The organism is Streptomyces sp. NPDC044003 (assembly GCF_056435185.1).
The window spans coordinates 392,898-508,240 of the sequence record NZ_JBWKFA010000007.1; the positions used below are offsets into that span (position 1 = coordinate 392,898).

Below are 115,343 nucleotides of genomic sequence, written 5' to 3' on the forward strand. Positions count from 1 at the left end.
GCCCGGTGGCGGTGACGAGCCGGTTGCGCAGCTCGACGACCATCGCCGAGTCGATGCCCAGCTCCTTGAAGGTCCGCCGGGGCTCGACCTCGGCGGCGGACTCGTACCCGAGGACGGCGGCGGTGTGCGCGCGGACGAGCTCCAGGGAGGCCGGGCCGGTCAGGGAGATGTTCGCCTCGGCCCCGGGGGCCTCGGCGGTGTCCTCGTGGAGCGGCGCGGTCTGCTGAGCCGGCGTGGTGGCGGGCGTCAGGGGCCGGGCGGCGTGGGGCCGTCCGGAGATCCAGTGGCGGCGGCGCTGGAAGGCGTACGTCGGCAGCTCGGCGCGGCCGGTACCGGCGGGCAGGACGGCGGACCAGTCCACCTCCGCGCCGTGGCAGAACGCCTCGCCGAACGCGAGCAGCAGGCGCTGCCGTCCGCCCTCACCGCGGCGCAGGGTGCCGAGCGCGGCGACCGGCAGGTCGGCGGCCTCCGCGGTCTGCTGGACCGCGAGCGCCAGGACCGGGTGCGGGCTCATCTCGATGAACAGCTCGTGCCCCGCGTCGAGCAGGGCCCGTACGACGGGCTCGAGGGCGACCGGTTCGCGCAGGTTGCGGTACCAGTAGTCGACGTCCAGCTCGGAACCGTCCAGGGCGGTGCCGGTCACGGTGGAGTGCAGCGGCACGGTCCCGGCGCGCGGTGCGATGCCGGCGAGTTCGGCGGGCAGCGTGTCGCGTACGGCGTCGACGTGCGGGCTGTGCGAGGCGTAGGCGACCGGGACGCGCCGGGTGCGCACGTCCTCGCCGTAGTGCGCGGCCAGGGCGTCCAGGGCGTCCCCGTCGCCGGCCACCACGGTCATGCCGGGCGAGTTGACGGCGGCCACGCTCAGGCGGGGGAATCCGGCCAGGTCCTCGCGGACCCGGTCGGCGGGCAGCGACACGGTGAGCATGCCGCCGCCGCGTCCGGCGAGCGCGCCGAGAGCGGTGCTGCGTACGGCGATGAGCCGGGCGGCGTCGTCGAGGGTCAAGGCGCCGCTGACGGTGGCGGCGGCGATCTCGCCCTGCGAGTGGCCGACGACCGCGGCCGGTTCGACACCGGCCGCCCGCCACAGGGCGGCGAGTCCGACCATCACGGCCCACAGGGCGGGCTGCACGACGTCGTCGCGGTCCAGGGCGGGCGCGTCGGGCCGTCCGCGCAGCACATCGGTCAGCGACCAGTCGCGGTACGGGCGGAGCGCGCGCTCGCAGTCCTCGACGACCCGGGCGAACACGGGGGAGCTGTCGAGGAGTTCGGCGGCCATGCCGGCCCACTGGGAGCCCTGGCCGGGGAAGACGAACACGGCCTCGCGGACGGCCCGGTGGCTGCTGCCCTCGACCGCCGTCGGGGTGACCCGGGCGTCGGCTACCGCGTCCAGGGCGCCGAGGAGCTCGTCGCGGCCGGTGCCCGTCAGGACGGCGCGGTGGGTGAAGGCGGTGCGGTCGTGGGCGAGGGCGCGGGCGACCTCGGCGACGTCGGACTCGGGGCGGGCGGCGAGGTGTTCGCGCAGGCGGGCGGCCTGGGCGCGCAGTGCCGTGTCGCCGCGTCCGGACAGCACCCATGCGAGGGAATCGGATGCGGCGGAGGGGTTTGTCGGGTCCGGTTCGTTCCCGGCGGTCGGGGCGGTTTCGTCCCGCCATTCGCCGAGGACCAGATGGCAGTTCGTACCGCCCATTCCGACCGATGTCACACCCGCGAGGAGCGGACCCTCGGGATTCGGCCACGGCCCGGTTTCGGTGGCGGGTGCGAGCCGTAGATCCTCGAACGGGATCTGTGGATTGGGGGTCTGATAGTTGAGCGTTGGAACGATTTCCCGCTCTTTGATGCAGAGAATCGTCTTGACGAGCCCCGCTATGCCCGCGGCCCCTTCGAGGTGGCCGATGTTCGTCTTGACCGAGCCGAGCCGGAGCGGATTATCCGGGGTGCGGGAGGAGGAGAATACGGCACCCAGAGCAGAGGCTTCGATGGGATCGCCGACCCGGGTGCCAGACCCGTGTATTTCGATGTACTGCGCGTGTCCAAGAGGTAAACCGGAGTTTTCCCAGGAATCGCGTATGACGCGTTCCTGGGCTTTTCCGTCAGGTGTGGGAAGCGTCTCACTCGCGCCGTCGTTGCCGACGGCTCCACCGTGCAGCAGACAGTGGATGCGGTCCCCGTCGGCGATGGCCCGACTGAGGAGTTTCAGCGCGACCACGCCGCCGCCCTCACCTCGCACATACCCGTTCGCCCGGGCGTCCAACGAGTAACATCGCCCGTTGGGCGAGAGGCTGCCGAACGCCGCGAGGGCCTCGGTGCTCTCCGGCGCGAGGTTGAGGTTGACGCCGCCGGCCAGCGCCGTCACGGACTCGCCGCGACGCAGGCTCTCGCAGGCCAGATGCACTGCGACCAGCGAAGACGACTGTGCGCTGTCGACCACCATGCTGGGACCCTGGAGCCCGAGGGCGTAGGAGATCCGGTTCGCGATGATGCCCCGGTGCAGGCCCGTCACCGTGTGCGCGGAGGTGGCCTCGGGGCCGGCCGCGTGGGTGAGGGCCGTGTAGTCGTCGGCGATCGCGCCGACGAAGACGCCGGTGGCGGTGCCGGCGAGCGTGGCCGGGACGATGCCGGCGTCCTCGAGCGCCTCCCAGGCGAGCTCGAGTGCGAGGCGCTGCTGCGGGTCCATCGCGGCGGCTTCACGCGGGGAAATCCCGAAGAACTCGGCATCGAAGGTGTCGACGCGGGGCAGAAAACCACCGGGGCGCGGCGAACCGTCCTCCCGGACGCCGAGGTGCGCGCGATCCGCGGGCGGCTCCGCAATGGCGTCGCGGCCGTTCCTCAGAAGATTCCAGAATTCGGCAGGGCTCGCACCACCGGGTAAACGGCAGGAAAGGCCGACGACAGCGACGGTACGGTCATCTGCCGCCCCAATCTGGGCATGGCGGATCATAGTGTTCTGCTCCCCCCGTGAAGCACGATCAATGGCGTTGCCGACTCGGCGGCCCTGCCAGTCTCAAACTCGTTTTGGACCCTAGCACCGAGGCGCCGCTCCGTAAACCAATGGCCAGGGCGGCGAGTTGGTATGCAAAACGAATGTGACGGATAGTCCGGGGGGGTGCTTGCGCAGGCTCGATGAGACAGCCGTCTCACGCCTGTAAAAGGGCACAGCCGAAACCTCCCGACCCGGTGACACCACCTTCCGGGACGCTCTGCGGGAGGGTGGAAGTCAGGCCGGGGCGGGAGGCAGGAAGTCCGGGGGCGTCAGCCGTGCTTCGCCGCCGGGTGCGCCTTGGTGAGGGTGCAGACGCCGTCCACGCACTGGCGCTCCAGTCGGCCCCGGGAGATGGTCTGCGCCAGGCCGACCATCCAGCAGGTGGGGCAGCCCTTGAAGGCGACCAGCGACAGGGGGGCCGCGAGGAGGGCGGCCGGGCCGACCACCGGCACCATGGCGAGGGAGCCGATGATCAGGCCGAAGCCGATCAGGCCGCGCGCCAGGTGCCGCGGGACGGACTTGCTCGCGAAGTTCGGCGCCGCGGGCGGCGTCGCGACCTGGGTCGCGGTCGGTGCGATCACCGGGGCCTGCACGCCCTCGGGGGGCTTCACGACGTTCAGAGTGGTCATGGTCATGGTTGTGAGTCTCCTTCGACTGGTGGGTCGATGGCCTGATCTGGTGCCTGGTCGGTCGCTTCCAGCGCGTGACGCAGCGCCGCGCGTGCCCTGTGCAGCCGCGACTTCATCGCCGCGGTGCTCAGGCCGAGCGCATGAGCGACGGTCTTGCCGGGCAGGCCCTGGACGTCTCGCATGATCAGGACCTGCCGCTGGTCACGGGGAAGGGCGCTGACCGCGGCCGCGATCCGCTCCACCTCCAACCGGTACAGCACCGCCTCCTCGGCGGACGGTTCCGCGCTTCCCTCCGCCTCGGCCGGCACTTCGTCACGTCGAGCGACGAGGAGCCGTACCTGCCGGAGACACTCGTTGCGCACGATCCGGAACATCCATGAGGCAAGCGCGCCGGTGGCTCGCAAGGTGCCGATCTTCCGGTACAGGATGATCAGCGCCTCTTGGGCCGCGTCCTCCGCGTCCTGCGGCGAGGCGCACAGCGATATGGCGAACTTGCGCACATGCGGCTGCGATTCCATGACGACGGTGGTGAGCGACGTGACGTCGCCGTCCTGAGCGGCCTTGATCAGCCGCTCGTCAGGCCAGGGGAAGCGTTGGTTCATGTGCTACTCATACCGGAAGGCGCCCCGCGCGCAGGCGCTGGTCAGCTTCGGCTCTTGTTGAAGCGCCGCATCAGGTGCCAGCTGCACGCACCCACGAGCACCACGCCGACCACGATGAGGGCAGTGACCATAATTGCTGTTTCCTCCCGATTCAGTCCGGCCCGTTCGACCGGTACACACATAAGAGACGGGGAGGTCCCGAGAGGATTCAGCTCTCGCCGAAGTTTTTTTCGAACCGCTCCGAGGCGGCCCGGGCGACCGGCCGGACCGAGGTCCAGAGGCCGGGAACCGGATCTTACCGACGGGCTGCCTCCGCCCTTAGCGTCGTCGTATGACCAAGATCCTCAACTCCCGAGCAGAGGGCGCCGGTTCGCGGCCGCCCCTGGTGACGCGGCCCCTGCTGCTGCGCTTCGTCTCGATCATCGGCGCCTCGACGAGCTTCTACCTGCTCCTGTCGGTCGTCCCCCTCTACGCCGAGGAGGCCGGCGGGAGCCACGGCGATGCCGCCGGGCTCACCACGGGCGCCCTGATGCTCGCCACGGTCGGCGGCGAGCTGGCCACCCCCCGGCTCGTCGCCCGCTTCGGCTACCGCCTCGTGCTGGGGGCGGGACTCGTCCTCCTCGGCGCGCCGGCCTTCGCGTTCTCCGCCTCCGGAAGCCCGGCCTGGATCGCGGCGGTGTGTGTCCTGCGCGGTCTCGGATTCGCCTTCACCGTCGTCGCGGGCGGCGCCCTGACGGCCGCGCTCATCCCGGCCGCACGCCGAGGGGAGGGGCTGGCGGTCGTCGGCATCGTGTCCGGTGTCCCGTCCCTGGTGGCGCTGCCGCTGGGCGTGTGGCTGGCGGCGCACGTGGGGTACGGCCCGGTCTTCGCCGCCGGAGCCGTGGCCGCGCTGGCCGCCGTCGCCTCGGTGCCGGGACTGCCGGACCGCGAACCCACCTCGGAGCGGGTGATCGGGGTGGCGGCCGGGATACGGACGGCCGCGCTGTCGCGGCCCGCCCTGGTCTTCGCGGCGACCGCCCTCGCCGCCGGAATCCTGGTCACCTTCCTCCCGCTGGCCGTCCCCTCGGCCTCCGCGGGTGTCGTCGCCACGGCCCTGTTCGCCCAGTCCGCCGCGGCGACCGCGGCCCGCTGGGTGGCCGGTCGGCACGGCGACCGGCACGGTCCCGCCGTACTGCTTCTGCCCGGCCTCGCCCTCGCGGCCGGGGGAACGCTGCTCACCGCACTGACCCACAGTCCGGTCGCCGTCGTCATCGGTGTGACCCTGTTCGGGATCGGTTTCGGCTTCACCCAGAACGCCACCCTGACGCTGATGTACGCGCGGGTCCCCGCCTCCGGCTACGGAACCGTCAGCGCCCTGTGGAACTTCGCCTTCGACGCGGGTATGGGCCTCGGTGCCGTCGGCTTCGGTTTCCTCGCGGCCCGGACCGGCTACCCGTCGGCCTTCGTCCTCACCGCCGCCCTGATGCTCACGGCCCTCGTCCCGGCCTGGCGCGACCGCCGGACGGAGGGTTCGGGCCGGTCCACGGGGGAGGGCGCGTCGAGCGGTCGGTAGCGCACGCCCATCCGGTCCAGCCTGGCCAGGTGCGGCCGCAGCCGGCCCAGGAACTCCGCGTGGTCCCGGCCGGACGGTCCTGGAGGTCACCAACGGGACCGGCTCCACCACCTGGCGGGTCGGCGTCGAGGTCAGGGCCAAGGACATCGGCGCCGTCCCCGGCATCACGCTGCGCAATCTGCACGTCCACGGGATCGACGGCGTCGCTCAGCTCGGCAAGGGCAACATCGGTTCGGCCGGCATCCTCGTGAACGTCCGGGGCAACAGCGCCCCCACGTACTACACCGGCATGCTGATCGAGAACAGCGAGATCGCCGACACCAAGGCGTACGGCATCACCACCTGGTCCACCTGGATGCAGCGCGAGGGCTGGACCTCGCTGTGGGGCGAGCTGAACATCCCCGCCGGCGAGCACGGCCCGTTCACGCCCAGCACCGGTCTCGTGATCCGCGGCAACCACGTCCACGACGTCGGCTCCGGCGGCATCGACCCCAACCAGGTCGCCGACACCCTCGTCGAGTACAACACCGTGGCCCGGCCCGCACGACACCGCCGGCATCACCTACCGGAACAACCTCTACCGCGGCGGACCCGTCCCGCCGGACACTGCCGCCCTCACCGGCGACCCGAAGCTCACCGCCCCCGGCACCGCCACCTCCCGCACCGACCTGAGCGGCTACCGGCCGCTCTCCGGCTCCGCCGCCATCGACGCGGGCCTGGCCGTCACGGGCAACGGCGGCCACGACATCCTCGGCGCCCCGCTCCCCGCCACCGTCGCCGTCGGTGCCGTCCAGGGCGCGCCGGGCAGCTACGGGGCGCCCCTCGCCTCCACCACGATGGGCACCGGACAGGGGACCATCGCCGCCGTGGCCGACGCGAACGAGGCCACCAGCTGGGCGAGCCCGGTCGGCGTGACGCTCCCGGGCAGCATCACGCTCGACCTCAGGGCCGTCCGCCGGATCGGCGCACCGACCCTCGCCACCCACTTCGGCCAGGGGCAGGGCTTCACCCGGGTCGACATCCAGACCTGGGACGGCTCGGCCTGGACCACCCGCCTCACCGACGCCGCGATCACCTGGAACAGCAACAGCTCCACCGTGGAGCGGCGCACCCTCACCCTGCCCACGCCCGTCGACGCCTCGCAGTTGCGGATCGTCGTCAAGGCGGCCAACCGCCAGTGGGGCAACATCGCCGTCAACGAACTGACCGTCGCCTGACGGTCGTCAGCCTGTCTCGCGTGTTCCGGTGGCGGCCGGGCAGGGGCCCGGCCGCCTCTCACATGTGCGGCTGGCCGTAGTACTGGGCGAACTGCTCCAGATAGCTGGACTCGCCGCCGTACTTCGCCTCGTCGAAGTCGGGGGCGTCCTTGATCTGGTCCTTCGTGCGGTCGACGTACACCTTCTCCTCGGCGGTGTCGATCAGCTCGATGGTCCCGGCCGGGAGGAGCACCCGCCTGCCGAAGATCCACGTCCCGACGTCGACCACCAGATACGACGAGCCGACGTCCTCGGTGTGCTTGTCGATCTTCCCGATCGTCCCGTCCGTGGCCTCGACCTTGTAGCCGACGAGATCGACGCCCTGCCGGTACCCGGTGCTCGGGCGGTAGTTCCAGATGTCGAACTCACTCATGGCGATCCCTCTCCGTCTCCATCGTCTCGTGGGCCGCCGACGCACGCACGTCGTCACTCACGGTGACCCGAACGGGCGAGGCGTGGACATGGCGGGCCCTGGCCGTGATGGGCGCGGCAACTCCCGTGCGCGCATGGATGGTTGACGAAAGGTCTGGACCAACTTACCGTCTGCTGGAGCGCGCGCCATGCCCAGGACCATCCCCCCACGTCCCCAGGAGCACGCATGCCAGGCCCCCGGATCACCCGTGTCCTCGGAGCGGGGCTCGCCACCCTGCTCGCCGCCGCCGTCCTCGCGGGCCCCGCCGCCGCCGAGGACACGAAGCCCGCGCAGTCCCCGTCCTCCGCCGCCGCGGACACCTGCGCCCTCAAGCCGAAGCCCGCCGGGAAGGTGCTCCAGGGGTACTGGGAGAACTGGGACGGCTCGGCCAACGGCGTCCATCCGCCCTTCGGCTGGGCGCCCATCGACGACCCGCGCTTCGCGGCCCACGGCTACAACGTGATCAACGCCGCCTTCCCCGTGATCCGTTCGGACGGGACGGTGCTGTGGGAGGACGGCATGGACAGCACCGTCCGCGTCGCCACCCCGGCGGAGATGTGCCGCGCCAAGGCCGCAGGCGCGACGATCCTGATGTCGATCGGGGGCGCCGCCGCCGGGATCGACCTGAGCTCCCGCGCCGTCGCCGACCGGTTCGTCGAGACCGTCGTGCCGATCCTGAAGGCGTACAACTTCGACGGGATCGACATCGACATCGAGACCGGCCTCGTCGGCAGCGGCAGCATCGGCACCCTGTCCACCTCGCAGGCCAACCTCGTCCACATCATCGACGGGGTCCTCGCCCGCATGCCCGCCGGCTTCGGCCTGACGATGGCGCCGGAGACCGCCTACGTCACGGGCGGCAGCGTGGCGTACGGGTCGATCTGGGGCGCGTACCTGCCGATCGTCAAGAAGTACGCGGACAACGGACGCCTGTGGTGGCTCAACATGCAGTACTACAACGGCAGCATGTACGGATGCTCCGGCGACTCCTACTCCGCCGGCACCGTCGCCGGGTTCGTCGCCCAGACCGACTGCCTGAACCGGGGGCTCGTGATCCAGGGCACCACCGTGAAGGTCCCGTACGACAAGCAGGTCCCCGGCCTCCCGGCGCAGCCGGGCGCCGGTGGCGGGTACATGGCGCCGTCGTCGGTGGCCCAGGCCTGGAACCACTACGGCGGCTCGCTCAAGGGCCTGATGACCTGGTCGGCCAACTGGGACGGCTCGAAGGGGTGGACCTTCGGCGACAACGTCAAGGCGCTCCAAGGGCGATGACCCGGCGCCGACCCCTCGCCTGTTACCCGCCGGTAGGCAATGATGGTGGGTGACCATCCACACGGCCGGGGGCTGAGGCAGCGGTGACGACGTACGACGAGAAGACCAGGGTGCACGCCTTCCGGGACGACGCCCTGGGAGAACACGACGCCGTCGGGCTCGCCGCGGCCATCCGCCGCGGCGAGGTCGGCGCCGCCGAGGCCGCCCGGGACGCGGCCGAGCGGGTGCGGGCCGTCGAGGAACGGCTCCACGCCGTCCAGGTGCACGCCGACTCTCCGTCGCCCGGCACCGGCGGCCCCTTCGCCGGGGTCCCGACCTTCGTCAAGGACAACACCGACCACCAGGGGCTGCCCACGGGCCACGGCAGCGCGGCCTTCACGCCGCGGGCCGCGCGCCGGCACGCGCCCTTCACCCGGCAGTTCCTGAGCACCGGCGTCACGGTGCTCGGCAAGACCCGGCTGCCCGAGTTCGGCTTCAGCCCGACCACGGAGTACGAGAACGCCGAACCCGTCCGCAACCCGTGGAACACCGGCCACTCCGCCGGCGGCTCCTCGGGCGGCAGCGCGGCGCTCGTCGCCGCCGGCGCCGTCCCGATCGCCCACGCCAACGACGGCGGCGGATCCATCCGGATCCCCGCCGCCTGCTGCGGGCTCGTCGGCCTCAAGCCGACCCGCGGCCGGGTCGTGCCGAACGACCAGAGCCGCCGGCTGCCCCTGGACCTCGTCGTCGACGGGGTCGTGAGCCGTTCCGTACGGGACACCGCCGCGTTCCTCGCCGCCGCCGAGAGCCACTGGCGCAATCCGAAGCTACCGCCCGTGGGCCTGGTCGAAGGGCCCTCCGGGCGACGCCTCCGCATCGGATTCCTCCTCGACTCGCCGAACGGCGTCGCCTCCGACGCCGCCACCCGGGAGGCCGTCACGGAGACGGCGACGAGGCTCGAACGGCTCGGCCACACCGTGCAGCCGGTCGAGATGGCCGTCGACCCGCGCTTCACCGAGGACTTCCTCACCTACTGGGGGATGCTGTCCTTCCTCCTCGGCGCCACCGGCCGGAGCTTCGGACCGGACTTCGACCGGCACCGCATGGACGGCCTCAGCCGCGGACTGCGCGCGACGTACGTGGAGAACTGGCGGCGCACCCCGGGCGTGCTGCGGAGGCTGAAGCGGACGAAGGTGGCGTACGCGGCGGCCTTCCGCGGACTCGACCTCCTCCTCACCCCGGTCCTCGCCCATCCGGCGCCGCCGATCGGCCACCTCGCCCCCACGGTCCCCTATACGACGCTGATCGAGCGGATCCTCGCATACGTCGCGTTCACCCCCGTCGACAACGTCGTCGGCACCCCGTCGATCTCGCTGCCCAGCACCCGGGCGACCGACGACGGACTGCCCGTCGGCGTCATGTTCTCCGGCCGCCCCGGCAGCGAACGGACCCTCCTGGACGTGGCGTTCACCCTGGAGGCGGACCGGCCGTTCCGGCGGATCCAGGACGCGTGACGGCGCGGTGAGGTACCGGCGGGTTGAGGCAACAGGTCGAATTCCGGGCCGCCGGCCGAGGCGTCGCACCGGCAGGCGGCGGGGCGTCCTCTAGCCTCGGCCGGAACCACCGACCCGTCACGAAAGGGGAGGCTCGTGCCCCCTCGCCTCAACCCGTACATCACCTTCGACGGCGACGCCCGCCAGGCCATGGAGTTCTACAAGGAGGTCTTCGGCGGCACCCTCGCGCTCAACACCTACGGCGCGTTCGGCGACAAGGCCGCGGCCAACGCCGACAAGATCATGCACGCCATGCTGGAGACCGACAGCGGCTTCACCCTCATGGCCGGGGATGTCCCCCCGGGCATGCCGCACCAGCCCGGCACCAACATCGCCGTGAGCGTGAGCGGCGAGGAGGACGGCGAGCTCCGCGGCTACTGGGAGCAGCTCTCCGGCAGCGGCACGGTCTCCGTCCCGCTGGAGAAGCAGATGTGGGGCGACGTCTTCGGCATGTGCACGGACCGCTTCGGGATCACCTGGATGGTCAACATCACCAGCCCGGAGAACGCCTCCTGACCGGCTGACCGGCGACCCGTTCGGCGAGGCGCGCCATGGCCCGCTCCAGTTCACGGCGCGCCCCGAACGGCACCAGCGCGGCCCGCCCCGGGACACGGACACCGCCGGTGAGCGCGACCCGGGTCCGGCCGCCCTCGTCGACCGCCGCCATCCCGATGACCAGGAACCTGCTCTGCAGCCAGCACCAGCCCGGCCGCAGCACCCCGTGGAACCGGGCCCGCAGTCCGTAGCGGCTGCGGGCGAGGGCCTCGACCCGGTCGCCGTCCCGGCGCAGCACCCGCACCGACCGCATGTCGGGCTGGAACTCACCGAAGCCGCCCTCCAGATCGCCCATGACCGCCCACACCACGTCGAGCGGCGCGGGCAGCACGTCCTCCACGATCCGCGCGCCCCGCACAGCGGCGCCCATCACCCGCAGCCGCCGCACGTCGTCGATCATCGCCTCTTCGCCGTTCACGCGGACCACGCCCTTCGGAAGCTCTGCCGTGCCCGGTGCAACCGGGACTTCGCCGTGCCCGCCGGCACCCCGAGGAGCGCCGCCGCGGCCTCCTCGTCCATCCCCTCGACGTCCCGCAGCACCAGCACCGCCCGGTGCGCCGGCGACAGCCGGGCCAGGACGTCGCCGATGTCGGCGGCCAGCTGCGGATCACCCCGCTCCGGGACGTCGGGGAGCTCCGCCGGCCGCGCCCGCGCCGCCCGCCTGGCGACCCGTACCGCCTCCCGTACGGAGATCGCCCGCACCCACCCGTACAGCGCCTCGGGCTCCCGCAGCGAACGCAGCGAGGTGAAGACGGCGACCAGGGCCTCCTGGGTGGCGTCCGGCCCGTCGTCGAGGGCGATGGGCCCGCAGATCCGGGAGATGTACGGGGTGAGGTGGTCGAGCAGGTCGTGCAGGGCCAGGGTGTCGCCCCGCCGGGCGGCCCGGACGAGCGCGACACCCCGGTCGACGGGACCGGCGGCCTCAGCGGGCGGCACGCAGGGCCGTCCAGCCGAAGACCAGGCTCAGCGGGGTGTAGAGCAGCGCGTTCAGCCAGGGGAAGGCCGCCCCGGAACCGTCCCGGCCCACCACGATCCACACCACACCGGCTACCCCGCGCAGCAGCATCCCGCCGGCGACGGCATACGTGACGAGGCGTGGGATCCGGCGACCGCGGACCCCGCGCGCATGGGCGGCCACGGCGACCGCCGCGCACCCCTCGACCACCGCGAGCGGCAGCACCACCGCGGGACCGAAGGACACGACACTGCCGAGAACGGCGAGCGAGAGCCCCCGCTCGTCGGCGGCCGGCCACGTCAGCCCGGTCGCCCAGTAGACGTGAACGAGCGCGAGAACGGCGAGCAGCACGGCGACGGCAAGCCCGCCGCGGGCCGCACGAGGCCGCTCGATGTCGATGACCGCCATGGGGTCCCCTCCGTATCGGGGTCGAGGTCGAGATCGGATCGGGCGCCCGGGGCGCCGACACCTGAAGGAGGCCCCGTACGCCTCGAACGTTCCATGTGACACGCCTCACGTCGCCTCGGGGACGGCCAGGGGGTGGTGCGAGAGTCCCGCACAGCACCCCCTAGCCGATGTCGACCACCCGGGCCCACTCCGGCGGCCCGGCCGGTACATGGTCGGGGTCGTCCTCGTCCCACGAACGGAACCGTCGTGCGCGCGGGAACAGGCCCACCACCGTCCTGCAGGGCGGCGGAGTGGCCGGCCACGGCGTCTGACCGTCGGTCAGGACCACGAGCACGTCAGGCCGCGGGCGCGCCCGCAGGGCCGCGGCGAAACCGGTCCGCAGATCCGTGCCGCCACCGCCCAGGAGCGGGATGCCCTCGGCGCGGCACAGCGGATGGACGATCCGTGCCGCCGCGTCGCACGGCAGCACGGTGACCAGATCGCGCCGACCGCCCACCGCCCTGGAGATCGCCGTGACCTCCAGGAGCGCGCTGCCCAGTTCGGCGTCGCTGACCGAACCCGAGGTGTCGATGACGACGGAGACCCGGGGCGGGCTGCGCCGCAGGCTCGGCAGCACCGCGCCGGGCACGGAGGCGGAGCGCCGCGACGGACGCCCGTACGAGTAGTCGTCCCCGGCGCCGGAACCGTACGCCGCCGACCTGACCGCCGCCCCCAGCAACTCCCGCCACGCCTGCGGCGGATGGAACGCCTCCTCGGCCCACCGCCGCCAGCCCTTCGGCGTGCTCCCCGGCCGGCCGCTGATCGCCTGGGCCACCCGGAACCGCACGGCGTCCTGCTCCTGGGCGCTCAGCCCTCGGGCTCCGTCCGCCCCGAGATCCCAGGCTCGTGCCAGGCCGTCGGCGCCGCTGCCGCAGTCCAGCCAGCCCGCGTCCCTGGTCCGCAGGCCGAGCTGGAACTGCCGCAGGTAGTCCTCCATGAGCTCCCCCTCGGGAAGCCCCAGCATCTTCGGATGAACCGCCCCTTCGGGCATCGGCAACCCGTCGCCGAACACGTCGTCGTTGATCTCGCAGTCCGCCGCGATGTTCATCCGCAGCCGCTCGCCCGAACCCGTGAGACCGCGCTCCCGCGCCACCCGGTCGCTGCGCCCGTGGTGGTCGCGGAGCAGATGTGTCACCTCGTGCACCCACACCCCGGCCAGCTCCTCCACCGGAGTCCGGTCGACGAAGGCCGGTGAGACATAACAGCGCCAGTGGCGGTCCACCGCCATGGTCGGCACCTCCCGCGACTCCACGGTGTGCAGCGCGAACAACGCGGTCGCCAGATACGGCCGGACACGTACGGCGTGCAGGCGGGCGGCGTACAGCTTCTCCAGATCCAGCGCCCCGGCCCATCCCTTCGGCGCGGCCTCGCCCGGCCTCATCGCCCCGCCCCCGCGCCCGCCGACGCAGCCGCCGTCACGCGGTCGCCCGCCCGGTTCGCGCGCCGGGACAGGGACACGACGCCGGCGAGCCGCTCGATCGACTCCGGGACATCCCAGTCTTCGCGGCGCAACCCCGCCAGTGTCGTCGCCGGCACGACCACCAGATCCGGGGCCCCGGACTCCAGCGCCCGGGCGAGCAGTGCCCACGCCGCATCCCAGCGGGACTTCTCCGGGCGTCGGCCGACCGCCTCCACGACCCCCTCCAACGCCGCTTGGCGACGGTCTCCGCGCTCGGGCAGCTCGACCCCCTCGGGATCGGCGAGGAGCAGTTCGGGATCCGGGAGGTCCATCCGGTCGATCCAGGCCAGGAGTTCGAGCCCCGGACCGTCCCCGACGACTCCCCTGACCAGCTGGGAGAGCACGTCCCGCGCCACACCGGCCGCGGTCGCGAAGGCGATCAGCCGCAGCGCCATCTCCCAGCTCCGGGGCGAGGGCCAGGGACCGCCCCGCAGCGCCTCGCCGCTGGGCAGCCGGTGCACGAGCGCCGGACGGGTGGTCAGCAGCCCGCAGACCGCCCGCCGGGCCATGTCCACGGCCTCCGTGAGCTTCTCCGGGTCGAGACGGGGGAGCGTGGCGCGCGGCCAGACGCCCCCGAGGCCGCGGACCACGACCTCGGCGTCGTGGGTCCAGCGCAGATGGACGAAACGGTTGGCGAGCGGCGGGCTCAGCTCCCAGCCGTCGGCGGCCGAGGACCGCGGATTGGCGGCGGCGACGATCCGTACGTCGGGCGGCAGGACCAGAGTCCCGATCCGTCGCTCCAGGACGAGACGGAGCAGAGCCGCCTGGACGGCCGGGGGAGCGGTGGACAGCTCGTCCAGGAACAACAGGCCCCGGCCGGCCCGCACCAGACGCACGGCCCACTCCGGTGGGGCCATCGGCACGCCCTGTTCCGCGGGGTCGTCCCCGACGACGGGCAGGCCGGAGAAGTCGGTGGGCTCGTGCACGCTCGCGATGACCGTGGTCAGCGGCAGGTCGAGCGAGGCGGCGAGCTGGATCAGCGCCGCGGTCTTGCCGATGCCCGGCTCACCCCACAGGAGCACCGGCAGGTCGGCGGCGACCGCCAGGGTCAGCGCCTCCAGCTGGGGGTCGGGCCGGGGCTCGGTGGTGGTGTCGCGCAGCAGGGACAACAGGGTGCCGGCGACGTCGAGTTCGGTGGCAGAGGCCGCGGTGGAGGACACACGTGTGGGCATGGGAGATCACCTGAGGAAGGAGAAGGGGGAGACGGAAACTCCGTCAGCGGGAGGTGGAAGAGGAGGGGGAGGCGGACAGGGCGTGGCGCGGGTGCGCGCCACGCGTGCGCGTGCGGCGGCTGTCGGGACGCGTTCTGCGGATGGGCAGGGGAGGGGGAGCGGGCTCCCGGCCGGGCGCGGGGCCGAAGAGCCCGGCCCGGTACAGCCCGTAGGTGACGCGCCGCCGCGCCGCAGCCTCCAGCACGTCCCGGAGAGCGCCGTCGCGCAGCAGTGCGGCGGGACCGAGCAGGCCCTCGACGACGGCCAGCGCGCCGGCGATGTCACCGTGGTCGAGCCGCTCGCGGACACCGGTGAGGCATTCCGGACGCCGGTGCGCCTCGTCGACGGCCCGTACGCAGGGGAGCGCGGTGCCGGTCAGCGCGACAAGGAGCTCCTCGCGCCGGAGTTCGACCGGGTCGTGGTCGAGCGGTGTCAGCACGCCGTCGACCAGGCCGATCCGATGGGCGGCACCCCGGCACTCCACCAGGCGCGGCGCGCCCGCCCGGTCGGGCGGCCGCGGCGGACCGCTCGGTATGTGGCCGGGTACGAGCGCGGCGGCGACCAGCGGGTGCAGCTGCCCGGCCTCGACGAGCCCGGCACGCAACAGCTGTACATCGGGCAGCAGCCAGGTGGCCGCGTCCGGCAGGACGGGTGGCGAGGCGGAGGCGCGCCGGACGGGTGCGGTCCGCGGGGCGGCCCGGGACGGCGCGGACGACGGGGTCCCGGACGGGTCGGCGTCCAGGAGCAGTCGGCGCCCCCTGCCCAGGCGTACGGTCACGGGGCCTGCCGGCCGGCCCTCGGCGCGCAGCAGGATCGCGGCCTCGTCCGTCCACCGGTCCACGGCGCAGTGGAGTCCGCCCTGCGGCAGGTCCGGATCCGGCGCAGGAAGGCCAGGGGGCGGTGCGTCGGCCCCGGAGCGCGTGCGTAGTTCACCGGCCCGGCTCGCGTCCCAGAGATGGCGGTGCAGGTCGAGCCGGAACCGGGGGTGCGGATGGGGGTGCGGATGGGAGCGCGCGGGGCCGGTGCCGGAGGGCGGGCCCCAGAGCGCGAGGCTGATCCGCTGCCCGGAGTCCGCCCAGGCGGGCGCGGTCCGGGCCACCAGGCACAGCGGGGCCGCCGTACCGTCGCGCTCCTCGGCGCCGTACCGGGCGAGCGCGACGGTGAGGGCCGGGCGCAACAGCCCGTCGGGGGCGATCCTCGGCATGTGCCAGCGCAGCAGGTCCGGGGCGAGCAGGCGCAGATCGGCCCGCACGCGGGCCGCGAGTTCCGTGCCGTGACTGCGCGCCAGGGCGCGGAGGTCGAGATCGACGTCGATGTGTGCGGCGGCGCAGGCGCCTGCCCAGTCCCCGGCCTGACGGCGGGTGGTCGCGGTCTCGATCATGGAGGGCGGCACGGCGAACCTGCGCACGCGCAGCCAGCGGGAGAGGTGGGAATCCTCGTACGCGGGGGGAGTGGTCATCAGCACTCACCTTGCGCGGACGGGACCCCCGATCTGTGAAGGAGGTGAGTCGTCATCGCGATCATCGTACGACCTCCCGCCGGTGGCGGCACGGGCTTTTTCGCGCGGGCGGATCAGCGCGCCTACCGGTCGGCGGCGTCCTGTGCCCGGTCGCCCGTGGCGGCCAGGCCGTCGCGGGCGTGGTCGTACTGCATTGGGTGGTCGCCGGCGTCGGGAAGGGAGAGGGCCGTCCGGAACTCCTGTCGGGCCTCCGCGCGGCGGCCCGCCGCCGCGTAGGTGCTGCCGAGGCGGATGCGGATCTCCATCTCCAGCCAGGTGCTGGTGTGTTCGGTGAGCGTGGACAGGGCCTCGTGGTGGGTGTCGACGGCGGTGTGCAGCTCGCCCCGGGCGTGTTCGGCGGTGGCGAGGCGGGACAGGGCCGACGCGTACAGCGTCGCGTCGTCGGCCTCGCGGGCGAGACCGGCCGCCCGCCGCAGCACGCCGACGGCCTCCGCGGCCCGGCCCAGGGCCAGTTGAGCATCGGCCACGAAGCACAGGCTGCTGCTGATCGTGCGGGGCCTGCCGCTCTTCTCGGCGAGCGCGAGGGCCGAGAGGTACAGCTCGAGCGCCTGCTCGTGCCGCCCCTGCTGGTGGTGGATCGCGCCGAGGTTGCAGGTCACCACGTTGGTCAGCCAGTCGTCGCCGAGCCCCGCCGCCAGCTCCACCGCCTCCTCCAGGCGTGCGGTCCCCTCCTCGACGCGGCCCTGCGTCCACGCGCAGACGCCGATTCCGGCGACGGCCCGGGTCCGGTCCCGGGCGCCGGTGCTGCTGTGCAGCGCTTCCGTGAACCAGGAGTGCGCCTGCCGGAACCGACCCCGGTGGACGTCGACGACCCCCATGCAGGTGCGGAGCGAGGACGGCATCCGCCGGTCGGTGGCCCGGTCGGCGCAGGGCAGGGCGAGTTCGAGGGCGGCCCGGGCCTCGTGAGGGTGGCCGTGCCGCAGCAGATGGTCCACCAGGGCCTCCGCGATCCAGCAGGCGTGGTCGAACTCCCCGGCGGCAGCCGCGTACGCCACCACGTCGACCAGCTCCCCGCCCGCCGCGTCCAGCCACGCCGCCGCCTCCCGCGGGCCGGCGAACGGGGCGCCGGCGGTGTCGGGGCCCGTCGGGAACGCCTCCGGACCCCAGTCGCCCGCCAGCCGGCCCGCCGCCGTGTAGAGACGCAGGACGGCCGCGCGGTCCGCGGCCGCCTCCCCGGGCGCCGCGTCGGCGAGCCGCCGGGCGTGGGCCCGGACGAGATCGTGCAGCCGGTAGCGCCCCGGATGCGGCTCCTGGAGCAGGCTCGCGTCGACCAGGTCCTCCAGGATCCGTTCGGCGTGCGCGCGGGGAAGGCCCAGCGCGGCGGCCGGGCCGAGCCCGTCGAACAGGACCGTCGGGACGACCCCCAACACCCGGAACCCGCGCTGCAGTTCGGGTTCGAGTCGCTCGTACGAGAGCCGGAACGCCGCCTCCACACTGCGGTCCTCCGCCCGCAGCTCGTCGAGACCGCGCGCGTCGTCGGACATCCGGCCCGCGAGGAACGACAGCGTCCAGGACGGGCGGTTCTGCAGCCGGGCGCCCGCGATCCGCAGCGCCAGCGGCAGACCGCCGCAGCGTCGGGCGAGCTCCACGGCCGCCTCGGGCTCGCGGTCCGCCCGGGCCTCCCCGAGGAACGCGCGCAGCAGTCCGACCGCGTCACCGGTGTCCAGCGGCTCCACCGTGAGCCTCGCGTCGGCGTCGAGACCGGGCAGCCGCTGACGGCCCGCCACGAGAGCCCGGCTCCCCGGCCCTGCGGGCAGCAGCGGACGGACCTGCTCGGCGCTCCGCGCCCCGTCCACGACGAGCAGCAGCCGCAGCCCGCTGGTGGCCGCCCGCCAGGCCGCGACCAGGTCCGCCAGGCCGTCCGCGTCGTCCCTCTCGGCGGGGAGTTCCGCGGCGGAGCCCCGTACCGTGCGGAGCAGCCGGCGCAGGGCCCGGTGCGGGCCGTCCGCGCCGTGCGCCTCCAGGTCCACGAACAGGCATCCGTCGGGGTGCTCGTCGGCGAGCGCCCAGGCGGCACGCACGACGAGCGCGGTCTTGCCGACCCCCGCCGTCCCGTCCACGGTCATCACGGAGACGGCGCCCGGGTGGACGGGAGCGGTGAGGACGGCGATCTCCGCCTCACGTCCCATCAGACAGGCGGTGTCACCGGGGAGTTCGTTGTGACGCGGGCGGGCGGGGCTGTCGGGGACGCCCGAGTGGCGGGCGTCGACCGGTCGGTCGGGGTTCTCCGCACGGCCGGCGTGCACCGGCTCGTCCGGGTCCGCGGCGGTGGCCCACAGGGCCTGCGCGCCCGCGGCCCGCGCCCCCCGGCCGAGGAGCAGCGCGTCGTCCCGGCGCAGCACCGCCTGATGCACGCGGCGCAGGTCCTCGCCGGGTTCCACGCCCAGTTCCTCGAGGAGCCGGGCGCGGGTCTCGCGGTAGACGGCGAGCGCCTCGGCCTGTCGGCCGCTGCCGTACAGCGCGCGCATCCGCAGGGCGGCGAGGGGTTCGTCGTACGGCAGGGCCCCGGACGCCGCAAGCAGGCCGTCCAGGGCCTCCGGGTGGCGACCGAGCAGGATGAGGCACTCCGCGCGCTCCTGCTGCAGGGCCCGGCGCAGCCGGACGAGCCGCTGCCGCTCCGTGTCGGCGAGCGGGCCCGGCAGGCCGGGCAGCGGCTCCCCATGGAGCAGCGCGAGCGCCCGGCCGCCCGCGTCGAGGGCGCCGGCCAGGTCCCCGGAGGCCTTCGCGTGCCGGCCGAGCGCCGCCTGCTCGGCGAGCTCGGCGAGGTCGGTGCGGGCCCCGCCGGGCTCGAAGCGGTAGCCGCCGCGCCCGCCGCCGATCACGGACCGGTCAGGACCGGCGTCCGCCGTGTCCAGTGCCCTGCGGAGCGCGTACACATAGCTCGGCAGGACGCGGTGGCCCGTGCCCGGCGGTTCGGCTCCCCAGACGTCGTCGAGGAGCTGCCGGTACGTCACGAAGCCCGGGGCGCGCAGCACCAGGGCGGCGAGCACCGCCTGCCGCCGTACCGGACCGAGGACGACCGGGACGTCGCCGCGCAGCGCCCGGACGGGCCCGAGCAGATCGATCCGCAGGGGCCCGCCCGCCCCGGCCCGGCCGCGGCCCATCGGTTCCACACTCACGTCCTCGCCCCCACGTCCCCCGTGCGCGCGGTGCCCGCACCGCTTCCCAAGACCTTCGCTTCAGCAGCATTTCATCGGCCTTGCAGCGCGCCGCGTCAGGGTGGGCGCCGTCGGGCCGGCTGCCGCCGTGGGGGCGGCAGCCGGCCCGCGTCGTCGAGCGAGGGAGACGTCGCCACCGTCGACCGGACCGCCCGGGCGCCCGAAGGCCCGGTCGACGAGGAGGAAAGGCAGGACCCATGCAGCACCCGCCGCAGCCCTGGTACGCGCCCCGCCCGCAGCGGCAGCCGGTACCGGGAGACCCGTATGCCCTGCCCGGGCAGCCGTGACCGGCCGGGACGCGGGACCCGGGGCCCGGCCGGGAGGGTCCGGCCCCGGAAGGCCGGACGGCGCTCGTCCTCGTGATGCGGCCCATGGTTCGGTTGATCCCGCACCGGGCCGGGCGAACCTCAACTATGTTGCTGCCGTGGACCAGTTGATCACCGAAGATCCGACGCGCATCGGCCCGTACCGTCTCATCGCCCGGCTCGGCGCGGGCGGGATGGGACTGGTGTACCTCGGCCGGTCCGAGGCCGGGCGGACGGTCGCCGTGAAGGTGGTGCAGGCCGAGCACGCCCAGCACCCCGAGTTCCGCCGGCGCTTCGCGCGCGAGGTGGAGGCCGCGCGGCGGGTGGGAGGGGAGTGGACGGCGGCCGTGCTCGACGCCGACACCGAGGCGCCGGTGCCGTGGGTGGCGACCCAGTACATCCCCGGGCCCGACCTCACCACCGTGGTGGCCAAGGACTTCGGTCCGCTGCCCGAGCACTCGGTGCGCGTCCTCGCCCACCGGCTCGCCGTGGCGCTCCAGTCCGTGCACGCGGCGGGACTGATCCACCGCGACCTGAAGCCGTCCAACGTCCTGGTGACCGTGGACGGGCCGCGCGTGATCGACTTCGGTATCGCGCGGGCCATGGACGGCCTCGGCGGGGACAGCCTGCACACCCGCACGGGCATGCTGATCGGCTCGCCGGGGTTCATGTCGCCCGAGCAGGTGCGCGGGCTCGAACTCACCCCGGCCAGCGACGTGTTCTGCCTGGGCGCCGTCCTCGTGTACGCCGCCACCGGCAGGCTCCTCTTCGGCGCCACCGACACCGGACTCGGCGCGCACCTCTTCCGGATCGCGGAGGACGAGCCGGACCTGACGGGCGTGCCGGACTCGCTGATCGATCTCGTACGGGAGTGCCTGCACAAGGATCCTGCCCGGCGGCCGACACCCGCGGACGTGGCGGCGCGCATGGCGGCGGACCCCTCCGAGGAATGGCTGCCCGGAGCGGTACTCGCCCAACTCGGCCGTCATGCCGCCAAGTTGCTGGACTTCGCCCCGGAGACGCGGGCGCCGGTGCCGGACCCGCGGATCCCGGCCCAGCCCCAGCCGTACCCTCCGCACCCCGCCTACACCCCGACGGCGCCGGCCGGCGGGAACCGGGCGGCCCCGGGGTTCGGGCCTGCCGTGGACGCCGTGCCCGGAGCGTGGGGCCCGCCCACCGCCCCGGCCGGCCCGGTGGGTCCGTCACCCCGGCGGTGGTGGGGCCTGGTCGCCGCCGTCCTGGCGCAGTTCCTGGTCCTCGTCGGGGCGATGAGCACGAACGTCGCGCTGCCGGTCATCCAGCAGGACCTGGGTCTCTCCCTCGACGACCTCCGGCTGATGTCCTTCGTCTATGCGATCGCCTTCGGTGCCCTGCTGCTGTTCGGCGGACACCTCGCCGATCTCCTGGGCCGCAAGCGGGTGGCGATCATCGGACTGGCGGGCTTCGCCGTGGCCTCCGCGGTCGGCGGAGCGGCCCCCGCCGCCGGGGTGCTCATCGCGGCGCACGCCCTCCAGGGCGTGTTCGCCGCGCTGCTCTCCTCGGCCGCGCTCGCCCTGGTGGCCGGCGGCTTCACCGACCCGAAGGAGCGCGGCACGGCCTTCGGGATCTACGCCGTGTTCGCCGCCGGCGGCCTGGCCGTCGGCGGGTTCACGGGCGGCTGGCTCGCCGAGAACATGAGCTGGCGCTGGAGCCTGTACGCCGTGGTCCCGCTCGCCCTGATCGCCGTGGTCCCCGCCGCCCTCCTCGGGGACGACCGGTCGGCCCGTACCCCCGCCCGCCCCGACGCACCGGGCCTGCTGCTCGGCACCGGCGCGCTGGCCGCCCTCGTCTTCGGCCTCCACCGGGTCGAGGAGACCGGCTGGATCACACCCCTGACCGTGCTCCTCCTGCTCGCCGGCGCGGCGCTCCTGGCGACCTTCGTGTGGTGGCAGACCCGGACAAGCAGCCCGCTCGTCCCGCCCGGGCTCTTCCGGGACCGCGACCGCGCGGGCTCCCTCCTCGCGCTCGCGCTCGCCGGTGTGGGCACGCCCACCCTGTTCCTGATCCTGTCCCTCTACCTCCAGAACGCCCTCGGCCACACCCCGTCCCAGCTGGGCCTCTCCCTGCTCCCCATGGCCGGCGCCGTCCTCGTCGCCACCCAGGTCGCCGGCTTCCTCCAGGGTCGGCTCGCGCCCCGGCTCCTCGCCGTCCCGGGGCTGGTCCTCGCGGCCGTCGGCACGGGACTCCTGGCCGGACTGGAGGCCGACAGCTCGTACGCCTCCGTCGTCCTGCCCGGCATCGTCCTCGTCGGCCTGGGCCTCGGCACGGCCCTGGGGCCGTTGCTCGCCACCGTGACCGGAACGGGCGGCTTCCAGGGCTCCGGCGGCACGGCGGCGACCGTGCTCGCGGCCCAGGGCTTCGGCGGATGGCTGGCCGTCCCGCTCTTCGACACCGTCGTCACGTCGGCGGTCTCGGGCCGCCTCGACGCACTCCAGGGTCTGCCGCAGCCCCTCGTGGAGGCGGTCCGGAACGGTGTCCTGGTCAACCCGCGGATGCTCCCGGGAGCGGCGGCCGAGTCCGTCGTGCAGACGAACGCGGCCGTCCTGGACGCCTACTCCGCCGTCCTCTGGTCCACTGCCGGGCTGCTGCTCCTCGCGAGCCTCCTGGCGGGCGTGCTGGTCACGACGAGGGCTCCGCAGCGGGACCGCTGACCCGGAGGCCGGGCCCCGGCAGGAACGCCGTCGGCTTCTCCGCGAGGACGCCGACCGGTCAGCCGCCCTGGCGGACCCTCGCGGTCTCAGCCGCCCCGGCGGACCCCACGGGCCCAGCCGCCCCGGCGGACCCCAGCGGCCTCAGCCGCCCCGGCGGACCCTCGCGGCCTGGCGGGCCTCGGCCGTCTTGCGGGCCTCGGCGGCGCGGCGGGACTCGTTCTTCGCGCGGCCCGGGCGGCCCGGGACGGTGCCGATGCCCCGGAAGGCCGCGCCGCCGCGCTTGGCGCCCTCCTGGCTCGGCGCGCTCCCGTCGACCGGTACGCCCGAGGGCTTCCGGGCGCCGGTGATACGGGTCAGCTCGGCCTCGCCGGAGCGGACCCGGGTGGTACGGGGCCGGATGCCCGCCTCCGTCAGGAGCCGGGCCACGTCCCGGCGTTCCTCGTCGGTGACCAGCGTGACGACGCGTCCGGACTCCCCGGCGCGTGCGGTGCGCCCGCCGCGGTGGAGGTAGTCCTTGGCGTCGGCGGGCGGGTCGACGTTGACGACGAGGTCGAGCTCGTCGACGTGGATGCCGCGGGCCGCCACGTCGGTGGCCACCAGGACGGTGACCTCGCCGGTCCTGAAGCGGTCCAGGGTCCGCGTCCGCAGCGGCTGCGACTTGCCGCTGTGCAGCGCCGCGGCCCGCACACCGCTGCCGAGGAGGTGCTTGGTGAAGCGGTCGACGGAGGCCTTCGTGTGCAGGAACATGATCACGCGCCCGTCGCGCGCGGCGATCTCCGTGGCGGTGGCGAACTTGTCGGGGCCGTGCACATGCAGCACGTGGTGCTCCATGGTGGAGACCGCGGCGGCCGAGGGGTCGACGGAGTGGCCGGCCGGGTCCTGGAGGTAGCGCTCGACCAGCGCGTCGACGTCCCGGTCGAGGGTGGCCGAGAACAGCATCCGCTGGCCGCCGTGCGGCACCTGGTCGAGCAGCTCGGTGACCTGGGGCAGGAAGCCCATGTCGGCCATCCGGTCGGCCTCGTCGAGGACGGTGACGGCCACCCGGTCGAGCCGGCAGTCCTTGCGCTCGACGAGGTCCATGAGCCGGCCCGGGGTGGCGATCAGGACCTCGGCGCCGTCCCGCAGCGCGGTGGCCTGCCGCCCGATCGACATACCGCCGACCACGGTGGCCAGGCGCAGCCTCAGGATCTCGGCGTACGGGGCGAGGGCGTCGGTGACCTGCTGGGCCAGCTCGCGGGTGGGGACCAGGACCAGGGCGAGCGGCTTGCGGGCCTCGGCGCGGCGCCCGGCGGTGCGGGCGAGGAGCGGCAGGCCGAAGGCGAGCGTCTTGCCGGAACCGGTCTGCCCGCGCCCGAGGACGTCACGGCCCGCGAGGGCGTCCGGCAGCGTGGCGGCCTGGATCGGGAAGGGTGTCTCGACACCGCGGCGGGTGAGCTCCGCCAGCAGGTCGGCCGGCAGGCCGAACGCGGCGAAGGTCACGGCCTCGGCCGAGGCGTCCTTGGGGGGCGTGGTGTTCATGCGGCACCTGGTCCGTGGAGAAGTCTGGAAAATGCGACGGGCCGGGGCCCCCACCACACGGGTGGGGGCCCCGGCCGCGTCGGACGTGTCAACGTCAGGCGGGGAGGATGTTCTCCGCCTGCGGGCCCTTCTGGCCCTGCGTGACGTCGAAGGTCACCTTCTGGCCTTCCTGGAGCTCACGGAAGCCGGAGGTGGCGATGTTGGAGTAGTGGGCGAACACGTCCGGGCCGCCACCCTCCTGCTCGATGAAGCCGAAGCCCTTTTCCGAGTTGAACCACTTCACGGTGCCATTAGCCATGACTATCTCCTTCGGGGCGTAGCCCTGGGAACCGCACTGTGCGGATCCCGGCGTCGCCGTGATGATTGCCCCGTCCGGAAAACTGCACCGAAAACACATAAAGTGCCCGACGATGTCGAATCGTCGAAGGCACTTGTCAGTTCATTGGGAACCACGACTGCAACTGGGCTCGACTGTAGCACGATCTCGGCGGGCATGCACGAAGAATGTCCGATTTGCCGTGAGGGTGAAGGTGACGGTGACGAGCAGCGCCCAGGCGCCGAACTTCGTGAGGGAGACCGGCTGCCAGCCGTCCAGCTGGTCCGGGTAGCTCCAGGCGCCGACGTAGGTGGCCACGTTCTCGGCGACCCAGAGGAAGAAGCCGATCAGGACGAAGGACAGGGCCAGGGGCATCCGGAGGTCGCTCTCGCCGACCCGGAACCGGACCCAGGTCCCCGCCGTGGCGGCGAGCAGCAGCGCGGCCAGGGCCCAGCGGGCGTCGGGCAGCCAGTGGTGGCTGAAGAAGTTCACGTACACCGCCCCGGCGAGGACCGCCGTGACCCGGGGCCGGTAGCCCGTGAGCCGCAGGTCGAACAGGTGCCAGGCGCGGCAGACGTAGCTGCCGAGCGCCGCGTACAGGAAGCCGCCGTACAGCGGCACGCCGCCGAACTTCGTCAGGGCGTCCTCCGGATAGCTCCACGAGCCCATCCGCACCTTGACCAGCTCGAAGACGAGGCCGATGGCGTGGCATCCGGCGATCACGGCGACGTCCCGGCCGGTGTCCCAGCCGACCTTCCACGCGAGGACCGTGAGCGCGACGCCGTACAGGAGCAGCAGGTCGTAGCGGGCGACCGGCAGCTCGGGCAGCAGGGTCGAGGCGGCGATGCCGCCGACGAGCGCGACGGCGAAGGCGCAGCAGCGCGCCTCCAGGGCCGCGAAGCGCAGCAGTTGACGTATCCCGTGGGTGAGCGTCCTCATGGCGGGAGGGACGCGGGGGCACCGGTGTTCGGTTCGCCGCGTTCCCGCGGCGGAACGGCGGCGCGCCGCACCCCCTGTGGGAGGTGCGGCGCGCCGTGGTGCCGTCGTGCTGTCGGAGATCAGACCGCCGGGGACGGGAAGGTCGGGTACTCCACGCCGGAGACGTGCTGGACGACCCGGATGACCTGGCACGAGTAGCCGAACTCGTTGTCGTACCACAGGTACAGGATCGCGTTGTCGCCGTCGACCTTGGTCGCGCCGGCGTCGACGATGGACGCGTGGCGCGAGCCGACGAAGTCCATCGAGACGGCGTCGGGGGCCGTGGTGAAGTCGATCTGGCGCTTCAGCGGCGAGTGCAGCGAGACGTCGCGGAGGTACTCGAGGACCTCCTCGCGGGTGGTCTCGCGGCCCAGGCGCAGGCTCAGGATCGCGATCGAGACGTCCGGGACGGGGACGCGGATCGAGCTGCCGGTGATCGGGGCCTTCAGGTCCGGCAGCGCCTTGGCGACGGCCGAGGCGGCACCGGTCTCGGTGATCACCATGTTGAGCGGCGCGGAACGGCCGCGGCGGTCGGCCTTGTGGTAGTTGTCGAGCAGGTTCTGGTCGTTCGTGAACGAGTGGACCGTCTCCACGTGGCCGCGCAGCACGCCGTACTCGTCGTCCATGGCCTTCAGCGGCGGGACGATCGCGTTGGTCGTGCAGGAGGCGCAGGACAGGATCTGCTCGTCCGGCTTGACCGTGTCGTGGTTGACGCCGTGCACGATGTTCGGCACGTCACCCTTGCCGGGCGCGGTCAGGACGACCTTGTCGATGCCGGGGCGCAGGTGCTTGGAGAGGCCCTCGCGGTCCCGCCACTTGCCGGTGTTGTCGATCAGGATGGCGTTGTCGATGCCGTACGCCGTGTAGTCGACCTCGGAGGGGTCGTTGGCGTAGATCACCTTGATCGTGTTGCCGTTGGCGACGATGGTGCTGTTCGCCTCGTCGACCGTGATCGTGCCCTGGAACTGGCCGTGGATGGAGTCGCGGCGCAGCAGCGAGGCGCGCTTCACGAGGTCCTGGTCGCCGCCGCCGCGGACGACGATCGCGCGCAGGCGCAGACCGTTGCCGGAGCCGGCCTTCTCGATGAGGAGACGGGCGACGAGGCGGCCGATGCGGCCGAAGCCGTAGAGGACGACGTCACGGCCGTCACGGCGCTCGATCTTGTTCTCGCCGGTGGCGCCGGCGACGGCCTCGGCGGTGAACTCGGCGACCGAGAGACCGCGGTCGTCGGTCTTGTAGTCCGCGGCCAGCACACCGATGTCGATCTGGCAGGGGCCCAGGTCGAGGGTCGTGAGCGTCTCGAGGAACGGCAGCGTCTCGGTGACCGAGAGCTCCTCGCCGTCGATCTGCCGGGCGAAGCGGTGGGTCTTGAGGATGCTGACCACCGACTTGTTCACCAGGGAGCGGCTGTGGACCAGGACGGTGACGTCCTGCTCCCGGTGCAGCTTCCCGATGATCGGGATCATCGACTCCGCGATCTCCTCGCGGTTCTTCCAGCTGGTGAACGAGTCGTCATTGACAGTCACAAGATTATCTTTCGAGCTAGGCGGCGCTCATATGGTAACCCGCGGCCGGTTTGATCAATCAAGGGGTGCCGAACCGTACGATGGGTCACGTCGGGATCCGCCGCAGGCGGGCGGGCCCTCCTACCTTGATGCGGGGGCATGGTGGTGAAGTTCGGGCTGCTCGGATCACTCGTCGTCCACGACGGTACGGACCTGCGGCCGGTGACCGGCCCCAAGGTCCGCGTCCTCCTCGCCGCACTGCTGCTCCAGGCCAACCGCACGGTCTCCCGGGACGCCCTCAAGGAGGCCCTCTGGGGCGCCTCGGTCCCCGCCAGCGCCGACGCCGCCCTCGCCAACCACCTCACCAGGCTCCGCCGCGTCCTCGCCGCCGCCGACGGCGGCACCGACGAGCGGCTGCGCACCGTCGCCCCCGGCTACCAGCTGACCGTCCACGAGGGCGAGTTCGACGCCGACGTCTTCGAGGCCCGGGTCCGGGCCGTCCGGCAGGCGCACCGGCGGGAGGACTGGGAGACGGTCCGCCGGGAGACCGAGCTCGCCATGCCGCTGTGGCGCGGCACCCCCCTCGCGGACCTCGCCCCCTACTCCGACACCGAGACGCCCGCGCTCCGGATCCACCAGCTCGCGGAGGCGCGCCTCCAGGCCCTCGAATGGAGCTTCGACGCCGAACTGCGCCTCGGCCGCCACCACGAGGCCGTCGCCCCGCTCACCACCCTGGCGGGGGAGCACCCGCTGCGCGAAGGCTTCCACCGGAGCCTCATGCTCGCCCTGCACCGCTCCGGCCGCCAGGCCGAGGCCTTCTCCGTCTTCCAGCGGCTGCGCCGGAACCTGGTCGACGAGCTCGGCACGGAACCCGGCGCGGCGGTCCGGGAGGCATACGCGGAGGTGCTCGCGGGAGAACCCGCGCCCCACGACCGCCCCCGCCCCGCCTCGGTACGCCCGCCCTTCCAGCTGCCCTGCGAGGCGGACGCCTTCACGGGCCGGGAGGCCGAGGTCGCGGCCTTACGGGCCCTCCTCGGCGGCACGGACGCCCCGGCGGACGCCGGGTCCGGGACCGCGCGGGTCCGGGCCGTCGTCGTCTCCGGCATGGGCGGCGTCGGCAAGACCGCCCTCGCGGTCCACGTCGCGCACCGGGTGCGCGAGGCCTTCCCCGACGGCGCCCTCTACGCCGACCTGCGCGGCTACTGCGTCGGCGGGGCGCGCACGGCCCACGAGCTGCTCGCCCGGTTCCTGTCCGACCTGGGCGTCCACCAGGACGCCCTGCCCGAGGACACCGACGACCGCGCCCTCCTCTTCCGCTCGGCGCTCGCCGAGCGCCGTGTGCTCCTGGTCCTCGACAACGCGCGCAACGCCGCCCACGTGGCGCCCCTGCTGCCCGCCGGCGGGCCCAGCGCCGCCCTGATCACCAGCCGCCAGCTGCTCGCCGACCTGCCGGGCTCCGCCAAGGTCCCGCTCTCCCCGCTGCCGGAGTCGGACCAGCACGCGCTGATCGCCAAGCTCGCCGGCGCCGAGCGGGTACGGAGCGAGCCCGAGGCGCTGGCCGACATCATGGCCGCCTGCGGGGGCCTGCCGCTGGCCCTGCACATCGTCGGCGGCCGGCTGGCCTCCCGGCCCTCCTGGCCCCTGGCGCTCCTGGCGAAGCGGCTCACCCCCCACCAGGGCCGGCTCGACACCCTCGCCATGGGGGGCTTCGACGTCCGCCGCACCTTCGCCATGAGCTACGTGGCCATGCGGGACAGCGACCAGCCCCTGGAGCGCGAGGCCGCACGGGCCTTCAGGCTCCTGGGGCGGGTGTGGTCGGCGCACGCGGTCACCCCGCAGTCCGCCGCCGCGCTCCTCGACGTCACGGAGGCCCGGGCCGCGGCCGTCCTCGACGTCCTCGCCGACGCCCACCTCGTCCTCAACCCCGAGCCCGACCGGTACCAGCTGCACGACCTGCTCGGCGAGTACGCGGCGCAGCGGGACGAGGAGGACACCGAGGAGGAGCGCACCACGGCGCTCCTCCGGCTGCTCTCCTGGTACGCCGCGGCCCTCGCGGCCGCGACGCTCACGGCCACCCGCGAGACCCAGTCCCCGCCGCCGCTCGACGGCGAGGCGCTGAAGAACCTGTCGCTGCCCGAGTTCGCGGACGACGACGAGGCGATCCGGTGGACCGCGCAGGAACTGCCGGCCGTCCGGGACGCCCTCACCAGGGCCGGGGAGCTCGGCCGCTCCGACATCGCCTGGCGGCTCGCCGTGGGCCTCTTCGGCCATGCGAGCACGCACTGGTGGACGGGGGAGTGGGACGCCTGCCTCGAGCAGGCCATGGACATCGCCCGGGCGCACGACGACCGGCTCGGGCAGGCCTGGCTGCACCGGCGCACGGCCGTCGCCCACGGCATGGCCTTCCGCAACGAGGCCTGCCTGGAGCACCTCCGGATCGCCCTGGACCTCTTCACCGAACGCGGGGACCTCGCGGCCCGGGCGTCGATCCTCGGCAACATGTCGGCGGTGTACCTGCAGCTGGAGGACTCCCAGCAGGCGCTCGTCCACGCCGTACGCTCCCGCGACCTCTACCGCGAGGCCGGGAACACCCGCGGCGAGGTGCTCCTCCTCAGCCGGATCGCGGACGTCCACAAGATGCTCGGCGAACCGGACCTGGCGGCCGCGGACTACCGCAGGGTCATCGAGCTGATCCGCGGGACCGGCCACGGGGTGTTCCTCGCCACCGCCCTCACCAACTACGGCGACGTGCTGCGCGTCCTCGGCGAGCGCGACGAGGCGTTCGAGGTCCTGGCGGAGGCGCTGTCCATCCGCCTGCGGATGAACGACCAGGGCGGTACGGCCGACTGCCTGGTCTTCACGGCCCGCGCCCACCACCACTTCGGGGAGTGGGACGCAGCCGGCGAGACCTGGGAGTCGTGCCTGGAGCTCGCCCGTCGGCACAACCTCGCCAAGCGGATCGACGAGTGCCTGGAGGGCCTGAAGGCCCTCGCGTCCCGGGCCCTGGAGGAAGGGACCCGGTCTTAGCGGAAGGCCAGGGTCCGGAAGGCGTTCCTGACGCGGGTCAGCGGGTCCGGGTCCCGGGTGAGGCGGAGCCGGTTGGTGAGCAGCACGGCCCAGCGGCCGCTCGTGGGGGAGACCCACAGGGCCGTGCCGGTGAAGCCGAAGTGCGCCCAGACGTCCTCCGCCGGTTCCATGCCGGGCGCCGGATGCCAGAAGAGGCCGCGCGGCGGGACGAGGGGCCCCGTGTGGACGCGCAGCGAGGCCGCGGTCCACGCCGCGGAGAAGGTGCCCGGCTCCGGGACGAGCAGATGGCGCAGGAACCGGCCGATGTCGGCGGTGGTGGTGAACACCCCGGCGATTCCGCAGGCGCCGCCGAGGAGCCGGGCCGAGAAGTCGTGGACGACGCCCCGGAGCGGGGCGCCGCTCTCCGCGTCGTACTCCGTGGGCGCGCACCGCTCCCTCGCCCCGGCGGGCAGCGGCCCGTACCGGGTCTCCGCCATGCCGAGGGGCGTCCAGACCCGGTCCTGCGCGAGCCGGGGGAGCGGCTGCCGGGTGAGGTGCTCGGCGAGGTAGCCGAGGATCAGCGCCGCCCGGTCGGTGTACGCGACGGCCTCCCCGGGCCGGTGCCGGAGCGGCTCGGCGAGGACGCCGTCGCGGACGTCCTGCGGATCGGAGCCGTACAGGTGCCGGAGGTTGGCGCGGAGCGGCAGGCCCGCGGTGTGGGTGAGGAGGTGGTGCGCGGTGGCCCCCGCGAGCGGCCGGCCGGCGGCCTCCGGCCAGTACGAGCCGAGCGGGGCGGTCAGGTCGAGCTTCCCGGCGTCGACGAGGGTGCCGACGACCGCCCAGACCGTGAGGATCTTGGTGAGGCTGGCGACGTCGAAGAGCGTGTCGGGGCGCGCCGGTCCGCCCGGGTCCGCCGGGTCGAGCAGTCCGACCGCCCCGGACGAGAGGGTCGAGCGGGCGTCGCCCACGGCCCACGCGGCGCCGGGGTACGTGCCCGCGCGTGCGGCCTCGCCGAGGAGCCGCTCGAAGGGGTCGCTGCGTTGTGCCAAGGCGTGCCTCCGACGGTCCGGGGAGGTTCGGGGCGGCCCGTCGGAGGTACCGACGGGCCGCGCTCCGAAGTCATGCCCCGGCCGAACGGGAAGACACCCTTCCGTCAGCGGCGGTCGCCGCCTTGCAGGCCGTTCTGCGCGGTGTCCTGGGCGCCGTCCTTGGCGACCGGCTTGCAGGTCACCTCGTCGCGCGGGGTGTAGTGGGTCTTGTAGGTCTCCCGCTTGACCTCGGTGCCGCCGTTCTTGAAGACGCGGTCCACCGAGATGTCGAAGCCCTCGAGCGGCGGCTGCGGCACACAGGCCTCGCCGGTGCCCTCCCGCTTGGTGGGCTGCGTGAGGTTGGTGCGCGGTCCGGAGACCGCCTCCACGGAGTCGTACTTCTTCGTGCCGAGGAAGCTCACCGTGACCGAGTGGTCGGTGGCGCTCGCCTTGATGTAGATCGGCTTGCCCGTGTCGTTGCGGAACCGCAGGTCGAGCGAGCCCCAGGCGACGGTCGCCTCGCGGCCGGCCGGGTAGCGCTCGATGTAGAAGGAGTGCGCGCCGTGCTCGACGGGCTGCACGCCCGCGAAGAACATCGCGTTGTAGACGGTGGTGGCCATGGCCGACACGCCGCCGCCGGGCGCGGAGCGGTACGAGCCGTCGAGGATCATCGTGCCGTCGACGAAGCCGTTGTCCGGGGTCCGCTCGCCGACCGTCCTGTTGAAGCTCCACACCTCGCCCGGCTGCACCAGGGAGCCGTTGATGAGCTCGGCCGCCCGGCCGATGTTCGTCGTCCGGTACGGGGCGGTGGGGAAGTTCACCGTGAACGTCGACATCTGCTCGGTGATGCCCAGGCGGGCCAGGGAGCCGGAGGACAGCTCGGGCTCGGTGACCCGGGTCGCCACCGGGGCCGTACGGGCGGCGTCGCCGGACTTGGTGAGCAGCGGGCGCACGGCGTCGCCGAGGGCCTTCGCGGTCACCTCGTGACCCGCCCGGCCGTCCGACTCCACGACGACCTTGCCGTCCCGTACCCCGAGGGAGGGCTCCACCGGCGCGCCGCTCAGGGCGGCGAGGGGGCGCGCCACGTCGGGGTCGCGGAGGAGGGCGTCCTCGTCGAGGGAGGCGGTCAGGCGGCCGTTGTCGTTCTTCACGGTGAGGTGGTCGCCGAGGGTGGCTGCGGAGATCCGCAGCCGCTGGTCGCCGGCGGTGAGCGTCACGGGCCCGGAGACGGCGCGCTCGGCGTACGTGTCGAGGAATCGGTTCACTTCGGCCGCGGGCAGCTTGGGCTGGGTCAGGCCGACGGGCAGCGTCACCGGGCCGGCGCCGGTGGCGGCGGGGTAGGAGGCACGCAGTGTCTCGGCGGCCTGCCCGGTGTCCAGCTTCCGGCCGGTCACCGGCTGGGTCGCGACGGCCTTGCCGTCCCGGAAGGCGACGGACCCCTCACGGACGCTCAGGTCGTTCTGCTCGGCGAGGTCGGCGACGGCGGCCCGGGTCTTGGCCTCGTCGTACGCGAGGACCGGCCGGACCTCGCGCTCGCCGGAGGAGAAGAGCCGCCCGATCACGGTGAAGGGGTCACGGGAGGGGTCGGCCGCGCGGTCGGCGGTCTTCGCCACGTCCACGGTCAGTCCGGCGGAGGCCGGGTCCACGGTGGCGGCGCGGTCGCCGACCCGCACGGGTATCGGCGTCTTCCAGGAGGCGGGGGCCGCGGCGGTCAGCTTGGCCTCGGCCTCGGCGCGGCTCATGCCGCCGATGTCCACGCCGTCGACGCGGGTGCCGGCGGATATGTCGTCCCCGGTCGCGAGCAGACCCGCCACATACAGGCCGCCCGCGGCGACCGCGACCACACCCGTCGCGATCGCCGCCGTCCGAAGACGCGGACGGCGCCCCTCACGGGGCGTCGGGGCATGGTCGGTGGTGGAGCGGGGCACACGCTCTCCCGGTGCGTCGAGGAATGGGGGAACCACACGACGGTACGCCGAAAGAGTGTCTTATGCACATAAGGGCGGTTTGACCTGCAGTGATACGGAGCGGGGTATCGCCGACGCGGAGCGTGACCCGAGCGGGTCCCGCCCCAGCCGGCGAGGCGCCCCAGCCGTTCCGCCAGGGCCCCCGGCCCCCGCCGCCCCGCCTGATAGGTTCGCGTGCACACGCAGGCGGGACGGGCGGCCCGAGGGGAGAAGCGGCACATGGCGGTGAGCGGGCGGCAGACCGGCAGGCCCACCCTGGAGGAGGTCGCGGCCCGGGCCGGAGTCGGCCGCGGCACGGTCTCCCGCGTCATCAACGGCTCCCCGAAGGTGAGCGAGCAGGCCAAGGCCGCCGTCGAACGAGCCGTCGCCGAACTCGGCTACGTCCCCAACCGCGCCGCCCGCGCCCTCGCCGGCAGCCGCACCGACGCCGTCGCCCTGGTGATCCCCGAGACCGAGGCGCGCCTCTTCGCCGAGCCGTACTTCCTCGACATCATCCGCGGCGTCAGTGCCGAACTCGCCGACGCCGACAAGCAGTTGCTGCTCACCCTCATCCGCAGCGAACAGGAGCGGCAGCGCTTCGAGCAGTACCTCGCCGCGCAGCGCGTCGACGGCGTCCTCCTCGTCTCCGTGCACGGCGACGACCCGCTGCCCGACCAGGTCCGCGCCCTCGGCCTGCCCGCCGTGCTCAACGGCCGGCGCACCGAGGCCGAGCGCGTCGCCTTCGTCGACTCCGACAACACCGGCGCGGGCCGGGCCGCCGTCGCCCACCTCGCCACCCGCGGCAGGCAGCGGATCGCCACCATCACCGGCCCCCTCGACATGTACGTGGCCCGTTGCCGCCTCGACGGCTACCACGAGGGCCTCACGGAGGCCGGCCTCGGCCCGGACGCGACGCTCGTCGCCAACGGCGACTTCACCGAGGAGGGCGGCCGGCGCGCCATGCGGGAGCTCCTGGACCGCCGGCCCGACCTGGACGCCGTCTTCGCCGCCTCCGACGTGATGGCCGCCGGCGCGCGGAGCGTCCTGCGCGAGGTCGGCCGCCGCGTCCCCGAGGACGTGGCCCTCGTCGGCGTCGACGACTCGGCGGTCGCCCGGCACATGGACCCCCCGCTGACCAGCGTGCGCCAGCCCATCGAGGAGATGGGCCGCACCATGGCACGCCTCCTCCTGCAGGAGATCGCCTCGCCCGGCGACCCCGACGACCAGCCCCGCCGGATGCTGCCCACCGAACTCGTGGTCCGCGACTCCTCCTGACCCGGGAACACAGGCACCGGGTGCCGAGATGCAGCCCTCCCGGGGGCCTCGGAGAATGGACACCGTACGGGGTCCGTATCCGCGACCAGGGCGCTGCCGACGGCGTCCGACCCGGCAAGGGGGCGGTGGACGATGTCGCTGCGCCGGCCGAACCGGCAGCCCGACTCCCGGGCACTGCGCACCTGGACCCTGCTCTACCTCCTGTTCGTGACCCTGCTGACCGTCGCGTACCTGGAGATTCCCGCCCGCCACACTGTCCTGTGGGCGCTGATCGGGCTCAGCGGTGTCGTCGCCATCCTCGTCGGGGTCCATCTGCACAAGCCCGCCCGGCGCTGGCCCTGGCTGGTGCTCGCCGCGGCCAACCTCACCTTCGTGAGCGGCGACACGGCGTACAACGCCCTGGAGGCCTTCTTCGGCCAGACCAGACCCTTCCCGTCGGTCGCCGACGCCCTCTACCTGGCGACGTACCCGCTGTTCGCGGTCGGCCTGTTCGGGTTCATCCGCTACCGGGCCGTCGGCCGCGACCTCGCCGTCCTCCTCGACGCGCTGATCCTCACCTCGGGCCTGGCGCTGCTCTGCTGGGTCAACCTCATCACCCCGCTCGCCCGGAGCGAGGGCATGTCCTGGACCGAGAAGGCCATCTCCGTCGCGTACCCCCTCGGCGACGTGCTGATGCTGGCGATGCTCGCCCGGCTCCTCGTCCCCGGCGGGCTGCGCTCCCGCTCCGTGCAGCTCCTCACCCTCGGCACCTGCGGGATCCTCGCGTCCGACGTCATCTACGGCATCCAGCAGCTCAACGGCACCTGGATGGTCGGCACCCCCTGGGACCTCGGCTGGGTCGTCTTCTTCACGGCCTGGGGCCTCGCCGCCCTGCACCCGTCCATGACCGGCCTGACCGAACGCGCCCCCGAACCGGCCCCGCGCATCGCCGAGCGACGGCTCGCGCTGCTCGCCGCCGCCTCCCTCGTCGCCCCGATCCTGCTGCTCCTGCAGTCGCTGCGCCACGACCGCAGCGAGGACATCGGTGTCATCGCGATCTTCTCGGCGATCATGTTCCTCCTCGTCCTCGCCCGGCTCTGGGGCATGATGAACGACCACGGCAAGGCCGAGGCCCGGGAACGCAGCCTCAGACTCGCCGCCGCCTCCCTCGTCGCCGCCCTCAGCCCCCGCGAGGTCGCCGGAGCGGTCGAGGCGGCCTCCGCCACCCTCTTCGCACCCGGCACCTCCCACCAGGTCCTCCTCCTCACCCGGGACCGCCGCGGCGGCCTCACCGCCGTGGCCACCGCGGAACACCCCTGGAGCTGCCGCACCGACGAGCTGATCAGGCCCCGCGGCACCCCCTGGCCCGAACTGGTCGCCGAAGGCCCCCGGCTGCTGCCCCTGACCCGGCTCGATCCGTCCATCGCCGCCGAGATCACACCCGAGACCCACGTCCTGCTCTGCCCCCTGGAGCTCCAGGCCCCCGCCGGAGGCGAACCGCTGCTCGGCGTGATGCTCTTCGCGGGACCCGAGAAGAAGATCGCGGAGATCGCGGCCCCCGCCCAGTCCCTCGCCTCCCAGGCAGCCCTCGCCCTCGAACGCTTCGGACTCAGCGAGGAGGTCAACCGCCGCACCAGCGAGGCCTACTTCCGCACCCTCGTGCACAACACCTCGGACGTCATCCTGATCGTCGACGACGACGACAGCATCCGGTACGCCAGCCCCTCGGCCGAGTCGATGTTCGGCCGCTCGCTGCTCCCCGGAACCCCGCTCACCGACCTCCTCGCCCCCGCCGACACGGCGAGCGCCCTGCGTCTCGTCGCCGACGCGCGCGCCCGCGGCGCCGCCGACGCCCGGGACGACTGGAAACTGCTGCACGGCGGCTCCGGCGAACTGGAGGTCGAGGTCCGGTGCAGCAACCTGCGCGACGAGCGCACCGTCCACGGCCTCGTCCTCACCCTCCGGGACGTGACCGAGCAGCGGAAGCTGGAAAGGGAGCTGACCCACCGGGCGTTCCACGACTCCCTGACCGGGCTCCCCAACCGCGTCCTCCTCCTCGAACGCATCGAGCGGGCGCTGCTCCGCGGCCGCCGCGAGTCCACCCTGACCTGCATGCTCTTCGTCGACCTCGACGACTTCAAGGTCGTCAACGACACCATGGGCCACTCCGTCGGCGACGAACTCCTCGTCGCCGTCGCCCGCCGCCTCACCTCGGTCCTGCGGCTCACCGACACCGCCGCCCGGCTCGGCGGCGACGAGTTCGCCGTCCTCATCGAGGGCGCGCGCGAGCCCCGCGACGCCGAGGCCCTCGCGGCCGAGATCGTGCACACCCTCAGCCAGCCGTTCCACCTCACCGACGGCGCCGTCTCCGTGTCGACCAGCGTCGGGATCGCGACCGTGCTCGACAGCGCGCACGCGGAGGAACTCCTCGGCCACGCCGACCTCGCCCTGTACGCGGCCAAGGCCGCCGGCAAGAAGCGGTGGCGGCTCTTCCACCCCGAGCTGCACTCCCGGCTCGTCGCCCGCCACGAACTCCAGGCGGGCATGGACACGGCCATCGCCGACCACGCCTTCGCCCTGCGCTACCAGCCGATCGTCGAGGTGGAGGGCGGCGCCCCCGCCGGCCTCGAAGCGCTCATCCGCTGGCCGCACGCCCGGCGCGGGATGGTGCCGCCCGACCAGTTCATCACCCTGGCCGAGGAGAGCGGCCACATCATGCCGCTCGGCGCCTGGGTCCTCGAACACGCGGCCCTCGACATCGCACGCTGGCAGCGCCTCCACCCCCGTCAGGCACCGCTGCGGGCGAACGTGAACGTCTCCCCGCGGCAGTTCCGCGACCCCGGCTTCCTGGAAGAGGTGCGGCGCGCCCTGCACTCCTCGGGGCTCGCGTCCGGCTCGCTCTTCCTGGAGCTCACCGAGACCGTCCTCATGCGCAAGGACGCGCAGATCCGGACCACCATGACCGCCCTCAAGGAGCTGGGCGTCGGCATCGCCATCGACGACTTCGGCACCGGATTCTCCTCGCTCAGCTACCTCCGCGAGTTCCCCATCGACGTCCTCAAGGTCGACAAGTCGTTCATCGACGACATCACGACCGACCCGCAGCAGGTGGCGCTCGTGGAGGGCATCGTGCGCATCGCCGACGTCCTCGGCCTCCAGGTCGTCGCCGAGGGCATCGAACACGAGGAACAGCGGGCGCTGCTCGCCCGGATGGGCTGCCGGTACGGGCAGGGCTTCCTCTTCGCCCGCCCCATGACCGCCCACCAGACCGAGTCCTATCTGCACCGCGCCCCGCCCGTCGGCACCGCGCCGCCCGCCCGCCCCGGCGTGCGGCTCGCGGGTCCCGTCCCGGCCGTCCGCTCCGTCCGCCCCCCGCGCGAGTCCCGCTGGCGGGACCTGGAGCACCTCCAGCGGACCAGCCTCATGTGCGACGCCGTCATCGACGAGGTCGACGGCCGCCGCATCCGCGTCGGCGAGGACTGGCTCGTCGACTTCGCCTCCTGCAACTACCTCGGCTTCGACCTCGAACCCGCCATCATCGAGGCCATCGAACCCGAGGTCCGGCGGTGGGGCACCCACCCCAGCTGGTCCCGGCTCATCGGCAGCCCCCGGCTCTACCCCCGTATCGAGGAGCGGCTCACGGCACTCCTCGGAGCCCCCGACACCCTGCTGCTGCCCACCATCACCCTCATCCACCAGTCCGTCATCCCGCTCCTCGCCGGCACCGGACAGGTCTTCGTCGAGGCGCAGGCCCACCGCACGGTGTACGACGGCTGCGTCGGCGCCCGGGGACAGGGCGCCGAGATCCACCGCTTCCGCGCCGACCAGCCGGAGGAGCTGGCCGCGCTGCTGCGCGGCTCGCCCCCGGACGCGGGCCGGCTCGTCTGCATGGACGGCGTCAACAGCATGACCGGCAACTTCCCCGACCTGCCCGTCCTGGCCCGGATCTGCCGGGAGAACGGCGCCCTGCTGTACGTCGACGACGCCCACGGCTTCGGCGTCATCGGCGAGCGCCGCGCGGGGGAGACCAGCCCGTACGGCTCGCGCGGCAACAGCATCGTCCGCCACCTCGGCGAGACCTACGACAACCTGGTCCTGGTCGGCGGCTTCTCCAAGGCCTTCTCCTCGCTGCTCGCCTTCCTCGCCGTACCGAGGTGGCTCAAGGACCACCTCAAGGTGGCGGCGGCCCCGTACCTGTACTCCGGGCCCTCGCCGACCGCCTCGCTCGCCACCGCCCTCGCCGGACTCGAACTGAACGACGAGCGGGGGGACGAGATCAGGGCCCGGCTGTACCGCAGGACGGCCCGCGTCCTCGACCACGTGCGGGCCCTGGGCATCGCCACCCCCAACACGGACGGCCTGCCGATCGTGGAGATCCCGCTCGGCGACGCCGGCGACCTCGACGCCGTCGCCACCTTCCTCTGGGAGCACGGCATCTACGTGACGCTCGCGTCCTACCCGCTCGTTCCGCGGGACCGGGTCGGCTTCCGCATCCAGATCACCGCCGCCAACACCGACGAGGAGATCGACCAGCTGTGCGACGCCCTCACACAGCTCGCCGCGCGCTTCGTACTGCAGCCCGCCGCGCCCACCGGTTCCGTCACCGCCGGAAGGGCCGCGGAGGAGTGATGGACCCGAATCCGCCGGGCCCCGAGGAGACGGGCCGGGTCCGCCGCAACCGGGACGCCGACTGGAACGCCTGGCCGGTCGACGCCTACCTCGACGAGAACTACCGCAGGCTCCACCCCTGCGACATCGGCGTCATCCGCCACCACGCCGCCGTCTACCGGCGCTTCGCCCCCGGGAGCCTCTCCCGCACCCTGGAGCTCGGCGCCGGACCCAATCTGTACCCGCTGATGCTCGCGGGCGCCGCGAGCCGCGGCGTCGACGCCCTCGAACCCAGCGCCGCCAGCGTCCGCTATCTACGCGCACAGCTCGCCTACGGCATCGACGACAGCTGGCGGCCCTTCTACGCCCTGTGCCGCTCCCTCGACCCCGCCCTCCCCGCCGAGTGCGCGGAGGCGCTCCGCCGGGTCCGGGTCGTCCGCGGCACCGCCGACGACCTGGTCCCCGGCACGTACGACCTCGCCTCGATGAACTTCGTCGCCGAGAGCGTCACCGAGGATTTCGGCGAGTTCACCGCCGTCTGCGACTCCTTCGTCCGCGCCGTCCGCCCCGGGGGGACGCTCATCGCCGCCTTCATGGAACGCATGCCGAGCTACCGCATCGGCACCGGTCCGGTCTGGCCCGCCTGCCCGATCGACGAGGACGCCCTGCGAGCCGTGTTCGGCCCCCGCACCACCGGGCCGCGGATCATCAGGCTCGCGAAGGACCGCACCCTGCCCGAGTACGGGGACACCGGCGTCCTGCTCCTCACGGCGACCCGGCCGGACGGATCCTCCTCACCGGCGCGGGGGTGAGGCCGGGCCGTCAGGCCAGCAGCTCCCGGTAGAGCGCCGCGTACCGGGCGGCGAACCGCTCGGGGCCGAAATGGTCCTCGACGAGGGCCCGCCCCCGCTCCGCGAGCATGTCCCAGGAGCGCGGCTGGTCGAGCAGCCACGCCAGCTGCTGCCCGGTGCGGCGCGCGTCGCCCGCCGGGGCCCGCAGCACGGCGTGGCCGAAGTCGGCGAACTGCGGGAGGTCGCTGAGGATCGACGGCCGGCCCGTGGCCAGCGCCTGGAGCACCGTCAGCGGGATGTCCGCGCCGCCGCCGAGCCGGGGCGGCGGGAACAGCAGCACCTGGACGGAGGCCAGCAGGGCGTGCATGTCGTCGACGTATCCCCGCACGTCGACGTCGGGCAGCCCGGCCGCGCCGGCCCGCTCCCGCAGCGCCTCGTCGAGGGCCTCGGCGTCCTGCCCCGGCCGTCCCCGCATCGCGAGCACCAACCGGAACCTGGCCCCCTCCCCGTGGGCCACCGCGGCCGCCTCGATCGCGACCTCCGCGCCGCCGTGCGGATCGTGGTGCCCGGCGAAGAGGACCGCGGGAAACCCCTCGGGCCGCGGCAGGTACGGCCACTCGTCGAGCCGGACCATGGGCGGGACGACCCGGACGTCCCCGAACTCCGCAGCCCGCAGCCGGCGGGCCATCGACTCGGACAGGGCGACCGTCGTCCCGAGCGGCCGGGCGCGCCGCAGCGAGCGGTTGTCGGCCACCCCGGGCACGGTGTGCACGACCGGCCGCCCCCCGAGCAGCAGCGGGCACAGCCAGGAGAAGGCGGGGAAGGCACGGCCGATGCTCAGGAAGGCGTGCACGAGGTCGACCCGGTGCGCGAACACGGCCCCGGCGAGCGCGGACTGCACCCGGTCGCCGGCGTGCGGCCCGCCGTCCCGGGACAGGACGCGGACCGGCCGGCCCCGCTCCGGCGGGGCCTGGCGCCGTCGCGGCCCCTGGGTGAACCAGACGAAGTCCACGTCGGGCAGCGCCCCCAGGACGTCGGCGGCCAGCCGCACGCCGCAGCGTTCCGGCCCGTCCAGCGGGCTGCCGGTCAGGAGCAGGACACGGGGCCGCCGCTCAGGGCGCGCCATCGGGGACCTCCGCGGCGTCCGGGCCCGGCGCCCGGCACAGCGGCGACGGCTGCCGGCACGGGGCCGCCAGCCCGGTCGCGGCGGGCGCGGGGACGGGGACGGTGCGCGGGGCGGTCACCCCACACCTCCGGCGGTCCGGGCCCGGGTGCCGCGCAGTCGGCCGGCGCCCCGGGACACGGCCGTGTCGGTGGCCTCGGGCAGCAGGTACACCTCGGGCGCCCGAGGGATGCCGCCCCCGGGGAACAGCGCCTCGGTCTGCGTCCGGTAGCAGCGGATCAGCTCGGCCTTCCGGTCGAGGTCGCGCTCCCAGGCACGGGCCACCAGACGGTGCCGGTCGGTGAACTCCGTGTCGGCGGCGGCCGTCTGGTTGTACGGGAACTCGCTGTAGTACACGACCCGGCGGCCGCTGCGCTCGGCGGCGGTGCGGACCAGGACGTGGTCGGCGTGCCCGCCCACGCCGAGGGGCGCGAGCACCAGGCCGCCGGAGCGGGCGGGCAGCAGCGCGTCGACGGTCTCCTCGGCCACGCGCAGGGTCTCGGCGTCGTACGCGGAGACCCGGCCCCGGGACAGGTGCAGGTGGTACGTCGGGTACACATGCACCAGTTCGGGCAGCACCCGGGCCAGCCCGGCGGTGCCGAGGCCGAACCGCGGCAGCCGCCGGAACAGACCGTCGACCAGGCCGACATGGCGCAGGCCGGCGTCGAGCAGCTCCAGGACCCGCCGGTCCTCCTCGCGCCGGTCGGCGAACAGCGCCTCCGCGTCCTGGGCCCCGGCCCGCTTCAGGTACTGCCGGGCGGAGAGGGTGTACGGCGGCGGCGCGGCCTCCGTGAACAGCGTGGCGACCGTCACCGGGGCCCGCCGCCCCGCCCAGCCGAGCAGCGCGCCGCAGGACATCACGGCGTCGTCCAGATGCGGCGAGAGCACGAGCATCGGGGCGCCGGTGCCCAGGAGGGTGCGGACGAAACCGGTCAGCGGGTCGTCTGCCATGACGACGCACCCCTCTTCCTCGGCCGCCGTACGGCGGCGGGTGAGTCGAGAAGCCGATGGGCCAGGGCCAGATAGCGGCCCGTCGTCTCGTCCCACGTGTAGTGCCGGGCCGCGATCCCGGCGCGGTGGCCGAGCCGGCGGCGGAGCGCCGTGTCCGTGGCCAGTTCGGTCATGCGCGCCCCGAACGCCGCCACGTCGAACGGCCGCACGGCCACGTCGCCGCCGTCGCGCATCCAGCGCAGCGCGGGCAGGTCGAAATGCAGCACCGGCTTGCCGTAGGCCATGCTTTCCAGGGCCACCAGACCGAAGGTCTCGTGCCGTGACGGCATCACCAGGAAGGCGCTGTCGCGCAGCAGTTGGCGCCTGCGGTCCTCTCCGGCGGGCCCGACCCAGTGGATCCGGAGCCCGGGGTCGCGGGTGCGGTCGGCGAGAAGCGCGGCGAACCGGCGTTCCTCGGCGGGGGTGCCCGTGCCCGCGAGCAGCAGGTCGAGCGGTGGCCGGGCCCGGTCGTAGGCGTCGAGCAGCAGGTCCAGGCCCTTCGCCCAGGTGTCGATCCGGTCCAGGAAAAGGATGAACTGCCCGGCGCCGAGCCGGGCCTCGTCAGGGAAGGGCTGCTCGATCCCGTTGGGGACGACCTGCACGTCGGCCCGGGGGCTGAGCCTGCGGACCACCGAAGCGTCCGCCGCGTTCGTCACCACGATGTGCCGGTAGCAGCGCAGGCCGAGCCGCTCCACCAGGAAGAACGGCACATGGTGGCGCCACCAGGGGGCCTCGGCGCCCCCGTGGTCGATGCCGACCACGGGGGCGCCGGTCGTCAGGGGCAGGAAGCTCGTCGAGTACGGGGGAGTGAAGCTCTCCAGCCACAGGTCGTGCCGGATCCGGCGGGCCGCGAACGGCAGCATCGCGAGAAACAGCAGGCGGCCGGCGCGCGGGCCCGCCCGGCCCACCCGGAGCCGGACGTACCGGATGCCGTCCCGGTCCTCGGTACCGCCGCGCCGGCCCGCCGTCACGACGGTCACCCGGAAGTCCTCGGCGAGCCGCCGCGCCACCTTGGCGGCCACCAGCGGCCCGTCGCCCCGGTGGGCGGGGTCGTTCTCGTCGTCGTAGACCGACAGCACCACGCGCCGCCGCTCCCCGCCCCGCTCGGGCTCCGGCCCGGCGGTCACCGGCTCCCGCTCCCGTGTCTCGTCGAGGATCCGCTCCAGGGCAGCTCCCGCCACCAGGGACGGGGCTCGTTCGCCGTCGAGGCGCGCGATGCCCGTCAGCCGCAGCGACCAGCTCCGGTAGCGGCCCCAGGGCACAGTCGGCGGTCTCTGGGTCTCCTCGCGGCCGCGGCCCCGCCGGGCCCCGGGCCCGGTCTCCACGAGGAGCGTCAGACCGTAGCCTCCGGCGATCCGGCGGAAGGCGGACGCCGCCCCGGAGGAGGCCGGCGGGTCGAACTTCACCAGGCTGTCCAGCGGGCCGCGGTCCGTCAGGACAACGGCCTGCCCGCCGTGCGCCCGTGTCCGCGCGAACAGCCGGGCCGCGGCGATCCGGGCCGCGAGCTCGGCGGCGTCGAGGAACGCGTGGGCACGGCGCAGCCGGGATCCCCGGCGCTCGGGATCCGAGGCGCGCCGTGCCCACACGTCCCCACCCGGTTCCCCCGTCTCCCTCACGCGTGGCGGAACCGGGAGTCGGCGGCGGCACAGGAGGCAGCCGTGGCCGTGGACGGTGACGACGGTGACGCCGCGCTCGCGGAGCAGTGTCCCGAGCCGGCGAACCAACGAGGGCGTCCCCGCGGTGTCGGGTCCCGACACCGCGACGAGCAGAGGCCCGCGGACGCTCGTCATGGCACCCGCCTCCGCGGCTTCGCGGCCCTCACGAAGGCGAAGGCGACGGGAGCGGTGACAGGGGCGGTGACGGTGCGGTCAGACGCACCGCACGCACCGCACGCACCGCACGCACCGCACGCACCGCGTGGGCCGTGTGAGCCCGATGAGCCGGACGCGTCGGACGATCGGCCCGAGCCGCGACCGCGCCGCGCGGCGCGGGTGTGCGTCGTACGGGCGCGCCGCCGCCGCCCGGCGCCCCGCTGCCTGCGCGTCAGGCAGCGGGGCGGAGCGGCACCGAGGCCCAACCGGTCGGTGGCGCGGCGGGCGGGGTGGGCCGTCGGACGGTGCGGGGGACGGCAGAGCGAGCGGCGCCGGGCATCGGCGAGGGGCCAGTCGGTCACCCGCCGCAGAGGGTGCGGCACGGGTGCCACCGGCGTCCGGCTGGAATGGATGGAGGTCACGACGAGCCTCTTCCGGCAACCGACCCTGCCGAGGGTGTGCGCTCACTGTCTGGTTTGTCCAGAAATGTTGCTCACCTCAGCGGTAGCACTGTTGGGGGCGTTTCGTCAACCGGAAGCGTCGCGCGAGCCGCGCGCGGGGCCGCGCGCGAGGCGCGACAGCGCGTTGTGCGGCCGTTCGTCGAGGAGGGCGCCGAGGATGCGGGCGCCGTCGCGGATCGTGCGGGGATGCGACGGGCCGTGACGGCGCGGCAGTTCGAGACTCGGCACCTCGGCGACGCGCAGCCCGTAGTGGAGCGCGTGCGTGACGAGTTCGGCCCCCAGCTCGACCCCGTCCTCGCGCAGGTCGAGGAGGTCGACGAAGGCGCGCCGGAACGCGCAGAATCCGTACCAGAGATCCGTCAGGTGCTGGCCGTAGAGGCGGTGGGCGACCCGGAGCAGCGCGCGGTGTCCGATCCGCCGCGACAGCGGATAGTCGGCGTAATCCCCGCCCGCGATGAAACGCGATCCCTTGACGAAGTCGTAACCGCTTTCCAGATAGTGCAGGTAATGCGGGATCTCCTGCGGCGACATGCTTCCGTCGGCGTTCATCAGGACGACCAGGTCCCCGGTCGCGGCGAGCAGGGCCGCGTGCGGAATGTCGCCCCGGGTGAAGTCCCAGGTTCCGAGCCGGAGCACGCCGAGCCCGGCACGCTCCTCGATCCCTCCGGCGGGTCCGCCGATCAGGACGAGCTCCCGCACGCTCGACGGCACCTGGTCGAGGAGCCGGTCGAGCGCCGCTCCCGGATCCCCGCCGTCCGGGCGGACCGTGAGGACGAGACTCACCGTCAGGGTGCCGGCACGGGGTGCCCGGTCGGTCGACCGGCGCAGGGGATGCGCATGCGAATCGCTACTCATCGGTACGGCCTTACTCGTCGGTTCGGCCTTTCGGTGGCCGGCCCGCTTTCTCAGAATCCTGCGCCCGGGGCGACGCCGTCAAGAAAAGCGGAAGAATATACGGGCCGCCGCGAAGGAATGACCCGCCCTGCCGCCGGGTCATTCCCCCCCCTGTCACCAGGTCCTTTCTGCATGCGTTCCGTCAGAGGAATACAATCCCGTCATGGCAGGGCGAATTGAGGACTACGCCCTCGTGGGTGACCTGGAGACCGCCGCGCTCGTCGGGACCGACGGGTCCGTCGACTGGTGGTGCGCACCCCGCTTCGACTCGCCGGCCTGCCTCGCCGCCCTCCTCGGCGGGCCGGACCACGGCCGCTGGCTCCTCGCCCCGGTAGGCAACGCCCGCTGCACGCACAGGAGTTACCGCGGCGACACGCTCGTTCTCGACAGCGTCTGGGAGACCCTCTCCGGAACCGTCCGGATCACGGACTTCATGCCGCCGCGCAGCCCGGGCGAGGACTCCCCGAGGATCGTCCGCGTCGTCGAGGGGATCGCCGGACGGGTCGCCGTACGGGGCGAGTTGAGGGTCCGTTTCCACCACGGCAGCATCGTGCCCTGGACCCGCTCGACGGACCGGCGCACCGTCGTCTCCGTCGCCGGACCGGACGCCGCCCACCTCTCCTGCGGGCCCGGCGTCGAACTGGACGTCACCCCCGAGCGGACCAGCTGCGAGTTCACCGTCACGGCCGGCCGGCGGGTCGCCTTCGTCCTCGGCTGGAGCCCCTCGCACGCCCCCGCGCCGCCGCCCGCCTCGCCCGCCGGTGTCGCCGCCGCCCTCGCCCGTACCCTCGCCTTCTGGAACGACTGGGCCGCCGCCCTCCGCTACGAGGGGCCGGCCCGCGAGGCCGTGATCCGTTCCCTGCTCACCCTCAAGGCCCTCACCTACGCCCCCTCGGGCGGCATCGTCGCCGCCGCCACCGCCTCCCTCCCCGAGTCCATCGGCGGCGGCCGCAACTGGGACTACCGCTTCTGCTGGCTGCGCGACTCCACCTTCACCCTCTCCTGTCTGCTCCGCAGCGGATACCGCAGGGAGGCTCTGGCCTGGACCTACTGGCTGCTGCGCGCCGTCGCGGGCGACCCCGCCGACCTCCAGCCGCTGTACGGGGTCGAGGGGCAGCGGCGGCTCTCCGAGACGTACGCCGACTGGCTTCCCGGCTACGAGAACTCGCGCCCCGTCAGATTCGGCAACGCGGCCGTCGGCCAGTTCCAGCTCGACATCTACGGCGAGGTCCTCAGCACCGTCTACTCCGCCGTCCGGGCCGGCGTCGACCTCGACCCCGCGGCCTGGTCCCTGGTGGCCTCGCTCCTGGAGTACCTCGGCAAACGCTGGCGCGAACCCGACGAGGGCATCTGGGAAGTCCGGGGCCCGCGCCGCCACTTCGTCCACTCCAAGGTCATGGCCTGGGTGGCCGCCGACCGTGCCGTCCGCCTCGCCCGCCTCGCCGGACTGCGCGGCTCCCTCGCGCGCTGGCAGGCGCTCCGTTCCGAACTGCACGCGGAGATCTGCGCCCGCGGATGGAGCGAGGAACAGGGCTCCTTCACCCAGTACTACGGGAGCCGGCAGGTCGACGCCACCGCCCTGCTGATCCCGCGGCTCGGCTTCCTCCCCGCCGCCGACCCTCGCGTCCTCGGCACCGTCCGGGCGATGGAGCGGCTCGACGACCACGGGTTCCTCCGTCGGTACGGCGACGTCCGGGACGGCGGCACGCACGAGCTCGACGATCTCGGCGGCACCGAGGGGAGCTTCGTCGCCTGCACGTTCTGGTACGCCGACGCCCTCGCCATGACCGGCCGCGCCGACGAGGCCCGGACCGTCTTCGAGCGGGTCCTCGACGTCCGCAACGACGTCGGGCTCCTCGCCGAGGAATGGGACCCGGTGGCCGGCCGCCAGCTCGGCAACACGCCCCAGGCGCTCAGTCATGTCGCCCTGGTGAACACGGCGTTCACCCTGTACGGCACCCGCCGCCACGACCGCGTCCGAACCCACCCCCTCGCTGTGGCATGATCGCGTCGATTTCCGGCACGGTGCCGGAACATCAGGGGGTGGACCGTGTCCTGGTACCTCGCGCTTCCCAGCGCCGTCTTCGGCGTGCTCCTGCTGGCCGGCGGGGCGGCCACGCTCGTCAGCGGCTGGGTCATGCCCTGGCAGCGGGGCTATGTCCACCGGCCGTCGCTCTTCGGCTGGGGACAGCTGCTGATGGGGGCCGCGCTCGCGATCCAGGCCTCCACGGCGCTCCTCGACGACCGCGGCACGCGCTCCACCGTCCAGGGGTCCGGCCTGGGCTTCCTCCTCGCCGGACTGATCCTCCTGATCCTGTCCCAGCGCCCGCGCCAGGACGCCTGACCCGGCCCTGATCGGCAAGACACTCCCTGGGGCCTGTCCGGCCATTCCCGTCGACGCGCATGGCCGGACAGGCACCAGGCATGTCGTTCGGGTGAGTCCAGCGGGCGCCACGGGCGCGCGTGGGTTCGAATCGGGGCATGGCTTCCTACGACAGGCTCCGCGCCGGCGGCACCCCGAGGCCGCTGGAGACCGGTGACACCTGGTGGTACGCCGCCGTGGCCGGCGAAGCCGCCGGCTCGTTCAGCACACGGGTCCGCACCCGAACCCGCCGTGCCTGCCTCGGGGCCGTCCTCGTCCTCACCATCGTCTACGCGGGACTCGTGCTCACCGCGACGGGCCGCCGCTGGGGCGACGCCGCGGTCACCGGCCGCCGCGCCGACTCCGCCGCCGTCACCCTGCTCCGCGAGCATCCCTCCCTCGCCGGGCTGACCACCTTCTCGCTGGTCCTCGGCTGTGTCCTCCTCCTCGCCACCGGCCTCATACGCAAGCGGTACGCCCTCACCGGCGCCGCCGCCGGTGTCGTCGTCACCGCCCTCGCCGTCACCGGGCTCCTCCAGCGGTACGCCCCCCGCCCCCGGCTCGTCGACCCCGCCGGAGCCCTCGTCCCGAGCGGCTTCCCCAGCGCCCAGACCACGCTCTCCGTCGGCATCGCCCTCGGCCTGGTCCTCGTCGTCCCCTACCGGCAGCGCGCCCTGGCCGTCGGCGCCGCGACCCTCTGGGCCGCCGCCGTCGGCGCCTACACCATCGCGGCGGGGCAGCACCGGCCCGGCGACGTCATCGCCGCCGCCCTCGTCGCCCTCGCCGTGACCTCGGGCCTCCTCGCCGTCATCGCCCGCCGGGGCAAGGTCCGCCCCGGCCCGCGCCGCGGACCCGCCCTCCCCGGCCTCCCGGTGACCGTCCCGCTCGCCCTCCTCGCCCTGGCAGGCCTCGGCGCCGGACTCTGGCTGCTCGGCGACACCCTCACGCTGCCCGCCACCGCCCCCTACGACCCGGCCGAGCTCCGGCTCGCGCACCGCTGCGGCCAGGCCCTCGCCGCCGGAGTGGTCGCCGCCGCCGGGCTGATCCTGCTCGCCGTGCTCCGGCGCGTCGACGTGGACGGCGCCCCCGCCGCGTACCGGCTCCGCGGACCCTTCGTCGAGGCCGCCGGCGTCCCCCGCGACGTCGAGCTCGTGGGGCCCTTTACCGAGGAGCACGATCACGAGATATCTTGATGTCGAGCAATCTCGCAGACGCAGACGTGGAGCGGAGCACCCGGTGACTGACTCGACCATCATCTACACCCACACTGACGAGGCGCCCGCCCTGGCGACGTACTCGTTCCTGCCCGTGATCCAGGCGTACGCCTCGCAGGCCGGAGTCACGGTCGAGACGCGTGACATCTCCCTCGCGGGCCGCATCATCGCCGTCTTCCCCGAGTTCCTGGAGGAGGGCCAGCGCATCGCCGACGCCCTCTCCGAGCTCGGCGACCTGGCCAAGACGCCCGGCGCCAACATCATCAAGCTGCCGAACGTCTCGGCGTCCATCCCGCAGCTGAAGGCCGCGATCGCCGAGCTCCAGGCGCAGGGCTACGCCCTCCCGGACTACCCGGACGACCCGCAGACGGACCAGGACAAGGACGTCCGCGCCCGTTACGACAAGATCAAGGGCTCGGCCGTCAACCCGGTCCTGCGCGAGGGCAACTCCGACCGCCGCGCCCCGGGCTCGGTCAAGAACTACGCCAAGACCCACCCGCACCGCATGGGCGCCTGGACCCCCGAGTCCCAGACGAACGTCGCCACGATGAGCGAGAACGACTTCGCCTCCACGGAGAAGTCCGTCGTCATCGCCAAGGACGACACCCTCCGCTTCGAGTTCACCGCCGCCGACGGCACCGTCAGCGAGCTCCGCGAGCCGCTGAAGGTCATCGCCGGCGAGGTCGTCGACGCCGCCGTCATGCGCGCCGCCGCCCTGCGCACCTTCCTCGGCGAGCAGGTCTCCCGCGCCAAGGCCGAGGGCGTGCTCTTCTCCGTGCACCTCAAGGCCACGATGATGAAGGTCTCCGACCCGATCGTCTTCGGCCACGTCGTCCGCGCCTTCTTCCCGAACACCTTCGCCACCTACGGCGCGGTGCTCGCCGGCGCCGGCCTCTCCCCGAACGACGGCCTCGGCACCGTCCTGAACGGCCTCGACGCCCTCCCGAACGGCGCCGAGATCAAGGCCTCCTTCGAGGCCGAGCTCGCCGAGGGCCCCGCCCTGGCGATGGTCGACTCCGACAAGGGCATCACCAACCTGCACGTGCCGTCCGACGTCATCGTCGACGCCTCGATGCCGGCCATGATCCGCACCTCCGGCCACATGTGGGGCCCGGACGGCCAGGAGGCCGACACCCTCGCGGTCCTCCCGGACCACAGCTACTCCGGCGTGTACCAGGCCGTCATCGAGGACTGCCGCGCCCACGGCGCCTTCGACCCGTCGACCATGGGCTCCGTCCCGAACGTCGGCCTCATGGCGCAGAAGGCCGAGGAGTACGGCTCCCACGACAAGACCTTCGAGATCGCCCAGGCCGGCACCGTCCGCCTCGTCGACGCCGAGGGCACCGTCCTCCTGGAGCAGGAGGTCGCCGAGGGCGACATCTTCCGCGCCTGCCAGACCAAGGACCTGCCCATCCAGGACTGGGTCAAGCTCGCCGTCACCCGCGCCCGCGCCACCGGCGCCCCGGCCGTCTTCTGGCTGGACGAGAACCGCGGCCACGACGCCCAGATCATCGCCAAGGTCAAGCAGTACCTGCCGGAGCACGACACCGAGGGCCTGGACATCCAGATCCTGTCCCCGGTCGAGGCCACCAAGTTCTCCCTGGAGCGCATCCGCCGCGGCGAGGACACCATCTCGGTCACCGGCAACGTCCTGCGCGACTACCTGACCGACCTCTTCCCGATCCTGGAGCTGGGCACCAGCGCCAAGATGCTGTCGGTCGTCCCGCTGATGGCGGGCGGCGGCCTCTTCGAGACCGGCGCCGGCGGCTCCGCCCCGAAGCACGTCCAGCAGCTCGTCAAGGAGAACTACCTCCGCTGGGACAGCCTCGGCGAGTTCTTCGCCCTGGCCGCCTCCTTCGAGCACCTCGCGACCAGCACGGGCAACTCCCGCGCCCAGGTCCTCGCCGACACCCTCGACCGCGCCACCGGCACCTTCCTCAACGAGGACAAGTCGCCGACCCGTCGCCTCGGTGGTATCGACAACCGCGGCAGCCACTTCTACCTGGCCCTCTACTGGGCCCAGGAGCTGGCCGCCCAGGCCGAGGACGCGGAGCTGGCCAAGGCCTTCGCCCCGCTCGCCGAGACCCTCTCCTCGAACGAGCAGAAGATCGTCGACGAGCTCGTCGCCGTCCAGGGCTCCCCGGCCGAGATCGGCGGCTACTACCAGCCCGACCCGGCCAAGGCCGCGGCCGTGATGCGCCCGTCCGCCACCTTCAACGAGGCCGTCGCGTCCCTCGCCTGATCCGGCGCGAGACCGTCGTCCGCCCCGGCGCGCGACCCGTACCGCCCCGGCCGGAATCCCTCCGGCCGGGGCGGTCCCGTCGGTGGCGCATCTCACCCCCTGGTGTGACCCTGGAGGGCATGAGCTGGGCATCTTGGACGACCGCCGGTGTCTACACCGGGCGAGGTGGGGTGCTGACCGACGAGGCGGGCGTCGTCACGGGCGATCTGACCGTGCACACGACGTTCGCCGAGCGCGAGGCACGCGTGGCCGTGCAGTACAGCGGCGCATCCGACTGGTTCACCATGTCGGGCAGTCCCGTTCCGTGCGGATCGGAGGAGGAGAGCCGCGACCTGCACGACGCCGTCGTGGCGGCCGTCCGGGAGGGGAACGGGGCCACGGTCCCGACCCTGCCCGCGGCACCACCGGTGTAGCCACGGATCCTCGGAAAGTGTTATCCCTCCCGTGCCCGCGGGTCTCCTGACGACGGGGGACTCGGACCAGGGATGAGGGAGCACACCCATGCACAGCGACGAGCGGCGCACCGCCGCGCTCGTGGAGGCGGCCAGGGCGGGTGACACGGACGCCAGGGACACCCTGGTCCGTGAGCACCTTCCGCTCGTCCACAACATCGTCGGCCGGGCCCTCGACGGCCACGCCGACACGGACGACATCGTCCAGGAGACGATGGTCCGCGCCCTCGACGGCCTCACCGGCCTGCGCGATCCCTCCCGCTTCCGGTCCTGGCTCGTCGCCATCGCCATGAACGGGATACGGCGCCGCTGGCACGAACACCGGCGGGCGCCCGTCCCCGGCCTCGACCGGGCCGCGGAGTTCGCCGACCCGGCCGGCGACTTCACCGAGCTCACCATCCTCCGCCTCGGCCTCTCCGGGCAGCGCCGCGACGTGGCCCGCGCGACCCGCTGGCTCGACGAGGACGACGCCGAACTCCTCGCCCTGTGGTGGCTGGAAGCCGCCGGCGAACTCACCCGCGCCGAGCTCGCCGAAGGCCTCGGCGTCACCCCGGCGCACGCCGCCGTCCGCGTCCAGCGGATGAGGGAACGCCTGGACACCGGCCGCGCCGTCGTCCGCGCGCTGGACGCGCTGCCGCCCTGCCCGGAGCTCACCGAGACCCTCACGGCCTGGGACGGCGGGCCCTCCCCGCTCTGGCGCAAGAGGATCGCCCGCCATCTGCGCACCTGCGCCGCCTGCAGCTCCCGCGCGACCGGCCGCAGCGGACTCGCTCCCGTCGAGGGCCTCCTCGTCGGCATCGGCCTCGTCCCGCCCCTGACACTCGCGACCTCGCCCGCGGACGGACCGGCGGTGGAGACCGTCGCCCACGCGTCCTCGCAACCCGGCGCGTCGGACGCTGCCCACACGTCCTCGCGACCCGGCGAGCCCGACGCCGCTCACCCGTCCTCGCAGCCCGGCGCGTCCGACGCCGCACCTCGCCGGCCCTCCTTGCGCCGCGCCACCGGCGCCGGCCTCGCGGCCGTCGCCGTCCTCGGGGCGGTCGCCCTCCTCGTACCGCCGCAGCCGGAGGCACGGGTCAGGCCCGAACGGCCCGTCGCCGAGCCCCCCGCGACGACCGCCCCGGCCACGGTCTCCCCGAGCCCGGCGGTCACCGTCGCCGCCCCCGTGCCGACGACCGCCGTCCCCACCCCCCGGCGCACCACGCGCCCGACGCCCGCCGCCGACCCGGGGGAGCGGGTCACCACGCTCGTCAACCGCCTCCGGGCGAAGGCCGGTTGCGCCCCGCTGCGGACCGACCCCCGGCTCGTCGAGGCGGCCCGCGGCTCGGCCTGGGACATGGCCGCGCGCGGCTACTACGGACACAGAAGCCCCGAGGGCGAGTTCGCGGACGCGCGGATCACCGCCGCCGGATACGACTGGAGCGCCTGGGCCGAGAACCTGGCACGCGGCGCGACCGATCCGGAGACCGTCGTCGAGGACTGGCGGGACGGGGCCATGCACGAGGAGAACATGCTCGACTGCCGGTACCGGGACACCGGCGTGGCGTCGGTGTCCTCCCCCGGCGGACGGATCTGGGTGCAGCAGCTCGCCGCCCCCGCCTCCTGAACGGGAGACGGCGGCCGCTCAGCGTCTGGCGCCGAAGTCCTGCACCCACCACGGCCCGTTGACGGCGAGGGTCACCCCGACGCCGATGTCCTTGAACGAGCAGTTGAGGATGTTCGCCCGGTGCCCGGGACTGTCCATCCAGTCCTCCATGGCCCGGGCCGGGGTCTTCGGCCCGCGGTGGATGTTCTCCCCCCAGGTCGACCACGCGTACCCGGCGCCGGTGATCCGGTCGCCCGCGTCCCGGCCCTCCGGGCTGTGGTGCTCGTAGTAGCCGCGGGCGGCCATGTCGTCGGCGTGTCCCTGCGCGGCGGCCCGCAGGCGTCCCTCGGAGCGGAGCGGGCCGCAACCGGCCTTCTCCCGCTCGGCGTTGGCGAGTTCCACGACGTCCCGCACGAACCCCGCGGCCTTCCCGGCCGCCGCCGTCGGCCGCTCCGGGGCGGCGGCCTCGGTGGCCGTCGTGCCGGTCGCGGGAGTGGCCACGTACATCCCGGTCGCCACCGTGAGCACGACGGCCGCCGCTCCGGCGAGGGTGACGGCGGTACGGAACGACGGACGGCGCGGGCCGCGCCCCCGCATCCCGCCCGTTCTCCGGTGCCGGCCCGCGGCGGGGGGCCGCGGGCTCGCGAAGCGGTCGGTGGGCTCGTGCTCGTCGGGGTGGCCGGGACGGTCGTGGTGCCGCATGGAGCTCCGCTCTCTCGCCGGGGTCGCCGTTCGGTCCGGCGCTCGGAGAGCCACCGGGGCGACGGCGGTAAGACTTTCCGGCCCCGTCGGCCCCGACACTCCTCGTCAACGCAGCGCGTCAACCCACGTCCGAGCCTGTCAGCCCTGCGGGACCACCGCCACCGGGCAGGGCGCGAGGTGGAGCGCCGCGTGCGCCACCGAACCGATCCGCGGCCCGACGGCCCCGCGCCGGGCGCGCCGGCCGACCACCAGGAGCTGGGCGCCGCCCGAGCCCGAAAGGAGGACCTGCCCCGCGCTGCCCAGCTCGACGTGCTCGACGACCGGCACGTCGGGGTACCGCTCGCGCCAGGGGGCGAGCGCCTCGCGCAGCGCCTTCTCCTCGTACGGGACGAGCCCGCCGGCCTCGTCCGCGAGCCGCATCGACGCTGGGCTGTACGCGTAGAGGGGCGGCAGGCTCCACGCCCGCACGGCCCGCACCGCAGCCCCGCGCGCGGCGGCCGTCTCGAAGGCGAAGCCGAGCGCGGCCGCGCTGTCCTCCGGGCTGCCGTGCTGACCGACGAGCACGTACCCCGAGGGCGGTTCGGCCTGCTCGCCGTCGCGGGACCGGACGGCGACGACGGGGCGGGTGGCGCCGGCGATGATCTGCTGCCCGTACGAGCCGAGCAGGAAGCCGATGACGGCGCCGTATCCGCGCGAGCCGATGACGAGCAGCTCGGCCCGCTCCTCGGTGCCGAGCAGCGCGGCGGCCGGGGTGTCGGGGAGCAGCTCGGCCGTGAGCGCGAGCCCCGGGTGGCGCTCGGCGATCGCGGCCTCGGCCTCGCGAAGGACGGCGTACGCCGCGCGCTGCTGCTCCTCGGGGTCCTGGACCAGGGGGATGTCGAGCGGTTCCCAGCGCCACGCGTGCGCGAGCCGTAGCGGGAGGCCCCGGTGCAGGGCCTCGCGGGCGGCCCAGTCGGCCGCGGCGAGGCTCTCCGGGGAACCGTCCACTCCTGCGACGATCTCACGACTCATCAGGCTGCCTCCGTCGGTGCGGTGACGGGCCCGCCGGGTGGCCGGGCCCTGCTCCCTCCAGCTTGGGCCATACGGCGGCTTGACGAGAGGGCCGGACGTCCCGACATGACGGTCCGTCCGGCCCTTCGTGCGGTCTTTCGTGCGGCCTTCGTGCGGCCTCCGTCCGGCCCTTCGTGCGGCCTTTCGCAGGCTCGGAGGCCGCTCGAAGGGAGGTCAGGCGAGCAGCGTAAGGCGGGCGTGGGTGCCGTTGAGGTAGTGGTCCCCGATGTCCCGGAGCCGGTGGGCCGCCTGGGTGGGGGCGGTGAGCGCGCGGGCGTTGCGCCAGAAGCGGTCGAAGCCCGGCCCGCCGCCCCGGACGTCGGCGCCCGCCGTGCCGTCGACGAGTTCCAGGATGCGGGTGGTGATGTGGACGGCCGCCCGGCCGGTGACGGTCTCGGCCGCCGCCACGAGGACGGCGATGTCGGCGCGTTCCTCCAGGCCGAGCGACCACTCGGCGAGCAGTCCCCGGGCGAGGGCGTCCGTCGCCCGCTCCACCACGGCGGCGGCGGCGTGCGCGGCCGTCGCCAGCTCTCCGTAGGCGAGGAGGAGGTACGGGTCGTCCCCGGCGCCGTCCAGGACCGAGGGGTCTCCCTCGCGGTCGGCGGGGCCGGGGCCGGCCTGCCCGGCGCGGCTGATGTCCCGGGCCTCGGCGAGCGCCCCCTCGGCTATGCCGAGCCCCACCTGGACGAGGAGCAGCCGCAGGGCGAGCGGCGCGAGGGTGGTGAACGGCGCGACGGCGTGCTCGTCGTGCGGGAGGACCCCGAGGACGTGCCCGGGATCCACCGGGACGTGGTCGAAGGTGACGATGCCGGCCCCGGCCAGCCGCTGCCCGACCCGGTCCGTACCCGCGTCCGTGAAGACCCCCGGGTGGGCCGGGTCCACCAGGACGACGAGCAGGTCGCCGGTGCCGCCGGGCCGGGCGCCGACGACGAGCCGGTCGGCGACGGTCACGCCGGAGGCGAAGGCGCGGCGCCCGTCGAGGATCCAGCCGCCGCCGGGACCGTCGGCGGGGGTGAGCGTGAGCCCGGGGTCGGTCTCGGCGCGCGGCGGTTCGACGCCGCCGGCGAGCAGCCAGCGTTCCTCGGCCGTACAGACGTCGAGGGAGAGCGCGGGGGACGGCGCGTCGTCGGCGTCCTGTGCCGCGGGGCCGAAGAAGCGGCTGCTCCAGGACAGCGCGTAGTGGTGGGCGAGGAGTTCGCCGACGGAGCTGTCGGCGGCGGAGATCTCCCGTACGACCGCGCAGGCGGCCCGCCAGTCCGCGCCCCGCCGGGTCGGTCCCGGCGCGGTGAGGAGGGCGGGCAGGCCCGCCTCCTGGAGCCGCGCGACCTCGTCGAAGGGGGCCTTGCCCGCCCGGTCCCTGGCGAGGGCGTCGGCGGCCAGGTCGTCGGCCAGCTCGCGGGTGACGCGCGGCCAGATCTCGTCGTCGGCCGGCCGGTCGGCGGGCCGGCCGGGTGGTGCGGAGGCGGTGCGTATCGCTGGTCTCTTCGGCGATTTCCTCGGCGTACTCACGTCACCTCACCTGATCCCTAGTATCCCCACTGGAATAGTAGGGATACTGACAGAGGCGACCGCCTGGCCCCAAGGGGCGTCCACAGGCTGGACAGGCTCGTATCGGTGAGCGGGACCGTGTCAGGTTCGCGCAGGTGGTGGGAGGTCGACCCTGTACGGGTCAGGGGTTGGTCCACGCCTCCGGATCGTCCGCGAGCGCGACGATCTCCGGCGGGAGCTTCGCGGCCGCGAGTTCCGCGAGGGACACCCCGAGCACCCCGCGGACACTCGCCCGCAGCGCGATCCACAGCGTGAGCAGCGACTCGGCGGGCCCCGTGTACGACAGGTCCGGCGGCCGTTCCCCGCGTACGGAGACCAGCGGGCCGTCCACGCAGCGGATGACGTCCGCGACCGAGATCGTCTCGGCCGGCCGGGCCAGCCAGTACCCGCCGTTGCCGCCGCGCTGGCTCTGCACCAGGCCGCCCTTGCGCATGTCGCCGAGGATGCCCTCCAGGAACTTGTGCGAGATGTCCTGGTCCACCGCGATGGACTCGGCCTTCAGCGGCCCCGCGTCCTGGGCTGCGGCGAGCTGGAGGGCGGCCCGCACCGCGTAGTCGGCCCTGGCTGAAATGCGCATGCGCGCATTATTCCGCACGGACGTGACCGGATCCGCGCGCCTGTTCCGCGATCCGCGCGGCGGATCCGTGCGCCGGTTCCCCGGCCCGCGCGGCGGGTCCGGGCGGGCCCGTTCCGCCGGCCCGTTCCATGCCGTGAGACGAGCAGTACCGCACCCTTGACGTCACCCGTGACCCGCCGGACACTCATGGACGGGAAACCGAGCGAACAGGTAGGAAACCATGGGACGCACCGGCCGGAGGGACACCTCACCCGCCGCGCCCCTCCCGCGCTCGCTGCCCCTCACGTCCCGCAGGCACATCGATCTGCTGCGGGTCTGCAGCGCCGCGAGTCGCCCCGCCCGCCCGGGCGTCCGCCCGTCCGCCGAGGCCTGATCCGCCGGACCGGGGGCGCCCGCCGCGATCCGCCCGTCTCCTCTTTCCCGTACCTCTGCTGCCTCCGGGCCCCGCGCGGCCCCGCGTCACACCGTCGTGACCGGACCGCCGCCCGCCGCCCGACCCAGCACCGAGCACCCCCGAGGGAGAAGCATGTCCGTCGTCGTCCCGTCCTCGCTCCTGCCCGCCTCCGCCGTACCCCCCTTCCGGGGCCGGATCGGCCGCGACGCGTGCAGCGGCCACTACGCCGTGCCGCACCGCTACCGCCTGCACGTCGACCCGTCCGACCCCCGGTGTCTGAGCATCGCCCTCACCCACGGCCTCCTCGGACTCGACGACACGCTCCCGCTCACCGTGCTCCCCGACACCCCCGACACGCCCGACGGCGGGTACGCCGCGCTCCGCCCGCTGTACGAGGCGAGCGCCCACCTCTACACCGGTCCGGCCGCCGCACCCGTACTCAGCGACGGATGGACCGGACGGATCGTCAGCACCCACGTCCCCGACATCCTCCGGGACCTCGCCCTGCGCTTCCGGGGCGACGGCCCCGACCTGCTGCCCGAGGAGCACCGCGACGCCGTCGACGCGATCGCCGACCTGTGCGAGCGGAGCGTCAACCGGGCCGCCCAGCGCGCCGGCGAACTCGGCCTCGACGGCGAGTCCGCCCACCGCGACCCGCTCACCGTCCTCTTCGCCGCCCTCGGCTCCCTCGAACGCCGCCTCGCCCGCGGGCCGTACGTCCTCGGCGACGCGCCCACCGCCGCCGACGTGCACGTCTGGGTCACCCTCGTCCAGCTCGACACCGTGCACCGCTGGCACCTCGACGCCGCCGCCATGGAGCGGGTCGCCGGCCACCCCGCCCTGTGGGCCTACGCCCAGCGCCTCGCCGCCCGCCCCGAGTTCGCCCGCCACCTCGACATCGACGCCCTGCTGCGCCGCCACCGCGCCCACTGCCGCGGCCGCGAGGCCGCGGGCGCCGGGATACGCCTCGTCGACTGGACCACCGGGGCGCGCTGACGCGGTACCCGACGGCCGGGGAGTGCCGCATCGCGCCGACGTCTGCGTCAGCCGATGCGGTGTCCCGCCAGCGGCGCCGTGTCGTCGCCCGAGCCCGCGCGGACCCCGCGCAGAAACGCCTCCAGGGCCTCCAGCGAGCTCGCCGCCGGCTCCCACCCCAACTCCCGCCGGGCCCGCTCCGTGGCAAGCAGCGGCAGGTGCCGCAGGGCGTCGAAGAGCCCCGGGGAGGCCGGGGCGAGCCGCAGCCGCCAGGCCGCCGACAAGGCACCCCGTACCGCGCCGGCCGGCACCTTCACCGGGCGGGCGTGCAGCAGCTCGCCGAGCGTCGCGCCGTCGATCACCGGCTCCGCGGCCAGATTGAAGGCGCCCCGGACGTCCCGCAGGAGCGCCCTGCGGTAGGCGTCCGCCGCGTCCTCCGTGTGCAGGACCTGGAAGCGCAGCCCCTCGAACTCCGGGAGCAGCGGCAGCAGATCGGGCCGCACCAGCTGCCCCGGGAAGAACCGCCCGGCGAAGATCCGCCGCTGCCCGCTCGCCGACTCCTCCTTGAACAGGAACGCCGACCGCATCCGCACCACCCGGGTCAGCGGATGGTCCCGCTCGAAGGTGTCGAGGACCCGCTCCAGATAGGCCTTCTCCCGGGTGTACGCGGCGCCCGGCCAGCCGTGCGTCGGCCATGCCTCGGACACCGGGGCGCCGCCTTCGGGCCCGGGGGAGTAGGCCCCCACCGAGGAGGCGTGCACCAGGACCGGGACCCGCGCCGCCGCCACCGCGTCGAAGACGCGGACCGCGCCCAGGACGTTGGTCCGCCAGGTCTCCACCGGGTCGTGCGTCGGACCGAACCGCCAGGCCAGGTGCACCACCGCGTCCGCGTCCGCCACGTACTGCGCGAGCCGCGGCTCGTCCCCCTCCCGGGAGAGGTCGAGCTCGGCCCACTCCACCCCCGGGAGATCGAGTCCCGGCCTGCGCCGGGCGAGACCGAGGACCGAGCCGACGCCCGGATCGCGCGCCAGGATCCGGACCAGGCTCGTTCCCACGTTGCCGGTGGCGCCCGTGACGACGACGCGCGCAATCGTGCTCGGGTTCATGTCTCCGACCCTCCGCCATCGGCGGCGGAAGCGCACTCCGGCGGCCTCCCCGGGCACCCCCGCTCACAGAGCGTGTCCGTACGGTTCGCGGGCGCGGCCGACGACCGGGAATATGAAGCGACTCAGGAGACAGGAGAACGGCCATGCTGCTGCCCGACAGGAACACCGTCGAACGGCTGCTCCGGCACTTCCGCGTCCAGGAGCGGTCCGTGCTGGACAGGCCGGGCGACCTGTCGGCCCGCCGGCGCTTCGAGGACACGGCATACACCCTGTGCGTCCTCATGGGAGAACGCACCGCCCGGGAGGCCGTCCTCGCGGCCGAACGGTACGTGACCTCGGGAGGAGATCAGGAATCGAGAAGCGTCGTCATCGTGCCGCCACTAGCGTGACAGCCATGACCTTCGCCCCCGTGCTCGACGCGCTCGGCCACGGGCGCGAAGGATCAACGTCAGGTACCGCGCGAAGGCTGGAGAGACGATGAGCAAGGCCCCGAGGCCGGACGAGCGGGCGTCCGTCCCCCACGCCGCCGACCGACACGACCTGATCCGCGTGCACGGCGCGTGCGAGAACAACCTCAAGGACGTGAGCATCGAGATACCGAAGCGCCGTCTCACCGTCTTCACCGGCGTCTCCGGCTCGGGCAAGAGCTCCCTCGTGTTCGACACGATCGCCGCCGAGTCGCAGCGGCTGATCAACGAGACGTACAGCGCCTTCGTCCAGGGCTTCATGCCCACGCTCGCCCGGCCCGAGGTCGACGTCCTCGAAGGCCTGACGACCGCGATCATCGTCGACCAGCAGCGCCTCGGCGCCGACCCCCGCTCCACCGTCGGCACCGCCACCGACGTCAACGCCATGCTGCGGATCCTCTTCAGCCGCCTCGGCAAGCCGCACATCGGCCCGCCCAGCGCCTACGCCTTCAACGTGCCCTCGGTCCGGGCCAGCGGCGCCATCACCGTCGAGCGCGGCACCAGGAAGACCGAGCGGGCGACCTTCGAGCGCACCGGCGGCATGTGTCCGGGCTGCGAGGGCCGGGGCACCGTCTCCGACATCGACCTCACCCAGCTCTACGACGACTCCAAGTCGCTCGCCGAGGGCGCGCTCACCATCCCCGGCTACACCCCCGGCGGCTGGAACTACCGGCTCTACAGCGAGTCCGGCCTCGTCGACCAGGACAAGCCGATCCGCAAGTACACCAAGAAGGAACTCCAGAACTTCCTCCACCACGAGCCCGTCCGGATGAAGATCGCCGGGATCAACATGACCTACGAGGGTCTGATCCCGCGCATCCAGAAGTCCTTCCTGGCCAAGGACAAGGAGGGCATGCAGCCCCACATCCGCGCCTTCGTCGAGCGGGCCGTCACCTTCACCACCTGCCCCGACTGCGACGGCACCCGGCTCAGCGAGGGCGCCAGGGCCTCCAAGATCAAGAAGATCAGCATCGCCGACGCCTGCGCGATGCAGATCAGCGACCTCGCCGACTGGGTCCGCGCCCTCGACGAGCCTTCGGTGGCGCCGCTGCTCACCGCGCTCCAGCTGACCCTCGACTCGTTCGTGGAGATCGGCCTCGGCTATCTCTCCCTCGACCGGCCGTCGGGCACCCTGTCGGGCGGCGAGGCGCAGCGCGTCAAGATGATCCGCCACCTCGGCTCCTCGCTGACCGACGTCACGTATGTCTTCGACGAACCCACCATCGGCCTGCACCCGCACGACATCCAGCGGATGAACGACCTGCTGCTCCAGCTGCGCGACAAGGGCAACACCGTGCTCGTCGTCGAGCACAAGCCGGAGGCCATCGTCATCGCCGACCACGTCGTCGACCTCGGACCCGGCGCCGGTACGGCGGGCGGCACCGTCTGCTTCGAGGGCACCGTGGAGGGCCTGCGCTCCGCCGGCACCGTCACCGGCCGCCACCTCGACGACCGGGCCGCCGTCAAGGAGTCGGTGCGCACGCCCACCGGCGCCCTGGAGATCCGCGGCGCGTCCACGCACAACCTGCGCGACGTCGACGTCGACATCCCGCTCGGCGTGCTCACCGTCGTCACCGGGGTCGCCGGCTCCGGCAAGAGCTCGCTCGTGCACGGCTCGATCCCCGCCGGCGAGGAGGTGATCTCCGTCGACCAGGGCGCGATCCGCGGCTCCCGGCGCAGCAACCCCGCCACGTACACCGGGCTCCTCGACCCGATCCGCAAGGCCTTCGCCAAGGCCAACGGCGTGAAGCCGGCGCTGTTCAGCGCCAACTCCGAGGGCGCCTGCCCCACCTGCAACGGCGCGGGCGTCATCTACACCGACCTGGGGATGATGGCCGGCGTCTCCTCCACCTGCGAGGACTGCGAGGGCAAGCGGTTCCAGCCCTCGGTGCTCGAATACCTCCTCGGCGGCCGGGACATCAGCGAGGTCCTCGAGATGTCCGTGACCGAGGCCGAGGAGTTCTTCGCCACCGGCGAGGCCCACACCCCGGCCGCGCAGCGCATCCTCGCCCGGCTCGCCGACGTCGGACTCGGCTACCTGAGCCTCGGCCAGCCCCTCACCACCCTCTCCGGCGGCGAGCGGCAGCGGCTCAAGCTGGCCACGCACATGGGCGACAAGGGCGGCGTCTACGTCCTCGACGAGCCGACCACCGGCCTCCACCTCGCCGACGTCGAGCAGCTCCTCGGCCTCCTCGACCGGCTCGTGGACTCCGGCAAGTCGGTCATCGTCGTCGAGCACCACCAGGCGGTCATGGCGCACGCCGACTGGATCATCGACCTCGGCCCCGGCGCGGGCCACGACGGCGGAAAGATCGTCTTCGAGGGCACGCCCGCCGAACTCGTCGCGGCCCGCTCCACCCTGACCGGCGAGCACCTCGCGGAGTACGTCGGCGCCTGACCCGTCCGGCAGCGGCGGTCCGGGGCCTCGGCCACCGGGTCGCCGCTCAGTCCCGTGGGCGGGGAAACAGCGCCCGGGGCGCGTCCACGCAGGTGTCCCGTGAGGTGGGGCCGCCGAAGCGCAGCCGGTCGTACGCGGTGAACGCCGGCTCCAGGGCGTCGAGCGCGTCCACGCGCGCGTGGAGGCCGCCGCGCCACTCCGTCGAGGGATCCGCCCCGGCGGTCGCGAGACACGCGGTGATCTCCGCCGTCAGCTCCTCCTTGCGCCGGATGTTCGCCGGAGTCACCTCGTGCAGGCACACGTACCGGCCGCTCAGATACGCCGCCCACTCCTCCTCGCCCCGGACCGGGTCCTCCCAGTGCTCGGTGAACCACGCGCGCAGCAGGTCGGGACCGCCCGCCGCCTCCGCGAGCGCGAACAGATCGCGCGGCACCATCTCCGCGCCGTCCGACCGCAGATAGCCCGGCAGCGGCAGCAGACCCCCGAGCATCAGCCCCCGGACCTCGTCGGCGTCCCGGCCCAGCGCCGCGCACAGCGCCTCCAGCGGTACGAACTGGGCGGAGACGTACCTGTCGTCGGCGGCGGTCATCGGATGGTCGCCGTTCACCTCGCGGAACCGCTCGGCGATCCGTACGGCGGCGGGCGTACTGTCCGTCATCGGGTCACTCCTCGGGAAGACCGTCCGGGCCGGTCCCGAACGGTGTTCCCGCAGGCTAGGACCCGGATCGTGCGGCGCCCGCCGAACCGTCCCCGGCACGACCGGGGCCGGTGTCTCCCGTGGCACCGCACGACCGGCGGCCCTCGAAGCGAGGACCTCAGGCTTTGCGGGCCGTCCTGCGCCGCCAGCCCCACAGGGCGAGCGCGGCGGCGCAGGCCGAGCCCACCAGGGCCAGCGGAAGCCCGGCCGACGGGTTCGAGGCCTCCGCCTCCGGAGCCTTCTTCCCGGGCGCGGCCAGCGCCTGCGCCCCCAGCCCGGCGCCCGCCGGGGGCGCCACCGGCGCCGCCTTCGTGCCGTGCCCGTCACGGGTCACCGACACGGCCCGCGTGCCCGCGTCGGCCGCCGCCTCGGCCCGAGCCGGTGCGAGGGAGCCCACCGGCTGCACCCGTCCCGCCGCCTCGAAGCCCCAGTCGAGCAGCTCCCGCGCCTCCTCGTACACGGCGAACCCGCCGCCCTCCTGAGGGTTCATCACCGAGACGACGAGCGTCCGGTCGCCGCGCCGGGCCGCCGAGATCAGGGTGTTGCCCGCGTTGCTCGTGTAGCCGTTCTTGATCCCCAGGATCCCCGGGTAGCGCTCCACGCCGTTCTCGCCCGTCAGGAGCCGGTTGGTGTTGGCGATGCCGTACGACCAGGAGCCCGCCGGGAAGTCCGCGTACCGCGTCGAGCAGTACCGGGCGAACTCCGGATCCTGGAGCCCCGTCCGGCCGAACACCGCCAGGTCGTACGCGGAGGACACCTGGCCGGGGGAGTCGTAGCCGTCGGGGGAGACCACGTGGGTGTCCTCGGCGCCCAGGGAGCGGGCCTTCTCCTGCATCTGCCGGGTCATCGACTCCCAGCCGCCGTTCATCTCCGCCAGGACGTGCACGGCGTCGTTCCCCGAACTGAGGAAGACCCCGTTCCACAGGTCCGAGACCTTGTACGTGTACCCCTCCTTCACGCCGACCAGGCTGCTCCCGGCCCCGATGCCGGTCAGCTCGGAATCGGCCACGGTGTGCAGCTCGGAGGGCTTGTGGTGGGGGAGCGCGGTGAGCGCGAACAGGGCCTTGAGGGTGCTGGCCGGAGGCAGCTTCCGGTGCGCGTTCCGCGCGGCGAGCACCTCGCCCGAGGAGGCGTCCGCCACCACCCACGACAGGGCGGACACCGAGGGCACGGAGGGCGCGCCCGGCAGCCGCTGCACCTGCGTGCCCTTCCGGTCGAGCCGCGCCCGGTCGACGTACTGGCGCGCGGGCGGGGTGGGCTCCCCGACCGAGGTCGCCACGTGGGAGACAGGAGTGGCGGGAGAGGCGGCGGCCGCCGGAACGGGCAGCACGAACAGCAGCGCCGCGGAACCGGCGGCGGCATGACGGACAGCTGACGTGACGATCATTCAGCCACCGTAGGAAGGAGGCGCGGACCCCGCAGATCGGAGTGCGCCGACCGGGGTAGCGGGTGTGGCGTACGGCGGCGCGTCGTGCGTCCGCCCGGGTGGTCCCGACCCCGTCGAGGGGACCGGAACCGCTGTCGGTGCGCAGGGCATCCTTGTGACGTGCCCTCATACCCGCATCAGAGCAACGCCGTTCCGGACGGGACGCCCACGGCCGCCCCCGCCGAACCGGCGGCCCGGCCCGTGCCCGCCCCCGCCGGCCCGTTCGGCGCGCCCGCGCCGCGGATCGAGCGGCAGTCCCGCACCGCCCCCGCCGGGCACATGATCGTGTGCGGCGACGACGCCCTCGCCCACCGCCTCGCGCGCGAGCTCCACGAGGTGTACGGGGAGCAGGTCACCCTCCTGGTGCCGGCGCTGCCCGACGCGCCCCGCACACCCGCCGGCCGCGCCGGCCGGGCACTCGCCCTCTTCGGGCGGGTGACCGCCGCCGTCACCCGCACCACCGGCGCCGGAGCCGCGCCCGGAACCCCGGAGGACGGCGCCGATCCGACCGGCACCCTGCGGGTCGTCGAGGCTGCGGAGACGGACGACCGGGCCCTGAGGGACGCCGGTGCGGAACGCGCCGCCGCCCTCGCCCTCGTCCACGAGGACGACGAGACGAACATCCGGGCCGCGCTCACCGCCCGCCGCCTCAACCCCCGGCTCCGCCTCGTGATCCGCCTCTACAACCGCAAGCTCGGCCAGCACCTCGAAACGCTCCTCGACCAGGCCGCGGCCGTCGCCGAACCCGGTCTCGACCCCGAGAAGCTCGACGCCGCCACCACGGTCCTGTCCGACGTCGACACCGCCGCCCCCGGCCTGGCCGCGGCCGCCGTCGCGGGCACCAGCAAGGTGGTCCAGGCCGGGGGACTGCTGCTGCACGCCGTCGACCGGCCGCCCGTCGCGGGCCAGGCACCCGACCCCGGGCTCTGCACCCTCGCCCTGCTCTCCGCCACCGCCGGCGACCCGGCCGGCTGCGAGGGCTCCGAGCGCAGCGGCGACGCGGGCCCCCGCCTCCTGCCGGACGACCGGACGGTGGCCGCCGCCACCGGGCGCGCCGCCGTCACCCTCGAGGCGGTCACCCCAGCCGGCCCGGCCCTGCCGGCGGCCCGCCTCGCGGCCTCCGCGCTGCCCGTCGCCTCTCTCTTCTCCCGCCGCCTGCGCTGGTCCCTCGCGGGCGCCGTCGCCGCCGTCCTGGCGCTCGCTCTCGCGTCCACCTTCACCACCGGCGACCACCCCCTGCACGCCGCCTATCTGACGCTCCTCGACATCTTCGCCATCGGGGACCCCGCCGTCGGGGAGCCGACCAGCCGCCAGCTGCTCCAGATCCTCGCCGGGTTCGTCGGCCTCCTCCTGCTGCCGGTGATCGTCGCCGCCCTCCTCGAAGGCCTCGGCACCTTCCGCACCGCGACCACCCTGCGCCGCCCGCCGCGCGGACTCTCCGGCCACGTCGTCCTCCTCGGGCTCGGCAAGGTCGGCACCCGCGTCCTCGCCCGGCTCCGCAGACTGAACATCCCGGTGGTGTGCGTCGAATCCGACCCGGAGGCCCGGGGCATCGCCGTCGCCCGCCGGCTGCGCGTCCCCACCGTCATCGGCGACGTCACCGAGGAGGGCGTCCTGGAGGCGGCCCGCATCCACCGTGCCCACGCGCTCCTCGCCCTGACCAGTGTCGACATCACCAATCTGGAGGCCGCGCTCTCCGCCCGCTCCGTCACCCCCGACCTGAGGGTCGTGCTGCGGCTGTACGACGACGACTTCGCCACCGCCGTCTTCCGCACCCTGCGGACCGCCCACCCCGGGGCCCTCACCCGCAGCCGCAGCGTCTCCCACCTCGCCGCACCGGCCTTCGCGGGCGCCATGATGGGCCGCCAGGTCCTGGGCGCCGTGCCCGTCGAGCGCCGGGTCCTCCTCTTCGCCGCCGTGGACGTCGCGGACCACCCGCTCCTGGACGGCCGGACGGTCGCCGAGGCCTTCCGTCCCGGCGCCTGGCGGGTCGTCGCCCTCGACGGACGCGCCGCCGGCTCCGGCGAGGGCCCGCGCCTCCGGCCGGAGCGGCGTCTCGGCGTGGGGGACCGGGTGGTGGTGGCCGCCACCCGCCGGGGCCTGGCCGAACTCCTCGGCCGCGGCGGCCGGGACGAGCACAGCGCGCCGGACAACTCCGTACGAACGGAGCGGGGTTGACCGTAGGATCTGACCGCTCACGTGCCGAAACGACACTCAACGGCCCTCGACGGCCCGCGATGACGCGCACCAGCCGCACGTGCCCGCACCGGTCCGCATCCGCAGTGAGGAGTCCCTTCCTTGAACACACCGCCCACCACCCCGGCCGCCGGCCGCCCGCCGTACCGCATGGACCCGGCGGGCGGCTGCCCGCACGCGGCGAACGCCCGGCTGCTCGCCGAGGGCGCCGTGGCTCCCGTGGTGCTGCCCGGCGAGATCGAGGGCATGGCGGTGCTCGGCCACGACGCGCTGCGCGACTTCCTCTCCCACCCCGACGTCGCCAAGAGCCCCCAGCACTTCACCGCCCTCGCCGAGGGCCGCATACCCGAGGGCTGGCCGCTGCGGACCTTCGCCACCGTCCCCGGCATGATGACCGCCGACGGAGCCGACCACCGCCGACTGCGCACCCTGGTCAGCAGCGCCTTCACCGCCCGCCGGGTCGAGGAGCTCCGCCCGCGCGTCGAGACGGTCACCGCGGGACTGCTCGACGGACTCGCGGAGGCCGCCCGCGCAGGCGACGGCGTCGCCGATCTCCGCCGCCACTACGCGCTGCCCCTGCCGCTCGGCGTCATCTGCGAACTCTTCGGCGTCGACCCGGCCCACCAGGACCGGCTGCACCACCTCTCCAGCCTGGTCGTCGCCACCGACACCGAGCCCGCGCGGGCCGTCGCCGCCAACCGCGAACTCGTCGAGCTCCTGGGCTCGATCGCCGCCGCCAAGGCCGCCGCCCCCGGCGACGACCTCACCAGCGCCCTCATCGCGGCCCGCGACGAGGGCGGCGACCGGCTCAGCCAGCCCGAGCTCATCGGCACCCTGCTCCTGATGATCGTCGCGGGCCACGAGACCACCCTGAACCTCGTCACCAACGCGGTCCGTGCGCTCTGCGCCCACCGCGACCAGCTCGCCCTCGTCACCGAGGGCCGCGCCGACTGGGCCGACGTGGTGGAGGAGACCCTCCGCTGGGACAGCCCGGTCAGCTACTTCCCGTTCCGCTACCCCACCCGCGATCTGACCGTCGACGGCACGGTCATCCCGAAGGGCACGCCGGTCCTCGCCGGATACTCGGCGGCGGGCCGTGACACCAAGGCCCACGGCCCGGACGCGGACCGCTTCGACATCACCCGCGCCGCGACGGTCAAGCACCTCTCCCTCGGCCACGGCCCCCACTACTGCCTGGGCGCCCCACTCGCCCGGATGGAGGCCGCGATCGCCCTGGAGACGCTGTTCACCCGCTTCCCCGACCTGGACCTGGCCGTCCCGGAGACCGAGCTGACCCGCCACTCCGGCTTCGTCGGCAACAGCGTCCGGGCCCTGCCCGTCCGCCCGGGCGTCTGACGACGCACCGGGCCGGCCACGGCCGGGGCCCCCGCCCCGGCCGTGACGGGCGTCCCGCGTCAACCGGTGCGCCCCCAGACGGTCGCGGGGGAGGCCCGCAGGGAGGAGACGAGGCGCAGCAGCCGGTCCTCGTTCCCGGCGAGACCCGCGGCGCGGAGCGCCTCGTCCGCCTCCGCCATCGGATGGGTGAGCATCACCCCGGCGTACGGGGCGAGCTGCGGGTCGGTCAGCACGGCCTGAGTGGATTCGAGCAGCCGCAGGTACGCCTGGGCGGCCGCGCGCTCGCTGGCGGTGATCGTGGTCATGTCGGGCTCCCTCTCGACAGTTCGGCGCTCACCACCCTCTCCTACGGGTCTGACAATCGGGCTCAGGCCCGCCCGTCGAGGTGTTCCGCCAGCCGCTCCAGGAAGACCCGCTGTCCGGAGACGAGCAGCGGAGCGGCGGCCTCCGGGGCGAACCAGCCCGCCCGGTCGATCTCCGGGAACTCCTCCCGGATCCCGGACCGGGGCGGCCATTCCATGACGAAGGTCCCCGGCACCACCCCGGCGGGGTCGAGATCGCCCTCGACGGCCCACACGGTGACGAGCTTTCCGTTCCGCTGGCGGGACTCGCCGAGCGCGAACCACTCGCCGTCGGGGGCCGGGAGGCCCAGCTCCTCCTGGAACTCACGGGCGGCCGCGGCCTCGGGGGCCTCGTCCGGTTCGTACTCCCCCTTGGGGATCGACCAGGCCGACTCCTCGCGGGACGCCCAGAAGGGCCCGCCCATGTGACCGATGAGAACCTCGACGCCACCGTCCGTCGTACGGCGGAAGACCAGAAGACCCGCGCTGCGTTTGTCCGACATGCGACCAGTCTGTCCGAAGCACCCGGCCGACGCAGCCATCACCCCATGGCGGTGATCAGCACACCCGCCGACGTCGCCTACGGCTCGTACAGCGGCAGGAAGTGGATGACTGCCTGCTCGTAGGGGTGGGCATCGAGGACAGCCTGGCGGACGGCGCCGGCCTGATCCGCGTCACAGACGGATTCGATCCGGCACTCTTCGCTGTGCTGGACGACGCCCACCTCACCGTCGTACGGCTGCGCGCCGGGCAGGGCCTGCCAGTTGCCGGTCACCTTCCAGACGCTGGAGCACCGCGCGTACTCGCCCACCCGTCCTGCACCGGCCGTGTGGAGAGCCTCGATCACAGCGTCGGCATGACTCTCCGGAACGGATATCTCGATCTTCAGGCGCGTCATTCCTGGACCCTAGCAACGCGTGCACCCGGCACGTTCACCACAGGCCCTCCTCCTCCGCGGCGACGGTCACCGGGCCGCCCGCGAGGTCCACGTCCCCCGTCCACCGTGCCCCGAGCCGTACCGAACGCCAGGGGACGAGCGTCCCGCTCAACCGCTCCCGCCGCAGCGGGACGCCGTTCTGGGCGACGGTCAGGACCGGGCGCACGAGCCGCCGCTCCGGACGGACGAGCAAGGGGGCGGCCTCCGGGCCGAGGAGACCGGGCGTCACCCAGCGCAGCGGGGCCGACGCCGCCACGGGCACCCCGGCACCCGGCCAGGGACGGCCGCCGAGCCGTTCGAGCACCGATTCCGCCGCCGCCCGCCCCTCGGCGGCGGCCACGAGCGCGGGCTCCACCCCGCGCAGCAGATTGCCGACCGCGAAGACCCCGGGCTCGGAGGTGCGGAAGCCGTGGTCCGTCACGGGGCCCCGGGTGGCCGGGGCGAGGGCGAGGCCACGGGCACGGACGAGCTCGTGGTCGGGGATCCAGTCGCCGGTGAAGACCACCGTGTCGCACCGCAGCACCGCCGTCCGCCCGTCGGGGCCCCGCACCGCGACCCCGGTGAGCCGGCCACGTCCGAGCAGCTCCGCGACGACCGTGCCGGTGAGAACCGGGACCCTCGCGAACGCCACCGCGGCGGACGGGAGTCCCGTGACGACGGCCGCCACCTCCACCCCGGCCGCACGCAGCGTCCGGACCGCGCCCCGGGCCACCGGGTCGCCGCCGACGACCACCGCCCGCCGTCCGATGCGCTCCCCGCGCGACCCGAACCGCTGCACGGTCCTCTGGAGTTCGCCCGTGGTCAGCACCCCGGCGGGGCGGGTGCCCGGGACGAGCCGGGCGCTGCGGGGCCGTTCCCGGGCCCCCGTCGCGAGGACCACCGCCCGGGCCCGGACGCGTTCGAGACCGGTCGGGGCGGTGACCTCCAGGGTGAGGGGCCCGGCCCAGCCGGTGGCCGAGACGCCGGTACGGACGACCGCCCCCGCCCGCAGTGCCTCCCGCACCGCGCGCCGGGCGTATGCCGGGCCGTCCAGGGCGCGCCCCCGTGCGTCCGCGCCGAATCCCGGCCGGACGCAGTGGCGTGGTACCCCGCCCGCCGCGGCCTCCCGCTCCAGGACCTCGACGCGGCCCGCTCCCGCCGCCGCGAGCCGGGCGGCCGCGGCGAGCCCGGCGGGCCCCGCGCCCACGACGAGGACGTCGACCGTACGGTTCACCGTGCTCCCTCTCCGTACGGCCCCTGCTCGGGCGGCCGTTCCTCGAACAGCGCCCGCACCTCCGCGCCGCAGTGGTTCCCCTGGCAGCGGCCGCCCCGGGCGCGTGTCCTGCGCCGGAGCCCGTCGAGGCCGCCGGGCGGGATCGTCGAGGCGAGCGCGGCCCGGATCTCCCCCCGGGTGACCCGCTCGCAGTGACAGACGATCGACCCGAACTCCGGGTCGCGTGCGATGAGTTCGGCGTCGCGGTACGGGCGGGGGAAGGCCTCGCCGAGGTTCGGCATGCGGACCGGGGCGAGCGGACGGGCCGGACCCGGTTCGAGCCCGCAGTCCGCGAGGAGGCCGAGCACGTGCTCGGCGATGGCCAGGGAGGCGGTGAGCCCGGTGGAGCGGATCCCGCCCACCGTCACGTACCGCAGGCCCGGGTGGGCGGCGATCCGGTAGTCCTCCTGACCGGTGGCCGCCCGCAGCCCCGCGTAGACGGCGGTGACCTCCTCGTCGAGCAGCGCGGGGAGGATCCGGCCGCCCTGCTCGCGCAGCCCGGCGAGACCGTCCGCCGTCGTGCCCGTGGCGGTCTTGTCGTCCAGGTCCTCGGCGGTGGGCCCGAGCATGACGTTCCCGTACACCGTCGGCGAGATGAGCACGCCCTTGCCGAGCGGCCCGGGCACCGGCAGCAGGATGTGCCGGACCAGGTCGCGGGCGAACTTGTCGAAGACGAGCAGCTGACCCCGGCGCGGGGTGACGGTGAAGTCCTCCCGGCCGACGAGCGCGTCGAACGCGTCCGCGTGGAGACCGCAGGCGTTGACGAGGAGGCGGGTCCTGAGCACCCCGCGCCGGGTCACGAGCCGGTGGTACGGCTCGCCCGGACGCACCTTCTCCACCCGGCAGTTCAGATACAGGTCGACGCCGGAGCGGACGGCCTGCGTGGCGTACGCGAGGGTGGTTGTCCAGGGACAGATCACCGACTCGCCCGGCACTTCGAGCCCGCCCAGGGCACCGGGGCCCAGGTGCGGTTCGCGCGCGGCCAGTTCGGCGTGCGAGAGGAGACGGGTGGTGCGGTGGCCGTTGCGCTCGGCCTTCTCCGCGAGGCGGGGGAGCGTCGCTCGCTGCTCCTCGTTCCAGGCGACGAGCAGCGCGCCCAGCGGCTCCACGGGGATGCCGGCCTCGCGCGCGTACGCGTTGAGCAGCCGGTGCCCCTCGCGCACGAGGCGGGCTTCGAGGGTGCCGGGCGCGGCGTCGAAACCGGTGTGCAGGATGGCGGTGTTGGCCTTGGAGGTGCCGTCGCCGACGTCGTTCGCCGCCTCCACGAGCGCGGTCCGCAACGGGTGACGGGCCAGGGCGCGGGCGATCGCGGAGCCGACGACCCCCGCGCCGACGACCACGACGTCGTACTCCGCGGCCTCCCCGGCGGGCACGGGCCCGGTCCGCGTGACGGTCATACGGCCCCGCCGCCGGTGCCGTCTCCCGCACCGGCCGCGCCCGCCGACCGCTCCACCAGGGCCGACACCTCCGAACGGAAGCGTCCCAGGCGCTCCGCCGCCTCGTCGGACGAGATCCGCGGCTCGTACACGGCCGAGGGCTTCCACTCCGGTACGGCCTCGCGGAGCGTGAGCCCCGGCTGGTGTCCGAGCCGGGCGGCCGCGCCGACCCCGAGCGCCGTGGCGTCGGGCAACGAGGCGACCTCGACGGGGAGTTGCAGCAGATCGGCCTGGGTCTGCATGAGCAGGGCCGAGCGGGTCAGACCGCCGTCGGCCCGCAGCGCGGTCAGCGGCGCGCCCCGGTCCGAGGCGGCGGCCGCGGCCAGCTCCACCACCTGGGCGCAGACGCCCTCGCACAGGGCGCGCACCAGATGGCCGGGGCCCGTGTCGAGGCCGAGTCCGGTGAGCGAGCCGCGTACGTCCCCGCGCCACCACGGTGCGGCGAGCCCCGCGAACGCGGGGACGAAGGTGACGCCGCCGGCGTCCGGCACGCGTCCGCCGACCGCGTCGAGCTCCCCGGCCCCGGCGATCACGCCGAGGTCGGTGAGCCAGCGCACGGCCGAGGCGACCGTGTACACCTGGCCGTCGAGGCAGTGGGTGACGCGCCCGCCGAGCCGCCAGGCCACACAGCTCACCAGGCCGGAGGCGGCGCGCCGGGGCTCGGGGCCGGTCTGCGCGAGGAGGAAGGCGCCGGTGCCGTAGGTGCACTTGGCGGCGGTGGGGTCGTCCGCGCTCTGGGTGAGCAGCGCCGCCTGCTGGTCCACCATGAGCCCGGTGAGCGGCAGCGCGGGGCCGAACGCGGTCGTGGTGCCGACCGGGGTGTCGCAGTCCACGACCCGGGGGAGTGCCTCGCCGCCGAGTCCGTACAGGTCGAGGGCGGTCTGGGACCAGGCGACCGTGTCGAGGTCGAGGAGGCCGGTCCGGCCGGCGGTGGCCGCGTCCGTGACGAACGCGCCGGTGAGCCGGTGGACGAGCCAGGCGTCACTGGTGGTGACCACGCCGGCGCCGGTGGCGTGGCGGCGGATCCAGGCCATCTTGGGCGCCGCGAAGTACGGGTCCAGCGGAAGCCCGCTGATGCGGCGCAGTTCCTCGGCGTGGGCGTCGAGACCGGCGCAGACGGAGGCGGCCCTGCGGTCCTGCCAGACGAGGGCGTCGGTGAGCGGTTCCCCGGTGGCGGGGTCCCAGGCGAGCACGGTCTCGCCCTGGTTGGCGAGACCCACGGCGACGACGCGCGTGTCCGCCTCGGCGAGCGCCGCCCGCCCGGCGGCGACCACCGAGTCGTACAGCTCACGCGGGTCGACCTCGACCAGGCCGCCGGGGAGATGGCGGGGCCGGACGGGGGCCGTTCCGGTGCCGAGGACTCCGCGCTCGGGGCAGAGGACGAGGGCCTTCGTGCCGGACGTGCCCTGGTCGACGGCGAGTACCGCTCCGCCCGTCATCCCGCTGCTCCCGTCGCTCGACCGCTCCGTGATCATCCGATCACCGAAAAGGGTCAGGGTGCCGCCGCCCGGGCCCTTCGTCAAGCCTCGGCGGCCGAGCACGTCAGGTCGCCCGTCGTACCTGACAGTAAGTCAAATTCAGTCGTTGGCCTAATAGTTACTGTCAAAAAAGAAAGTGGACCGGTCGCGTCCAGAGCCCTCTATAGTGATCGCCGATCAACGGCCGGGACGCCCGCCGGGGGACTGACCACCCCCTCCATCCACCGAGGACCCATGTCATCCACAGCACCCCCCACCCCCTGATGGCCGGACACGGATTCCGGCCCGTCTACCACCCCGCCGGCCACGACCACGCCCTGCGCAACGCCGTCCAGGACTTACGCACCGGCCGCTGGGTGTCCATGGCCCGGCTGCTCGACGAGACCGCCGACTGGGAGGCGTGGACCCGGCGCACCCAGGTCCTCGCCGCCGTCGCCGCGGGCAGCGACGTCGTCCCCATCTGGCAGGCCGAGCAGCCCGAGAGCCTCGCCGCCACCGTGATGCACAGCCGGGTCGCCGTCGAGCGCGCCGTCCGCGCCCACCGCGCCGGCCACGCCCGTACCCGCGAGCTCTGGCAGGAGGCCTGGACCGCCTGCCGCGACGCCTCCGAGCGGTCGCCCGCCGACCCCGTGCCCTGGGTCGGGCTGCTCGCCCTCGCCGCCCTCGACGGACGCCAGCGCATGGCCGAGCACCGGCAGACCCCGCCGGCGCCCATGCTGCCGCCCGGCCCCTGGGGCCTGCTCGCCGAGGTGGAGAAGCGCGACCCGCACAACCGCGAGGCCCACCACCGCATGCTCCAGTTCGTCTACGCCCGGCGCTCCGGCCCTCTCTCCGAGGCCGTCAACTACTCGTACTGGGCCGCCAGTTCGGCGCCCGTCGGCTCCGCCCTGCACGCCCTCCCGCTCTATGTCCGCGTCGAGCGCTACCGGCGCGAGCGCGGCCACGAGCGTGCCCTCGACCTCCACTGGGTCGCCGAGGACGCATTACGCGACGCGCAGCGCGCCCTGGACACCTGGTTCCTCTTCTGCGCCACCGACGAGGCCTCGCTGCTCGACCTCAACCACCTGGCGCACGCCCTCTTCGGCGCCCTCCGCTTCGCCGACGCCGCCCGGGTCTTCGAGGCCCTCGGCCCGTACTACACGACCCTCCCCTGGGCCTACCGCACCGCTCACCCGGACGACCGCGCCCTCGCCGAGGAGGTCTTCCTGCGCGCCCGCGCCCGCTGTCTCAGCGGCTGACGCGCCACCGCGCCCCCGGCGCCCCCTGCTTCCACCCCCCACCCCCGCTCCCCCCGTCCCCCGGAGGTCCCCCATGTCCCGCACCGAAGCCCCGATCGACGCGACCCGCAAGCCACCGTCCCAGGACGAGGAGGCGAGACTGAGAGAGCTCGGCTACCAGCCCGTCCTCGCCCGCCGCATGGACGGCTTCGGCAACTTCGCGATCAGCTTCTCGGTCATCTCCGTCCTCTCCGGCTGCATGACCCTCTACGGCTTCGGCATGGGCACCGGCGGCCCCTCCGTGATGCTGTGGGGCTGGATCGGCGTCGGCCTCTTCGTCCTGTGCGTGGGCCTCGCCCTCGCCGAGGTCACCAGCGCCTACCCGACCTCCGGCGCTCTCTACTACATGGCGGACAGGCTCGGCGGGCGCCGCTGGGGCTGGTACACCGGCTGGCTGAATCTGCTCGGCCTGCTCGGTGCGATCGCGGGCATCGACTACGGCGCGGCCCTCTTCACCGGAGCCTTCCTCAACCTCCAGTGGGGCTTCGTGCCCACCCCGGGCTCCACCTTCCTCATCTTCCTCGCGATCCTGCTGCTCCACGCCGGACTCAACCTCTTCGGCGTGCGGCTCGTCAGCGTCCTCAACTCCGTCAGCGTCTGGTGGCACCTGGTCGGCGTCGCGGTCATCGTCGGCGCGCTCGCCTTCGTCCCCGACCGGCACCAGTCCGTCGAGTTCGTGTTCACGAAGTTCGTCAACGACACCGGCTGGACCAACCCGCTCTACGTCGCCGCGATCGGCCTGCTCCTCGCCCAGTACACCTTCTCCGGCTACGACGCCTCGGCCCACCTCTCCGAGGAGACCTCCAACGCCTCCGTCACCGCCGCCAAGGGCATCGTCCGGTCCATCTGGGCCTCCTGGCTCGCCGGCTTCGCGCTCCTGGCCGGACTCACCTTCGCCATCCAGGACTACGCGGGCACGCAGAACAGCGCCACCGGCGTCCCGCCCGCCCAGATCTTCCTGGACGCGCTCGGCACCCGCGGCGCCGCCGTCCTGCTGCTCGTGGTGATCGTCGCCCAGCTCTTCTGCGGCAACGCCGAGGTGGCCGCCGCGAGCCGCATGGTCTTCGCCTTCAGCCGCGACAACGCCCTTCCCGGCTCCTCGCTCTGGCGGAAGGTCAGCGGCAGCACCCAGACCCCCGTCCCCGCGGTCTGGCTGGCGGTCGTCGTGGCCGCGCTGCTCGCCGTCCCCTCGCTGTACTCGGCCACGGCCTACGGCGCCGTCACCGCGATCAACGTCATTGGCATCACCCCCGCGTACGCCATCCCGGTCTACCTGCGGCTGCGCGCCGGGAACCGTTTCGTGCCCGGCCCGTGGAGCCTCGGCCGCTGGAGCAGGCCGATCGGCTGGATCGCCGTCGTCTGGGTGGCGTTCGTGACCGTCCTCTTCTGCCTGCCGCAGAAGTCCCCGGTGAACGTCGACACCATGAACTACGCCGCCATCGCGCTCGCCGTCGTGCTCGTCCTCGCCAGCGTCTGGTGGTACGTCGCCCGCCGCTCGTACGGCACGCCGACCGCGTACGGAAGCGCCCGCGAGGAGGCGGAGATCTCCGAGGGCATCATCTGACGGCGGAACCCGGCTCCTGCCCCCTTGCCGGTCGGGAGCCGGGTTCCGCCCTCAGGCGCTGAACTCGTAGGTCCAGGCGGCCGATTGGGCCGAGAAGTCGATGTCGGTGATCTCCAGGGCGTGCCCGTGCTGGTCGCTGACCACCCGGTGGACGATCAGCCGGGCCGTACCGCCCTCCGCCGCCGTGGCCGGGCCGGGCGGGACGCCGACCGACTCCCGGTGGGTGATCCGCAGCCCCGCCTGGTGCATCCAGTGGTAGAGGAGCCGCAGATCCGGCTGTTGGCGGCAGTCCCTGCCCCGCCGGTAGCGGGAGAGCTGCGGGATCTCGGCGAGGGCCGGCCGGGAGAACCACGACACCGCCCGCTGGAGCGCCGCCCCGTGCGGCCCGAGCACCGTGTGCCGGTGGACGAGCGTCGGCTCGCCGGGAGTGAGCAGGAGCCGGGCCGCCAGGGGAGTGGGCGGCGGCTCCCAGGTGAGCGAGGCCCGCACCAGTGCCTCGGCCGCCCGTGGACCCCCGGGGAACGTCGGCCGACGGGCCGTGAGGGCGGGCGCGGCCGGCTCGGGCGCGGTCTCGGCGGCGGCGAAGGTGCCGCGCCGGTCGGTGACCACGAGCCGCTCCTCCCTGAGGAGTTGGAGCGCGCTGCGGACGGTCTGCCGGTTGACGTGGTAGCGCTGGGAGAGCGTTCGCTCCGAAGGGAGCCGGCTGCCGGGGGAGATGAGCCGCTGGGTGAGGTCCTCACGCAGGGCGGCGGCGACCCGGAGATAGAGCGGCACGTCCGCCACCGTCTCGGAATCGGGCTCGGCCATGATCAACCCTCTCTTTGCTCAGCGTGACAGCATGGTTCGGGTGGGTGATCAATTCCTATCATTGGTCTAAACCATTTTGCCAGACCGGTCCGGCAGAGTGGCCGAAACGTGTGGCGGGCCGTGTAATGAGGTTCCAGGTGACCGGTCCGAGAGCATCTCGGCGGGAGAAGGCGGGTGAGGCCGGATGACGACAGAGTCGGAGCGCGCCGCGCGGGGCAAGGCGGCCCGGAAGAGCGTCCCCCGAGCCACCCACGGCCGCTGGATACCCCGATCACAGCGCCCCGACCCGCTGGTGGTCCTGGAGCGCGAGTCCCTGGACCGGCTGCCGGACCTCGTCCCCCTCCGCTACGCCAGGATGGCGGTCTCCCCCTTCGCCTTCCTGCGCGGCGCCGCCGGCGTCATGGCCGCCGACCTCGGCGCCGAGCGCCACACCGGGCTCACCGTGCAGCTGTGCGGCGACGCCCACCTGCTCAACTTCGGGGTGTACGCCTCACCCGAACGGTCGCTCCTCTTCGACGTGAACGACTTCGACGAGACCCTCCCCGGCCCCTTCGAGTGGGACGTGAAGAGACTCGCCGCCAGCGTCACCGTCGCAGCCCTCCAGAACGGCAGCGCGAAGCCCAAGGCGCACCGCGCCGCGCTCGTCGCCGTCGAGTCGTACCGCACGACCATGCGTCGCCTCGCCGGCCTCGGCGAGCTCGCCGTCTGGTACGAACGGATCGCCGCCGACGACATCCTCCGCGTGGTACGCGGCGAGGACCGCGCCCGCCTCACCAAACGGCTCGCCGGCGCCCGCCGCCGCACCAGCCTCCAGGCCCTCGCCAAGCTCACCGAGAGGGACGAGGCCGGCGACCGGCACATCGTCGACGACCCGCCGCTCCTCGAACGCGCCACGGACGTCGACCGGATCACCATCGGCAAGATCTTCAGCGACTACCGCAGCTCCCTCGCCGAGGAGCGCCGCGTCCTCCTCGACCGCTACCACTTCGTGGACGCGGCCCGGAAGGTCGTCGGCGTCGGCAGCGTCGGCACCCGCTGCTTCATCGTCCTCCTCGAAGGCCGGGACGACGGCGACCCGCTCATGCTCCAGATCAAGGAGGCCGGCCGCTCCGTCCTGGAGCCGTACCTGACGCCGAGCGCCTACCCCCACCAGGGCCACCGCGTCGTCTCCGGCCAGCGGCTCACCCAGGCCGCCAGCGACATCTTCCTCGGCTGGATGACCGGACCCGAGCAGCGCCACTTCTACTGGCGGCAGCTGCGCGACATGAAGGGCTCCGCCGAGGTGGAGACGATGTCACCGGCCACCCTGCGGGACTACGCGCAGCTCTGCGGCCGCGCCCTGGCCCGCGCCCACGCCCGCTCGGGCGACCGCATCGCCATCGCCGCCTACCTCGGATCCGCGGACGTCTTCGACCACGCCGTGGCCGACTTCGCCCTGTCCTACGCGGGGCAGAACGCCGACGACTACGCGGCCCTCGGCGCGGCCATCGCCTCGGGCATGGTGACGGCGGCCCCGGGCGCCTGAACTGCTCCGAGTGGAGCTCACGAGTGGTGGGGGTCCCACCACGACCGCAGGCTGACAGGCACAGTGCCCCCACGAACCATGAGGTGGCGGGCTGAGCCACGCGGTGTCGTCCCGGTCGGGACGGCCGTGGTCCACAGAGAGACCGATCACATGACGGAAGAAGGCACCGTACGAGCGCGCGCCCGGCGCCCGTACGGCAGACGACGATCCCCAGGCGCGCGCACGGGCCTCGCGCTCGTGACGGCCGGACTCACCCTCCTGGGTGCGGCCGGCCCGAGCGCGGCGAACTCCCCGGCGACGGGGCACACTTCGCGAACGGGCGACACGGTGTCGCCCCCCGACCGGGGGCCCCGTCCAGGAGGCCCGGCGCGGTTCGTGCCCAGTGCCTGCCCGCAGACGCCCGACCCGGTCCCCGGACGCTGCGGCTTCCTGGAGGTGCCCGAGAACCGCTCCCACCGCGGCGGCGGCCGGACCATCCGGCTGGCCGTCGCGATCATCCCGGCCACCTCGTCCAGGCCGGCCGCCGAGCCGGTGGTGTTCATGGAAGGGGGGCCCGGCGGCGACGCCTTCGACAACATCCCCTTCCTCATCGCCTCCGGGGTGAACCGGAACAACGAGCTGATCGTCGTGTCCCAGCGCGGCGGGCGGTACTCACAGCCGAACCTCGCCTGCCCGGAGATCGACCACTTCAACGTGAAGGCCGTGGGGCTGCGCTACGACGCCCCCTCGACCGGGCGGCTGCTGGTGCGCGCGGTCAAGGAGTGCCGGGACCGGCTGACGTCCGAAGGGATCCGGCTGAGCTCGTACAACACCACCGAGAACGCTGCGGACTTCGCCGACCTGCGCACGGCGCTGGGCATCGACCGGTGGAACGTCTACGGGTACTCGTACGGCACCAACCTCGCTCTCACCTATATGCGTCGGCACCCCCAGGGGATCCGCTCGGTGGCGATCGACTCGCTCGCACCCCCGACGGTGGTGAACATGCCGTGGACCTGGGACAGCGCCGCCGAGGGGATCGGCGAGATCTTCGCGGCGTGCGAGGCCCAGCCCCGGTGCAAGAGCCGCTACCCGCACCTCCGTCGCACGCTCGACGAGCAGGTCCGCCGCCTCGAGGCGCACCCCCTCACGCTCATGGCCGAGCCGCCGGGGGGCGGGGCCCCGGTCAAGGTCGACCTCGACGGGGGCGCGCTGATCAACATCCTCGTAGCCAACACCGTGAAGGCCGTCGATGTCCCCGCGGCGCTCGACGAACTCGCCCACGGAAACCCGGAGCGCTTCGCGCGGGCCCGTGCCGTCGACGTGGCGACCGTCATCGGCGCGTTCGCCTACGGCCTGACGAAGTCGATCGCCTGCGCCGAATGGGTGCCCGGCTACTCCGAGCACGACGTGCTCGAGGCGGGGCGCCGGAACTTCCCCGGGTGGCCGGACACGGTCCTGGCGCAGCCGCCGCAGCTGCCCTTCGAGTACGACGTGTGCCGGGCCTGGAACGTCCCGGACCGCACCGCGATCCAGCGGGTGTCCACCTTCAGCAGGATCCCGACGCTCCTCCTCTCCGGAACCTTCGACCTGAAGACAGGCGCGAGCTGGGCCCACGTCCCGGCCGCCACGCTGCCCAACTCGACCTCCGTCCGGATCCCCGGCATCGGCCACTGGGTGGTGCCCCAGCAGCCCTGCGCGGCGAGCGTCCTCGCCTCCTTCCTCGCCCGTCCGACCGCGCCCGACACCGGCTGCGTGGCAGGACTCCAGCCACGACCGTTCACCATCACCCCCTGACAGGAGCACGCACGATGTCCCCATGCCCACCCCACCATCGGCGCACCGCGCGACGGTTCCCGGCCGCACTGACCGGAGCGACCGCCGGCGTCCTCACCGCAGGCCTCCTCGCCGGCCTCGCCGTGACGCCCGCCCACGCAGAGTCCGGCGCCCCGGCCCCGCTCGGCACCCGCGCCGGGACCGGAGGCCACGCCCACTTCGAACCCGGCCCCTGCCCGAGGACCGCGGATCCGTCACCCCCGCTGGAGACGGCCAACTGCGGCACCCTCACCGTGCCCGAGAACCGTTCCCGGCCCTGGGGCAAGAAGATCACCCTCGGGGTCGCGATCATCCCGGCGGCCACGAGAACACCGCAGCCCGACCCGATCGTGTGGCTCGCCGGCGGGCCCGGCGACGACGCGGTCTCCGAGATCCAGATGGCGCTCGACGGCGGCCTCAACCGCGACCGCGACCTGATCTTCATGTCCCAGCGCGGGACCTACTCGGCCGACCCGGAGCTCACCTGCCCGAACGTCGACGAGTTCGTCGCGAACAACCTGGATCTCGTCTTCGGTGCGCGGTCCACCGGGCGCCTGCACGTCGAGGAGACGCGGAAGTGCCGTGACCTGCTGGTGAGCCGCGGGGCCGACCTCGGCACCTACGCCGGCACCGAGAGTTCCGCCGACTACGACGACCTGCGCAGGGCGCTGGGCATCAGGCAGTGGAACGTGTTCGGCATCTCCTACGGCACCGACCTGGCGCTCCAGTACATGCGCCTGCACCCGAAGGGCATCCGGTCGGTCGGCATCGACGGCGTCCTGCCGCCGTCCCTGGCCGGCGGGGCCGTGACCTGGAAGGCCGCACGAGAGGGCTTCGACAGCATCTTCAAGACCTGCGCCGAGCAGCCCGCCTGCAACAACCGCTATCCGAACCTCAAGGCCACTTTCGAGCGACTCGTCGTCGAACTGGAGGCCCGACCGGTCACCACCACGGTCACCGTCCCGGGCCGCACGGAGCCGGTGAGGGTCACGCTGGACGGCGGAGTCCTGGTGACCTGGCTGACCTTCGCCAGCCATCTCGCGCCCGGAGTGCCCCGCTCCATCGACGAACTGGCCCACGGCAACCCGCGGCGGATCGCCGAGCAGTGGGCAGGCGGAAAGGTCAGCCCGCAGGCCATCGGCAGGGCCTCCCTCGGGATCGCCAACGGCGTCTTCTGCAGCGAGTGGACACCGTACGAGAGCCAGGCCGACATCATTCGGGCGGGGCGGCGCCTGTTCCCGTCGTTCCCCCGCTCGGTGCTGGCCAATGCTCCGCTTCTCCCCTGGATGCACGACGACTGCCGAGTCTGGGACATCCCCCCGGCGCCGCGCTCGATCCGAAGCGTGACGCGCAGCGACATCCCGACCCTCGTGCTGTCCGGTGGCTTCGACTCCCAGACCGCGCCGAGCAGCGGGGCGTACGCCGGTCGCACGCTGAGCAGGTCCACGGTCGTCACGGTGCCGTACGTCGCCCACGTGGTGTTCGCCGACTCGAAGTGCGCGCAGACGATGACCGTCTCGTTCTTCGACAGCCCGACCGCGCCGGACACCAGTTGTCTCGCGGGCCTGAAGCCGCCCACGTTCGAGATCGGCACGTGAGCCGAGGGGGCGGCGGTGGCAGGTCCACCGCCGCCCCCTCGCGCCGCTAACCGCCCGTACGGCGCAGTGGCGGCTCCGCCGGCGTCTCGCGCACCGGCCCGAAGAGCACCGCCCGCGCCACCGCGGGGGCGAACAGCGCCGTCATCGGGGCGGTGAGGGTGAGCGCCTTGCGGAAGGGGACGCCGACGACCGGGTCGCCCGCCGCCCGCGCCTGCACCCGGCTCATGTACCAGCCGACCGCCTTGTCGAGGGCGCCGGGACCGGCCGCGCCGCCGACGGCGCCGGGCATCTTCTTGTCGGCGCCCGTCGAGATGTCCCAGGCCTGCCGGGACGCGTCGAAGAGCGCGCGCTGCACCTGCTGGGTGGTCGGCGTGCGCTTCGCGTCGGCGAGCGCCCGGCGCAGGGCGACGGCGGAGATCGCGGCGACCGCCATGCCCTGCCCGTAGATGGGGTTGAAGGCGCAGAGCGCGTCGCCGGTGGCGAGGAAACCGGCCGGGCGGCGGCCCGGACGGTCGTACCGGCGACGGATGTTGGCGGTCTTGCGGAAGCCGTACACCGGGGACACCGGCTCCGCCTGCGCCAGCCACTCGCTGATGACGGAGTGCGGCATCCGCTTGGCGTAGTCCTCGAACGCCCCCTCCTCCGTCGGCGGTTCGTTGCCGCGCAGCCCCGAGAGGGTGACCAGATGGGTGCCGTCGCCGACGGGCAGCACGACGGCCCCGTACTCCTGGGCGGGGTTGGGCACGATGAAGTAGCCCATGGCGTCGCTGTCCAGAACCCCGGCCGGGGCGCGGTAGACCCGCGTGCCGTACGCGAGACCGGTGTCGATGGTCTCCTCGTGCGGGGCCTCGGCGCCGATGCCTGCCAGCCAGTCGGCGGACTTGGTGGACCGCCCGGAGGCGTCGACCACGAGATCGGCCTCCAGGACGCGCGTCTCCTTCTCGGCACCCGCGCCGCGCTCCCGCAGCCGTACGCCCCTGACCCGCGAGGAGTCGCCGGTCAGGCCCACCGTCTCGTGGCCCTCGACCAGTTCGATCCGCGGGTCGGCGAACACCCGCTGCCGCACCAGCCACTCCAGCTGCGGGCGCGCACCCGAGTAGAAGTGCGCGCTGGCGGGCGTCCGGCGGAACCACTTGCCGTTCTGCCACTGGACCATGTCCTCCGGGACGCCCACCTTGGGCGCGCCGAGCTCGCCGAGCTCCTTCGTGAAGCCGGGGAGCAGCTCGTCGAAGGCCTGCTGCCCGCCCGCGATGAGGACGTGGAGGTGCCGGCCCTGCGGGACGCCGGGCCGGGCCTCGGGTCCCTCCGGGAAGCGGTCGCGCTCGACGACCGTCACCTTCTCGGCGTGCTCGGCGAGTACCCGAGCGGCCAGTAGTCCAGCGAGACTTCCCCCGATGACCACCGCGTGACGTGTCGCGCGGCGCCCCAAGTCGTCGGTCATACCCGCCCTTTCGTGTCGTGGAACTACAACTGACCAGTATCCACGCCGATGCGGGCCGCGTCGCGTGCGCCGGGCCTGGAACGGGGGGCGTGAGAGGGCGGAGCTACCCCTCCGGTCCGAGTTCCGCCAGCGCGTTCGTCAGCCACCCCACCCAGAACCGCTCCAGATCCACCCCGCCCCGCAGCACGAGGTGGCGCAGCCGGTCCGGTTCGGTCCGGCGGCGTTCCGACGGGAAGTCCCGGGCCTCGATGACCAGGTACTCGTCCAACTGGGCCTGGTGCAGGGCGAGGTGCCGCCGAAGCTCGGCCCGCAGCCCCGCCGCCCCCACCATCGCCGCCGCCCGCATCCGCAGCAGCAGGGCCGACCGGAGTGGCTTCGGGTCCTCCGCCCTGCCCACCCATTCGGTCAGCTCCGCCCGGCCCGCGGGCAGCACCTCGTACTCCTTCTTCTGCCCCCGCGCGGGCACCGGAGCGGGCAGGGCGCGGATGTGCCCCGCCTGCTCCAGCTTCCCGAGCTCGCGGTAGATCTGCTGGTGCGTGGCCGACCAGAAGTAGCCGATCGACTTGTCGAAGCGGCGCGTCAGTTCGAGGCCGGAGGACGGCTTTTCGAGCAGCGCGGTCAGGATCGCGTGCGGGAGGGACATGCTCGCATCCTAGGTTCGGCCGGCCACGGTGATCACGGACCGGAGGTCAGAGGGCCGCCGCGAGCCGCGTGCCCTGGTCGATCGCCCGCTTCGCGTCCAGCTCGGCGGCGACGTCCGCACCGCCGATCAGGTGCGCCGAGCGGCCGGCGGCGACCAGCGCCTCGTACAGGTCGCGGCGCGGCTCCTGTCCCGCGCAGAGCACGATCGTGTCGACCGGCAGGAGCTGCGCCTCGCCGTCGATCGTGACGTGCAGGCCCGCGTCGTCGATCCGCTCGTACGACACGCCGGCCACCATGGTCACGCCCCGGTGCTTGAGCTCGGTGCGGTGGATCCAGCCGGTCGTCTTGCCGAGGCCCGCGCCGACCTTGGAGGTCTTGCGCTGGAGCAGGTGCACCTGACGCGGCGGCGCGTTCCGCTCGGGCGCGCGCAGTCCGCCGCGGTTCTCGTACGAGGTGTCGACGCCCCACTGGCGGAAGTACGTCTCGGGGTCCTGGCTCGCGCCCTCGCCGCCGTCGGTGAGGAACTCGGCGACGTCGAAGCCGATGCCGCCCGCGCCGATGATCGCGACGCGCTCGCCGACCGGCGCGCCGTCCCGCAGCACGTCGAGGTAGCTGAGGACGCTCGGGTGGTCCTCGCCGGCGATCCCGGGCGTGCGGGGGGTGACGCCGGTCGCGACGACGACCTCGTCGTAGCCCTCCAGGTCGGTGGAGGACACGTACGTGTTCAGGCGGACGTCGATGCCGCGCTCGGCGAGCTGGACGCGGAAGTAGCGCAGCGTCTCGTCGAACTCCTCCTTGCCCGGCACCCGCTTGGCGATGTTCAGCTGGCCGCCGATCTCGGCGGCGCCGTCGAAGAGGGTGACGGAGTGACCGCGCTCGGCCGCCGACACCGCGCACGCCAGACCGGCCGGGCCCGCGCCGACGACCGCGACGCGCTTGGCGAGGCGGGTGGGGGAGAGGACCAGCTCGGTCTCGTGGCAGGCACGCGGGTTGACCAGGCAGGAGGTGATCTTCAGGCTGAAGGTGTGGTCGAGGCAGGCCTGGTTGCAGCCGATGCAGGTGTTGATGGCCTCGGCGCGACCGGCGGACGCCTTCGCGACGAACTCCGGGTCGGCGAGGAACGGACGGGCGAGCGAGACGAGGTCGGCGCGGCCGTCGGCGAGGATCTCCTCGGCGACCTCGGGGGTGTTGATGCGGTTGGAGGTGACGAGCGGCACGGAGACCGCGCCCATCAGCTTCTTCGTCACCCAGGTGTAGGCGCCGCGCGGCACGGAGGTGGCGATGGTGGGGATGCGCGCCTCGTGCCAGCCGATGCCGGTGTTGATGATGGTCGCGCCGGCGGCCTCGATCTCCTTGGCGAGCTGGACGACCTCCTCCAGGGTGGAGCCGCCGGGGACGAGGTCCAGCATGGAGAGGCGGTAGACGAGGATGAAGTCCTCGCCGACACGCTCGCGGATCCGGCGGACGATCTCCAGCGGGAAGCGGACCCGGTTCTCGTACGAGCCGCCCCAGCGGTCGGTGCGCCGGTTGGTGGCGGCGGCGATGAACTCGTTGATGAGGTAGCCCTCGGAGCCCATCACCTCGACGCCGTCGTAGCCGGCCTCCTTGGCGAGCTCGGCGCAGCGCGCGTAGTCCTCGACGGTCTGCTCGACCTCGGCGTCGGACAGCTCGTTCGGCACGAAGGGGCTGATGGGCGCCTTGATCGGGCTGGGGCCGACGAGCCCCGGGTGGTAGGCGTACCGGCCGAAGTGCAGGATCTGCATCGCGATCCGGCCGCCCTCGGCGTGCACGGCGTCGGTGATCAGCCGGTGCTCGGCGACCTCCTCGGCGGTGGTGAGCTTGGCGCCGCCGTCCCAGGGCCGGCCGGCCTCGTTGGGTGCGATGCCGCCGGTGACGATGAGGCCGACGCCGCCCCGGGCCCGCTCGGCGTAGAAGGCGGCCATGCGCTCGAAACCGTGCTCGGTCTCCTCCAGGCCGACGTGCATCGACCCCATGATCACCCGGTTGGGCAGGGTGGTGAACCCGAGGTCGAGCGGGCTCAGCAGGTGCGGGTACGGGGTCATGGGGGCGCCTCCTCGCGCAGCGGTCGTCGACCGCAGGGGTCGTCGACCTCAGTTCTAGGTGACCCCGCGCGCCTTCTGCAACTAGTTGCAGAAGAATTTGGGAGTGATATCTACTACTCGGTAGCCTTCGGGATCCGTACGAGCGCGGGCCGCACCGGTACCGCACCGGATGTCCGTACACCAGGGCCCTGCGACATCGATGCGGCCCGCTGGATCACCACACGGTCGCCACCCGGCGCGGCCCCTCGGTCACTCCACGCACACGGATCCGACCCTCACTCCTTGCGGTAGGCGTACGCCTCCGAGGCCGCGGCCGCCACCGCGTCGAGGTCCCCGCCGGCGCTCGCCGTCACCAGCGCGGCGACCGCGCCCTCGACGAACGGCGCGTCCACCAGGCGGCAGCCCTCGGGAAGCTCGTCGCCCTCGGCGAGCAGCGCCTTCACGGTGAGGACCGCGCTGCCCAGGTCGACCAGCAGCGCCACCCCCGCCCCTCGGTCGACGGCCTTCGCCGCCTCGCAGATCAGCTCGGCACTCGTCCCGAGCCCACCGTCCGGCGTCCCGCCCGCGGGCAGGACGGGCGCCAGGTCGCCACCACCGGCGAGCCCCCGGGCCAGCTCGGCCACCGCCGCGGCGACCGCCGCGCTGTGCGAGACGAGCACGATGCCGACGGGCGCGGGAACAAGGACTGGGCCCGCCGGAGCGGGGATCTCCGCCCCTCCGGCCGCGGGGCTCATCGCGCCCCCTCCGCGCGCGCGGTGTCGGCGAGCGCGGCGAACAGCAGCGCCGACGAGGTCGCGCCCGGATCCTGGTGCCCGATCGACCGCTCCCCGAGATAACTGGCCCTGCCCTTGCGCGCCTGGAGGGGTACGGTCGCGAGGGCACCCTCCTCGGCGGCGGCGCGGGCCGCCTCGTACGAGCTCCGAAGCGCTTCCACGGCCGGCACGAGCGCGTCCAGCATCGTCTTGTCGCCCACCCGGGCACCGCCCAGCTGCGACACGGCCGCCACACCGGCGTCGAGCGCCTCCGCCAGCCGCTCCCGACCGACCTCGGCCTCCTCGCCCAGGGTCTTCCCGGCGCGCCGGAGCAGCGTCCCGTACAGGGGGCCCGAAGCGCCGCCGACCGTCGAGATGAGCTGCCGCCCGGCGGCGGTGAGCACAGCGCCCGGGCTCCCCGGCGGCTCCTTGGTCAACGTCTCCGTCACGGCGGCGAAGCCCCGCTTCAGATTGGCGCCGTGGTCGGCGTCGCCGATCGCCGAGTCCAGCTCGGTGAGCCGGTCGGCCTCCCGGTCGACGTCCTCGGCCACCGCGGCCAGCCAGCGCACCAGGAACCCGGCGCCGAAGGTCTCCGTCACGTCGTCGCTCCCCCTTCCCATCCCCGTCTCACCGGCCCCAGCGCAGCGCGGGCGTCTGCACCGGAGCGTCCCACAGGCGCAGCAGCTCCTCGTCGACCTCACACAGGGTCACCGAGCAGCCCGCCATGTCGAGCGAGGTCACATAGTTCCCGACGAGCGTCCGCGCGACCGGCACGTGCCGCTCGGCGAGCACCCGCTGCACCTCGGCATTGAAGCCGTACAACTCCAGGAGCGGGGTGGCGCCCATGCCGTTGACGAGGGCGATGACCGGACCGGATGGGCGCAGGTCCTCCACGACGGCGTCGACGGCGAAGTCGGCGATCTCCCGCGAGGTCATCATGGCCCGCCGCTCCCGGCCCGGCTCACCGTGGATACCGATCCCCAACTCCAGTTCCCCCTCGGGGAGATCGAAGGTCGGGCTGCCCTTGGCCGGGGTCGTGCAGGCGCTCAGGGCCACCCCGAAGGACCGGGACCGCTCATTGACCCGCCGGGCGATCGCCTCCACGCGCTCCAGCGGGGCGCCCTCCTCGGCGGCCGCGCCCGCGATCTTCTCGACGAACAGCGTGCCGCCGGTCCCGCGCCGCCCCGCCGTGTACAGGCTGTCCGTCACCGCCACGTCGTCGTCGACGAGGACCTTGGCGACCTGGATGCCCTCGTCCTCGGCGAGCTCCGCGGCCATCTCGAAGTTCAGCACGTCACCCGTGTAGTTCTTGACGACGAACAGCACCCCGGCTCCGCTGTCCACCGCCGCCGCGGCCCGCACCATCTGATCGGGCACGGGCGAGGTGAACACCTCGCCCGGACAGGCGGCCGCCAGCATCCCGGGGCCCACGAACCCCCCGTGCAACGGCTCGTGCCCGGACCCGCCCCCGGATACCAGGGCCACCTTCCCCGCCACGGGCGCGTCCCGCCGCACCACGACACGCCGCTCCACGTCCACGGTCAACTCGGGATGCGCCGCGGCCATGCCCCGCAGCGCATCGGCGACGACGGTCTCCGGAACGTTGATCAACATCCTCATGGATACCTCCTTGTGAGACTAGCAGGCACGTGATTGAGCAGGCTTTTCGCAGGTCAGGGTGAGTGATGCCTGTTATTGATCTTGGCGGTCCATGGCGCTTGGGAGCGGTTTCGCGCGGTACTGATGCTGACCCGTTGCCGACTTTCCTGACGGAGTATCAGGGCGTCTTGTGGTGAGCGCTCTTTGCACCTGTGCATGATGGCGCAATTATCGGTGCAGGGGTGCGGCTGTGCACCGGTGCGTCGGCGGTCGGAAGCGGCCGATCCCGAGCCGCCGGCTTTGAGCGCTGCCCAGGGGTGGCGACGACCGGCTCGACGGCGGGTGGCCGTGCTGGACGCATGGCGAACGTTGAGCACGAACGAGGACGGCGGAATAGGGTTCTCAGTCGTGGGCTCCCCGCCGAGGAGTCTGTTGCGGTGTCCTGAGGAAGTGATGCGCGATGGGGTTGTCGGGCGGGACAGCGGACAAGGCGGGCAACCGGTGCGAGGACTGGTTGACCGCACTGAGGGTTGCGGACCTCCTGCGCGGAGAGGCCTCGCGGATCCGCCTTGAGCCTCCGGGGCAGGCCGGTGACGGCATCGAGTTCGTGATCGAAACCAAGGGGGACACCTGGTGCGATCAGGTGAAGGACGTGCCTTCGAAGGGGCCCTGGACGCTACGTGCGACGGCAACGATTCTGAAGGCTGTCGCAGGTCACCTTGCGAGTGGCAAGAAAGTGCGACTCGTCCTCTCGACCGGATCGCCCGAACTGCGCGATCTTGCCGACCGCGCAAGGGCAGCTGTCGCTCTCACCGAGTTCGAAGGGATTCTCACCGAGACCCAGGGGGACGCCTTCACGACCCTTCTCGGCATCTGGACTGACGATGGCAAACCCGTAGGTCGGGAGACCGCCTGGCGATATCTCCGGTCCATGCACGTGGAGCACTACCCACCGGAGAACCTGCGGCGTCTGGTCCACCTCGCTTACGAGCAGCTGTTCGTCGGAAATCCTGAGGCGATTGTCAGGCAGCTGAGCGGATACCTGGACGAGAACCTCCACAAGTGGCTCACCGGGTCGGAGATCCGCAACCACTTGCTTTCCCTTGATGGAGTCCGTCCCCGGCTGCTGGCCGGAGACAGCAACACGCTCAATGCTCTGGCGGGCACCAAAGACAGGTTCCTGCGGCGCGTGCGCTGTAGCGCGCCCACCCTCGAACTGGCTGCGCGCCCTCACGTTGATCAGCTGCAGGGTCGGCTGGTGGCGGAGGACGGTCCTCAGATCGTGCTGTGCGAGGGGCAAGCGGGCTCGGGCAAGTCGACCGTTACCGCGGATGTGGTGGAGCGGCTCGCAGACCAAGGGTGGCCGATCGCCGCCGTTCGTATGGACGGAGCCGATCCGTCGGTGCGAACGGCAAGAGACCTCGGCGCCATGATGAATCTGGAGGATTCGCCCGGCATCCTGCTGCCTGGAGTCGCCGACGGGGGGCCGGGGCTTTTCGTCATCGACCAACTGGACGCTGTCAGCCTGTACAGCGGTCGCATGGCGGATGCCTTCGAAGCTGTGGAAGACGTTCTAGCTCAACTGTCGGTCACGCCGAACATCAAGGTGCTTTTGGTGGCCCGTACGGTCGACATCGAACAGGACGGCAGGCTCGGCAGGCTGATCGCCGCAGATGTACGAGCGGCGAGATTCCCGGTGGGAGAACTGGCCGAAGAGTCGGTGCGCGCCGTGCTCGCCGCCGGCGGGACCGATTCCGACAGCCTGAGCCCGGTGACGTTGGAGCTGCTGCGCACCCCCCTGCACCTGGCGGTCTTCAGCGCCCTTCCTCCTGCAGCCCGTGCCGTGTCCTACCGGACTTTGCAGCAGCTCTACGGCGGATACACCAAGGAGGTGCGCAGACGTATCGGATTCCGCAGGGAACGCTTCGACTGGCAGGGCCTCACCGGCGCCCTGTGCGCCTTCATGAGCGAACGGGAGAGTCTGCAGGCGCCCCTCGCCCTTCTCGACAGCTACCCGCTGGAGGATGTCGAGGCTTTGAAGTCGCAGGGAGTCCTGGTGGGCGACGAGGAGTACATCGGCTTCTTCCACGAGACCTACTTCGACTACCTCTTCGCCCGGTCCTTCCTCACCACGGGCAGAGACGTCCACGACTTCCTGGCCGACTCCGGACAGCATCTCTTCAGACGGGCGCAGACCCGCCAAATCCTCGAGCACCTGGCCGGTACAGACCGAGATCGGCTTCGCGAGACCACAGCACGTCTGCTCGGCTCCACCCGGATCCGCTCCCACCTGCACGACGTGATCACCACCGTCCTCGGACAGCTCGACGCGGCCTTGGAGGACTGGCTGGCCATCGAGGCGTTCGCCTGGGACGCGAGCCCGGTCGCGAGCAAGGTGCGCCGGTTGCTGGCGCTGCCTGTCTGGTTCGATGCCGCAGACCACGACGGCAGGTGGGAACGCTGGCTGGGCGCCGCCGAGACCGCCGATGCCGCGTTCGCCGAACTGCTTGCCGCAGCACGGCACAGGCCAGAGCGGGCAACAGAGCTGGTACGCCCCCACATCAGCACCACACCCGAGTGGCGACAGCGTCTCCTCACACTCCTGGAATGGTCCCTCACCCCAGGCCTCGTCGACCTGGCTGTCGACCTGATCCAGAGAGGGCAGGCAGACGAGGCCCGCGGCCCCCTCGCGAGCAACAGCGACTTCTGGTCTGCTCTATGTCCTCTCCGAGACCGACCCCGCTCCGGCAGTCAGACTTGTCGGCACCTACCTCGACCGGGCACGGACCCTGGCACTCCACGCCGGCACCAGCAAGCCGGTCGGGACCGACTACCTCTCGGCCTACTCGCAGACCGCGTCCACCGTCCTGTCACGGATCGCCGAGACCGCCCCCAAGGCGTACACGGACAACGTCCTGCCCTTCGTCCTGGACATCGCCCAATCCGCTGATGGCTCCGACCAGCAGTCGGGCGGTCGCTGGAAGTATCGGCAACGGGACGGCGGGAGTGTCGACGCCGAGCTGCTCTCTGCCCTCGACACCGCCTTGCTTGCCCTGCCGGCCACCGACCCGGCTGCCGCGGCCGACACCCTGACGAGGCTGAGCGGATCGGCAACGGAGATCGCTCGCTTCCTGACCTGCCGGCTGCACACCACCCTGGGAATGGCCGACGAGGCGCTCGACTGGCTCTGCAGCGACCAGCGAAACCTCCGCCTGGGCTGCGTGGACAGCCCCCGCTGGGCATCCCGTGAACTTATCGAGGCCGCCACGACCGACTGCACCGACGACGCCCTCGTTCACCTGACCGAAGTGCTTCTCGGGTACTACCCGCCCACGGAACAGCGCCGACGAACGAAGGGAGCCCCCAGCCGTTGTGGCTGGGGGCAGTACGAACTGCTGTCGGCGATAGACCCCACTCGCCGCAGTGACAAGGCCCGACGAAGGCTCGACGAGCTGGAACGGAGGTTCCCGGGAATCACCCCTTCCCCGCCCTCGGGGATCGTCACCGCATGGGCCGCTTCACCGTCCCCGCGAAGGACGGCGACCACGAGTGGCGGGTCATCGCCCTCACTCAGCGGGTCCAGGTCTTCCCCCCTGAAAGGGCCGAGGACCGCGGCAGCGTGGTCGTGGCGACCTCCCTCGCCGAGGTCGAACGCACCGTCACCAAGACGCGGAACCTCTCCCTGACCGTGGGTGCCGCCCTGCTCGCGCTGCTCACCGCCGCCGGCTGGTTCGCCGTCCGCTCCGGACTGCGACCGCTGACCCGCATCGAGGAGACCGCGACCTCCATCACCGCCGGCGACTACTCCCATCGCGTCCCCGAACTGGCCGCCCCCCACACCGAGGTGGGCCACCTGACCGCCTGTCTCAACCAGATGCTCGACCGGATCGACACCGCCTTCCAGGCCCGCGCGGAAGCCGAGGCCCGCACCCGCCGCTTCTTCGCCGACGCCGGACACGAACTCCGCACGCCGCTCGTCGGCATCAAGGGCTACACCGACCTCTACCGGATGGGCGCCCTGCCGACCCGCGAGGACGTCGACCAGACCATGACCCGGATCGCCGCCGAGTCCGAACGCCTCACCCAGCTGGTGGAGGAGACGTTCCTCCTGGCCCGCCTCGACGAGGACGCGGTTTCCGCCCGCGAACCCGTTCTCGATCTCGACCTCGCCCCCATGGACCTGCGCACGCTGGCCGCCGACGCGCTGCACGACGTACGCGCCCTGGACGCGACCCGTCCCGTGACCCTCACGGGTCCAGGCGGCGGAAAGCCCGCCACCGCCCCGGCCGTCGCCGACGAGGCCCGGCTCCGCCAGGTCGTCACCAACCTCATCGGCAACGCCGTCACCCACACCCCGCCCGGCACACCGATCCGCATCGGCGTCGGCACCGTCGACGACCGGGCCGTCCTCGAAGTCGCCGACGAAGGTCCGGGCCTCACCCCCGCCGAACGCGACCGCGTCTTCGACCGCTTCTACCGCACCGACGACTCCCGCGCCCGCACCACCGGCGGCTCCGGCCTCGGCCTCGCCATCGCCCATGCCCTCGTCACCGCCCACGACGGCCGACTCACCCTCGACACCGCACCCGGTCAGGGCTGCACGTTCCGCATCGAACTCCCCCTGCCCGACGCATCCAACCGGACAGGCGCCGACGTGAGGGCGTGAGGCGGCCCGCCGGACCATGCGCCTCGTGCGCGGACGCGTCCTGTCGAGCGACCCGGAGAGTTCGAGGCCAGGACCAGGCCCAGCCTCAACGCCCAGCGACTCTACGGATACCGGGGGCTGCTGCCACCCGCCCGGGTCGGTCCGCGGACGTGTTCCGCCGCTACGACCCTGCCCCAGGTCGAACGGGCGCGCCGGGAGGCGGTGGGCTACGTGCGAGAGCCTCCGCAGGCTGAGCCTGCCGGACCGGGCCACCGCACGGGCTCTCATTCACCGAGCGCACCGCGATCGTGGATGCCATCGAAGCTGGTCTCGCCGAGACTGCAGAGGCCCACGTCAGGGAGCATGCGCGTCGAGCCTCGGCAGATGTGTCGGTGCTCCGGTCCGCGCACCCCGGATATTCGCCGATTGACGGAACCGACCGGAAGGCCCGCGAGGACTGGATGACCAGCTCCCGCTTCGGCGGGGTGAAGCATGTGACGGCGACCGCCTGGCCCCCCGAGGTTCTGGCGAACCGGCTGAAGGCTCGACGGATCAGGGAGGTCTGGTCGGTGGCCGTGGAGGTCAGGGCGGTGTGCGTAGAGGATCCGGACTGCGGCCCAGAAGCGGTGCCGATATCCTGGAAGGGAGAGTTTCACGGGCTTTTGAGACGCGTGCAGGGGTGATGGCATGGACCTGCTGCCGGTCGAAATCAAGGTGAACATCGAGGGTGACGTAGCGGGGGCACTGTCGGCGCTCGGTGCTTCGCAGGGAGCGCTGATGACGCGTCGGATCTGGTTTGCCGAGGACCGGGACGGTGTCGCGCAGGGGAAAGTACCGCTCCTGGACGGCGGCGTGATCATACGGCTCAGGACCGGTGGCGGTCCGGACGACCTGGTCGTCAAGTTGCGTCCCTGTACCCGGGAACAGCTGGTGGGCCGGTTCTCTGCCCCGTTCGAAGTGCAGCCGTTCACGTACAAGATCGAGGAGGACTGGTCGAGGCACGGCCGCGTGCTGGCGGCCTCCCTGGTGCACAGTCACCCGCCGGGAGCACTGGCTGCCGCCGTTGAGCCCGGGGCCGATCCCTCCGCGTCGATCGACGAGGTGCAGGACCAGTTCCTGCACGCCTGTGCGCGCGATGTCCGGTTCGACGGGCTGGTCGCTTTGGGGCCGATCTTCTCGACCAAGGCGGACGACGTTCCGCTCGACGACCTGGAGGTCGACCTGGAGGCGTGGTCAGCCGTCGGCCTGAACTTCCTGGAGGCTTCGATCCGTGTGAAGCCCAAGAACGGGGACGACACGGAGGAGTTCAAGGAACGGGCCGAGCGCAAGCTGCGCAAGCTCGAAGAGGCCGTACTCGAACGAGGGGTGACGCTGTCCGGGATTCCTGACAGCAAGACCCACCGCATGCTCACCGCGCTGGCGCTCGCCTCACAAGGCTGAGGTTTCGTCAGCGCTGCTGTCCCCGTCAGTTGTCAGATGGTGATCACGGTCAGGCAAGCGGAGGCCAGCGAGGGCCGGTACCGGTCGGTCGGGGTTCCTTCGCATGCGTACGAGCGGTGCTGGCCGTGACGGCGGCACGGTTGGCGGCGCCTGCGGCGTGAGTAATTGTCAAGAGTTGGGGACTTGCGGCTATACGGCGGCAGGATCGTGGAGGAGAACCGCTTGGGCTCGCCGGTCTGGGCATCGATGCGCTTGTCGTTCACCCGCGGGGCCTTCACCTCGACCGTCCCGGCCGCGGTAGTCACCTTCCGCAGCTGGTGGTAGCCGTTGCGGACCACCAGGCGGCGGCCGGCTCCGTCCATCTCGGCCGCCAACTCGGCTACGTACTGGTTGGCTTCGGCTTCCAGGGCGGCGGCGAGCATCCGGCGGGCGCCCTCGCGCACGATCTCGTCGATCAGGGAGCCGGATTCGGTGGAGCCTTCGGCGGTGACTACACTGAGCACGGGCGTGCCTTCCCGACCGCGCTGCGAACGCGGACCTACTCGGTGACCATCACAGGATCAATCGGGAACGTACGCCTTCCGCGTCCCTCCCAGGGCTGATGCGCAGGTCTTGAGCATTGCTCGCGGATGATGTGCAACAGGATCGCCTGTGTCGCACTGGATGCGGTCACCCGTCCGCAGGTCTTCCCCGTCCGGCTTCCCGCTGGCAGGGAGCGATTCAGAGCCTGGCCGAGGGCCTCGGCATGGATGCGGATGGAGCGCCGGGCGTGCGCGACATCGCCGCGTACGTGCTGGCGTGTTCGGTGCGGGGGCAGGCGGAGATCAGTAGGTGGAGGTGGGCGGCGGTCAGGGCCGGCGCCTCTTGGCGGGCTTCTTCCAGGACGGCGCGCAGCCAGTCCAGGCCGTTCGGCGGGGACGGGCGCCCCAGCGCCCGGACGGTCCGCATGGCGGCGAAGAGGGCTCCGTGCGTCGCGTTGGAGAAGGCGTCGTCCTCCAGTGCGTCCGCCTGGGAGAGGTGCTCGGGCCGGAGGAGGAGGGCGCCGAGCAGTGCCTGTTCGGCGTAATACACCGGCTCGTGTTCGGTCGGTTCGTACGGCGGTTCCTCGTCGGAGGGGTCGGAAGCGTGGGGCATCAGGCGGCCAGGGTGAAGTCGTCGGCGGAGAGTGTGCGGTCGAGGTGCGGGGCGAGGAGGTGCGCGGCGAGACGTGGGGGGACGGCGTTGCCGATCTGGCCGAAGACTTGGCCTTTGTTTCCGGCGCAGGGGTAGTCGCTGGGGAAGGTCTGCAGGATGCCGGCCTCGGCGGCGGTGATCCGGATCGGATCCGGCGGCAGGCTTCCTGGTCCTGTGCGGCGGCGGTCGGCCGGGCGGCCCAGGTGCACTCGTTCGCGCGGTGTCCGAAGAACAGAGTCCCTGCGGGCTGGGTGAGCGGCGACCACGGCCGTCGCGGCGAGCGCGACGGCGATCCGTCCGGTGGCGGTGAGCCACGCCAGCGCACCCCACGTCGCGAGCAGGAAGGCGCCGGCGGCCAGGGAGGAGACGAGGGAGATCCACAGCGTGCGCGGGGCCGCGGCCAGGTTCCGCCGGTCGCAGCGGTCGGACAGGGAGCTGTACCAGTACAGCAGGTAGTCGGTCATCGAGTTGGCGCGGACCTCGTCGCCGTACTTGGGGTTCGTCGACCACCAGCGCACCATGCCGCGCACGTTGCGGTCGGCGATGTTCGCGTAGTGGATCTCGTAGTCGACGCGGGCGGTGAGCACCGCGCCGACGCCGGCCGGGAGCACGGCGAGCAGCAACAGCGGCAGCAGCAGCGGGTTGAGCACGCTGAGCGCCCCCGCGGCCGTGACCATCCTGACCAGCGCGGACAGAAACCGCTGCGTGTCGCTGACCATCACGTGGGTGCGGATCACGCCCATCTCCGCGGCTTCCTGGCGGTCGGAGAAGCCGTCCACTGCGTACGCCGATGCCTCGACGCGGCAGACCGCCGCGACCAGAGCGGTGTCCGCCTCGGTGGTGAGCCGCGGAGTGATGAGACGCTCGGCATACGTGGCCACGGCGGCCGCCACACGGGTCAGTGCGGCGGCGATGCCCACCACGACCAGCGCCGACAGGGCCTCGTGCAACCGGTGGCCCACGCTTCCCGCGCCGAGGAGCGGACGCATCGCGCCGGCTGTCGCTGTCCGCAGCACGGCGGCAGCGGCACCGGTGACCACCGGACAGGCCGGTGTGGTGTTGCGTCCGTCGATCACCCAGCGCCACTCCAGAAACAGAGCGTCGATGTCCGGGCTGCCGCTGTGGAAGGTGTAGCCGTTGCCCAGGTCGTCGCCGGCCTCGATTAGGTCTCGGTTGGCCTGGAGGAAGACGATCTCGTGGCCGCGGTCGAGGAGGGAGTCGATCAGGGGGCGGCGGTGGCTGCGGCCCCCGTCCGGTGTGTTGGTGATCCCGTTGCCGAGGAAACCCCAGAAGCTGTATCCGATCCTCACTTGGTGATCCACCGCCCTTCCAGCAGCAGGGCGTCCAGCCCCGAGTTGGCCAGGCAGTCGAGAGCCATCTCCGGTGTTCCGTAGATCGGCTTGCCCTTGACGTTGAGTGAGGTGTTGATCAGCACTGGCACGCTCGTGCGCCGGGCGAAGGCGCGGAGGACCTCGTGCATAAACGGGTTCTGCGAGTGGGTGACGGTCTGCAGGCGAGAGGTGCCGTTGGCGTGCACGATGGCCGGCACTAGCTCACGTGCCTTGTCGGTCACGCCGGACGCCATCGACATGTACGGCGCCTCCTGGCCGAGAGCGAAGAACTCCGACGCGCGCTCGGCGAGCACCATGGGGGCGAAGGGTCGGAACGGCTCCCGGAACTTCACCGTGGCGTTCAGCCGCTCGACGACGCCCGGCTCCCGAGGGGAGGCGAGGATCGAGCGGTTGCCGAGGGCACGGGGGCCAGCCTCGACGCGGCCCTGGAACAGCCCGACGATCAGACCGTTGGCGAGCTGCTCGGCGAGGACTGCCGGCCCTGGTTGTCGAGGCGGCAGCGGGCGGTCAGGCGGCAGGGTCGACTACGGGGTGCGTGAACCGCACGGGCTTGCCCAGCGACCGGGCGTAGGCGATTTCGGCTCGGGTGCTGTCTCCGATGTAGTCGCCGACCACGAGCACCTCATCAGCGAGCCGGATCTTCGCCCGGTGCAGATCGTCGAGTCGAACCTTCAGCGCCTCGGCCTCGACAGGATCGGACCAGAGTTCGTGCGGCGACTTCATGTCACAGCCCGGTTTGACGACGATCTTTCCGGCTTTGGTCTCCCGCAGATCGGCCTCGTTCATCTCGGTCATGAAGCGGGTGGAGCCGCAGATCACGACGATACGCGGGAGGCTCAACAGCTTCTTCGCGTCGGCGAGCTTCTCCTCGGGGGTGAGCTGTTGCGGGTATGACACTGGTTCCTCCTGGTGGTGTGGTCCAAGGGGTGCCTGCGGAGACGAGAACGAGGGTGTCCAAGATCGTTTTGTGACGAACGACGTGGACACCCTCGCGACAGCACTCTATGAGAGGACTGACGACATGCTGAAGGAGCATCCCGACCTGGCGTCGTGGCGCCCGCCGGTCGGCCTCACGCCCCGCCTGAGCGTTACCGAACTGGTCACCCTCGCCACGATGCAGGCCGTACTCGGCTAGGGGGTGTCTTCTGGATCAAGTTCGGGGGGAGAGTAATGCCTGGTCTGCTGGAGGCTAACCCGGCATCATCGCGGCATGGGCAAGGACATCTGGGGCTTCATCGAGTGCCACCGTGACTATCGAGACCATGAGGCGGACTCGTTCTGGCACGCCACCATCGACCTGGACCACCTGAAGGTGCCGAGGAACTACGAAGCCTTTGGGTGTCTGTTCGGCGTCTGCGACAACGAACAGTTCGTGCCGGTGGCTCCTGTTCGTGGACTGCCCGCCGACGTGTCGAACCGCGTCCGCGACGGCCACGAGACGACGGCCGGGCGAAGCGCGAGCTGGGTCAGCTGGGCAGAGATCAAGCGGGTCGACTGGGATGAGGAGTCCGCCTGGCCCGATGCCCACATCCGCGAGTACTACCGTGATCCGCAAGGCGACTGGCAGTTCCTCCAGCGGCACTACTCCGCTCCTCAGCGATTCGTCGACCTCTGCGGACAGCCGGCTCATATCGCGGTCCGGCCCAGCAAGCACTTCCCGGAGGGCTCCCAGTGGATCGATGGAGACCAGATGTTCCGTGTTGAGCGCCTCCGGCGCCGCGACGCCGTGCCCGACGACGAATGGGGCCCTGTCTGGACCGTCATGCGCACCCTCGCCGAACTGCACGGCGGCGACGACGTCAGGCTCGTCGTCTGGTTCGACGACTGACGTCACCTCGCGGCCCAGATGAAGATCCCGGCGATGTGGAGCGCGGCAAGACAGATCGTGGCGGTCTTGTCATATCGGGTGGCGAGCCCGCGCCACTGCTTGAGGCGATTGATACATCGCTCTACGGTCCTGCCCCAGCAGTCCGGCCACAACAAGCGGCTGCGCAAGGCCGCCGGTCTGATGCGAAGCGTCAACCGGATCCTGGCCACCACCACCTCGGTGGGGAGCGACGGCGTATGGGTCGTGGACTCCACCCCGGTGGAATGCGGCCGATCCCGCGAGACCGTCAAACGTTCCGCCCTGGCAGGTGTGCAGCACGAGCAGGATGCCCTGGAACACCAGCCGATGCGGATGCCGCTTGCGTCCCGGATCACGCGGCCGACGCTGGACCCTGGGCAACAGCGGCTCGATCACCGCCCATAGCTCGTCATCAACTTCCCACGGCTTCCGCGAGCCACCCCGTACCCGTGTGACTGCGTGCTTCAGTTGCCTGGTTGAGCGGGAAGCTCATCCATCTCGGCCCGTCAGCGCTTCACGCCTCTACGGACCTACGCCACCTGCCCTGTGCGCTGACTGCCCTCGGAGGTTTTGCTGCCTCATGACGCTGCGGGCGTGCCAGGGGCACACGGCTGCCGCCGCGACTCATCGGGGTGACCACCAGGTTTCAACACCGCTGTCCGGGCCCGATGACGGTGAGTCCCACCTGTCCGGCGAGCCAGTGCGCGTACGGCTCCCTCAGCTGACGGCCGTCGACGTCTACGCTGCGAACGTGGACGAGGACGGTGTGATCATCGGCAGGCTCGTCGTACTCGCGGGTGCGGGTGTTGAGGAGGAGCGTCACCTCTGCGTGCTTGGACTCGCCGTGAAAACCCACCTCGGGCGCGTCCGGCCAGCTCAGGTCCTGCCAGTTGATCTCGCCCACGCTCGGACCGATCGCCGCCGTGAAGGCGTCTTCAACGCTGCCGACCGCCTGGTCGAGCAACTCGTAGTCCACCGGCAGCCGCTCTTCGTACGCGGTCGGGTCGGCCGGCAGAGCGGACCCCCGGACGCCTACGAGCCATGCGGGGCGGTCCTCGAACGGCACCCGGTTGTCGAACTCCCCGTACCGTTCCTGTCCCCGGAACCACCCCTCGGGTAGCTCCTTCGCACCCTGCCGCACCTCGGCGACGGAGCGGAGCTCTGCGTAGAGGGAGACGTTGGTGTATTCGCAGCGGCCGAACTCCATGAGGCGGCGCGCGACGCTCAGGGCGAGTATGGGGTCGGGGGTACGGAAGACGGGGTAGGCGATGTCGTTGGACATGCGGAGACTGTGCCACGGTCCATCGCCGCAGGTCATGGCATTTCCGATCCAGCCTACGCGACCCGCATGTGAGGTGAACGCCCGGAGAGCAGGCAGGGCTGCCCCTGCTCAGCCAGATCGGAAGCCTGCCAGTCGACTGAAGCACTGAGTCACCGATCTCGGAGCGATCCAACCATCTCGAAGATGATTTCGTGAGGAGTTCCAAGTCCGCCTGGTCACGGGATACCGTCAGGTCCCATCGGGCGCCAGCCCGCCAGGCGAGGGGAGACACGATGGGCGCCCCGCTGGGAGTCCCGAAGCGCGAGTACGTCGGCTTTATTCGGATCACCGGTCAATCGGAAATTCGATTTCGGCTGATGGCTTCGTCGTTGAGTGAAGCCCGAGCAAATGTTGTCGAGCGGTATGGCGAGGGGCACGTGATCTCGATATGGAACGAAGAGGACGCCAGACGTCTCAGATGACATCACCTCGGCTTATCCGGGGTTCTCTCGAAAGTGCGACTGCGGGGGAACGAGCTCGCTGGATGCTGTGAGGACGGGGCGGTGGCGAATCGACAGGTGCAGGGAGGCGATGTCGACGGTGTCAGGCATGGAGGGGGTCCGATCAGGCGTTGGCAGGTGATCGTGACGCCAACGAGCAGCGCGGACTGCGGATGCGTCCGGTCCCCTCGCTCGGCTCCCCTGGTCACCGCCCGCCGCGCACATCTCGACGCCTCCTCCTGACCACCAGGCTCCGGCCGGCAGGTGGGAGACGTCGCGCTCCTCGAGGAGGGCGCCTCAGTCGGGGCGGCCGCCCGTCCGGTGAGCCGCAAGGGTTTTATTCCGCTGTTTCCAGGCGCTCCACCGCGCGGTGGGCCCGCTGAGCGGCACGGCGAGCCTCGTGCAGGGCCCGCTCGGCGGTCCTGACGGTCGTGCTGCCTTCCGCCGCAGCGGCCTCCTGGTCACGTCTGGCCTGCCGTGCCTGCTGGATCTCGCCCTCCAGGCGGCGGACCAGCTCGCCGGCCTCCTCAGCGCTCGCCGCCGCAGCCTCCTGCGCGGTGCGGGCCTCGCTGAGCTCCTGTTCGCGCCGGACGACCTCGGCATCGGCCTCCTGCCCCGCCGCACGGGCCCGCTCGAGGTCCCGCAGCCGCTGCGCATCCTCACGGCCCTGCTTCTCCTTCGGCGCGGGCTTCTTCGCCGGGGCCGGCCGAGCGGGCGCCGTCTCCGGGGCGATGGCGGCAAATCCGACCGCGGCCTCGGGCACCTTCACCAGCCGGCCCTTCGCCCACAGTTCGGCGACATCCGCGTGGGCGAGCACACCGTGGAGGCACTGCTCGATCTCGTGCAGCACCGCCTCGCTCACCGGCTGCCCCGCCTCGCGTGCCAGGGCTGCGGCCGTCCGGGCGAGCGCGGTGACGAGCTGGTACTGCTGTCGGCTCGCGGCCCACAGCTGCGCGGCGTCGAGCGTCCGGTGGGCCTCCCGGAGAGTCTCCCCCAGCGTCAGGAACTGCCCGGTATCCTCCGGCCGCTGACGAGCCAGGAGATTCGCGGCCCACGCCGCGAGCGCGGGCCGGCGCAGCGCGGCGATCGCCTTCGCTACGGCGGGGTCCTTGGCCTTACGGGCCTCGGCGACGTACGCGTCCCGCGTCGCGACGAAGTCGGCCGGCTTCAGCCCGTACAGCTCCTCGGCGATCTTCTCCACATCCACGTTCCCACTGTGCGCCGCAGTCACCGGGCCGAGGGCGATCACACTGGCAACGGCTCCGCCGAATGCCTGGTCCAGTCACCCGCGCGGTCCGTATAACGCCCTCCTGCAGGCCTCCCTCGCCCCTCGCACCCTACGCTCGGAACACGGCATCCGACAGGACGGAAGCCCGAAGGGCCGGCCGCCCGTAGTCCCCACCCCCGAGCGCGGGCGGCCGACCACCTCCCGCGCTTTCCCCTGAACCAAGGCCCTCCGGCCGCCTTCAGCACCGTGAGTGGATTGTCGTCGACGTGCTCGTCCAGACGCTCGCGCGCATGCCTTGATGAAGCTCGCTGAATGTGGCTCTGGCCGGAGTTCCGTGAAGGGCGAGCCGTCGGAGTGGAGGTGGTGGGGATCCAGCGACCCACTTGGTAGGTCGCTACCCTGCAGCCACGACCGGGCCTGCTGTGATCTGAGGGCCGTTGGGGAGCAGCGGCGCGAGGTTGTTCCTTACGAAGTCCGCCGCTCGTTCGATCGATTCCTCGGCCCCGGATTGGTCTTCGAAGACGCTGGTAGAGACCATCACTCCGTCCCCGGCGTCCACCCAGTAGTAAGCCACGAAGCCGGGGACTCGGCGGAGGAGAGGCACGAATCCCTCGTCCACTCGGCGTCCTGCCTCGGCAGAGTCCGTCACTCCTTCGTAGCGCCGAATCACTGCGTACATAGCTGATCTCCTCATGGGTCCCAAGGTCACCTTGCGTGAAACGACATACCCCCACCGAGCGTCTCTCGCCCGGGTGACGTCCGGAGGTGACCTGGATAGGCGTACCGGTGCCCCGAACCAGGCATCAGCTGTGGCCATGCGGTCCTGACCGCTGCGGCACAATCCGGGTCAACGAGGCGGGCAAGGGTGGGGGTGGGAACGTGGGGCTTTTTGGTTCACGAAGCCGACGTAGGGGCGTACCGGACGAGCCGGCGCTGCTGGCTGCTGCTGCCGAGAATCCCGGTGGCAGCGTCGCCGAGATCGACCCGAGGTATATCGACGACCCGAACGGCTACGTACCTCCCGAGGCCATCCGCGGCGCGTGGGTGGTGGATGGCAGCGGGAAGCTGACAGGTGAGTACCAGCAGAATCCCCGTCACGGGGTGCCACAGGACGACTTCAGCAAGCTCACAGATCCTGATCACTGGCTTGGCTGGCTTGGCGATGATCCCGCGATGGCCGTCCGGGAAGGCATCGAGGAGTCCCTGCGCGCCCAGGTGGCAGACGCGGTGGTCGAGTGGGTGAAGATCCTTGAAACGCCTCGGTTTCTCACGGGTGGGCGTCCAGGTTCTGAGGATGAGCAGCTCATGCTGGTGACCCGCGCGGCATTCGCCGCACCGTTTGCGTTGTCCGTTCGGACAAGGCAGCACGGGCGTTCCGTCCTCTTGGGGGTGTTCTCCTGGGCGGCGGTGAACCTCTCACGGCCCGCCACGCGGAAGGATCGGCACTGGTTTGACCTGGGCGTCGGGCTGGAGTGGGCCGGTGAACGGCTTCAAGAGCGGATCTACGAGATCGATGGTGAGGACGGCACCGCCGAGCGGTAGAGAGGCAATGCCACTCTGTACTGCTGGTGTCGTGCCCGTGCCGTCGGCGGAAGGCGTCCAGTCCAGCGTGCCACCACGCCCGATCAGTCCGCCGGAGATGCCCATCCCGCTGTACGGGGAGGCGCAGTGTGCAGCATCTCCGGCCAGGACCACTCGGCCCTTGGACCAGCTGTCGATGCGCACCTGGACGATCTCCTGGGAGCAGAAGAAGGGGCTCGTCTTCATGCCCTCGATGAAGCGCTCGGTCAGCCAGCCGACGTCGCGGACCCGCTCGGCCCAGAACTTCTGCTGCTGCTCCACGGGCGCGCGGTGGATCGCGGAGGCTTCCGCCGAGCCCTCGCGCATCACGAAGTACACCTGCGTTTGAGTCGGAGGCCTTGCCGCAGTCGATGTCACCGCGGTGGTGACCTTCTTCGGCCTGCTCACCCAGGCCGACGACTCCGGCGGATTGGGCGAGAGCAGGAGGGTCGTCGGCGCGACGCCCCGCGCTGGGCGGGGCCTACGGCCGTGTGACCGCTTCGGCAGATGCCGGGCGTCTTTCACCCGGCCGGCGGCACGCCCGAGGACGGCAAGCCGATCGGTCGGCACGCGGTGGGGCTGGTCATGAGGCACTCCGGTCGGCGGTGGCGCGGGCTGCCGGCCCGCATCGTTCAGCCGCGGTCGGGAGACGGACGCGCCAAGTCGGACGCCTGTGCGCCCCCTGAAGGAGTTGACGAAATGTCAATCTTCCTTCGTTGTTCTCAAATGCGCCGTATGTGAACTCAGTTGACGCAGACGCAACAGCCTGACTAGAAATCCCCCGCCATGATCGGCGCAACGTGATCAGGCCGCTTTCCGCTGTGAGGAGAACGGCCTGGTTCGGCGCGCCCTGAGGTGTTTCGACGCACGTGCTCAACCCATGCCCGGCACGGAACGACCGAGCTGGTGCTTCGGTGTGCCCTTTTCGCTACGGAGCGAGGGCACCGATGGAGGGAATGGCGTGAAAGTGAGATACGGGCGGGCAATAGCCTGCTTCGTGGTTGCGGCGGTGGCCGGAACTATGCTGCCACAAGTCGCCTATGCGTCACCAGTTTCGAACGATGACGGCGAGGGTATTACCAGCGTCTTCGACGGCTGGTTCTCGGATTCCGATGGCGAAGTCACCCCCGAGGCCCCGCGCACCGGCGGAACGCCGGTGCTGCCGAGCCGGGAGAAGCTGCCGAACGGCAAGGCGGCTTTAAAGCCGAAGCGCGTCGCGGAGCTGACGGCGCGGCGGACGGCGAACGCGCGGTACTGGCAGCTGTCCGACGGCCGGGTGCAGGCCGAGGTGTCGGCCGTCCCGACCGGGTATCGGGCGGGGAAGTCCTGGAAGGACATCGACCCGACGGTCCGGCCGGGTTCGGTGGCGGGTTTCCCGTTCACCAACACGACGAACGCGGCGCGCACGTCGTTCGGCTCGGACGCGGGCCGACTGCTGAGGTTCGAGGCCGCGGGACACGTGGTGACGCTGGGTCTGGCGGGCGGTGCGGGGAACCTGTCCCCGGTCGCGGCCGGGGACACGGTGACGTACAAGGACGCAGTGTCCGGTGCGGATCTGTCGTACGGGGTCGGTCCGGGGCGGGTGAAGGAGAACATCGTTCTGGGCGCGAAGCCGTCCGGTCCGGTGTCCTTCACGTTCACCCTGGACGCGGGTGGTCTGACGCCGAAGCAGAACAAGGACGGCTCGATCTCCTTCTTCGGTGAGGGCGCGGACCCGGTCCTCGTCATCCCGGCGGCGTTCATGACGGACGCGAAGAAGGACGCCAAGGCCGCGTACGGCTCCGGCTACAGCGGCAACGTGGCGCAGAAGCTGAGCCGGTCCGGCAAGGGCTGGAAGCTCACCGTCACGCCGGACGCGAAGTGGCTGGCCGCGTCCGAGCGGCAGTACCCCGTCACGATCGATCCGACGATCTCGATCGCGCCGACGCCGTCGACGGCGCAGGACGTGATGATCTCGTCGGACGGCCCGGCGACGAACTACAAGGACAACTGGCGCCTGTCCGTGGGCAACACGTCGACGGGTGCGTCACGCGCACTGATCCGCTTCCCCGTCGGCAGCATCCCCGCCGGGACCAAGCTGGACTCCGCCGACCTGAAGCTGTGGTTCGACCAGTACCACACCACCGGCGACTCCGAGGTCCAGCTGGAGGCCCACCGTGCCACCCAGGCGTGGTCGGAGGACACGGCCACCTGGGACAGCGCCAACACCTTCACCGGTGAGCTGTCGGGCACGGCGGTCGTCGTCGACAACGGCGAGGCCGGCCGGACCGCGGCTGTGGGTGCCTGGCCTGCCTCCGGGAACACGGCGTACACGCAGTACGCGGTGAACCAGACGTACATGTACAACAAGGATTCGGTCGCCGGTGACACCTACACCTGGCAGCCGAGTCTTCCCGAGGACGGCACGTACCAGGTCGAGACGCACTACGTCCCTGCCTCGGACCGGGCGACGAACGCGCCGTACACCGTGACGTACGACGGCGGCAGCAAGCAGTACCTCGTCAACCAGCAGGCCGGTACGGCCGGCGTGTGGAAGACCCTCGGCAACCACCCGTTCAAGGCCGGAACCCTCGGCAAGGTGGTCCTGGGTGACGGGCCGGCGTCCACCAGCACCACCGTGCTCGCGGACGCGGTGCGGTTCACGAAGGGTGGTGTGGTCACCAAGCAGCCCGGTGAACTCAACACCTGGCACACGTTCCCGGTGACGAAGACGGTCCAGCAGTGGATCGACGGGACGTACACGAACAACGGTTTCGTGATCAAGGCCGGTGACGAGTCCGCCAACGGACCCAAGGGCGGGCCTCGTTACGAGGGCTCCGAGTTCGGTTACGGCGGTGAGACCGCCAACTACCCGCGCCTGGTGCTGACCTTCGGCCGGCAGGGCGTCGACCTTTCCGCCCCGACGACGATCCACGACACCGGCGCGGAGCTGAACTGGTCCGCGTACCAGGAGAAGGACCCGATCGGGACCGGCGACGACCTGGTCGAGTATCAGGTCCACCGGTCCATCAGCCAGACCTTCACCCCGTCGGCCGCCACGCTCGTGGCACCGGTCGCCCCCGGCACGACGTCCTTCACGGACACCTCCGCCGTGCCGACGAAGGGCGACGACCCGGATCCGTACGGCCGCGCGTACTACTACATGGTCGCGGTCAAGACGAAGGACGGGCAGGTCGTCGCCGCCCCCACCCAGCTCGTCCGCCTGCCCAAGGCCGGCCGTACGACCAAGGTGCTCACCGCGACGCACGACACCACCCTGTCCTCGCTCCAGACCACCACCGCGCACGACACGATCGACGACGGCGGTCCGAAGAACTGGCTGTCCGTCGGCAACAACTCCGCCACCTACGACGACACCCGCGCCCTGCTGAAGTTCCCGGCCCTCGGCATCCCCGCCACCGCGCGGGTCCTGGACGCGAACGTGCGCCTGTGGTCCACCCAGACCGCGCAGGACGCCACCGGCGCCGTCTACGAACTGCGCCCGCTGACACGCGACTTCGACGAGTCCGCCACCTGGGTCAAGGCGGACGCCGCCACGAACTGGACCATGCAGGGCGGCGACTTCGGCGCCGTCGTGTCCGACAACGGGGCCAAGACCAACGACCCGGCCCGCCACGACTGGAACGTCACCTCACTCGCCCAGTCCTGGGTCACGACCCCGTCCTCGCAGAAGGGCGTGGCCATCAAGATGGCCGACGAGGTCGCCAAGCAGGAGCGGACCCTGTTCCTGTCGTCCGAGGGCGCCGAGCCGAGGCTCGCGCCCAGGATCGTGGTCACGTACATCGACTCCACCACCGAGTCGACGTACTACGCGCCGCAGACCCCGGCCCGGATGACTCCGAACAGTGACTACACGGTCGACTTCACTCTCACCAACACCACGGACGCCAACTGGACTTCGGCCGACAACGTCCTCACCTACAAGTGGACGCTGCCCGACGGCACGGACGTGACGACCGGTGGCAACCAGGTCCAGACCGCCCTGCCGGCGAACGTCGCCCCCGGTGACAGCATCGACCTCCAGGCCGTGGTGAAGACCCCGATCAACTCGGACAACGGCAACAAGCGCACCGACTACGTGCTGACCTGGGACGTCTACAACAAGACGACCGGGACCTGGACTTCAGGCACCTCCGGCGTCCCGGGCCTGAAGCAGAACGTGGCGGTGGAAGACCCCACCTCCAACCAGCTCGGCATGGAGAAGTTCTACTCCTACACCGGCAAGAACACCGGTGCCGGCTCGACCGTCATGAACAACCTGGCGTCCGGCAACAGCGTGTGGCAGTACAACGCCTTCTCCAACCCGGGCCGTGGCATCAACACCTTCGCCAGGTTCGCGTACAACAGCCTCGACACCTCCGACACCGTCTCCGGTCACGGCTGGTCCTTCCAGGTCGCCGGCCCGACCCGGCTCGGCGCGCCGCTGGAGTTCCACCCCAAGCCCAACCCGACCGAGATCCGTCTCCCGGACGGTGACGGCACCACCCACGTCTTCCGCTGGGACTCCGCAACGAGCTCCTGGAAGGCCCCCGCGGGCGTCCACTACAAGCTGACCGCCAAGTCGGGCCTGGACTGCACCCCGCTGAAGGACCCGATCCCCGACGCCTGGACGCTGACCCGTCCCGACGGCACCCGGTTCCTCTTCGGCTGCGACGGCTACATGACGTCCGTCGTGGACAAGAACGGCAACACGCAGATGTACACCTACGAGGAACGGAAGTCGAACAACAAGCCGACCAAGTTCCTCAAGTACATCACCGACCCCGCCGGCCGGCAGTCGCTGACCGTCGAGTACTACTCCAAGGCCGACAGCAGCAACCCGAAGATCATCGACCACATCAAGTCGATGACCGACATCTCGGGCCGCAAGGTCACCTTCGAGTTCTCCGACAAGGGCCTGCTCACCAAGATCACCGACGGTGCGGGCTCGACCCAGCCGAAGGTCTTCGGCTTCGAGTACGACGCCACCCAGGGCAACAAGAACGTCAAGCTCGTCAAGGCGACCGACCCGCGCGGCAACGCCACGGGAATGACGTACTACGCCCCGCAGACCGGTGACGACCCGAAGTACCACTGGTGGACCAAGACCGTCACCGACCGTCTCCAGGGCGCCACGACCTTCGCGTACGCGGCCGACGCCGCCAACCCGAAGTTCACCGACACCGAGGTCACCGATGCGGAGAACCACGCGACGGACTACGTGACGGACGACTTCGGCCGTCCGGTCCAGAGCACGAACGCGAAGTCCGAGACGACCAAGTTGGCCTGGGACGCGGACAACAACGTCACGTACCTGGAAGAGGCCAACGGCGCCAAGACCGCGTACTGCTACGACCAGAAGACGGGCTATCCGCGCTGGCAGCGCGACGCGGAGAACAACAAGGCCGGCGTGCCCGCGTCCTCGGACTGCGCCCCGGGGGTCTTCCCGGCCAACGCGGCGACGTACGAGTACCTGACCCGTGGGGACGGTTTCTCGGCCGACCTGGTGGCCAAGACCTCTCCGGAGGGCCGGAAGTGGCAGTTCGGCTACGACCAGGTCGGCAACCTGAAGACGGTCACCGACCCCAAGGGCGTCGCCACCACCGGTACCGCCGGTGACTACACCACGTCGTACGAGTACGACTCCTACGGCCAGCTCACCAAGGCCACCGACGCCAACGGCAACCCGACCGTCAACAGCGGATTCGGGCCCACCGGCTACCCCACGAAGATCACCGACGCCCTGAACAACCCGACGTGGTTCACCTACGACGATCGCGGTCAGGTCACCGAGGTCGTCGACGCCCTGAGCAAGAAGACCACCCAGGCGTACGACGTCTTCGGCCGCCGCACGGAGCGGACGGTGCCCAAGAAGCAGGACCAGGGCGTTCTCATCACCACCCCTGCCCCCGTCTATGACGCCAACGACAACATCGTCACGTCGACAGCGCCGAACGGAGCGGTGTCCACCGCCGTCTACGACGCGGTCGACCAGGTCGTCTCGGCCACGGCGCCGAAGGACACCGCCACCTCGGACGAGCGCCGGACCGGCTACTCGTACGACAAGGCCGGCAACCTCACCTCCACCACCGAACCCAAGGGCACACTCACCTCGGGCGACCCGAACGACTACCGCACCACTCGGACCTACGACGCGGTCAACCAGCTGACGTCCGTCGTCAACGCCGCCGGGAACAAGCTGTCCTACGCGTACGACAACGTCGGCAACCTCGTCACGGTCGTCGATCCCAAGAAGAACGCGACCGCCGACGCCACCGACTACACCACCAAGACCGCCTACGACCTGAACCACCGGGTCACGACGGTCACCGACGCCGCCGGGAAGACGACCGCGAAGGCGTACGACAAGGACTCTCTGGTCGTGTCGACGACGGACGCCGACAACAACACCACGACGGTCGTACGCGACGAGCGCGGCAAGGAGAAGGAGGTCAAGGCCCCGTACGAGGGGACCACGTTCCGCACCACGAAGTACGAGTACGACCAGGTGGGCAACACGACCAAGGTGATCAGCCCGCGAGGCGTCGACACGACCGCCGCCGACGACTTCACCACGGAGACCGGCTACGACGCGCTCAACCGGGTGAAGCAGCAGATCCAGCCGTACGACCCGGCGGACGCCCGGTACAACAGGAAGGTCTGGACCGAGACGACGTACGACGAGGTCGGCCGGGTGAAGACCGTGTCGGCACCGCCGTCCGAGGGACAGACGGTCCGCAACGACACCACGTACACGTACTTCGACAACGGCTGGGTCGAGTCGTCCACCGATCCGTGGTCCATCGTCACCGGCTACGAGTACAACGCGCTGGGCAAGCAGACGGCGCGCACGCTGACCTCGGCGGGCGGTTCCTCGAACCGTACGATGACGTGGTCGTACTTCCCCGACGGCAAGCTGAAGTCCCGGTCGGACGACGGCGTGCCCGTCGGCAGCGCGGTGGTGCTCGTCGACAACTCCGACACGCAGAACACCGCCGCGACCGGCACGTGGACGAAGGCCGTCGCCACCGGGCAGCACGGCTACGACCACCAGATCCACGCCGCCGGCGCCGGTACGGACGCCTTCACCTGGACGCTCGGCATCCCGAAGGACGGCACGTACACCGTCTACGTGAAGTACCCGAAGGTCACCGGAGCCGCCACGACCGCGAAGTACACGGTCACGCACGCCGGTGGCACCACGGACAAGACGATCGACCAGAACACCGGTGACGGCACCTGGGTACCGCTCGGCTCGTACTCCTTCGCGCAGAGCGGCGCCGCGAAGCTCCAGCTGTTCCAGAACAGCGGTGGCAAGGTGGTCGCCGACGGCGTCAAGCTCGTCCGGAACGCCACGGGCGAGGCCGACACCGAGAAGAACGACTTCACGTACGGATACGACGCCAACGCCAACCTGACGTCGATCGACGACGCCTCCTCCGGCGCCCGGATCGACGCCTACGCGGTCGCCTACACCGGCCTCGACCAGGTCCAGAAGGTCACCGAGTCGCTGGACGGACAGGTGAAGAAGAACACCTCCTTCACCTACGACGCCAACGGTCTGCCGGAGACGGTCACGCACCCCGACCAGTTCTCCAGGTACACCTACGACCTGCGCGACCTCGTCGCCTCGGTGTCGGTCGGTTCGTCCCCGACCGACGGCTCCCCGAGGGTGAGCTCGTACACGTACACCGCTCGCAGCCAGAAGCTGAAGGAGACCAAGGCCAACGGGAACACGGTCGACCACACCTACTTCCTCGACGGGTCCGTCAAGACCAGGACGGAGAAGAAGGCGAACGGCACGCTCGTCTCCCAGCACACCCTGAGCTACGACGCCAACGGCAACCCGGCTCAGGACATCGGCCGGAAGATGAGCGCGGACGCGGCATCGACCTACATCGACGTCACGGCCGCCTACACCTATGACCCGGTGGACCGCATCGCCAAGGTCACCAAGAGCGGGACGTCCGCGTCCACCGAGACCTACGTGCACGACGACAACGCCAACGTCGTCGCGCAGACGGTCAAGGGCGTGACGTCCGCCTTCACCTACGACCGCGACCGCCTGCAGTCGGCGACGATCTCCGGCGCGGTGGCGAACTACAACTACGACCCGTTCGGCCGGCTGGAGACCGTCACCGGCGGCGGCAAGGTGGTGGAACGGAACACCTACGACGGCTTCGACCACGTGGTCGAGACGTCCCGGCTCACCAGCGGCGGCGGCCAGTCGGTCACGCAGTACGCCTTCGACCCGTTCGACCGCACGACCAGCAAGACCGGCGGCGGCAAGACCACCACGTTCAACTACCTCGGCCTCTCCGCCGACGTGCTGAGCGAAGAGGTCGCGGGCGCGGTCACCGCCTCGTACCAGTACTCGCCCTGGGGCGAACGGCTGTCCCAGCTCAAGAACCCCGGAGCCACCGAGGAACTGGGCGTGTACGGCTACAACGCGCGCGGCGACGTCGAGACCGTCACCACGACGGCCGGCGACACCTCGGCGACGTACGGGTACACGGCCTACGGCAAGGACGAGGCCGGCGAGTTCACCGGTCGCGACAAGCCGAACCCGGACGACCCGGCCAAGGACGCGTTCAACCCGTACCGCTACAACGCCAAGCGGTGGGACGTCTCCTCGGGCACCTACGACATGGGTTTCCGCGACTACAACCCGGAGCTCAACCGCTTCACCACCCGGGACATGTACAACGGCGCCCTGGCCGACATGCGGCTCGGCGAGGACCCGATGACCGCCAACCGCTACGCCTTCACCGGCGGCAACCCGGTCGGCCGTGTGGAGCTCGACGGCCACGAGCCGGACTGCATGGGGTACAACAGCTTCACCTGTCCCCGGATGAACCAGGACGTCGAGACGCCGTCGGGTCCGGGCGAATGGGGCAACGGCTGGCAGCTGACCACGGACGACACCCCGTCCACGGACGAGCCGGCCGCGGCCCCGGCGCCGCAGCCCAAGCCCATCCCCGCGTGGGAGAACTTCCTCGGCGGCGTGACCCACACACTGCTGACCGGATTCACCCAGGGTGGCAGCGACGGCGGCTCCACCGGCATCTGCGCCGGCATCGGCGGCGCGATGTACACCGGTTACGCGGAGCAGGGATGCTTCATGGTCGTCCAGAACAGCAACGGCGACTACGACATCGGCTTCACGGAGAGCCACGGCCCGGCGGTCGGCGACGGAGCCTCCGCCAGCCTCGACATCGTCTGGAGCAACGCGGACAGCTTCAACCAGCTCGCGGGCTCCGGCGTCGGCGCCGATGCGTCGGTCGGCCCACTGCTCGGCGTCCACGGCCTGTACAGCCGGGCGGTCAACTCCGAGGACGAATGGTCGTTCCCCACGGATTTCAGTAATCCGTGGGTCGTCAACAGCGACGGTGATCCCGTGTACACCGTCGGCGGCGGCGTCACCTTGGTGACGCTCTTCGACGTGGCCGGGGGCACCAGCTACACCACCGTCTACGGGGAGAGCGGATGGTGACATGATTCCAGCCGCCCGGGGTGCGGGTACGGGCACGCCCGGCGCCCGCACCCCGGGCGGCTCCCTCTCCGCACGGTTCCGAACGACGAATGGAGCAGCATGTCCTACGACGGGGCGTTCCTGTGGGGCCCGGCGAACTTCGAGGGACGGCCACCCGCCCGGCTCGTGCGGGAAGGCGCCGTCGTGGGCCTCGTGACCGCCGGCCTGGTCGCGGGCGCCGCGGTGACGGGTGTGCTGACCGGTTTCAGCACGGCGGGCTCGGTGATCGGTGTCGTCGTGGGCCTGGCCGCCGCCTGGTACCTCTTCTCGACGAACGCCGGACGTGTCCTGGTCGGCGCGGTCGCCCTGCTCGGCGGGGCCCTCGCATGGTGGATACCGGGCCAGACGGCGCAGGCCGTCCTCGCGGCGCGCGGTGAAGCGCGGACCGTGGTCGTGACCGAGGTTCACGTCCACCGCTACGAGGGACGGGACTACGTCAAGAACTCCTGCTCGGTACGGCTCCCCGACGGCACCCCGGTCGCGACCGAGGCATGGCGCACCTGCGGCGCCGGCGCACGCCCGGGCCAGAACCTCACGATGGTCTTCGACCCGCAGGACGCCGTCCCGCCGACCGACCGCATCCTTCCGGACACCGCCGCCCGGGCCCTCGCAGGGCCCGCGGCGGCGAGCCTGATCCTCGCGGCGCTGTGCTGCGTCGCCGTGATCCGATCCCAGCCGTGACCACAAGGGAGCGAAGCATGCAGAGACAACACCCCTGGCAGTGGGGACGGGTGGCGGGGATCTGCCTGGTGCTGGTGATGTCGGCCGGATGCACCGGCGGAACGGCGGACACGGACGCCTCCCCGAAGAGCAGCACGGGAGCGCCGCAGACGTCCGGAGGACGACCGCCCGGCGAGCGGACGGCCGAGAAGGCGTTCGACCTGCTGCGTGAGGCGGACTCGATGCGCATCTCGTTCACCCTCCGGGCTCCCCGAGGAGGCGCCGCGATCACCGTGCAGGCTGATCGGAGCGGCAACTGCAGGGGCACCTTCGACATGGGGCCGATGCAACGCGGCGAGCTCATCAGGGTGGCAGGCGACGACGCGTCCTACGTCCGCTACACCGACGTCGCACTCACGGAGATGCGTGTGGCTGCCGCCCGTCGCGGTCCCGAAGCCGCGGCACAGGCCGAGAAGCGCACGGCGCAGGCCCGGGGCAAGTACCTCAGGGTCACGTCGTTCACCTCCGCCGTGAAGGACCAGTGCGACCTGGACAAGGCGCTGTCGAAGGCACCGCGGGACGGAGTCGGCGTCCAGCAGCTGCCCGTGGTGGAGCGCGACGGCGAGCGGCTCATCCCGCTCCGCGGCCCCGACGGGAACGAGGGCCTGACCCTGTACGTGGCCGCCGACGGCGAGCCCTACCTCCGGCACATGGTGGGCCTGATCCAGGGCAACGAGATGAGACTCTCGTTCTCCCGGTTCGACGAGCCGGTGAAGGTGTCGACGCCGCCGGTGGACCAGGTCCTCGACACCGGCTCGAAGGGCGAAGGACAGCTCGGCATCTGAAGAAGGCGCCCCTGCCTCATTGCCGCGTCACGGCGATGAGCCAGGGGCTGTCTTCGGAGCCGCGCTGCTGCCCGTACAGTCTTGACAACGTCGCCGCTCTTCCTAGGAGTTGCGAGGTGCCGGCTCCTGGAGGGTGATCGCCCCCGAGGGGCAGACGCCGGCGGCCATGCGGGCGGCTACGCGGTGGGCGGCGGGCGGCTCGGGGTGCAGCAGGAGTACGAGTCCGTCGTCGGGGTCCTGGTCGAAGACGTCGGGGGCGGTCATGGCGCACATGCCGGCGCCGATGCAGCGCTCACGGTCGACGCTCAGACGCGGCGCGGTCACTTCGCGTCCCAGGTGACCGGGAGGCTCTTGACCCCGAAGATGTCCGCCGTCTCCGGGCGCAGGGCGACCTCCTCGGCCGGTACGGCCAGCCGCAGCGTGGGGAAGCGGTCGATCAGCGCGCGGAAGGCGACCCGCATCTCCACGCGTGCCAGCTGCTGGCCGAGGCACTGGTGGATGCCGTGGCTGAAGGCCAGGTGCCCCTCGTGCGGCCGCCGGACGTCCAGCACGTGAGGGTCTGCGAAGCGTTCGGGGTCGCGGTTGGCGGTGTTGTACGAGAGGACGATCGTCGTGCCGGCCTTGATGGTCTGGCCGCCCAGCTCGACGTCTTCCAGCGCCGTCCTGTGGAAGGTCTTGGCGACGCTCAGGTACCGCAGCAGTTCCTCCACGGCCCCGTCGGTGAGCGTGGGATCGGCGCGCAGCGCGTCCAGTTGGGCCGGGTTCTGCAGCAGCGCGAAGGTGCCGAGGGACAGCATGTTCGCGGTGGTGTCGAATCCGGCCGCCAGCAGGATGAGGCTGATGCCCCTCAGTTCCTCGTCGGTGAGGTCGCTGTCGGTGAGTTCGCTGAGGATGTCGTCGGTGGGGTTCGCGCGCTTGGCCGCCACCAGTTGCGCCAGGTATTCCTGGGTCGCGGTGTAGGCCGCGATCAGCTCCTCGTCGCTGACCTCCCCGCCCATGAACGTGTCGATCTGCTCCTGGAAGGACGCCCGGTCCTCGTACGGCACGCCCAGGATCTCGCAGATCACGATGGTGGGGATGGGCTTGGCGAACACGGTCACCAGGTCCGCCGACGGGCCGGCCGCCTCCATCGCGTCCAGACACTCGGCGGTGATCTGCTCGATCCGCTCGGCGAGCATCCGCATCCGTCGCACGGTGAACTTGCCCACCAGGGGCTTCCGGTAGCGGCTGTGCTCCGGCTCGTCCATGAGGAGGAACTCACCGGGCG

At 72.5% G+C, this 115,343-nt stretch carries 87 protein-coding genes and 6 pseudogenes (2 of these 93 cut by a window edge); 39 read left to right on the plus strand and 54 right to left on the minus strand.

What is annotated here, in order from left to right; translation table 11 throughout:
- From AC07AW_RS27815 to AC07AW_RS27825, 3 genes are all read right to left on the minus strand, one after another.
- Positions 1-2,938, minus strand: the beginning of a protein-coding gene (locus AC07AW_RS27815) for a type I polyketide synthase (RefSeq protein ID WP_478818181.1). The gene continues 6,569 nt to the left of window position 1, outside the view; the window shows 2,938 of its 9,507 coding nt (coding positions 1-2,938); it begins with the start codon at positions 2,936-2,938; its stop codon lies beyond the left edge, outside the window.
- Positions 2,939-3,249: 311 nt separating this feature from the next.
- Positions 3,250-3,609, minus strand: coding sequence for a hypothetical protein (locus AC07AW_RS27820; RefSeq protein WP_478818272.1), 360 nt, complete (start codon positions 3,607-3,609; stop codon positions 3,250-3,252).
- A 2-nt stretch (positions 3,610-3,611) separates the two neighbouring features.
- A complete protein-coding gene (locus AC07AW_RS27825) occupies positions 3,612-4,211 on the minus strand; it encodes an RNA polymerase sigma factor (protein ID WP_478818182.1) in 600 nt (199 codons plus the stop codon).
- A gap of 331 nt (positions 4,212-4,542) precedes the next feature.
- Here AC07AW_RS27825 and AC07AW_RS27830 point away from each other — a divergent pair, with 331 nt between their 5' ends.
- Both AC07AW_RS27830 and AC07AW_RS27835 read left to right on the plus strand, forming a co-directional pair.
- Complete coding sequence (locus AC07AW_RS27830) at positions 4,543-5,763, plus strand: MFS transporter (protein WP_478818183.1); 1,221 nt, start codon at positions 4,543-4,545, stop codon at positions 5,761-5,763.
- An 836-nt stretch (positions 5,764-6,599) separates the two neighbouring features.
- A complete protein-coding gene (locus tag AC07AW_RS27835) occupies positions 6,600-6,980 on the plus strand; it encodes a discoidin domain-containing protein (protein WP_478818184.1) in 381 nt (126 codons plus the stop codon).
- A gap of 58 nt (positions 6,981-7,038) precedes the next feature.
- Here the strand turns inward: AC07AW_RS27835 and AC07AW_RS27840 are convergent, their stop codons facing one another.
- The gene (locus tag AC07AW_RS27840; protein ID WP_478818185.1) at positions 7,039-7,392 is read right to left on the minus strand and encodes a PRC-barrel domain-containing protein; all 354 of its coding nucleotides are present in this window, start codon (positions 7,390-7,392) and stop codon (positions 7,039-7,041) included.
- Positions 7,393-7,617: 225 nt separating this feature from the next.
- Between AC07AW_RS27840 and AC07AW_RS27845 the strand changes: the two genes are divergently transcribed.
- From AC07AW_RS27845 to AC07AW_RS27855, 3 genes are all read left to right on the plus strand, one after another.
- Positions 7,618-8,703, plus strand: a complete 1,086-nt coding sequence (locus AC07AW_RS27845; RefSeq protein ID WP_478818186.1) for a chitinase — start codon at positions 7,618-7,620, stop codon at positions 8,701-8,703.
- A gap of 83 nt (positions 8,704-8,786) precedes the next feature.
- Positions 8,787-10,196 carry an amidase gene (locus AC07AW_RS27850; protein WP_478818187.1) on the plus strand — a complete coding sequence of 470 codons (1,410 nt, stop codon included), beginning with the start codon at positions 8,787-8,789 and terminating at the stop codon, positions 10,194-10,196.
- A 135-nt stretch (positions 10,197-10,331) separates the two neighbouring features.
- Complete coding sequence (locus AC07AW_RS27855) at positions 10,332-10,751, plus strand: VOC family protein (protein ID WP_478818188.1); 420 nt, start codon at positions 10,332-10,334, stop codon at positions 10,749-10,751.
- Here AC07AW_RS27855 and AC07AW_RS27860 read toward each other — a convergent pair.
- The 7 genes from AC07AW_RS27860 to AC07AW_RS27890 form a co-directional block, all read right to left on the minus strand.
- Entirely contained in the window at positions 10,726-11,208 is a 483-nt protein-coding gene (locus tag AC07AW_RS27860) for an SRPBCC family protein (protein WP_478818189.1), read from the minus strand. The genes AC07AW_RS27855 and AC07AW_RS27860 overlap by 26 nt on opposite strands.
- Positions 11,205-11,726 (minus strand): RNA polymerase sigma factor, encoded by a 522-nt coding sequence (locus tag AC07AW_RS27865; RefSeq protein ID WP_478818190.1) that lies wholly within the window; start codon positions 11,724-11,726, stop codon positions 11,205-11,207. Before AC07AW_RS27865 ends, AC07AW_RS27860 begins: the two co-directional genes overlap by 4 nt.
- Complete coding sequence (locus AC07AW_RS27870) at positions 11,713-12,153, minus strand: DUF3995 domain-containing protein (RefSeq protein WP_478818191.1); 441 nt, start codon at positions 12,151-12,153, stop codon at positions 11,713-11,715. Before AC07AW_RS27870 ends, AC07AW_RS27865 begins: the two co-directional genes overlap by 14 nt.
- Before the next feature lie 160 nt (positions 12,154-12,313).
- A complete protein-coding gene (locus tag AC07AW_RS27875) occupies positions 12,314-13,573 on the minus strand; it encodes a vWA domain-containing protein (RefSeq protein WP_478818192.1) in 1,260 nt (419 codons plus the stop codon).
- The gene (locus AC07AW_RS27880) at positions 13,570-14,823 is read right to left on the minus strand and encodes an AAA family ATPase (protein WP_478818193.1); all 1,254 of its coding nucleotides are present in this window, start codon (positions 14,821-14,823) and stop codon (positions 13,570-13,572) included. The genes AC07AW_RS27875 and AC07AW_RS27880 overlap by 4 nt, the downstream gene beginning before the upstream one ends.
- A 43-nt stretch (positions 14,824-14,866) precedes the next feature.
- Entirely contained in the window at positions 14,867-16,321 is a 1,455-nt protein-coding gene (locus tag AC07AW_RS27885) for a hypothetical protein (protein WP_478818194.1), read from the minus strand.
- Positions 16,322-16,443: 122 nt separating this feature from the next.
- The gene (locus AC07AW_RS27890; RefSeq protein WP_478818195.1) at positions 16,444-19,500 is read right to left on the minus strand and encodes an AfsR/SARP family transcriptional regulator; all 3,057 of its coding nucleotides are present in this window, start codon (positions 19,498-19,500) and stop codon (positions 16,444-16,446) included.
- A 463-nt stretch (positions 19,501-19,963) separates the two neighbouring features.
- On the opposite strand from AC07AW_RS27890, the gene AC07AW_RS27895 reads away from it, so the two are divergent.
- A complete protein-coding gene (locus tag AC07AW_RS27895) occupies positions 19,964-22,534 on the plus strand; it encodes an MDR family MFS transporter (RefSeq protein WP_478818196.1) in 2,571 nt (856 codons plus the stop codon).
- A 141-nt stretch (positions 22,535-22,675) separates the two neighbouring features.
- Here AC07AW_RS27895 and AC07AW_RS27900 read toward each other — a convergent pair whose 3' ends face one another.
- The 4 genes from AC07AW_RS27900 to AC07AW_RS27915 all read right to left on the minus strand — a co-directional run bounded on the left by AC07AW_RS27900 (position 22,676) and on the right by AC07AW_RS27915 (position 26,872).
- The gene (locus AC07AW_RS27900; RefSeq protein WP_478818197.1) at positions 22,676-24,052 is read right to left on the minus strand and encodes a DEAD/DEAH box helicase; all 1,377 of its coding nucleotides are present in this window, start codon (positions 24,050-24,052) and stop codon (positions 22,676-22,678) included.
- A 94-nt stretch (positions 24,053-24,146) separates the two neighbouring features.
- The gene (locus tag AC07AW_RS27905; protein ID WP_015031667.1) at positions 24,147-24,350 is read right to left on the minus strand and encodes a cold-shock protein; all 204 of its coding nucleotides are present in this window, start codon (positions 24,348-24,350) and stop codon (positions 24,147-24,149) included.
- 141 nt (positions 24,351-24,491) lie between these two features.
- The gene (locus AC07AW_RS27910; RefSeq protein ID WP_478818198.1) at positions 24,492-25,307 is read right to left on the minus strand and encodes a DUF817 domain-containing protein; all 816 of its coding nucleotides are present in this window, start codon (positions 25,305-25,307) and stop codon (positions 24,492-24,494) included.
- A 119-nt stretch (positions 25,308-25,426) separates the two neighbouring features.
- The gene (locus AC07AW_RS27915; RefSeq protein ID WP_030689790.1) at positions 25,427-26,872 is read right to left on the minus strand and encodes a glyceraldehyde-3-phosphate dehydrogenase; all 1,446 of its coding nucleotides are present in this window, start codon (positions 26,870-26,872) and stop codon (positions 25,427-25,429) included.
- Positions 26,873-27,010: 138 nt separating this feature from the next.
- Here AC07AW_RS27915 and AC07AW_RS27920 point away from each other — a divergent pair, with 138 nt between their 5' ends.
- Positions 27,011-29,878, plus strand: a complete 2,868-nt coding sequence (locus AC07AW_RS27920; protein WP_478818199.1) for an AfsR/SARP family transcriptional regulator — start codon at positions 27,011-27,013, stop codon at positions 29,876-29,878.
- On the opposite strand, the gene AC07AW_RS27925 is transcribed toward AC07AW_RS27920, so the two are convergent.
- Positions 29,875-30,906 carry a serine hydrolase domain-containing protein gene (locus AC07AW_RS27925; protein ID WP_478818200.1) on the minus strand — a complete coding sequence of 344 codons (1,032 nt, stop codon included), beginning with the start codon at positions 30,904-30,906 and terminating at the stop codon, positions 29,875-29,877. The two genes, AC07AW_RS27920 and AC07AW_RS27925, sit on opposite strands and share 4 nt — an antisense overlap.
- A gap of 104 nt (positions 30,907-31,010) precedes the next feature.
- Positions 31,011-32,813 carry a VanW family protein gene (locus tag AC07AW_RS27930; RefSeq protein ID WP_478818201.1) on the minus strand — a complete coding sequence of 601 codons (1,803 nt, stop codon included), beginning with the start codon at positions 32,811-32,813 and terminating at the stop codon, positions 31,011-31,013.
- Positions 32,814-33,071: 258 nt separating this feature from the next.
- On the opposite strand from AC07AW_RS27930, the gene AC07AW_RS27935 reads away from it, so the two are divergent.
- From AC07AW_RS27935 to AC07AW_RS27945, 3 genes are all read left to right on the plus strand, one after another.
- Positions 33,072-34,106 (plus strand): LacI family DNA-binding transcriptional regulator, encoded by a 1,035-nt coding sequence (locus AC07AW_RS27935; RefSeq protein WP_478818202.1) that lies wholly within the window; start codon positions 33,072-33,074, stop codon positions 34,104-34,106.
- Positions 34,107-34,238: 132 nt separating this feature from the next.
- Complete coding sequence (locus AC07AW_RS27940) at positions 34,239-38,714, plus strand: aminotransferase class I/II-fold pyridoxal phosphate-dependent enzyme (protein ID WP_478818203.1); 4,476 nt, start codon at positions 34,239-34,241, stop codon at positions 38,712-38,714.
- Positions 38,714-39,505: a class I SAM-dependent methyltransferase gene (locus AC07AW_RS27945; protein WP_478818204.1), complete on the plus strand. Its 792-nt coding sequence runs from the start codon at positions 38,714-38,716 to the stop codon at positions 39,503-39,505. The genes AC07AW_RS27940 and AC07AW_RS27945 overlap by 1 nt, the downstream gene beginning before the upstream one ends.
- Before the next feature lie 10 nt (positions 39,506-39,515).
- Here AC07AW_RS27945 and AC07AW_RS27950 read toward each other — a convergent pair whose 3' ends face one another.
- From AC07AW_RS27950 to AC07AW_RS27965, 4 genes are all read right to left on the minus strand, one after another.
- Positions 39,516-40,610: a glycosyltransferase family 4 protein gene (locus tag AC07AW_RS27950; RefSeq protein WP_478818205.1), complete on the minus strand. Its 1,095-nt coding sequence runs from the start codon at positions 40,608-40,610 to the stop codon at positions 39,516-39,518.
- A 114-nt stretch (positions 40,611-40,724) separates the two neighbouring features.
- Positions 40,725-41,597: a PIG-L deacetylase family protein gene (locus AC07AW_RS27955; RefSeq protein WP_478818206.1), complete on the minus strand. Its 873-nt coding sequence runs from the start codon at positions 41,595-41,597 to the stop codon at positions 40,725-40,727.
- Positions 41,579-43,426, minus strand: coding sequence for a glycosyltransferase family 4 protein (locus AC07AW_RS27960; RefSeq protein WP_478818207.1), 1,848 nt, complete (start codon positions 43,424-43,426; stop codon positions 41,579-41,581). Before AC07AW_RS27960 ends, AC07AW_RS27955 begins: the two co-directional genes overlap by 19 nt.
- A gap of 548 nt (positions 43,427-43,974) precedes the next feature.
- A complete protein-coding gene (locus AC07AW_RS27965; protein WP_478818208.1) occupies positions 43,975-44,763 on the minus strand; it encodes a glycosyltransferase family 2 protein in 789 nt (262 codons plus the stop codon).
- A 202-nt stretch (positions 44,764-44,965) separates the two neighbouring features.
- Between AC07AW_RS27965 and AC07AW_RS27970 the strand changes: the two genes are divergently transcribed.
- From AC07AW_RS27970 to AC07AW_RS27995, 6 genes are all read left to right on the plus strand, one after another.
- A complete protein-coding gene (locus tag AC07AW_RS27970; protein WP_478818209.1) occupies positions 44,966-46,807 on the plus strand; it encodes a glycoside hydrolase family 15 protein in 1,842 nt (613 codons plus the stop codon).
- A gap of 45 nt (positions 46,808-46,852) precedes the next feature.
- A complete protein-coding gene (locus AC07AW_RS27975) occupies positions 46,853-47,146 on the plus strand; it encodes a hypothetical protein (RefSeq protein ID WP_478818210.1) in 294 nt (97 codons plus the stop codon).
- A 137-nt stretch (positions 47,147-47,283) separates the two neighbouring features.
- Positions 47,284-48,357, plus strand: coding sequence for a phosphatase PAP2 family protein (locus tag AC07AW_RS27980; protein ID WP_478818211.1), 1,074 nt, complete (start codon positions 47,284-47,286; stop codon positions 48,355-48,357).
- 43 nt (positions 48,358-48,400) lie between these two features.
- Positions 48,401-50,620 (plus strand): NADP-dependent isocitrate dehydrogenase, encoded by a 2,220-nt coding sequence (locus tag AC07AW_RS27985; RefSeq protein WP_478818212.1) that lies wholly within the window; start codon positions 48,401-48,403, stop codon positions 50,618-50,620.
- Between the two features lie 119 nt (positions 50,621-50,739).
- Positions 50,740-51,033, plus strand: a complete 294-nt coding sequence (locus tag AC07AW_RS27990; protein ID WP_189806704.1) for a hypothetical protein — start codon at positions 50,740-50,742, stop codon at positions 51,031-51,033.
- 88 nt (positions 51,034-51,121) lie between these two features.
- A complete protein-coding gene (locus AC07AW_RS27995) occupies positions 51,122-52,678 on the plus strand; it encodes a sigma-70 family RNA polymerase sigma factor (protein WP_478818213.1) in 1,557 nt (518 codons plus the stop codon).
- A gap of 18 nt (positions 52,679-52,696) precedes the next feature.
- Here AC07AW_RS27995 and AC07AW_RS28000 read toward each other — a convergent pair whose 3' ends face one another.
- The 4 genes from AC07AW_RS28000 to AC07AW_RS28015 all read right to left on the minus strand — a co-directional run bounded on the left by AC07AW_RS28000 (position 52,697) and on the right by AC07AW_RS28015 (position 56,534).
- Positions 52,697-53,359 (minus strand): CAP domain-containing protein, encoded by a 663-nt coding sequence (locus tag AC07AW_RS28000; RefSeq protein ID WP_478818214.1) that lies wholly within the window; start codon positions 53,357-53,359, stop codon positions 52,697-52,699.
- Between the two features lie 138 nt (positions 53,360-53,497).
- The gene (locus AC07AW_RS28005) at positions 53,498-54,370 is read right to left on the minus strand and encodes a universal stress protein (protein WP_478818215.1); all 873 of its coding nucleotides are present in this window, start codon (positions 54,368-54,370) and stop codon (positions 53,498-53,500) included.
- Positions 54,371-54,583: 213 nt separating this feature from the next.
- Positions 54,584-55,918, minus strand: coding sequence for an acyl-CoA dehydrogenase family protein (locus tag AC07AW_RS28010; RefSeq protein ID WP_478818216.1), 1,335 nt, complete (start codon positions 55,916-55,918; stop codon positions 54,584-54,586).
- A 160-nt stretch (positions 55,919-56,078) separates the two neighbouring features.
- Positions 56,079-56,534: an RrF2 family transcriptional regulator gene (locus AC07AW_RS28015; RefSeq protein ID WP_392155567.1), complete on the minus strand. Its 456-nt coding sequence runs from the start codon at positions 56,532-56,534 to the stop codon at positions 56,079-56,081.
- Between the two features lie 220 nt (positions 56,535-56,754).
- Here AC07AW_RS28015 and AC07AW_RS28020 point away from each other — a divergent pair, with 220 nt between their 5' ends.
- Together AC07AW_RS28020 and AC07AW_RS28025 are read left to right on the plus strand one after the other, a co-directional pair.
- Positions 56,755-56,907, plus strand: coding sequence for a hypothetical protein (locus AC07AW_RS28020; protein WP_392155565.1), 153 nt, complete (start codon positions 56,755-56,757; stop codon positions 56,905-56,907).
- Positions 56,908-57,060: 153 nt separating this feature from the next.
- Positions 57,061-57,924 carry a glutathione S-transferase C-terminal domain-containing protein gene (locus AC07AW_RS28025; protein ID WP_478818217.1) on the plus strand — a complete coding sequence of 288 codons (864 nt, stop codon included), beginning with the start codon at positions 57,061-57,063 and terminating at the stop codon, positions 57,922-57,924.
- A gap of 47 nt (positions 57,925-57,971) precedes the next feature.
- Here the strand turns inward: AC07AW_RS28025 and AC07AW_RS28030 are convergent, their stop codons facing one another.
- On the minus strand, positions 57,972-59,009 hold the full coding sequence (locus AC07AW_RS28030) for an NAD-dependent epimerase/dehydratase family protein (protein ID WP_478818218.1): 1,038 nt from the start codon (positions 59,007-59,009) through the stop codon (positions 57,972-57,974).
- 143 nt (positions 59,010-59,152) lie between these two features.
- Between AC07AW_RS28030 and AC07AW_RS28035 the strand changes: the two genes are divergently transcribed.
- Both AC07AW_RS28035 and AC07AW_RS28040 read left to right on the plus strand, forming a co-directional pair.
- A complete protein-coding gene (locus AC07AW_RS28035) occupies positions 59,153-59,398 on the plus strand; it encodes a DUF5133 domain-containing protein (RefSeq protein WP_478818219.1) in 246 nt (81 codons plus the stop codon).
- A gap of 88 nt (positions 59,399-59,486) precedes the next feature.
- On the plus strand, positions 59,487-61,874 hold the full coding sequence (locus AC07AW_RS28040) for an ATP-binding cassette domain-containing protein (RefSeq protein WP_478818220.1): 2,388 nt from the start codon (positions 59,487-59,489) through the stop codon (positions 61,872-61,874).
- Between the two features lie 46 nt (positions 61,875-61,920).
- Here AC07AW_RS28040 and AC07AW_RS28045 read toward each other — a convergent pair whose 3' ends face one another.
- Together AC07AW_RS28045 and AC07AW_RS28050 are read right to left on the minus strand one after the other, a co-directional pair.
- Positions 61,921-62,532 (minus strand): DUF6058 family natural product biosynthesis protein, encoded by a 612-nt coding sequence (locus tag AC07AW_RS28045; RefSeq protein ID WP_478818221.1) that lies wholly within the window; start codon positions 62,530-62,532, stop codon positions 61,921-61,923.
- 157 nt (positions 62,533-62,689) lie between these two features.
- Positions 62,690-63,958, minus strand: coding sequence for a D-alanyl-D-alanine carboxypeptidase family protein (locus AC07AW_RS28050; RefSeq protein WP_478818222.1), 1,269 nt, complete (start codon positions 63,956-63,958; stop codon positions 62,690-62,692).
- Positions 63,959-64,276: 318 nt separating this feature from the next.
- Here AC07AW_RS28050 and AC07AW_RS28055 point away from each other — a divergent pair, with 318 nt between their 5' ends.
- Positions 64,277-66,175 carry a potassium channel family protein gene (locus AC07AW_RS28055; RefSeq protein ID WP_478818273.1) on the plus strand — a complete coding sequence of 633 codons (1,899 nt, stop codon included), beginning with the start codon at positions 64,277-64,279 and terminating at the stop codon, positions 66,173-66,175.
- Positions 66,176-66,295: 120 nt separating this feature from the next.
- Positions 66,296-67,549, plus strand: coding sequence for a cytochrome P450 family protein (locus AC07AW_RS28060; protein WP_478818223.1), 1,254 nt, complete (start codon positions 66,296-66,298; stop codon positions 67,547-67,549).
- Positions 67,550-67,608: 59 nt separating this feature from the next.
- Here the strand turns inward: AC07AW_RS28060 and AC07AW_RS28065 are convergent, their stop codons facing one another.
- The 6 genes from AC07AW_RS28065 to AC07AW_RS28090 all read right to left on the minus strand — a co-directional run bounded on the left by AC07AW_RS28065 (position 67,609) and on the right by AC07AW_RS28090 (position 72,954).
- Positions 67,609-67,854: a hypothetical protein gene (locus AC07AW_RS28065; RefSeq protein WP_478818224.1), complete on the minus strand. Its 246-nt coding sequence runs from the start codon at positions 67,852-67,854 to the stop codon at positions 67,609-67,611.
- A gap of 62 nt (positions 67,855-67,916) precedes the next feature.
- Positions 67,917-68,393 (minus strand): NUDIX hydrolase, encoded by a 477-nt coding sequence (locus AC07AW_RS28070; RefSeq protein ID WP_478818225.1) that lies wholly within the window; start codon positions 68,391-68,393, stop codon positions 67,917-67,919.
- A 77-nt stretch (positions 68,394-68,470) separates the two neighbouring features.
- Positions 68,471-68,788 carry a hypothetical protein gene (locus AC07AW_RS28075; protein WP_478818226.1) on the minus strand — a complete coding sequence of 106 codons (318 nt, stop codon included), beginning with the start codon at positions 68,786-68,788 and terminating at the stop codon, positions 68,471-68,473.
- 34 nt (positions 68,789-68,822) lie between these two features.
- Entirely contained in the window at positions 68,823-70,040 is a 1,218-nt protein-coding gene (locus AC07AW_RS28080; RefSeq protein ID WP_478818227.1) for an FAD-dependent oxidoreductase, read from the minus strand.
- Positions 70,037-71,476 (minus strand): FAD-dependent oxidoreductase, encoded by a 1,440-nt coding sequence (locus AC07AW_RS28085; protein ID WP_478818228.1) that lies wholly within the window; start codon positions 71,474-71,476, stop codon positions 70,037-70,039. The genes AC07AW_RS28080 and AC07AW_RS28085 overlap by 4 nt, the downstream gene beginning before the upstream one ends.
- The gene (locus AC07AW_RS28090) at positions 71,473-72,954 is read right to left on the minus strand and encodes an FGGY family carbohydrate kinase (RefSeq protein ID WP_478818274.1); all 1,482 of its coding nucleotides are present in this window, start codon (positions 72,952-72,954) and stop codon (positions 71,473-71,475) included. Before AC07AW_RS28090 ends, AC07AW_RS28085 begins: the two co-directional genes overlap by 4 nt.
- Positions 72,955-73,256: 302 nt before the next feature.
- Between AC07AW_RS28090 and AC07AW_RS28095 the strand changes: the two genes are divergently transcribed.
- Together AC07AW_RS28095 and AC07AW_RS28100 are read left to right on the plus strand one after the other, a co-directional pair.
- Positions 73,257-74,231 carry a hypothetical protein gene (locus AC07AW_RS28095; RefSeq protein WP_478818229.1) on the plus strand — a complete coding sequence of 325 codons (975 nt, stop codon included), beginning with the start codon at positions 73,257-73,259 and terminating at the stop codon, positions 74,229-74,231.
- 73 nt (positions 74,232-74,304) lie between these two features.
- On the plus strand, positions 74,305-75,834 hold the full coding sequence (locus AC07AW_RS28100) for an amino acid permease (protein ID WP_478818230.1): 1,530 nt from the start codon (positions 74,305-74,307) through the stop codon (positions 75,832-75,834).
- Positions 75,835-75,885: 51 nt separating this feature from the next.
- Here the strand turns inward: AC07AW_RS28100 and AC07AW_RS28105 are convergent, their stop codons facing one another.
- On the minus strand, positions 75,886-76,641 hold the full coding sequence (locus AC07AW_RS28105; protein WP_478818231.1) for a GntR family transcriptional regulator: 756 nt from the start codon (positions 76,639-76,641) through the stop codon (positions 75,886-75,888).
- Positions 76,642-76,825: 184 nt separating this feature from the next.
- Here AC07AW_RS28105 and AC07AW_RS28110 point away from each other — a divergent pair, with 184 nt between their 5' ends.
- The 3 genes from AC07AW_RS28110 to AC07AW_RS28120 all read left to right on the plus strand — a co-directional run bounded on the left by AC07AW_RS28110 (position 76,826) and on the right by AC07AW_RS28120 (position 81,558).
- A complete protein-coding gene (locus AC07AW_RS28110; protein ID WP_478818232.1) occupies positions 76,826-78,166 on the plus strand; it encodes a DUF2252 domain-containing protein in 1,341 nt (446 codons plus the stop codon).
- Positions 78,167-78,541: 375 nt separating this feature from the next.
- A complete protein-coding gene (locus AC07AW_RS28115; RefSeq protein ID WP_478818233.1) occupies positions 78,542-79,942 on the plus strand; it encodes an alpha/beta fold hydrolase in 1,401 nt (466 codons plus the stop codon).
- Between the two features lie 14 nt (positions 79,943-79,956).
- Positions 79,957-81,558, plus strand: coding sequence for an alpha/beta fold hydrolase (locus tag AC07AW_RS28120; RefSeq protein WP_478818234.1), 1,602 nt, complete (start codon positions 79,957-79,959; stop codon positions 81,556-81,558).
- 46 nt (positions 81,559-81,604) lie between these two features.
- Here the strand turns inward: AC07AW_RS28120 and AC07AW_RS28125 are convergent, their stop codons facing one another.
- From AC07AW_RS28125 to dhaK, 6 genes are all read right to left on the minus strand, one after another.
- Entirely contained in the window at positions 81,605-82,999 is a 1,395-nt protein-coding gene (locus tag AC07AW_RS28125) for an NAD(P)/FAD-dependent oxidoreductase (protein WP_478818235.1), read from the minus strand.
- Positions 83,000-83,102: 103 nt separating this feature from the next.
- Entirely contained in the window at positions 83,103-83,642 is a 540-nt protein-coding gene (locus tag AC07AW_RS28130) for a PadR family transcriptional regulator (RefSeq protein WP_478818236.1), read from the minus strand.
- Positions 83,643-83,688: 46 nt separating this feature from the next.
- Complete coding sequence (locus AC07AW_RS28135; RefSeq protein ID WP_478818237.1) at positions 83,689-85,704, minus strand: NADPH-dependent 2,4-dienoyl-CoA reductase; 2,016 nt, start codon at positions 85,702-85,704, stop codon at positions 83,689-83,691.
- A gap of 275 nt (positions 85,705-85,979) precedes the next feature.
- Positions 85,980-86,438 carry a PTS-dependent dihydroxyacetone kinase phosphotransferase subunit DhaM gene (locus AC07AW_RS28140; protein WP_478818238.1) on the minus strand — a complete coding sequence of 153 codons (459 nt, stop codon included), beginning with the start codon at positions 86,436-86,438 and terminating at the stop codon, positions 85,980-85,982.
- Complete coding sequence (gene dhaL / locus AC07AW_RS28145) at positions 86,435-87,076, minus strand: dihydroxyacetone kinase subunit DhaL (protein WP_478818239.1); 642 nt, start codon at positions 87,074-87,076, stop codon at positions 86,435-86,437. Before dhaL ends, AC07AW_RS28140 begins: the two co-directional genes overlap by 4 nt.
- 7 nt (positions 87,077-87,083) lie before the next feature.
- A complete protein-coding gene (dhaK, locus tag AC07AW_RS28150) occupies positions 87,084-88,076 on the minus strand; it encodes a dihydroxyacetone kinase subunit DhaK (protein ID WP_351191700.1) in 993 nt (330 codons plus the stop codon).
- A gap of 439 nt (positions 88,077-88,515) precedes the next feature.
- On the opposite strand from dhaK, the gene AC07AW_RS28155 reads away from it, so the two are divergent.
- The 4 genes from AC07AW_RS28155 to AC07AW_RS28170 all read left to right on the plus strand — a co-directional run bounded on the left by AC07AW_RS28155 (position 88,516) and on the right by AC07AW_RS28170 (position 94,140).
- Positions 88,516-91,005 carry a hypothetical protein gene (locus AC07AW_RS28155; protein WP_478818240.1) on the plus strand — a complete coding sequence of 830 codons (2,490 nt, stop codon included), beginning with the start codon at positions 88,516-88,518 and terminating at the stop codon, positions 91,003-91,005.
- 558 nt (positions 91,006-91,563) lie between these two features.
- Complete coding sequence (locus AC07AW_RS28160) at positions 91,564-92,721, plus strand: HAMP domain-containing sensor histidine kinase (RefSeq protein WP_478818241.1); 1,158 nt, start codon at positions 91,564-91,566, stop codon at positions 92,719-92,721.
- Between the two features lie 287 nt (positions 92,722-93,008).
- Complete coding sequence (locus AC07AW_RS28165) at positions 93,009-93,383, plus strand: hypothetical protein (RefSeq protein ID WP_478818242.1); 375 nt, start codon at positions 93,009-93,011, stop codon at positions 93,381-93,383.
- Positions 93,384-93,387: 4 nt separating this feature from the next.
- Positions 93,388-94,140, plus strand: a complete 753-nt coding sequence (locus tag AC07AW_RS28170) for a hypothetical protein (RefSeq protein WP_478818243.1) — start codon at positions 93,388-93,390, stop codon at positions 94,138-94,140.
- A 170-nt stretch (positions 94,141-94,310) separates the two neighbouring features.
- On the opposite strand, the pseudogene AC07AW_RS28175 reads toward AC07AW_RS28170, so the two are convergent.
- The 6 genes and pseudogenes from AC07AW_RS28175 to AC07AW_RS28200 form a co-directional block, all read right to left on the minus strand.
- A pseudogene (locus AC07AW_RS28175) lies at positions 94,311-94,643 on the minus strand (transposase); the annotation flags it as partial.
- 217 nt (positions 94,644-94,860) lie between these two features.
- Complete coding sequence (locus tag AC07AW_RS28180; RefSeq protein ID WP_478818244.1) at positions 94,861-95,274, minus strand: DnaB-like helicase N-terminal domain-containing protein; 414 nt, start codon at positions 95,272-95,274, stop codon at positions 94,861-94,863.
- On the minus strand, positions 95,274-95,579 hold the full coding sequence (locus AC07AW_RS28185) for a DNA cytosine methyltransferase (RefSeq protein ID WP_478818275.1): 306 nt from the start codon (positions 95,577-95,579) through the stop codon (positions 95,274-95,276). The genes AC07AW_RS28180 and AC07AW_RS28185 overlap by 1 nt, the downstream gene beginning before the upstream one ends.
- Positions 95,571-96,404: pseudogene (locus AC07AW_RS28190) on the minus strand (ABC transporter ATP-binding protein); the annotation flags it as partial. The gene AC07AW_RS28185 and the pseudogene AC07AW_RS28190, both read right to left, overlap by 9 nt.
- A 215-nt stretch (positions 96,405-96,619) precedes the next feature.
- Positions 96,620-97,183: a carbamoyltransferase C-terminal domain-containing protein gene (locus tag AC07AW_RS28195; RefSeq protein WP_478818276.1), complete on the minus strand. Its 564-nt coding sequence runs from the start codon at positions 97,181-97,183 to the stop codon at positions 96,620-96,622.
- On the minus strand, positions 97,173-97,562 hold the full coding sequence (locus AC07AW_RS28200; RefSeq protein ID WP_478818245.1) for a hypothetical protein: 390 nt from the start codon (positions 97,560-97,562) through the stop codon (positions 97,173-97,175). Before AC07AW_RS28200 ends, AC07AW_RS28195 begins: the two co-directional genes overlap by 11 nt.
- Before the next feature lie 70 nt (positions 97,563-97,632).
- Here AC07AW_RS28200 and AC07AW_RS28205 point away from each other — a divergent pair.
- A pseudogene (locus AC07AW_RS28205) lies at positions 97,633-97,797 on the plus strand (IS982 family transposase); the annotation flags it as partial.
- A gap of 78 nt (positions 97,798-97,875) precedes the next feature.
- Positions 97,876-98,493, plus strand: coding sequence for a hypothetical protein (locus AC07AW_RS28210; RefSeq protein WP_478818246.1), 618 nt, complete (start codon positions 97,876-97,878; stop codon positions 98,491-98,493).
- Between the two features lie 2 nt (positions 98,494-98,495).
- Here AC07AW_RS28210 and AC07AW_RS28215 read toward each other — a convergent pair.
- Positions 98,496-98,621: pseudogene (locus AC07AW_RS28215) on the minus strand (IS5/IS1182 family transposase); the annotation flags it as partial.
- On the opposite strand from AC07AW_RS28215, the pseudogene AC07AW_RS28220 reads away from it, so the two are divergent.
- Positions 98,617-98,802: pseudogene (locus tag AC07AW_RS28220) on the plus strand (IS982 family transposase); the annotation flags it as partial. The pseudogenes AC07AW_RS28215 and AC07AW_RS28220 overlap by 5 nt on opposite strands.
- Here AC07AW_RS28220 and AC07AW_RS28225 read toward each other — a convergent pair.
- From AC07AW_RS28225 to AC07AW_RS28240, 4 genes and pseudogenes are all read right to left on the minus strand, one after another.
- Positions 98,800-98,979: pseudogene (locus AC07AW_RS28225) on the minus strand (transposase); the annotation flags it as partial. The pseudogenes AC07AW_RS28220 and AC07AW_RS28225 overlap by 3 nt on opposite strands.
- A 178-nt stretch (positions 98,980-99,157) precedes the next feature.
- Entirely contained in the window at positions 99,158-99,793 is a 636-nt protein-coding gene (locus AC07AW_RS28230) for a hypothetical protein (RefSeq protein WP_478818247.1), read from the minus strand.
- 816 nt (positions 99,794-100,609) lie between these two features.
- The gene (locus tag AC07AW_RS28235) at positions 100,610-101,479 is read right to left on the minus strand and encodes a hypothetical protein (protein WP_478818248.1); all 870 of its coding nucleotides are present in this window, start codon (positions 101,477-101,479) and stop codon (positions 100,610-100,612) included.
- 415 nt (positions 101,480-101,894) lie between these two features.
- A complete protein-coding gene (locus AC07AW_RS28240; RefSeq protein ID WP_478818249.1) occupies positions 101,895-102,179 on the minus strand; it encodes an antibiotic biosynthesis monooxygenase family protein in 285 nt (94 codons plus the stop codon).
- A 200-nt stretch (positions 102,180-102,379) separates the two neighbouring features.
- Between AC07AW_RS28240 and AC07AW_RS28245 the strand changes: the two genes are divergently transcribed.
- From AC07AW_RS28245 to AC07AW_RS28265, 5 genes are all read left to right on the plus strand, one after another.
- The gene (locus AC07AW_RS28245; RefSeq protein WP_478818250.1) at positions 102,380-103,042 is read left to right on the plus strand and encodes a hypothetical protein; all 663 of its coding nucleotides are present in this window, start codon (positions 102,380-102,382) and stop codon (positions 103,040-103,042) included.
- Positions 103,043-103,202: 160 nt separating this feature from the next.
- Entirely contained in the window at positions 103,203-103,409 is a 207-nt protein-coding gene (locus AC07AW_RS28250; protein ID WP_478818279.1) for a hypothetical protein, read from the plus strand.
- A 1,599-nt stretch (positions 103,410-105,008) separates the two neighbouring features.
- Entirely contained in the window at positions 105,009-112,532 is a 7,524-nt protein-coding gene (locus AC07AW_RS28255) for a golvesin C-terminal-like domain-containing protein (RefSeq protein ID WP_478818277.1), read from the plus strand.
- A 99-nt stretch (positions 112,533-112,631) separates the two neighbouring features.
- On the plus strand, positions 112,632-113,252 hold the full coding sequence (locus AC07AW_RS28260) for a hypothetical protein (protein WP_478818251.1): 621 nt from the start codon (positions 112,632-112,634) through the stop codon (positions 113,250-113,252).
- A gap of 17 nt (positions 113,253-113,269) precedes the next feature.
- Positions 113,270-114,076 carry a hypothetical protein gene (locus tag AC07AW_RS28265; protein WP_478818252.1) on the plus strand — a complete coding sequence of 269 codons (807 nt, stop codon included), beginning with the start codon at positions 113,270-113,272 and terminating at the stop codon, positions 114,074-114,076.
- 102 nt (positions 114,077-114,178) lie between these two features.
- On the opposite strand, the gene AC07AW_RS28270 is transcribed toward AC07AW_RS28265, so the two are convergent.
- Both AC07AW_RS28270 and AC07AW_RS28275 read right to left on the minus strand, forming a co-directional pair.
- Positions 114,179-114,400, minus strand: coding sequence for a ferredoxin (locus AC07AW_RS28270; RefSeq protein ID WP_478818253.1), 222 nt, complete (start codon positions 114,398-114,400; stop codon positions 114,179-114,181).
- On the minus strand, positions 114,397-115,343 hold the 3' portion of the coding sequence (locus tag AC07AW_RS28275; RefSeq protein WP_478818254.1) for a cytochrome P450. The gene runs 247 nt beyond the window's last position; only the last 947 of its 1,194 coding nucleotides appear in the window; its start codon lies beyond the right edge, outside the window — the gene reads right to left on this strand; its stop codon occupies positions 114,397-114,399. Before AC07AW_RS28275 ends, AC07AW_RS28270 begins: the two co-directional genes overlap by 4 nt.

Excerpts from the sequence above, each read along its gene's own strand:
- AC07AW_RS27905 (WP_015031667.1), bottom strand. The coding sequence starts at position 24,350 with ATGGCTAATGGCACCGTGAAGTGGTTCAACTCGGAAAAGGGCTTCGGC.
- AC07AW_RS27970 (WP_478818209.1), top strand. The coding sequence starts at position 44,966 with ATGGCAGGGCGAATTGAGGACTACGCCCTCGTGGGTGACCTGGAGACC.
- AC07AW_RS28170 (WP_478818243.1), top strand. The coding sequence starts at position 93,388 with ATGGACCTGCTGCCGGTCGAAATCAAGGTGAACATCGAGGGTGACGTA.
- AC07AW_RS28120 (WP_478818234.1), top strand. The coding sequence starts at position 79,957 with ATGTCCCCATGCCCACCCCACCATCGGCGCACCGCGCGACGGTTCCCG.
- AC07AW_RS27880 (WP_478818193.1), bottom strand. The coding sequence starts at position 14,823 with ATGCCCACACGTGTGTCCTCCACCGCGGCCTCTGCCACCGAACTCGAC.
- AC07AW_RS27945 (WP_478818204.1), top strand. The coding sequence starts at position 38,714 with ATGGACCCGAATCCGCCGGGCCCCGAGGAGACGGGCCGGGTCCGCCGC.
- AC07AW_RS28085 (WP_478818228.1), bottom strand. The coding sequence starts at position 71,476 with ATGACCGTCACGCGGACCGGGCCCGTGCCCGCCGGGGAGGCCGCGGAG.
- AC07AW_RS28260 (WP_478818251.1), top strand. The coding sequence starts at position 112,632 with ATGTCCTACGACGGGGCGTTCCTGTGGGGCCCGGCGAACTTCGAGGGA.
- AC07AW_RS28090 (WP_478818274.1), bottom strand. The coding sequence starts at position 72,954 with ATGACGGGCGGAGCGGTACTCGCCGTCGACCAGGGCACGTCCGGCACG.
- AC07AW_RS27825 (WP_478818182.1), bottom strand. The coding sequence starts at position 4,211 with ATGAACCAACGCTTCCCCTGGCCTGACGAGCGGCTGATCAAGGCCGCT.
- dhaL (WP_478818239.1), bottom strand. The coding sequence starts at position 87,076 with ATGGGAAGGGGGAGCGACGACGTGACGGAGACCTTCGGCGCCGGGTTC.
- AC07AW_RS27875 (WP_478818192.1), bottom strand. The coding sequence starts at position 13,573 with ATGAGGCCGGGCGAGGCCGCGCCGAAGGGATGGGCCGGGGCGCTGGAT.
- AC07AW_RS28015 (WP_392155567.1), bottom strand. The coding sequence starts at position 56,534 with ATGCGCATTTCAGCCAGGGCCGACTACGCGGTGCGGGCCGCCCTCCAG.
- AC07AW_RS27960 (WP_478818207.1), bottom strand. The coding sequence starts at position 43,426 with ATGACGAGCGTCCGCGGGCCTCTGCTCGTCGCGGTGTCGGGACCCGAC.
- AC07AW_RS28100 (WP_478818230.1), top strand. The coding sequence starts at position 74,305 with ATGTCCCGCACCGAAGCCCCGATCGACGCGACCCGCAAGCCACCGTCC.
- AC07AW_RS28140 (WP_478818238.1), bottom strand. The coding sequence starts at position 86,438 with ATGAGCCCCGCGGCCGGAGGGGCGGAGATCCCCGCTCCGGCGGGCCCA.
- AC07AW_RS28070 (WP_478818225.1), bottom strand. The coding sequence starts at position 68,393 with ATGTCGGACAAACGCAGCGCGGGTCTTCTGGTCTTCCGCCGTACGACG.
- AC07AW_RS28105 (WP_478818231.1), bottom strand. The coding sequence starts at position 76,641 with ATGGCCGAGCCCGATTCCGAGACGGTGGCGGACGTGCCGCTCTATCTC.
- dhaK (WP_351191700.1), bottom strand. The coding sequence starts at position 88,076 with ATGAGGATGTTGATCAACGTTCCGGAGACCGTCGTCGCCGATGCGCTG.
- AC07AW_RS28130 (WP_478818236.1), bottom strand. The coding sequence starts at position 83,642 with ATGTCCCTCCCGCACGCGATCCTGACCGCGCTGCTCGAAAAGCCGTCC.
- AC07AW_RS27940 (WP_478818203.1), top strand. The coding sequence starts at position 34,239 with ATGTCGCTGCGCCGGCCGAACCGGCAGCCCGACTCCCGGGCACTGCGC.
- AC07AW_RS27900 (WP_478818197.1), bottom strand. The coding sequence starts at position 24,052 with ATGAACACCACGCCCCCCAAGGACGCCTCGGCCGAGGCCGTGACCTTC.
- AC07AW_RS28055 (WP_478818273.1), top strand. The coding sequence starts at position 64,277 with ATGATCGTGTGCGGCGACGACGCCCTCGCCCACCGCCTCGCGCGCGAG.
- AC07AW_RS27935 (WP_478818202.1), top strand. The coding sequence starts at position 33,072 with ATGGCGGTGAGCGGGCGGCAGACCGGCAGGCCCACCCTGGAGGAGGTC.
- AC07AW_RS28135 (WP_478818237.1), bottom strand. The coding sequence starts at position 85,704 with ATGACCCCGTACCCGCACCTGCTGAGCCCGCTCGACCTCGGGTTCACC.
- AC07AW_RS28160 (WP_478818241.1), top strand. The coding sequence starts at position 91,564 with ATGGGCCGCTTCACCGTCCCCGCGAAGGACGGCGACCACGAGTGGCGG.
- AC07AW_RS27955 (WP_478818206.1), bottom strand. The coding sequence starts at position 41,597 with ATGGCAGACGACCCGCTGACCGGTTTCGTCCGCACCCTCCTGGGCACC.
- AC07AW_RS28065 (WP_478818224.1), bottom strand. The coding sequence starts at position 67,854 with ATGACCACGATCACCGCCAGCGAGCGCGCGGCCGCCCAGGCGTACCTG.
- AC07AW_RS28125 (WP_478818235.1), bottom strand. The coding sequence starts at position 82,999 with ATGACCGACGACTTGGGGCGCCGCGCGACACGTCACGCGGTGGTCATC.
- AC07AW_RS28240 (WP_478818249.1), bottom strand. The coding sequence starts at position 102,179 with ATGTACGCAGTGATTCGGCGCTACGAAGGAGTGACGGACTCTGCCGAG.
- AC07AW_RS28045 (WP_478818221.1), bottom strand. The coding sequence starts at position 62,532 with ATGACGGACAGTACGCCCGCCGCCGTACGGATCGCCGAGCGGTTCCGC.
- AC07AW_RS27820 (WP_478818272.1), bottom strand. The coding sequence starts at position 3,609 with ATGACCACTCTGAACGTCGTGAAGCCCCCCGAGGGCGTGCAGGCCCCG.
- AC07AW_RS28230 (WP_478818247.1), bottom strand. The coding sequence starts at position 99,793 with ATGTCCAACGACATCGCCTACCCCGTCTTCCGTACCCCCGACCCCATA.
- AC07AW_RS27920 (WP_478818199.1), top strand. The coding sequence starts at position 27,011 with ATGGTGGTGAAGTTCGGGCTGCTCGGATCACTCGTCGTCCACGACGGT.
- AC07AW_RS28035 (WP_478818219.1), top strand. The coding sequence starts at position 59,153 with ATGCTGCTGCCCGACAGGAACACCGTCGAACGGCTGCTCCGGCACTTC.
- AC07AW_RS28265 (WP_478818252.1), top strand. The coding sequence starts at position 113,270 with ATGCAGAGACAACACCCCTGGCAGTGGGGACGGGTGGCGGGGATCTGC.
- AC07AW_RS28210 (WP_478818246.1), top strand. The coding sequence starts at position 97,876 with ATGGGCAAGGACATCTGGGGCTTCATCGAGTGCCACCGTGACTATCGA.
- AC07AW_RS27840 (WP_478818185.1), bottom strand. The coding sequence starts at position 7,392 with ATGAGTGAGTTCGACATCTGGAACTACCGCCCGAGCACCGGGTACCGG.
- AC07AW_RS27950 (WP_478818205.1), bottom strand. The coding sequence starts at position 40,610 with ATGGCGCGCCCTGAGCGGCGGCCCCGTGTCCTGCTCCTGACCGGCAGC.
- AC07AW_RS28180 (WP_478818244.1), bottom strand. The coding sequence starts at position 95,274 with ATGCCCCACGCTTCCGACCCCTCCGACGAGGAACCGCCGTACGAACCG.
- AC07AW_RS28110 (WP_478818232.1), top strand. The coding sequence starts at position 76,826 with ATGACGACAGAGTCGGAGCGCGCCGCGCGGGGCAAGGCGGCCCGGAAG.
- AC07AW_RS28005 (WP_478818215.1), bottom strand. The coding sequence starts at position 54,370 with ATGAGTCGTGAGATCGTCGCAGGAGTGGACGGTTCCCCGGAGAGCCTC.
- AC07AW_RS27835 (WP_478818184.1), top strand. The coding sequence starts at position 6,600 with ATGGGCACCGGACAGGGGACCATCGCCGCCGTGGCCGACGCGAACGAG.
- AC07AW_RS28255 (WP_478818277.1), top strand. The coding sequence starts at position 105,009 with ATGATCTCGTCGGACGGCCCGGCGACGAACTACAAGGACAACTGGCGC.
- AC07AW_RS28095 (WP_478818229.1), top strand. The coding sequence starts at position 73,257 with ATGGCCGGACACGGATTCCGGCCCGTCTACCACCCCGCCGGCCACGAC.
- AC07AW_RS28000 (WP_478818214.1), bottom strand. The coding sequence starts at position 53,359 with ATGCGGCACCACGACCGTCCCGGCCACCCCGACGAGCACGAGCCCACC.
- AC07AW_RS28040 (WP_478818220.1), top strand. The coding sequence starts at position 59,487 with ATGAGCAAGGCCCCGAGGCCGGACGAGCGGGCGTCCGTCCCCCACGCC.
- AC07AW_RS27995 (WP_478818213.1), top strand. The coding sequence starts at position 51,122 with ATGCACAGCGACGAGCGGCGCACCGCCGCGCTCGTGGAGGCGGCCAGG.
- AC07AW_RS27845 (WP_478818186.1), top strand. The coding sequence starts at position 7,618 with ATGCCAGGCCCCCGGATCACCCGTGTCCTCGGAGCGGGGCTCGCCACC.
- AC07AW_RS28050 (WP_478818222.1), bottom strand. The coding sequence starts at position 63,958 with ATGATCGTCACGTCAGCTGTCCGTCATGCCGCCGCCGGTTCCGCGGCG.
- AC07AW_RS28030 (WP_478818218.1), bottom strand. The coding sequence starts at position 59,009 with ATGAACCCGAGCACGATTGCGCGCGTCGTCGTCACGGGCGCCACCGGC.
- AC07AW_RS27870 (WP_478818191.1), bottom strand. The coding sequence starts at position 12,153 with ATGGCGGTCATCGACATCGAGCGGCCTCGTGCGGCCCGCGGCGGGCTT.
- AC07AW_RS27885 (WP_478818194.1), bottom strand. The coding sequence starts at position 16,321 with ATGACCACTCCCCCCGCGTACGAGGATTCCCACCTCTCCCGCTGGCTG.
- AC07AW_RS27965 (WP_478818208.1), bottom strand. The coding sequence starts at position 44,763 with ATGAGTAGCGATTCGCATGCGCATCCCCTGCGCCGGTCGACCGACCGG.
- AC07AW_RS27980 (WP_478818211.1), top strand. The coding sequence starts at position 47,284 with ATGGCTTCCTACGACAGGCTCCGCGCCGGCGGCACCCCGAGGCCGCTG.
- AC07AW_RS28020 (WP_392155565.1), top strand. The coding sequence starts at position 56,755 with ATGGGACGCACCGGCCGGAGGGACACCTCACCCGCCGCGCCCCTCCCG.
- AC07AW_RS28025 (WP_478818217.1), top strand. The coding sequence starts at position 57,061 with ATGTCCGTCGTCGTCCCGTCCTCGCTCCTGCCCGCCTCCGCCGTACCC.
- AC07AW_RS27910 (WP_478818198.1), bottom strand. The coding sequence starts at position 25,307 with ATGAGGACGCTCACCCACGGGATACGTCAACTGCTGCGCTTCGCGGCC.
- AC07AW_RS28075 (WP_478818226.1), bottom strand. The coding sequence starts at position 68,788 with ATGACGCGCCTGAAGATCGAGATATCCGTTCCGGAGAGTCATGCCGAC.
- AC07AW_RS27990 (WP_189806704.1), top strand. The coding sequence starts at position 50,740 with ATGAGCTGGGCATCTTGGACGACCGCCGGTGTCTACACCGGGCGAGGT.
- AC07AW_RS27830 (WP_478818183.1), top strand. The coding sequence starts at position 4,543 with ATGACCAAGATCCTCAACTCCCGAGCAGAGGGCGCCGGTTCGCGGCCG.
- AC07AW_RS28155 (WP_478818240.1), top strand. The coding sequence starts at position 88,516 with ATGGGGTTGTCGGGCGGGACAGCGGACAAGGCGGGCAACCGGTGCGAG.